Genomic DNA, 115,343 nt, shown 5'->3' on the forward strand with positions numbered 1-115,343 from the left:
CATAGTAATCACCACCAAATACTTTTTGCCAAACAATTGGTTTTACAGGTGAAACACACCCAGAAATAAACAAAAGAAGTAGAAAAAGGAGTAAAAATCTTTTATTCTTCATAAAAACTCCCTCCTTACCATTATAAATAAAAAGGAGTAAAAGAGAAGAAGTGTAAAAAAAGTGTTATAAAGTGATTTCACTAAATTGTATAAATTTACTTCTCTTTTAACTACAAAAAATAGTATAACAAGAAAGAAAAAATTTCAATACTTACTCTTTTTCTTCTTTTATCAGCATCGCACCTGCTTGTTCAAATCCTTCTATTATCTTTTCATAATCGTCAGCTAAAATAGTACCATTTTCCAATGTTATATCAATATTAATATTTACATTCTTAAAAATTTTACCCAAACAATTCAAATACCTTAAAATATCAGATAGATTTCCCTTTGTAGAGGTCTCAAAGTTTAAATGAACCTTACATGGACCTTTACCCATAAAGATGAGATCTTTATTTTTAGAAACAATAAAGAACCCTTCTCTGCTAAGGAGCCCATCTTAGAAAATTTAAGATTTACCTCTAAGAAAGAAGAATTTTTAAAAAAATTTGGAAATCCTGTTAATACAAAAAGAGAGTATTGGGAAACCTATGAAGATTACATAGAATACCTTTATTATCCATGGGGTACAGTATGGTTTGCTCCTTCCCCAAAGAATAATGATTTAGCAAGGTACATATTCTGTGTAGAGATTACTAAAAGAGGATTAAAAGGACCAAGAGGAATTCAAGTGGGAGATAGTTATAAAAAAGTACTAAATAGCTTTAGATATAACCCAGAAAAAATAAAAGATAAAGAGTATCTTTATTACTTTTCAAAAATTGAAAATGGCATATTATACGAAAAATTCGGAATTATAAATTATAAAGATAAAGAGATAGATAGTATCTTCTACCAAGATTCACTATATTGTAATGTTGAATTTAAAATATCAAAAGGGCACTTGGTAGGGACATAGGTACCACTTTTAAGGAAGTCAGAAAACATCTTGATAAAAAGCCCTGCAGCTCTTAATAAGTCTTCTAAAAGTATAACAGGAGTCTTACCATTCATACCTATACCAAATCTTGGTCTAAAGAAGTTCCAAGTATCCTACCATCTTTTTGATTATTCTTTTCAAATGCAATTCTCACAAGTTCTCTTGCTTTTTCAGGTGAATCTCTGTCCCTTCATCCTTGGATATAGTTGGGAGATCTGAAAAAGAGAACCTTAACTTTCATAATTATACCAAGGATGATGAAGACAGGGGTTTATCTTTACTCACTTCTTTATACTGGCACCTTGTCCATACCTATTTGGTAACATTCTCGATTTCTCTGGGGGTGTTCGAAAAATTACAAAATTCAATAAATTTTCATAAGAAAATTGCTTAAGTTTTTATCAATTATTTTAAAAAAAGGCAATATAACAAATTGAAAAAAAAATAAGGTTAAGGGCATAAAGAGCAAATACCGCTAAAGCTCTCTTTAAGGCTAAATCCTCCCTTATAAGCGCAAACTTTGACCCCAGTTTAAGTTTTATGTTACCAAAAACCCCCTCTATTAAATATCTCATTTCCTTTCCCTATCTCTCCCCCCAACCTTGGATTCTTTCCTCAATGGATGTTTTATCCCAACCCTCCAAGTCTCTTTCATCTTAACTGCCAACTAACACCCAAGCCCCCTCACCCTCTCCAATATGTCTACAGCATTAAATCCCTTGTTTCCAATAAAAGGTAACCCCAAAAGTTTATCAACCCTACTAAGAAGTCTACGCAACATCTCAACCTCAGAAGCATATGCGAAATCTACCTCACAACTTAAAGGAATTATCCTTTTCTTCTCATCTATCCCAACTAACAAAACAGCTCTGACATGTGAGGCAACTTCTTTTGCAGCTGTCCCACGAAGCCATCCTAAAACATACTTCTCTCTATAACCAAATCCAGTCCCATCTACCACTAAACCTTTCCATCTTTTTCCATCTCTTCGAAAAAATATCTCCCCAACCTTCTCAATTAACTCTTGTAAAACTTCCTTCGGAAGTTTTTGAACCCTATAATGATAGGTGCTTAAAGCTGGAACAGAATACCCTTCAAGAGAGACATATTCTAAAATCTCTCTATAGGAAAATTTATGCAAAGTTTGAAATAGCCAGAGGGAAATAATAAATACATCATCATAGGACTTAGGTCTGCCTATCTTTTTGGAGGTTAAAATTGGGTTTTCCTTCAAAATGTCTTTTACTAATTGAAGCATTTTACAAAAAGAATACTTTGATCTTCTCATTTCCTTTCACCCATTCTTAAATTCATTATTTAATTTTAAATTTTATCATAATTTGATTTGGAACTATTGTGTTTTAGAACACCCCCTCGATTTCTCTTGACAATTTTTATGAAAACTTGTATTTTAACAAAAGGATTACCTTTATGGAAGAAAAAGAGATAATAACTGTTAAGCAAGCCGCAGAATATTTACAAATGGATGAACACACCATCTATAAACTTGTTCGCACAGGACTTGTCCCTTCTCTAAAGTCGCTGGCCAGTGGCGGTTTAAAAAAGATGTGATTGATAATTGGATGAGTGAAAAATCTTTAGAAAGGGTTTTACAAAATATTAGATCTTCTACTGGTAAATAAGTGAGGTGAATTATGGACAGTCTTCAAAAATTCCAGAATTTACTCAAAAAGCTTTTCCAGTTTGAAGCCTCCGACCTAGATTTCGGTATCTACCGGATCCTAAATTACAGACGAGATAAAATCGAAAAATTCATTGAAGAAGATCTAAAAGAGAAGGTTGAAAATGCCTTCAAGAAACATAAAGGTGAAAGATTAACCGAAATAGATCAGAGATACGAAAAGAAAAAACAGGAAGTTATTCAGTTTTTTGGACCACATGCCTTCACTTCTACCGGTGAGCTTAAAGAAGAGTTTAAAAATACCCCTCTGGGCAGAGATTTTCTTTCCCTGAAAGTGCAAAAGGAAGAGGCAAAAACTATTGACGAAATCAAATTACAGGTCTTCAATGATCTATATAATTTCTTCTCTCGATATTACGAAGAAGGCGATTTCGTTCCCAATTACCGCTACTCCATAAAAGGACATAAATATGCTATTCCTTATAACGGAGAAGAAGTAAAACTTTATTGGGCAAATTCAGACCAGTACTACACAAAAACAGGTCTTCTTTTCCGTGATTACACATTCAAAACTAATGATTACAAAATCATTTTCCGTATTATCTCAGCCAAAGAAGAACTTGCTTCAAACAAAGCCACAAAAGAAAGATTTTTTATCCTTGATGATGAAAACCCAATAACAGTTGAGAATAAAACATTAATCATCCGTTTCCAGTATAGAGAACTTACAGAAAAAGAGGTAAAACACTACGATGTAGAAGGTGGAAGTAATCTTGCTAAACAAGAGAAAATTAACCAGAAATGCTATGAAGAGATTCTGAAAGAAATAAAAGATATCGCACTAAAAGATCTTTTAACGCAAGTTAAAAATGAAAAGCCACTCCTTCTTTATCAATTAAACAGATTTACAGCCAAAAACACAAAAGATTACTTCATCCACAAAAACCTCAAAAAGTTTCTTTCAGAGCAACTTGATTATTTCATCAAGGCAGAAGTTTTTGATATTGAGACACTTGAGAAGGAAAAATTCTTAGACAAACATATCACAAGAGCAAAGGTAGTAAGAGAAATCGGAGAAGATATTATTGATTTTTTATCTCAAATTGAGGATTTTCAGAAAAGATTATGGGAAAAGAAAAAGTTTGTTTTAAAAACTGAATATGTAATTACTACTGATAGAGTTCCAGAAGAGTTTTATGATGAGATTTGGGAAAATGAAAAGCAAAAAGAGGAGTGGAAGAATCTTGGCTTTGAACTTCCAAACTCAAAACAAGAGCTAAAATATAAGAAACTTCCTGTTGATACAAAATATTTTAGTCTTGAATTCAAAGAAAGATTTCTTGAAAAACTCACTGAGAATGCAAATTTAGAAGACCTTTTAGATGGCTTGCTAATCAAAAGTGAAAACTGGCAAGCATTGAATTTGCTTCTGGAGAAATATAAAGAAAAAATTCAGACAATATATATTGATCCACCTTATAACACAGGAAGTGATGAATTTCTTTATAGAGATAGATACCAGCATTCATCTTGGCTTACAATGATGGAAAATAGATTGAGTTTGGCAAGAGAGTTAATGAGAGAAGATGGTGTTATTTTCATAAGTATTGGAGATACATTAAAATCTCAAATTAGAATAAATTCAACATCTCATTTGCAATTTCTTTGTAACTATCTTTTTGATGAGAACAATTTTATAGCAGTTTTTGTTAGAAAAAGTGGGATCGCGCCAAGACAAGATATAAAACATATAGCTAACTCTCATGATTATGTTTTATGCTACGCAAAGAATATAGAAAGGGCAAATATAAACCGCAAGCCAGCCGATGTATCCAGATTGAAATACCAAGATGAATATATAAACGAAAGAGGGAAATTTGATTTAAATCAATTAGATAGAGGAAGTATTCAATATTCTGAAAGTTTAGATTATCCAATAATCATTGAACCCGGCCAAATTATTGAAATTTTTGATGGTAATTCATTTCAAAGAATACCCTCACCTGAGAGAATAGAAGTATGGCCCGGTGGTGATCCAAAAGATAAAAGATGGATTTTTAGATGGTCACAAGAAAAAGTAAAGTATGGGATTGAGAACGGTTTTATCGTGTTTAGAAAAAACAAAAATGGAAAGTGGAAGGTCTATTATAAGGAATATGAATTAGTTGACAATGAAAATAAACCAAGAGAGAGAACCAATCCATATGATACATTAATCTTGGACTTTCCAAATGAAACTGGAACATCCGAAATTGAAAATCTATTTGGCAAAAGAGTTTTTGAATATCCTAAACCATCTAACTTGATAAAACATTTGTTAGAGATAGGCTCTGATCGTAATTCGACGATTTGTGACTTCTTTGCCGGCTCAGGAACTACTGCTCATGCAGTAATGAAACTTAATAAAGAAGATGGTGGTAAAAGAAAATTTATCCTTGTAGAAATGGCAAATTATTTTGATACGGTTATTATTCCAAGAATTAAAAAAGTCGCTTACAGTTTCAATTGGAAGGATGGAATGCCACAAGATACAGATGGAATAGGTGGCTTCTTCAAATACCAGATCTTAGAACAATACGAAGACACACTTGATAATATTGAACTAAAAGAAAATCAAAAAGCAATGGAGCTTTTCAAAGATGATTATCTTCTAAAATACTTTCTTGACTTTGAAACAAGAGAAAATCCCAGCCTTCTCAATATTGACAGCCTTAAAAGCCCTTTCTCCTACAAACTAAAAGTCAATCTCGAGGAAGTTGGCGAACCACAGGAAGTGGTAGTGGATATACCAGAAACATTTAATTATCTTTTAGGATTAAATGTCAAAAAGATAAAAGCAAGAAATAATGGCAGGAAGTATCTTTTCATTCTTGGAGAAAAACAAGGAAAAGATTTTGCTATCGTATGGAGAGAATATGATGATAGATGGAGTGATAAAGATTATAAGAAAGATAAAGAGTTTATTATTAATGAACTTAAACCTTGGGCACCGCATGTTGTCTATGTTAATGAACAAAACATCTTAACCCCAAAACTTGGTGAGCAAATAGTGGAAATCAGATATATTGAGCCAGAATTTAAAAAATTAATGGGGTAAAGGCTATGAATGTAGAAAAATATCTTGTTTTGAATAAATACTTGCTTTCCCTTTTTGGAGTAAGTGAGTTTAGGGATTTACAGCAGAGGTTAAAGGATGTACCTGTTGGAATTGATAATGATGGAAGAAGCCATTTTGTAAATGTTTTGCGATCATCTTTCAATATTTCCGACAAACTTAACGAAGATGCTCTTATTAGATACGATAGCAACATCCAATCCTATGTAAGAAAAATAAACTACAAGCGTGAACCTGTCTCTTTAAAATACTTTCAGTATCTGGCTGTGCTTTTCACAGAGATTATTTTGGATGCTCTCAAGAATAAAAAACAGGAGTTTTTTTACGATCTCAACCAGTTTCTTAAAGGATATGAAGACGAGAAAGTGAAAGAACTTATAGATGAGATTACCGAAAACGATCTTAAGAAGCTTGCCTTCTGGATGGCAACAGGTTCAGGTAAGACCCTTATTGCACATATAAACTACTATCAGTTTTTTCATTACAAATTATTCTCTCCTGATAACATTATTTTTATTACACCAAACGAAGGGCTTTCAAAACAGCACTTTGATGAATTAGAAAAAAGCGGAATACCAGCAAGACTATATTCTGATAGTTTAAATGGCGGACTTAAATATGAAAATGAGGTTTTAGTGATAGAGATTACAAAAATTGTTGAAGAGAAAAGGGGTGGTGGTGTTACACTACCAGTTGATGTATTTGAAGGTAGAAATCTTGTTTTTGTAGATGAAGGGCATAAAGGCAGAAAATCAGAAGAACAAAAATGGGCAAAGTTAAGAGATAAACTTACAGAAAATGGCTTTGTTTTTGAATACAGTGCAACCTTCGGACAGATTCTAAGCGAAAAACAGTCAGAGACACTTAGAGATTATGCAAAATCTATTGTTTTTGATTATTCCTATAAATACTTCTATCTTGATGGATATGGAAAAGACTTCTCAATTCTAAATGTAAAACCGACAAAAATTTCCGATCAAGAATTCCAGGAAGCAATGTTTATAGCTAACCTCTTATCCTTTTACGAACAACTTCTGGTATATGACGAGAACAAACCTTTAGCCAAAGAGTATAACATTGAAAAGCCTCTTTGGATTTTTGTTGGTACTACAGTTACTGGAAAGGAAGAGGAATCAGATGTTATTCAGATTGTTGAGTTTATAAACAGGGTTATCAAAGAGGAGGAATGGGTTAAAAAGTGGGTAAAAGATATTCTAAATGGCAATACAAATCTAAGAGATGAAGACAATAAAGATATATTTAGTATCAAATTTGGTTATCTTAGAGAAAGAGGAGTGGATTTTGATGACCTATACCGAAAGGTTTTTGGTGGTAGGGGGAGATTGCATATATACGAGTTGAAAAACGCTGAAGGAGAGCTGGGGCTAAAGGTTTCTGAGAATGAATATTTTGGAGTTATAAATATTGGTGAGGTCTCTGGGTTTAAGAAGCAATTAGAGAAAAAGGGAATTCCGGTAGAACAGGATGCTGTGTCAAGCTCTCTTTTTGATGATATTAAAAAGGAAAACTCAAAGATAAATCTACTCATCGGTGCCAAGAAATTCATTGAAGGGTGGGATACCTGGCGTGTTTCATCAATGGGGCTTTTAAATATTGGCACAGGACAGGGTCCACAGATTATTCAACTATTTGGAAGAGGCGTGAGGCTCAAAGGTAAAGGAATGTCGCTTAAGAGAAGTGAAGAGAATACCTCAATTCGCTATTTAGAGACGCTCAATATCTACGCTATTAAAGCTGACTATCTAAACAGATTTTTAGAGGCGATAAGAAAGGAAGAAGTAGAATTTGAGACAATTGAAATACCAGTAAAGCTTCAGCATGAGGACAAGTGGGAAAGCCTTTATACCCTTTCCAAACCAAAAGATAAAAAATTTGAAGAAGAAGAAATTCTAAGACTTGAAATTGATAATAAAATTTTCTTCACGGTTGACCTTTTGCCAAGGATCTCTGTATACCTATCAGAAGGGAGAAGAGATGAAGGAATTAAAATAGAACAGGTAAAGAAAAAGATCGATGAATTAAGATTCCCGGAGGATATCACAGAGCTTCTTGATTGGGAAAGAATATGGCAGGAGGTTTGCGAGTTTAAGATTGCAAAAGGCTACTGGAACTTGGTTCTGGATAGAAATGTACTAAAAAGCTTGCTTTTATCGGAAAGATATAAAATTATGGCGCTTCCCGAACTTCTGGAGGTCAAAAACGGAGATGATTTGCAACGACTGGAGGACATTGCACTTCTCGTCATTAAGAAATATCTGGACTTATTCTATAGGAAATATGCTAAACGCTTTGAGACGGAAAACCTAAGTTTCAATAAAGTTAGTAAACAATTATTACTATTTCCCATCGAAGAAACTAACATACAGTATGGATATACAGTTCAGGTAGATAAGAGGAGAATGGACCTAATCACTAATATAAAGAATCTAGCAAAAGATTTAGAAAAACTACTGAGGGATGATGATGAAACCCTGCCACGAATCTGTTTTGATAATCATCTCTATGTACCGATATTACTCCAAAGTGAGAAAATAGACAAGATTTCTCCAATGGGTTTGGTGGAAAGTGAGTATAAATTTGTTCTGAGTTTAAGGAAATATTTGAGAGACAATAAAGATAAATTTAAAAATGTTGAGGTATATCTTTTGAGGAATTACCCATTTTCTGGTGTAGGTTTTCAACTTCAATGGTCAAGATTCTATCCTGATTTCATCATGTGGGTGAAAAAAGATGAAAGACAAACCATTGTGTTTATAGACCCAAAGGGATTAGAACATACAAAGGGGCTCGATGATGAAAAGATACAATTTAAAAATGAGATTGAGAGATTAGCACTAAAACAAAAACCTGATAATGTGGCTTTAAAATCCTTTATTATCTCCGCAACTCCATACAAGAAATTGATAGAAGGAATGGTATCTCCACCTTCAAAAAATGATTACATAAATCAGCATGTTCTGTTTCTAGAAGATACAGATTGGCCCGAAAAACTATTTTTGCTCATCTTAAATCAAACAAACACTGATTAGATAAGGTAAGGGATAAGTTCTGATGATAGGGATAAATTCCAATCTTTTGAAGACTTGGGAAAAACTTGTGAGAAAAAGATTAATCGATACTTTAATCTAGGGGGATAAACTATGAGAGACTACTCAAAATTGGAAACAGAAAAAATATATAGAAAGATGGAAGAAATTACTCACGAGGACTATCTAGAATTTATCAAAGATAAGAGATGGAAATCCGGGAGCATCAAACTTATAGAGAGTTAAAGGATGGAAGTTTGGGGCTTTAGCCCTACTCCTTGATTACTTGAAAGGAGCCTTACCCCTTGCCATTTTTATAACACTGGGTATGGTAGAAAATAAATATATAATAGTTATCTCGGCCCTTGCGGGAGTGTTTGGACATGCTTTTTCACCTATGTTAAGATTTAAAAGGGGAAAAGCTGTAGCAGTATCCTTTGGAGCATGGTACGTACTTACTAAATGGGAAGCATCTACTATTCTTGGGATTACCTTTACTATATTCACAATGATAAAACTAAGAGGAACCACCGTAGGAGAGGATGCATTAAGAGTAATAATAGTATATATAGTGCTTATTCCATACATTATTTATAAATTGATTTTAGGAGAAATGCATTTACTACTTTTTTATATAGGAAATTTTTCCGTCATATGGTATAAACATTGGAAAGATCTTAAAGAATATCTATCAAAATTTTTTAATTATTCTTAAGCTCCAATTCTAATTTTACTTTAAAAATATGAGAAAAATTTTCTATAAGTTCTTTAATTTCTTGAGGGGTGGAATTAGGCTCCGGTTTAACAACACAGTAAAAGAGGTTATTTTTTTTATTTAACGCTATATGTCCAAACCTTTCCGGAGGAATGGTTTTCTCTATAAGTTTTTTAATTTTCCATACATCTTCTTTATCCTTAAAATACGCAATAAAATTAGAATTTCCAATCTTTAAATTTTCTTTAGATAGCTCCTTTTTCTCTTTTATATTTATTCCAAACCCATAAAAGAATTTCCTTACAATATGAACATCCCTCGATATTTTAAAATTCAGAAAAAGAATTATATAAAGCCTATCCCCTCCTCTAAAAAGAAATAGGCATCCATAATAAACTTTGTCTTGGCAAAAGAGTAAGGGTTATTTCTACCTTATTAATATATTTATTTTGTAATACATATTGCGCCTTAAAACCAACAGTTCCACCAAGGTATATATAATCTTTATCCTTCGGTTGAAAAGCTTCCTCAAATCTTCTTATATAATTGATAATAAGAAGTCCATTTAATCTTCGACCTTTATAAAACTAGAGTGCAACCACACCTGAAAAAGCAAAGAATATCATTAACAGACTCTGATTCATAGAAACAGATCCTCCCTCTATTCTATATAGTCTTTATAAAGGGAATATAATGCATCAATACCCTTAAGTGAACATTTCATTAGAGGAATCTCCTTTATTTCTATAGATTTAAATTCACTTTTAATTTCCTCTCTAAGAAGCTTTTCCCTCACAAGGTCAACCTCACAACCAAGAATTTTTTCAAGTTCATCCCACAACTCAAAAAATTTAAGCCCAATTGGTCTCTCAATTTCAATAAGAATATCTACATCGTTCGTTTCTTTTTGCTCACCCCTTGTATAAGAACCAAATACTCCAAGTATAACCACACCGTATTTTTCCCTTATCTCCTCTTTGTGTTCCCTGAGAATCTTTTTAATCTCCTCTAAGCTCTTCATTCCTCCTCTTTCTCTACAGGTGGGATCTGAGAAAGGTGGGAGAGAACGCTAAGAATCCAGTTTATACCAGACAGCCAATTACCTGAAGATAATCCAATTGTATTTGCCTCAATATAATCCCAAATCATAGGTAAAGCTTGCCTTGAATAAGTATGGGCTATAGTATCTCTATTATTTTCCCATACTGTTAATACTGAAGAATAATCTACTAATCTTCCTAAAGACAGCCCTAAATAACTCACCACTGCCTTCGCATACTCTTCATCATATCCTTCCTCAATCATCTTTTTATATGCCTTTCTTACCCTCTCCGTAAAAGTAATCAATGCCAGCTTTTGGCGAGAGTTAAAAAGGTCGCCCCACTTCTTAAAACCATACCCCCTGCCAGCAACTGTATTCGGATCTTTTGTATTCATCTCCTCATCTGGTACAGGATCTATACCCCATTCTTCCATTAATTTACTTCTTTTTTCTTCCAAATATTTTTCTGCCTCTTTAAAAATTTCCATATCCTTTTCTGTTGCCAATCTATATGTCTTTCCTTCACCTTTCCCACTATATAAGACTACTGCTATCATTCTCTGGCCAGATTTTCCATTTTGAAATAGCTTTCTTGTGGTATCATCATCTATGGTAGATCCACATATAGGGCATACTACTATAGCCCTTGAGACAGTGCCTTTTTCAGGATCAAAATTAGGAGGCATCTTTTCATATCCATCGCCAACAATCTTAAACTTAACCTCTTTTCCCTCTACATAGGGATATAGAGAGATCTTTTTATTATCCTTTTTGGCAAGCCAAAATTGCCTTACAAGGGGGATTTCTGCCCCACAACTTGGATTTTGACATAGTATAGTTCTTGCCCAAATATATCCAACAGGAATTTTTCCATCTTCATCCTTGGGGTAAAATCTTTCTATCTCCTTTTTTGCCTCATTAAGTACCCATTCTCCCCATTTTTTTACGTCTTCAACAAGAGGATTTATCTCTATCTCCTCTTCCAAAAGCCCATTATTTCTTTTTACTTTCTTTCTTCCATACTTTTGGGGATACTCCAAGGTGCATTTTAATATTAAAGTTGCCACAGGATTATATTCACTGGCATATACTTCGCATCCAATCCTATAAGCTTCTAAGGGGATAGATCCTCCTCCTGAGAAGGGATCAAGAACCTTTGGTGGAACCCCATTATTTGCAGAAAGTATTTCCTCTCTTGTCCTTTTTATATAATGTCTATTAAGAGAATTTTCCCATTTAGAAAAATTTATGATAAATTGCCTTATTTCCGCCTCTTTTACTGGATCATTAGGATATGGGATTAATGCAGAATAAGATGTAACACGTGAGCTTGCTAAGGGACGCCTTGCCCACCAAATATGTAAAGTTGATATATGCCCTTGTCTAATATTTTTTTCCTTGGAGGACTCTTCACTTACCTCTTTAACAGGGAATGTTACCTCAATAAATCTTTTATCTTCCTTCATTATCCATATTCCTCCCTCAATTATTTATTCTTATTCCCTTCTCTTTCCATTCCTCAGGACTTACTATATATCTAACCACTTCTATTTTCTCCTCAGGCTTTATAGTGGCCGAAGGATTTTTGATAATATAAAGCTCAGGTGATTTTCCACAATTCACTACCACATAAAGATAATATTTATCCCCAAATCTTTTTGCCATGTACCATTCATTTGGTGTAAGGGCTACCGATCCCTCATCAACTCTTGCCTTTACTTCAATATATCTTACTTCATTCTCTCCTCGTGATTTGATATCATATCCTAAATTTTCCTTTGAGACATCCTCGGGAATCCTTCCCTCTTTTCTCTCAAAATCCATGGCTACTTTCATCCCTATTCTCTCTATCTCTTCATCGCTTACCATCTCATCTTTACTTTTTCCAGAGATTACACGTATGACCGTAAGAATTCTGGGCTTAGTATAGGATAAAGATGTCTCTTGCTCAATTTCCTTTTCTAAATTTTTCCTTGCTTCTTGATATTTTTTCTTTTGTTCTTCCTTATTACTAATGACAATATCAACCTTTTCTCCCTTTGCTTTTCTATCTTCATATTCTATGATTTCATTATCAAGCTCTGTGATAAGATCATTTAAAGATTTAAGTCCATATTTTCTTTTTATTTCTGCTTGTCTTTCTCTCTCCTTTAAAAGCTCCTCTTTATATTTTTCTATGAGATTTAGGGAAAAATTTATTATTTTCTTTTCATCAAAATTTATATTTTCATCAACTTTTTCAAAAGGAGTAAGTTCCCATACTATCTTAGGATTCACCTCTCTTATTTCTCTCCCATCATCATATAAAGCAAAAATTCTTTTACCAGCAATACCTTTTGCATCCCTTACTTCTCCCTCTACAAAGTATATAATTCCATTATATCTTCCATCTGGATCTAAAAAAGTAGCTCCTTTCCTTAATTCCTTTTCTCCCTGTTTCATCACCCAAGAGAGGACAGCTTCAAAAAGAGGATGACCAAAGGAAACAAACTCAGCATTCTCTCTTGATGCTATCTTTTTATCAAAGGTTATCTTACTATAACTTGTCGAAATTGTTCCGTATGCATTCTTAAAATTATCATCATTATTAAACCTTCTCAACTCATAAGGCACAGAATCTACTGATAAAATGCCCTCTTTCTTTATTGATAGTTTTCCCCCCACTTTTTCAAAGGCATGTTTGAAAAATCCCTCCACATATTCTGGCACAAGTCTTTGTTCTTCAGCAAGCTCAGTCATCTCCTTTATTGCTGTAAAATCAATATTTCTTACAGCAAGAGATTCAGCAAGCACCTCTTCCTTTATCCTTTTAAGCTCTTCATCATTTCCTATAATCTCTATCTCTTTATATATATCATCTATGCTCTTAATCTTAACTACAGCATCAATAACCAACTGATAAAGATTCTTTCCAGCAAAGATATCACCAATCACATCATATACCCTATCACTCCCTAATTTACTCTTTATTTCCTCCAATTTATCTAATAGCTTACCTAATATCCTACCTTCTATGGTACCCTCAGCTACCATATTAAATATATATACATCCCTATTTTGACCAAATCGGTGAATTCTACCCATCCTTTGTTCCAGTCGAATGGGAGTCCAAGGGATATCATAGTTGATCATTATATTACAAAATTGTAGGTTAATACCTTCACCTGCTGCTTCTGTTGCTATCATTATTTGGGTTTCATTCCTAAATATTTTTTCCTGCTCTATTCTATCCTCAAGTTTCATCCCACCATGTATAAAATTTACCTTATAACCCCATTCTGATATTTTCTTCACCAAATATTCCAAAGTGTCTTTTGCTTCAGTGAATATTAATATTTTTTCTGGACCACCTGTCTCTTTTATCTTATTAAATCCTTCTTCAATAGCTTTTTTAAGCTCGCTAAGCTTTACCTCCTCGCCTCTTTCGTATATTTCCTTCGCCATATTCATTAATTTTTCAACAATTCTTATCTCTTCCCTTAACTCTTCCTTTGTCCTTGAAAAGGTTAATGTCTCCCATTTCTTTTCTTCTTCCCATCTATTTTCCTCTTCCATATCATCAATCTCTTCTATACTTTCTATATCTAAAGAGGGTTTTTCTTGAATATCTCCATCATTTAATAATTCCTCTAATCTCCTTTTTCTTCTTTCTAAGGATCTATACAAAGCATAAGCACTTGATGCCATCCTCCTTTGAAGTACTAAAAGGGCAAATCCCACATTTCTTTTATTATCATTAACCTTTTGTTTGTTATATTCCTCTCTTACATATCTTACAAGCTCATTATAAAGTTCCTTTTCCTTATCTGAAAGTGGAAACTTAACTGTTATGGAATACCTATTAGTAAATATGGGTTTATTATTAAAATCTCTTAAATGTTCTTTTAACCTTCTCACAAAAAGTGGATTATCATTGTTCCTCAAAGATTCTTCTAAAATTTCTTTACTGGAAAAATATCCTGGTCTAAGTAGATCTAAGAATAATCTAAAATTTTCAGGATCTCCCTTATGAGGTGTTGCACTCAAAAAGAGCAAATGAGGAGATATTTTTGATAATACCTCACCTAACCTATATCTTTTGGTTTTCTTAGTTTTATCATTATATCTATATGCAGCCATCTTATGGGCTTCGTCTACAATTATAAGGTCCCATGTGGAATATCTCAAAGCTGATAAGATTTCATCTTGTTTTGCAAAATCAATAGATGTAATAACCTGATTCTTCCTGTTAAAAGGATTATCTCCATATGTAGAATCAAAGATTGATCTATCTATCACCTCAAATGTTTCGTCAAATTTTTCTTTCATCTCTCTTCTCCACTGATCCATTAAATGTCCGGGTACTACTATCAATATTCTATTTATTATTCTTCTAAGCTTTAATTCCTTTATCACTAAACCAGCCATAATAGTTTTTCCAGCACCAGGGTCATCAGCAATAAGAAATCTTATCCTTGGTTGTTTTAAAATATTTCTATATACTGCATCAAGCTGGAAGGGAAGGGGCTCAATCTTTGAAACATTTACAGCTAAGAAAGGCTCAAAAAGATCTGCATATTTAAATCTTATAGCTTGAAGATTCAATTTAACAAACTCAGGATCTCCAAGAAAATCCCAAATATTAGAAATTTTATTTATCCTTTCTAAATCTGATTTGTTAATTATACTATCAACAGCAAAATTTGATTTTATTCCTCTACCTAAAATACGAATCCTCTCTTCAAAATCTTCCACATCTGTGACTTCCACAGGCTCATTCCAATATTTTCCTTCTATTATATCCCCCTTTTTTATCTCCTCCATAGATTAAAAATCCCTTATTTTTAATTTTTTTTTGTTTTATTATAATATATTTAGTAAAAACTTAAAGGATCTATCAATATTACCTTAAAAATGAAAAAAATATACTTTCTCCTATTACTTTTCATAGGGATTTTAATTATCTTTACATGGATCTTTACCCATAAAGATGAGATCTTTATTTTTAGAAACAATAAGGAACCCTTCTTTGCTAAGGAGCCAATCTTAGAAAATTTAATGTTTACCTCTAAGAAAGAAGAACTTTTAAAAAAATTTGGAAATCCTGTTAATACAAAAAGAGAGTATTGGGAAACCTATGAAGATTACATAGAATACCTTTATTATCCATGGGGTACAGTATGGTTTGCTCCTTCCCCAAAGAATAATGATTTAGCAAGGTACATATTCTGTGTAGAGATTACTAAAAGAGGATTAAAAGGACCAAGAGGAATTCAAGTGGGAGATAGTTATAAAAAAGTACTAAATAGCTTTAGATATAACCCAGAAAAAATAAAAGATAAAGAGTATCTTTATTATTTTTCAAAAATTGAAAATGGCATATTATATGAAAAATTCGGAATTATAAATTATAAAGATAAAGAGATAGATAGTATCTTCTATCAAGACTCACTATATTGTAATGTCGAATTTAAAATATCAAAAGGTAAAGTTATAAAAATTAAGGCCTATCTTCATGAATTTTGATAACCTATGTTTAAAATTACTCATGTGATCCCCATCACTTACTTTATTTTTGAAAATGATTTAAAATATTAATAGTTAAAAGATGAGGGGGGGTCAAAACCTCAGTCCGAAACATTACATTGATTCTTCCTCAACTTTTAACAAGCAACAATTAAGGAGGAAAAAATGAAAAAAGTATTTCTTATTATCACTCTACTATGGCTCATTCTCTCAATTAGTGTTGTAAGTGCTCAAAACTTTAATGTTCCACAAATTCCTCAAAATATTTCCAAAATATCAGTAAAACTAACCACTCCAGTAGTACTTGATGCCAAAAGCTCCAAAATTATCATCATTAAGAAACCACCTATTACTTTCAAACCCTTTGATTATACCTTCTTTAAGATTCAAAAAAGTCAGATAATCACTCTATCAAATGGAAAAAAAATTACCAGTGAGGATTTTTTAAAAGAGATCAATGAGATCGAAAAAACATTAAACTCCTATGGATACTCTTTGAGAGATCCAGAAGAAGAAATTTTAATACAACGCATAGTAATACCAAAACAAAATTTTGAAATCCAAAGAAAAATATTTAAAGAAATGATCCCATATACTCCAGAAACAAAAGAAGAACCACCAAAGGAATTTAAAAATTTAAATTGGGAAAGAATTTGGGAACTCCCATTAGGGAATGAAGACTTTAATGTAAAAGTAGGGACTGGGCTAAAACTTATAGGAGAAGAGAAGAAAGTAAATTCAAACGCCTTTGCATATGCCACAGTTGGACTTTTAGGTAAAAGTGCAGAATTAATTAAGGTGGAAACTGATATTGGTGCAGGAGAAAACAATACATCACAAAAGGGTTATACAAGAGTCTATATACTGGGAGAAAAAAAGATTGAAGAATCCTTTAAGACAAATGTAAAATATAGGGATAAATCTGAATATAATGTAGATTGGAGCTTTCCAATAACCTGTCCAGTAGGTCCTTTTAATGTATCTGGATCCTTTGGACTAAGAGGCAAAATAGGTGTAGAATTAGGAGCGGTATTAGATCCTCTATATTGTAATGGTTTTATTTCTCCCTATGTAGATACCAGTGCTTATGCAGAGATAGGACTAAATTATAAAGTAGCAAGTGCAGGTGTAGGCGGAGAATTAACCTTACTAAAAGATAAACTTAATATAAATGGTAATTTAAACTTAGTATTACAAAATCCAGTTTATAACTCCTATTTCCAAATCTCTGCAAAAGGTGAAAATGAACTAAATGCCTTATCTGGAAATTTATATTTCTTTGTTCAAATAGATTACCTTGTAGGCAAAAAGAAGTTTAAAGCAGAGATCTATGAATGGGACGGATTTAAATACTCTACAAAACTTTTTGAATATAATTCAAAAGAACCAGCATATAAAGACAAAGAATTATGGTTATCCATAAAAGAGATTAGAGGATTAACTCCCTATAGTGCAAGAAATGAAGATTTAAAAATAAAATCTAATTCTTTCCGTGTAATAATAGATGTAGGAGCCCAAACATATAGTAAAGAATTCATAGATTTAGATAAAAATGGGATTTTATCTTCCAGAGACTCTATATGGAACATAAAAATACCTTTAAGTAGTCAAAACCCTCAAATACCTATAAAGATTACTGTCCAACAAATTTATTCCTTAGGAGAATTAAAAAATTTAACTGCCACTTTAGATCTTTCCAAGGATCAAAGAAAAGAGATTGATCTCTTTGTAGATATAAATAGTAACACTTTTACAGGTACTATAAATGGTAAGATCGACGAGGAAAAAATAGCTATAGGTGATACTAATTATTGGGGAGAAAGATATCATCAGCTTAGATTCATTCTCTCATCAAGCTTAAAGTTTCAGCCTGCTCCAGCAAAATAAAAATTTAAAATTTCTAAGGGGGGAGTTATTCCCCCCTCGAAAACTTTTAATTCTTTTTTAATCATCCATTTTTAATCCTTAATTAAACCTTAATTTTAATTTAAACCTCATACCCTAAAGTATATAAAGGGTTAGGAATCATAAAAAATTAAGAAAGGAGGAAATTGAAAGGAATGAAAAAAATCTTAGTATGTCTCTTATTAATCCTAATAACCTTTAGTTTTGCCACCGCACAAACCCCCAAAGGAAAAATAGAAATAGAATTTTGGCACTCTTTTAGTGGAGCTCTTGGAGACAAATTAATAACCCTTGTAAATAAATTTAATTCAAGTCAAGATAAGTACTACATAAATGCTATTTACAAAGGATCATATCAAGAATCAATGTCAGCAGCGATAGCTGCTTTTAGAGCTGGAAAGGCTCCCCACATTGTTCAAATTTTCGAAGTCGGTACAGCAACAATGATAGCAGCAAAAAATGCAATCTATCCAGTACATCAACTATTTAAAGATGTGGGTCTTAGCTTAAATAGCCATATATATCTTCCTGCAGTAAGATCCTATTACAGCTTTTCTACAGGACAAATGGCTGCTATGCCCTTTAATAGCTCCACAGCAGTATTATGGTATAACAAAGATGTGTTCCGTAAAGCTGGATTAAATCCTGAAAATCCCCCAAAAACATGGGAAGAGGTAAAGAAAACTGCATTACTAATAAAAAATAAAGGAGCATCTAAAATAGCTCTCACCACTTCATGGTTTTCTTGGACTCAACTGGAACAATTTGGAGCAATTCATAATATTCCTTTCGCAACTCGTGCCAATGGCTTTCTCGGTTTAGACGCACAATTATCCCTTAATCATCCTCTTTTTGTGAAACATATGCAAAATTTAGTAGATTGGCAAAGAGAAGGTATCTTTACATATGGAGGAAGAGATTCTCAACCAGACAGCCTTTTCATCTCAGGAGATGCAGCCATGTTTATAGGCTCCTCAGCCACATATGCCTCTATCAAAAGAGATGCGAAATTTGATTGGGGAATGACTTATCTTCCTTACTATGATGATTTTATAAAGAAACCGTGGAATTCTATAATTGGCGGTGCTGCACTCTGGGTTATGCGAAGACCAGACACAACTAAAGAACAATATAAAGGAGTAGCTGAATTTTTTAAATTTCTTGCCAAACCAGAAAATGATGCATGGTGGCACATAAACACTGGATATGTACCAGTAACTCTCGAAGGATATAAATATGCTAAATCTCAAGGATTTTATAAGAAAAATCCTTATATGGAGATACCAATCCTTCAACTTACAAGAACTAATCCCTCAGCGAATACAAGAGGTTTAAGATTAGGAAATTTACCTGCTATTAGAATAGTAATATATGAAGAAATGGAAAAAGCCTTTCAAAATCAGCAAAGTGTAAAGGAAGCAATAAACAATATATTGATACGTGGAAATAAAATCCTTAGAGAATTTGAAGCAATATATGGAAAATGAAATAAGTAAAGGGGAGGGTAAATCCTCCCCTTTATACTTTGATTTTATGAGGAGGAATTAAATGAAGTCACATCCTGTTTTTCGAAACAAGATCTTGCCCCTGATACTAATAACCCCCCAATTATTAATAACTATAATCTTTTTTATATGGCCTTCTCTTCAAGCACTCTATCTTGCCTTTGTAAGAACAGATCCTTTTGGACTTTCAATCAAATTTGTAGGTTTAGCAAACTTTGTAAATCTTTTTTCAGATAAATACTATATACAATCTATTACTACTACCATTCTCTTTTCCTTAATAGTTACACTGATCTCTATTCCTATCTCCCTACTTTTAGCAGTAATGGTAGAAAAACCAATATACTTTAAAAAAATATTTAGAACCTTATTAATATGGCCTTATTCCTTAGCCTCATCTGTAGCAGCAGTATTATGGATACTCCTTTTTCAACCTTCTATCGGATTAATAACAAAAATTTTAATTTATTTTGGAATTCAATGGAATTATATTTTAAATGGAACACAAGCCATTATTTTGATAACATTAGTAGCCACATGGAAACAGATAAGCTATAATTTTATCTTCTTTCTTTCTGGACTTCAATCTATTCCAAAATCAATGATAGAAGCAGCTGAAATTGATGGGGCAAACTCTAAACAGATATTTTGGAAATTGATATTTCCTCTTTTATCTCCTACTACCTTCTTTTTATTAATAATGAATTTAACATACGCATTTTTTGATACTTTTGGAATAATAGATGCTTTAACTAAGGGTGGTCCCGGAAAAGCAACTGAAACATTAACTTACAAAGTATACGTAGATGGAATAGTTAATTTCAACCTAAGCAGTTCTGCCACCCAATCCGTTGTTCTTCTAATACTAGTAAGTATTTTAACAGCCTTACAATTTCGTTATCTTGACAAAAGGGTTATTTATCAAGGTTAAATCTTTATTAAAAGGGGAAAAATACATTATGAAAAAGAAATCATATTTAAATCATATAAAAAGTTACTGGTTTGCTTATTTTATAATTATATTAAGTATTGTACTTTTAGCTTTTCCCGTATATGTAGCTTTTATTGCCTCAACCCACGATGCATCCACTATATCTCGAGGCCAGTTACCTCTAACTCCAGGAAAATATCTATTAGAAAACTACAATACTGCATGGAATATAGGAAAAGGAGAAAGAATTATCAGCATACCTGTTCGTAAAATGTTAATAAACTCACTAATTATGGCTTCTATTATAGCAATAGGGAAAATTGCTCTATCATTACTTTCCGCCTATGCAATAGAGTATTTTTATTTTCCATTCCGTAGTTTCATATTCTGGTTAATCTTCATTACCCTTATGTTACCTTTAGAAGTGCGTATTATACCTACTTATAAAGTTGTCTCTGATCTAAAACTAATTAACACCTTTACAGGATTAACTGTTCCTCTTATGGTATCTGCCACTGGCACACTTCTTTTTCGCCAAGGCTTAAGGAATATTCCAAAGGAACTTTTAGAAGCTGCTAAAATCGATGGTGCTGGTCCTTTAACTTGCCTTGTTTTCTTAGTTATACCTTTGATGCTTCCTACCATATTTTCTTTATTTGTTATACTCTTTATATATGGATGGAACCAATATTTATGGCCATTACTTATAACTACAGATATTAATTTTCAAACTATAGTCATGGGTATCGTAAAAATGATAGGAGGAGCAGATACTTCTGTAGACTGGAATATAGTCATGGCAAGTACTATGATATCTCTACTCATACCAGCACTTATTGTGATATTTATGCAAAAGTTACTTATAAGAGGACTAACTGAAACTGAAAAATAAGAGAGTTAATTAAAAACAAAATTTAGTTAGAATATTACCCTAATATTTAGTATAATTAAATACATGGAGATAGATGTATCTTTTGTAATACCTGTAAAGGATGAAGAAAGCACATTAAAAGAGCTATACAGGGGTATAGTTGAGAATACCACCCCCTTAAATCTATCTTTTGAAATTATCTTTATTGATGATGGAAGTACAGATAATTCTTACCAAGTTTTAAAAGAGCTCCATAAAGAGGATAACAGAATAAAAATAATAAAATTCAGAAGAAATTTTGGAAAAGCTTCTGCATTATCAGCTGGATTCCAAAAAGCAAAAGGTAATATCATTATTACCATGGATGCAGATCTTCAAGATGATCCAAGAGAAATCCCCAGATTTATTGAAAAGATAAAAGAAGGTTACGATTTAGTTTCAGGTTGGAAAAAGGAAAGAAAAGATCCTATTACAAAAACCTTACCATCAAAGATTTTTAATAAATTAGCAAGTCTTTTTTCTGGTGTTAATATACATGATTTTAACTGTGGATATAAAGCCTACAGAAGAGAGGTTATTGAAAATTTAGAAATTTATGGAGAACTATATAGATATATTCCTGCATTAGCGTATAGCAAAGGATTCAGTGTTACAGAGATTCCTGTAACCCACCATGAAAGAAAATATGGAAAATCAAAATATGGATGGGAAAGAATAATTAAAGGATTCTTAGATTTGATAACCGTCATATTCCTAACAAGATTCCTTAAAAGACCTATGCACTTTTTTGGGGGTACTGGAATATTGTTTTTCTTATTTGGCTTCTTAATAAACCTATATTTAGTAATATACAAATTTATAACAGGAGAAAAGATAGGTACACGACCCCTACTAACTCTTGGAGTATTATTAATGATCGTAGGTATACAATTTCTATCTATAGGACTTATAGGCGAGATGCTAAGTCATCTTACCCATGGAAGAAAAAAAGAATATCTAATTTTAGAGGAAGTAGGGTTTGAGTAGTATATATCTAAAAAAGCTTCTTCCTGAAATCCCAAGACTCTTAGGTCTTTTGGACAAGAATTTCCAAAGTCCAACTTTTGGTTGTTTTGATAGAAATTTCTGGCATTACAATATTACTGATTTTGCTTGTGCAAGATTTCAAGAAGCAGTATTAACATTAGCTCTTCTTTATAATTTAAATGACCCTGAAAACATCTACTTCCAAGACAACAAGATCCTATCTTTTATTAAAGGTGGAATAGACTTTTGGTGCAAAATACAAAAGAATGATGGATCTTTCGAGGAATGGTATCCTAATGAACATAGCTTTGTAGCTACAGCATTTTCTACCTATGCTATATCAGAAACTTTAATTATCTTAAAGGAGAAGTTAGATACTGATAAAGTAATAAAGCATTTAAAAAAGGCAGGTGAATTTCTATTATCCCATGAAGACTTTTCAGCCTCCAATCAAGTAGCAGGTAGTATTATATCCTTGTACAATATTTATCTATTAACATCGGATGAAAGATTTAAAAAAGGAGCATTAATAAAATTAAAAAAATTAGAAGAGATACAAAAGGAAGAAGGATGGTTTCCAGAATATCAAGGTCCAGATATAGGATATCTATCCTTAGCTATTGACTATCTTTCAAAATATCATGAGAAGACAATGAATGAAAAAGTACAACACATGATAACAAAGGCCATTAATTTCTTAGTTTACTTCTCCCATCCTGACCTTTCTTTTGGAGGTGAATATGCCTCCAGAAACACAAAATATATAATCCCATCTGGAATAGAATACTCAGCAAAATGGAATGATTCCGCAAGAAGAATCTTATATTCTTTGAGAAAAGCTCTACAAGAAGAAAAAGGCATTGGCCCCTTTAACTTAGATGATCGTTATCTTGCTTATATAGGCTATACTTATCTTCAAGCACACCAAAATTTCTATAATGGAGAATTAAAAAGTCCTATTTATGAAGAAAAATTTTCCCAATATTTTCCAGAAAGCGGTATATTTATAGAGAGTAATGAAAATTTCTATATTGTAGGAAATCTTAAAAAGCAAGGTGTCTTCAGGATAGATTTTAAAAAAACAAACTTTTCTCTAAAAGATAGTGGACCTATAGTATATACCAAAGGCAAAATTTATTCACCCTTTTTAAACCCAGGCTCCAAAATATACTCTCAAGATTGTTACATTACAGAAGGATACCTTTTAAAGATTCCCTTTAACAAAATGACACCTTTAAAAAACATACTGTTAAGATTATTCCAGATAACTTTTGGAAGGAATAAAAAAATAAGTTTTTTGATCAAAAATATATTAAGAGGAATGCTTATTTCCTATAAAAAAGGAGGACCTATTTTTCTTAAGAGAAAAATAAAGGTAATGGAAGATAAATTTGTCATTGAAGAAGAAATAAATTCCCCTTACATAATAGACAAGATAGGAATTGGAGTAGAAAATCCATACATATTCATACCCTCCTCAAGATATTTCCAGATACAAGATTTGAAAGATTCTTTTAGCTATCATATATTAGAAGTGAATAACAAATTTATTAAAATAAGAAGAGAGTATGATGGAGAAGGTAAAGAAAAACTTACTTATTAACATTTTAAAGTCAATAATTACTGTTCTTGTTTTTTACTTTATATTTAAGAAAATACCTACAAAGGAAATAGTAAAATCCCTTGTTTACATAAACATAAAACCTTTATTTTTAGCTGTAGTTTTTGGTTTTCTATTTACCTTCTTTAAGATAATCAAATGGCATCTACTCTTAAAAGACTTATCCAAAGAAAATTGTCTCTCAAAATCTGTAGAAAGCTATTTTATAGGTATGAGTATAGGGCTTATAACTCCAGGAAGAGTAGGAGAGATAGCAAGAGTTGGAAATATTGACAAAGAAAAAAGGGTAGAGGGTTTAAGCTTAGTCATACTTGATAAAGCCTTTGACCTTTTAGCAGTTTTAATCCTTGCATTAGCAGGTTTTTATATATTCTTTGGAAAATTTATTTCCTTTCTTTTAGGAATCTTTATTCTTTTCTCTCTCTTTGTGATTTTTTATCAAAGAACAATAAAAAACATAAATAACATATTTCCCTTCAACAAATTTCCAGATTTTATACAAGGATTTTTAAAAATAAAAAGGAAAACCCTTCTTATAAACTTTCTCCTTTCTCTATTATCCTACACTATCGTATTAGTAGAGGTATACTTTTTAGCAAACTCCTTTGAAAAATTTTCTTTTTTATCCACCTTTATTGGCTACCCTATAGTCATGCTTGTAAATCTCATCCCTATTACAATTGGGGGATTAGGTATTAGGGAAGGAACAGCAGTCTTTATTTTAGGAAGATTAGGTCTTTCTCAAGCAGCCTCCTTTAACAGTGCCTTTTTATTGTTCTTAATAAATACCGCACTTCCTGCTATTATAGGATTGGTAGAATTAAACAAAGATATAAAAAAAAGCAGTCTAATTCCTATAATTACTATCATAGGATTCATTCTAAGAGTTTATAAAATAACAGAAAGGAGTATTTGGCTTGATGAAGCTATAACTGCCCAAATATCCCAAACCGGAATTTTAGGCATTATTCTCAATAGATCACAAACAGGAATTCATCCCCCCTTATATTTTATACTTGTTTATTTTTGGACATGCATATTTGGTGATTCAGAATTAGCCTTAAGATCTCTTTCTATGATCTTTGGAGTTTTAAGTATTCCCCTTTTATATAAATTAGTTAAGAAACTCTATGATGAAACTACAGCCCTAATTTCTTCACTTATTTTTGCTCTATCCCCCTTTTTAATCTATTTTTCCCAAGAGGCAAGAATGTATCCATTATTTACTTTCTTAGCCCTTCTATCTCTAAACTATATATATGATTTAAGCAATAAAGAATTTAACAAGAAAAATCTTATCAAACTCCTAATAATAAACTCTCTTTTGCTTTATACTCACTTTTTCTCAAGTCTTCTAATAATAGCTGAAAACATTTATATGTTCATATGCCAAAGAAAAAATTTTAAGAATCTTAAAAATTGGATTATAATACAGTTTATAACATTACTCTTCTTTTCTCCATGGCTTTACGTAATCTTCACAAGAAATACTCCAGAAGTATATCAAGGGGCTCAAAAACTTTCCCTCTACACTATTAGTGTCTCCTTTTATCAAGCCTTTTTCGGGTTTGCAAGAAGTCTCCTTGAAAGACTAAACTTACACTACTTCTTATTTATAATATTTTGTGGGCTGATTATTTTGGGATTATTATCACCTTATGAAAACAAAAAAGGTTTTTTATTAAATATCTCGTACTTTTTTATACCTTTCATAACTTTAATTATAATCTCCTCTTTTGGAAAAAGTTTTTATAGTAGTAGATATCTTTCTCCTTTTATACCTGCTCTTTTTATCCTTATGGCAAGAGGAATTAAGAAATTTAGATATTATCCCATAATTACCATAATAATATTGTTTATCACTGGAACATATCTCTTTTTAAACATATCATATTATCAACGCATGAGCTACCTAAATCGTCCATGGAGAGAGGTGGTAAGGTATATCCATGAGAATTCTCAAGAAGAGCATATAGTATTAATTAGTGAGCCTTTTTACTATAGACCATTTGAATATTACAATAGAGGAAGGCTCCCATATATTCCTGTGAATCCAGATTTTTTCTCTCCTGAAAATATAGAACAAAAAATTAAGAATTATAAAAAGATTATTCTAATCTTATCCGATATAAATCCAAGAACTTTAAAAATAAAAGAATGGCTTGATAATAAATTTAAATACAAAAACAGGACAGATTTTTATAAAGTTGTAATATATTCATACGAAAGTTAGGAGGAAAAAGATGAGAAACGTAGGAATTATAGGAACTGGATATATTGGCCTTGTCACAGCATTAGGACTTGCAGAAGTAGGAAATAGAGTAATATGTTTAGATATAGATGAGGAGAAAATTAATCTTTTGAAGAAAGGCATATCTCCCATTCACGAAGAAGGAATAGAAGAACTTTTAAATAGAAATATAAAAGAAAAAAGAATTTTCTTTACTACAGACTTTCAAGAAACAATAGAAAAATCAGAAATTATCTTTATATGCGTGAATACTCCTTCAAAGGAAGATGGAGAGGTAGACCTATCTCAAGTAATATCTTCGGCAAAATCCATAAGTAAATTTCTAAAGAATAGAAAAATAATAGCTATAAAAAGCACAATTCCAATAGGAACATTATCCAAAATAAGAGAGATTTTTAGTAAAGAAGGTAAAAAAGAAGGAGATGAGTATGAATTAGCAATAGTACCTGAATTTCTGAGAGAAGGAAAAGCGGTTTATGACTTTTTCAATCCTTCGAGAATAGTTATCGGGGCAGAAAAGGATTATGTAATAAACTCTTTAAAAGATTTATTTTCTCCCTTTCAAGCTCCAATGGTAATAACTACTCCCATAACCGCAATCTTAATTAAATATGCCTCCAATGCCTTCCTTGCCATGAGAGTATCTTTCATCAATGAGATAGCCAATATATGTGAGAGATTCTCTGTAGATGTCTTTGAAGTTATAGAAGGAATGAAATACGATAAAAGAATAGGAGGAGAACATTTAAGCCCAGGAATTGGATTTGGAGGCCCTTGTCTTAGTAAAGATCTTATGGGACTCATTAAGATGGCAGAAAAAAGTGGATATGAACCTGATTTCTTAAGAGCTATCTTAGAAAAGAATGAACATCAAGTAAGACATATTGTATATAAAGTAAAAGAGCAACTTTCTGATCTTTTATATGATTATACCATTTCCATATGGGGACTTACATTTAAACCTAACACTAACGATGTGAGAAATTCTCTTGCTATAAAAATAATAAATTTATTAAAAAATGACGGAGCAAATATAAAAGCTTATGATCCTTACGGTATGGAAGAGGCAAAAAAAATCATAAAAGATGTGGAATATTGTAACGATATATATGAAGCCTCAAAAGATTCAGATTTAGTGCTTATTCTTACCGCATGGAATGAATTTAAAAAAGTAGATTTCTTAAAGTTAAAAAGACTTATGAAAAAGCCTATCATTATTGATGGCGTTAATATATTAGATCCTAAGGAAGCTAAAAACCATGGATTTATCTATAAAGGCGTAGGAAGAGAGTAAAAATTTCAAACTCTAAAGTTGAGAGAGAAGATCCATAAAGAATATAAAGATCTCTATGGGGTATATAATGTACAGTTTCGAAGATGTTGTAAAAAAAGTTATTCTAACACAAAAAGAGTTTGCTATATATGAAACACTGAAAATTGATGAAGATAATTTTCTTTCCTATATTTTCTTCTTCCCAAAAGAAAAGTTAATACTTAAAGAAACACAAAATATAAGAGAATTTTTTGAAAAATTAGAGAAAAAACTTCAAGAAGGCTTTTATCTTGCAGGATTTTTATCCTATGAACTTGGATATTTTTTAGATTATAAGGACAATGTAGAATATAATCTTGAATTTCCATTAGCCTTTTTTTATGTCTATGAAAGACCAATAATCTATAATCATAAAACCGGAGTTTTTGAAGAAGGAGTTGATTTAATAAATAACTTTTCCCCTATAAAACTTGATAAGAAAAACCCAAGGTTTAAATTAACTAATCTACGTCTTAATATTTCCAAGAAAGAATACGTGGAAAACATAAAGAAAATAAAGGACTATATCTTTTCCGGTGATACTTATCAGATTAACTACACAATAAAGTTAAAGTTTGACCTTACAGGTTCAATTCTGTGATTATACAATAAACTAAAACAAACCCAAAGTGTCTCCTATTGTGCTTTTATTAAAACAAATAATTTTTCTATAATATCCTTCTCACCAGAACTATTTTTTAGAAAAACTAGGGATATTGTTATTGTTAAACCCATGAAAGGAACAATTTCTCGAGGTAAAGATATCTATGAAGATAAAATTCAAGCCTATAAATTACAAAAAAGTATCAAAAACCGTGCAGAAAACATAATGATAGTTGACCTTTTAAGAAATGACTTGGGAAAGATTTCTTTATTGGGTGAAGTAAAAGCAAAAAAACTTCTTGAAATAGAAAAATATAAAACCTTATTTCAGATGACTTCTACAATAGAAGCAAGAATAAAACCAAATATCGATCTATACACACTGTTTCATTCCTTATTTCCTTCTGGTTCTGTAACTGGTGCACCTAAAATTAGAAGTATGCAAATAATAAAAGAACTGGAAACAGAACCAAGGTATGTTTATACGGGTTCTGTGGGATTTATAAAACCAAATTACGATGCAGTATTCAATGTGGCAATAAGAACTTTGTTGATAGACAAAAATGGAAAAGGTGAGTTAGGGATAGGAAGTGGAATAGTTGCAGATTCTGACCCTCAAAAAGAATATGCTGAATGCAAGCTTAAGTATAAGTTTTTAGTAACAAAACTTCCAAAGTTTAGATTAATTGAAACAATTTTGTATTGTGCTAACTTTAATAATGAGATTAAAAATTTTTATGACTTAAATCTAAATATCACAAAAGAGAATTTTGAACAAGGATATTTTCTCTTAACATATCATTTAGAAAGACTTAAGAATTCAGCTTTATATTTTGATTTCCAATTTGATGAAGACCAAATTTTAGATAAGTTATACAGGTTAAGAAAAAATCTAACAGAACAAGCATACAGAATAAGACTGTTACTTTCAAAAAACGGTGATATAGAAATACAAAAAATTGTATATGATATAAAAAACTTTTGTTTAAAAAATATGGAAAAGATTGTCCTCTCCAAATACCTGGTAGATAAAAACAATATTTTCTTGTATCATAAAACCACTAACCGTAGGCTTTATAATAGAGAATATAAAAAACACTCAGAAAAATTTTTTGATGTATTATTTGTTAACAAGAATGGTGAAGTTACAGAAACATCACGTGCAAATATCTTCATTAAAATAGGAAATCATTACTATACACCTCCAAAATCCTCAGGATTACTAAATGGTATATTTAAAAGGTTTTTGATAGAACAGAATAAAGAAAAAATTAAAGAGAAAAAGATAAATGTAGAAGAAGTTTTTAAAGCAGAAAAATTATTTATTACAAATGCTGTTTTTGGAATAAAAGAGGTAAAAATTTACAAAACCTAATTTAGATATACCTAAGGAAAAAAATATGGAGGATAAAGATATAAAAATAAGAGGACATCATCTAATCTGTTTATTACATTTTGAAGGTAAAGGATATTCTGAGGAATTTATTGAAAATATGAAGAAAATAAAAGAAAAATTAGAGGAAAACTCTTTATTTATATTAGTTGCGGAAAGGGATAGTATTTGTGATAAATGCCCATATTTAAAAAATGATAAGTGTTTAAGAGAAAGCTATCCTAAGGAGATAGAAACAAAAGATAAGGAAATTATAAATTATCTAAACTTGACCATAAGGGAAAAATACAATTTTCTCGACATAAAAAGATTGATTTTTAAAACACTAACAAGATCAAATTTTGAAAATTTTTGTAAAAATTGCTCTTGGTTTCCTTTATGTTCTCAAAAAAACTTGTTCAGATAATTTAAATATAGAGTGTAACCTAATTTTTTTTCTATTTTCAAGTATATTTCTTGCAAAAATTTAGAAATTATTATAATCTAAAACGTTAAGTTCCCAAGACATAAACTATATATTAAAAGAGATAGTTTTATTCAATATCATAGATCCTATAGAAAATTCAGTTACTCAATAAATAGCATTGTCTTTGGTTTGATACTTATAGTTTTACCTTTTGAAATATTCCTCTTATCCTTCTATCCACAAGTAACCCTTTTTATGTGTAAATCTACCAAGAAATTCCTTCCCATATTCAGGACATAAATATAGTAAAAAGTGAAAATAATATCTCTAAAAATATATAGTGTCTTAGATATGGAAGGAAAAATATCCTCCCTTAATTTTCCCCTTTTTACATTATTTCTATCTATTTTTGGCATTATGATTTCAAAATTTATTAAAGCTAAACCTATTCAACTTTGGATCATATTTATATTCCTCTTAATTTCAATCTCTTCCATATTTTTTATTCTTTTTCCTTCAAGATTTCCATATGATATTAAAACTTTCTCTGAATCTTATATGAACACCCAAATTGGAACCCGGCTTACTTTACCGATAATCATGGGTACAACTTTAGGCCTAATTCCTTAGTATCAATAACCCCCAAAATACAACATCAACTTCTCAGAAAATAAAATAACCTTATCAAATAATGAGGGTTTAGAAGGCATAACCCTTGCTATTCCTAAAAATTACATAATAAAAGAACTACCTCCAGGTATAACCTCAAGCGAAGATAACGATTACTATTATCTCACAATAACCAACCAATATCGAGAAAAAAAATTAAGTTTTCAGTTTTATTTTAAAAATAATAGATCTTTACTTTACCACCAAGATTAGATTATTATTGAATAAAAGAGTTAATAAAATAATAGTGTGGGAGGTCGTCTTTTATGATAAATCCTAAGTTGCCCTACATATGGTATGGGGGAGATTATAATCCTGAACAATGGGACAAGGAAGTATGGAAAGAAGATGTAAGACTTTTTAAATTAGCCCACATCAATATTGCTACAGTGAACGTCTTTTCTTGGGCTCTTTTACAACCCTCAGAAGATACCTATGATTTCTCAATGCTGGATGAGATCATCGATAATCTCTGGAAAAACGGAATCTACATCTGTCTTGCCACATCCACTGCCTCTCAGCCTCACTGGATGTCTGTAAAGTATCCAGAGATTCTTCCTGTAGATATAAATGGAGATAAGAGGGTACATGGAGGAAGAGTAAATTTTTGTCCCAACAGCAAAATATATAGATATTTTTCAGGAAAATTGGTAGAAAAATTAGCAGAAAGGTATGCCAATCATCCTGCCGTTTTAGTATGGCATATAGCTAATGAATATGGGACTTATTGTTATTGTGATAATTGTGCAAAAAGATTTAGAGATTGGCTAAAAAGAAAATATGGTACATTAGAAGAGTTAAACAAGAGATGGTATACTACTTTTTGGAGTCAAACAATTTATGATTGGAATGAGATAACAGCTCCCACATTAAGGAGCGTAATGTTTCAACACTGGTGGACAGGAAAGCTTTCAACTGTAGCTCAAGGCATGGTACTTGATTATTATAGATTTATGTCTGAAATTATCTTGGAATGCTATCTAAATGAATACAATATAATAAAAAAGTACAATCCTAATATACCTATAACCACAAATCTTATGGGTACTTTTAAACCCCTCAACTATTTTGAATGGGCAAAGCATATGGATGTAGTTTCATGGGACAGTTATCCTTACCTAACCGATGATTATATTAGTATTGCTTTTAGACACTCTCTAATGAGAGGTCTAAAACAAGGAGAACCTTTTATGCTAATGGAACAAACTCCCAGTCAAACTAATTGGCAACCTTACTGTTATATAAAAAGGCCAAAGGTAATGAGACTTCAAAGCTACCAAGCAGTCGCCCAAGGTGCAGATACAGTTATGTTTTTCCAATTAAGACAATCAAGAGGAGGACCTGAAAAATTCCATGGAGCTGTTATCTCCCATGCAGGACATGAAAACACAAGGGTCTTCCAAGAAGTTAAACAGTTGGGAGAAGAATTAAAGAATTTAGGAGATATCCTTTTAGGTGGCAAAGTAAAATCTCAGACAGCAGTTATTTTTGATTGGGAAAATTGGTGGGCTCTTGAAAACTCTCAAGGTCCAAGTACAGCAATAAACTATGTAGGAGGTGTAGAAAGTTACTTCAGAGCTCTCTTTGAAAATCTTATGGGTGTAGATGTAATAGGAATAGAAGACAATCTGGAAAAGTATAAGGTAGTAGTAGCACCTCTCCTTTACATGATTAGGAAAGAGACGGCAGAGAAAATAAAAGAATATGTTAAGAAAGGTGGAATTTTCATAACAACCACATTAAGTGGATTAGTAGATGAAAATGATCTGGTATATCTGGGAGGATATCCCGCCCCATTAAGAGATCTTCTTGGAATATGGGTAGAAGAATTTGATGCCTTACCACCTGAAATGAAAAATGAGATTCAAATAACAGATGAATTTAAAAAGGAATTTTCAAAAGAAGCCTATGAATGCAACTTAGTATTTGATGTAATCCATTTTGAAAAGGACACAGCAAAGGCTATAGGTGTATATACAAAGGACTATTATAAAGGCCAACCAGTGATTACTGTAAATAAGTATGGAGATGGATATGCTTACTATGTGGGATCCTTTGCCTCCCATGAATTTTTAAAGGACCTAATAAAATATATATCTAAAGCCCACCATATAGAACCACTATTCAAAGATGTACCTTATGGAGTTGAAATTACTCAAAGGGTAAAAAATAACAAAGTATTTACCTTTGTATTAAATCATACAGAAGAAGCAAAAAGAATAAATATTGGAAATAGAAAAAAGGACCTTATATCTGGAAAAATATACGAAGGAGAGATAGAGATACCTCCAAGAGAAGTACTAATCCTTGAGGAATAAAAATATATAGGGAGGGGGAAGAAATAATCTTCTCCCTCCATGAAAGGCCAAATTATGATATTTTTTGTTATAGCCTTTCATCCTGAAGCAAAACCATTAATAGAACATTTTAAACTAAAAAAAATTCCATCATCAAAATTTGAAACATTTTCCAATAATCAGGTCTTTCTTATTTTAACGAGGGAAGGAATGATAAAATCTTCTATAGGCACTACCTATTTATTGACAAAATTTTCTGCCCAAGAAAAGGACATAGCCATAAATTTAGGAATATGTGGAGCCCAAAATAGAAAATTTCAAAAAGGTGATATTATTTTATGCCATAAAATCATAAATCATTACTCAAAAAGAGCCTTTTATCCAGATATTATTGTAAATCACGACATGAAGGAAGGCATTCTTGAAAGCTTTATGACACCTGTAAAAAAAGATATGGAAGAGAAAATAGAAGGGGACATTGTAGATATGGAAGGTGCCGGATTTTTTGAGTCAGCATCCTTTTTTTTGCCTCCCCATAATACCCATTGTATAAAGATTGTCTACGACTTCTTAGATTACGAAAAAATTGAAAAGGGAGAAATTTCTAATCTTATTTATAATCATATCCCTAAGATAGAAAGGTTTATTTACTCTTTATCGGAATTAAACGAATGTGAGAAATTACCATTTGAAGAGGAGAATATAAAGAATATTGTAGAAAAGCTAAAAGACAGCCTAAATCTTACCTTCTCAATGACCCATGAATTGGAGAAATATTTAAAGGGCTATATAATAAGAAAAGGTAGTATTCCCAAAGAAATCTTTGATTTCCTTAATATAAAAGTTGCTTCAAAAAAGGAGAGGAAAGAATACTTTGAAAGAATTAAAAAACTTCTCTACCCTTAGACCCTTTTCCCATATATATGTAGAAAAAGAGGTTCTATTTCATTCTATTACAGAAAAAATCCTAAATAGATTTCCTAAATCAATAATTATAGAGATTGATAACTATAAAGAGGTATTTTCAAGATCAAACCAAAATTACAAAATTCAAGAGCTAAGCAGAAAACTAATATTGGCAAAGAAAAGAAAGGAATTTATATATCCAGGCCCCCCTTTATGTCCCAATTTCGGACAATATTATTTTTACTATACTACATTAATCCTTAACTGTATCTTTAGCTGTGATTATTGTTTTTTAAAAGGGATGTATCCTTCAGCCCATATAGTGGTATTTGTAAACATAGAGGATTACTTTAAAGAAATAGACAAAATTTTAAAAGATCATCCTATTTATCTTTCCATATCCTATAATACAGACCTTTTAGCCCTCGAAAATATCATTCCTTTCTTTAGCATGTTTTTAAATTACGCTGAGAATAAGAAGGATTTAATCATTGAAGTAAGAACCAAATCAGCAGAATATAAACTATGGGAAATACTAAAACCAAAAGATAATATAATCCTATCCTGGACTCTGCTGCCCGATGAACTTATCAAAAGATTCGAAAAAACCCCATCTTTAGATCTTAGAATAAAAGCCATAAAAAAAGCTATAAATTACAATTGGAAAGTAAGACTAAATTTTGATCCCCTTATTTATGCGGAAGATTATAAAGAGATATATCAAAGATTTGTGCAAAGAATATTTCAAGAAATTGATCCATCTAAGATCTATGATCTATCCATAGGGGTCTTTAGAATCCCAAAAGATTATTTCAAAAGAATGAAAAAAATCTTTATAAATGAGGTCACCCTCTTCCCTTACGAAGAGGGTGACAACGCCTATACTTATCCTTACGGGCTTAAAAAAGAAATGATAAACTTCTTAATCGATAATGTTTCTTTATACATACCCAAGGAAAAAATCTTTATCATCTAAATTATCTCCTAGAAGATATATATTCTAAAAGCTCTCCTTTCATATCATGAGCATATTCCCAAGCAAAAATTCCACCAAGCCTATTTCTTTTTACATAGTCAATAACATACTCTAATGCTTCCTTATCCATATATGTAATAAAGGTATCTCCATCAAAGAGATATGGAGCCTTAGCAACATCATCCCAATATCTCTTAAATTTTCCACTACTTATAAGCTTTTTTATCCCATCCCAAGAAATAGCATCTATACTCTCCTTATATGGTTGGAATAATCCATTATTCTCATTCTTAACTCCTTTCCAGCCTCTTCCATAAAAAGGTACTCCTAATAGTATCTTCTCTGGAGGAACCACATTTAGATAAAGTCTTATTGCCTGATCAGTACTCCATCCTCCCCAAGCAGGATCCTTTGGATTGTTATAAAGATTTGCATGGTGCCCTGTAGTAGAGCTCCAAGATCCATAGTAGTCATAACTCATGACCTTCAAATGATCTACTATCTTAGAAACTGCCACTACATCATTTTTTTGGAGAAACCATGGAGAGGCAGGAACTGCAACAGATAAGGAATAATTTTTACCAGTAGTTTCTGAAAGATTTAAAAGCATATCCCTTAATTCCTTAAGTAAAATCACATAATTTTCCCTATCTTCTGGCCTTGTCCTTATAGGAAGACCCCAGTCAGGACCCACAGGATATTCCCAATCAATATCAATACCATCAAAACCATAATCCAAGATCATTTTCTTAGCATTAACACAAAACTCAGCTCTTAATTTAGGATCATTAGCCATATCTGAAAATCCTTCTGCTCCCCACCCACCTACCGAAATTATTATCTTTAAATCTTTATATCTTTCCCTTAATTTCTTTACCTCTGATTTTAAATCAAAACCCATTTCCACATCAGGTATAAATATTTCAGAGCCATTTCTTATCAATCCAAAGGCAATAATTAACTCATCAACTCCCTTAAGGTTTAAATCATCTCCCTTCCAATATATTCCCTTACTTATTTCCTCCTCTGTATCTCCCAAGGGCCATGTCCTAATATAGGTTCCTACTAAAAAATAGCCATCTTTTGGAAAAGAAGAATTAAAAAGGAACAAAATAAGAAATATCGTGGATAGCAAACAAATTAATCTTCTCATTTAAAATCCCCCCTAATTTTTTTGATTAATATTATATAATTTTTAGGTAGATATAGTCAACTATATTAACTAAATATTAACTAGCATTGAATAATATATAAAAAAGGAGGATCTCCTATTGAAATTTTCAAGTTTTCAATTAAAATAAAAAACAAAACAATATACTCGTATTGATAATATATGGAAGAAGAGAAGGAAGTATTAATAGTAGAAGATTCGCCAGCCCAAGCAGAGCATCTAAGAAGAATTCTCAGCAAATATGGATACTCTTCTTTTGTTGCTTTAAATGGAAAAGAGGCTTTAGAAATCCTTAAAGATCACTCTCCCAAAGCCATAATCTCCGATGTAATAATGCCAGAGCTTAATGGCTTCCAACTCTGCCAAATTGTTAAGCAAAACGAAAAGACAAAAGATATAACTTTTATTCTCCTTACCTCCCTATCTGATCCCAAAGATATTGTGGAAGGGATAAAAGTGGGAGCAGATGGTTTCATAATGAAGCCCTATAATGCTAATTACCTAATCTCTACCCTCCAATATCTATTGTCTTTGAAAGAGCTAAGAAAAACTGGAATTATTGAACCATCTATAGAGTTTACTCTTTTCGGTAAAAGATATCGATTAAATACATCCCAAATCCAAATATTAAATTTACTTTTATCAGTGTATGAGAAAAAATTTGAAGAAAGTTTAGAAATAAAAGAACTTAAAAACACCATAGATAAATTAAGCAAAGAGATCACTAAGATAAAAGAACAAGAAAGTGAATATGATGTTCTTATTGAAGGAATTCCTGCTCCCATTATAGTAATTAGAAAAGATAATGAAGAGATTATCTCTACTAATTCATATGCATTATCCTTTTTCAATATAAAAAAAGAAGAAATTATAGGGAAAAAAATTACTGATCTTTTATCCTTTACTCCCCTTTATTTTGCCAAATTTAAGGTACTTCTTCTTCAAAATCATGAAAATAAAAGCTTCAATCTAAAAGGAAAATTAATATCTAAGGAAGAGGAATTAGAAATTATCGCCATCTATATAACTTATAAAGAGATACCTTCTTTACAACTTGTTATTAAGAAAGGTTAAAACCCTTTTCCCTAAATAGCCTTATACAAATATCTACCACTTCTTCATAATACTTTATACCTTTCCACTTTTCTATTTCAGAAAGGGCTGTATCAATACCAAGAGGAGGACGATAAGGCCTATGAGATGACATAGCCTCTACCACATCCGACACTGATATTATGCCCACTTCCAGACTTATATCTCCATTCTTTAATCCATCAGGATAACCTGTACCATCAAGCCTTTCATGATGGTGATACACAATATCTAAAACCTCTGGAGGAAAATCTATATTTTTTAGGATATCATATCCTTTAAAAGGATGCGTCTTCACAATCTCAAACTCAATAGGAGTAAGTTTTCCTGGTTTATTTAATATCTCCGTAGGAATTGCAATCTTACCAATATCATGAAGTAGAGCCCCTATGTAAATTGCATTTATCTTTTCCTTTGAAAACCCCATCTCTTGAGCTATTCTTTTAGAAAGCTCTGCAACCCTTCTTTGATGGTTGGCTGTATAAGGATCTTTGTGCTCTATAATTGAAGATAGGGTTTTTATTATCTGTTGGGAATAACGTTCCAATTTAGAAACTGAATTTTTTAACTCTTTTTGAAGATGCTTTTGTTCCGTAACATCTACAATATATGCCACAGCCTTCTTTTCCTCAAAGATAGATATAATGCATCTCAAATCTCTAATCCCATAACTTGGATCATAGGCTTCAAGTTCAAAATCCAACTTTTTATCTCCTTTGTAAAACTTAATAATCTCCCTTATCAAGATTTTGAGCAGTAAAATAATTAAAGAAATTTTCTTTAAAATTTTCAAAGGAAAAACCCACATACTCCTTTTCAAAAACATTATTCATCCTAACGAGTTTTATCTTATGTATGAATTCAAATATGGCCTCGGGATATGTATTAAAATAGGCCTCAAGATTCTCTCCTACAATTCTCCTTAAAGTGTCGAAATAAACCATAAGATTCTCAATATCAAGCTCAATAATAGGAACAGGTGCCTCCTGAAAGATCATCAGGTTTTCTTCATAAATCTCTTTTAACTTTTTAACATCATAGAGTACATAAACAGAAAGATCCTCTTTTACAATGGGAAACACATGGTAATGTATAGTTACCTTATTTCCATTCTTAGTTAAAAGATTATCTTTCTTTAATACTTCTTCAATATCTACCCCCTTCAATTCTTCCTTGGAGTAACCAGACAACTCTTCAAAACTCTTATTACAATTAAGAATTTTTCCATGTAAATCTGTTATTAAAACAGAAAATTCAAATTCCAAATCATCTTTCATTAAAAAACGATCTCCTTATTTCTACATATACCCTTTTATATTATATAGTATTTTTATATTATATAGTATAATAATATTAAATTTATGAAGAGAACAATAATTTTTGTCACTTTTATTATCATATTACTTAACATATCTCATCCTCAAAGCTTAGATCTTAGAGGAAACTTAAACTTAAATCTTTATTACTCTTACTTTTTAGGAGAAACTTCTCTTAATTACCTTTCTTCAGATATAAAAGAGGGATTATACCTCTCACAAAACTCTCAATTTTCATTAAACTATCTCTTACCAAATCTATCTCTATCCTTTAATTATCTCTCTCAACCTGTAGAAAAAATAAACCTTTCCATAGACACCTATAAGGTTCTTCTATATTTTAGTAATAATTTATCTTTATCCCTATCTCCTCTAACCCTTCACAATAAAATCCTTAATGGAATATATGTGAACTATAAAAACGATAAGTCAAATATACTTTTTGTAGTATCCCAGATTGAGAGCAAAAAGAAGATAGCTAAAATATATGGCAATAATTCAGAGGGTCCCTATTTCATAGGGGACTTCTTTCTTGTACCAAATAAAGAAAGGGTCTTTTTAAATGGAAAATCCTTAGAAAGAGATACAGATTATATTATAGACTATACCTATGGGATTTTATATTTTAGCTTCCCTATATCCCAAGATGATGAATTACTTATAGAATATGAGGTCTCAGGATTTCAAGAGATATATAATCTATATGGATTTAGTCTATCTTATAGTCTTATTGGCATGAATTTTATAAATCTACAAGATACAAATACTAAAACTAATAGAAGATTTTTAGAAGGGAATATTATATTTAAAAAGAATTTCCAATCCTTAGAAATAAGAAGAGCTTTTTCCTTCTTAGACGAGATTTATTCTGGATATGCAGATTATATAAAATATTCGTTAACACTACCAATATTGAATATAAACTTTGAATACCTATTTGGAGATAAAAATTATCCATATATACCTCAAGTATTAGGAAACCTAAATCTTACTTCAGGAGAAAAAATCTATTCTTTAAACTTAAAATTAAATCCCTCTTTCATAGATCTTCTTTTTAACTTCTCTAAAGGAAAAGATGGAGAAAAAATTATAAGTAATGCAAAATGGAATATATATTCTTCTAATATCCTTTTATCTTATAAAAAGGAAAAGGACAATATTACCAATGGAATATTTTTTACATATACAAAAGCCTTTTTAAATCTTGGATATCAAAAAGAAGTCTCCCAAAACTATATAGCAAGTACCTATTCTTACAGTTTTCAACCAAAAACGGACAACACCCAGCTTTATATATCCGTATCTAAGAAAAATATAAATTCATCTGGCTCTATTTTAGAAGAAAACCAGCAAAATGCAGGAATCACCATATCAAACAGATCATGGGAAATAGGTTTTGGAGAAATCTACAAAGAAAATATAAATTTAAATCCCTCCTCTCCAATAAATATTACCCAAAATTTTATCACCGATGGATACAATTCAATTTTTGAGCTCAATTATGTACCTGTTCAAGATCTATCTATTTATATAAATAATGTATATGTAGAAAATAATGGGACCTTTACATATTATCTACCAGACGGTACTTATGAAACCTATACCGTAAGCTATACCATAGAGGAAAATCTATTAAATATATTATTTGAGGATGAAAATGGGAAAAATCCTCCACCCTCTGGACTCACCATAACTGTAAATTATAAAGCCTATATTCCTTTCAAGAGTATTACAAAAACTGATACTTTTAGCCTAAAGCTAAAATTCCAAAACCTTTCTCTCTCTTTGTCTTATCAAAAAATCATAAAAGATCTAAAGGAAGATAAAGTACTTTCATTCTCTACTTACGGCATGATTTCTCCTTCCCTTTGGATAAATATTACAGGAAATACTTACCTTGGGAAAATAAAAAATAATATTTCTCTAAATGCTACTTATTATTTTAATCCTTCCTCTGTATATTTTGGCCTATATTACAATGAAATAGAAGGTAGAAGAATTTTATCCTCAAATATTACTTTGAAACTATACCTTGCACCTTACGAAGCCAACTTTGGCATAGATTACTACAGAAATGACTATTTCAATGACTATTTTCAAAATACAGGTTACAATCTAAATCTAAAGAGAAAATTTAACACATGGGAATTAAAAGGAAATATATCCCAAAACTGGAAATCAGCATCCTATAACCTTGGCCTTTATAGAACAAATCTCCAAAGTCTATCTATATCCTTTAATTATTTCGAAGGAAAGAATGAATTTTCACTTTCCCATGAAGGTTATAGTAATTCTGCCAATAAATATACTCTATCCTTTTCCTATTCTCCTTCTAAGCTAAAAGATAATATTTTTTACATAAAATATGTATATAATATATTAAATGACCAATTTCTTTCTATTTATCAGATAGGTGTAAAAGGTACTATAAATTTTTAAAAATTTGACATACATTTTTGTAAGTAGTATTATTATCAAGGAATTTATAGGAATGAAAGGAGCGAAAGACCTTGAAAAAGAATAAATTCTATATAACAACTCCCATATATTATTCAAATTCTGAACCCCATATTGGGACTGTATATACTACGATCGTTGCGGATACCTTTGCCCGATTTTATAGGCTAAAAGATTATGATGTCTTTTTCTTAACCGGCCTTGATGAGCATGGCCAAAAATTAGCAAGAACCGCCCAAGAAAAAGGCTATTCTCCTCAAGAATATGTAGATATGATGGCCCAGAAGTTTTTAGATACATGGAAAAAAATTGGAATAACAAATGATGATTTTATAAGAACAACCCAGAAAAGACATGAAGAAGTAGTACAAAAGGTATTTCAAAAGCTATATGACAATGGGTATCTATACAAAGGTACCTATGCAGGATGGTATTGCACCCCCTGTGAAACATTCTATCAAAAAGAGGAACTCCATGATGGTAACTGTCCCAATTGTGGAAGACCTGTGGAATTTTTAGAAGAAGAAACCTACTATTTCAAATTATCCGAGTTTGGTCCCGCTCTCTTAAAATACATTGAGGAACATCCAGAATTTGTGTACCCCGAGTCAAGGAAAAATGAAGTAATAAGCTTTATAAAAAGTGGATTGAAAGATATAAGTGCTACAAGAACTACGGTAAAATGGGGAATACCTGTACCCTTTGATCCAAAGCATACAGTATATGTATGGTTTGATGCGCTGGTAAATTATATAAGTGCCCTTGGATATTTAAGTGATGATGATACAAAATTTAGAAGATATTGGCCTGCAGATGTACATCTTATAGGCAAAGATATTTTAAGATTCCATGCTATCATATGGCCTGCCATCCTCATGGCTCTAAATATTCCATTGCCAAAAACTGTCCTTGCTCATGGATTCTGGACCATAAAGGGTGGAAAAATATCAAAATCAAAAGGAAACAAAGTAGATCCTCATGAATTAATTAATATTTATGGGGTAGATGCCTTAAGATACTTCTTACTTAGAGAAGTCCCCTTAGGATTAGATGGGGAATATAGTGATGAAGCTTTCCACAGAAGATATACTTCAGATCTTGCCAACGATCTTGGAAATCTTTTAAATAGGGTGCTTACAGTGGCAGAAAAATATAGTGAAGGGAAAGTGCCAAACCCATCAGAAATGAAAGAAGAAGATAAAGCCTTATTGGAAAAAACAGAAGAAATGGCAAAAAGAGTAGAAGATGAAATGGAAAAATTCAACCCCTCATCTGCCCTTAGTTGTATTTGGGAAGTTATTCAAGATGCCAATAGATACATAGATCAACAAGCTCCTTGGAACTTAACATCCGATAAAGAAAGATTAAATACCGTAATCTATACCCTTTTAGAAACTTTGAGAAGAATATCTATTCTTCTTTATGCCTTTATACCTGACTCAGCTGTTAAAATACAAGAGCAGTTAGGATATCAAGATCCACAATTCTCTTGGGACCTTATTAAGGATGTTAAGATCCCGGTAGGGCAGAAACTAAATAAAGGTAAAATCTTATTCCCAAGAGTAGAAAGAAAGGAAAAGGAAGAGAAAGAAGAAGTTAAAGAAGAGCCAAAGATCCCTATTGAGGAATTCAAAAAGATAGATCTCAGAGTAGCCAAAGTATTATCAGCAAGAAAGGTTGAAAATAGCGATAAATTGCTTCTTTTGGAGATTGATTTAGGGGACGAAAAAAGACAAATAGTAGCAGGAATTGCAGAACATTACAAACCTGAAGATATGGTAGGAAGGGAAATCATTGTGGTGTATAATCTACAGCCGGCCAAAATAAGAGGATACGAATCTCAAGGCATGCTTCTTGCAGCCAAGGATTCGAAGGGTCGCCTTGCCATATTGACTCCTGAAAAGGAGGTAGACCCAGGATCGAAGGTGAGTTAAGATGCCATTAGCATTATATAGAAAATATAGGCCTCAAACCTTTGAAGAAGTTGTAGGCCAAGAACATATAGTAATAACATTACAAAACAGTCTTAAGTACAACCATATAGGTCATGCCTACCTCTTTGCAGGGCCAAGAGGTACAGGAAAGACCACTGTTGCAAGAATCTTAGCAAAATCCCTTAATTGTGCAGAAGGTCCGACACCAACCCCATGTTTAAAGTGTGCCTCTTGTATGGAAATTTCAGAAGGAAGAAGCATAGATGTAATTGAGATAGATGCTGCCTCTAATCGTGGAATAGATGAGATAAGGGATATCAGAGAGAAAGCAAGACTCTTACCTGTAAGGGATAGATATAAGGTATATATCATAGACGAAGTCCACATGTTAACAAATGAAGCCTTTAATGCCCTATTAAAGATATTGGAAGAGCCTCCAGATCACGTAGTATTTATCATGGCAACCACTGAGCCTCAAAAGATACCTTTAACTATTCTTTCCCGATGTCAAAGATTTGACTTTAGAAGATTAACAAGGGATGAGATAGTTAAACAATTGGCAAAAATTGCAGAGAAAGAAGGGGCTAAAATAACAGAAGGAGCATTAAAACTCATTGCCTTACAAGCTCAAGGCTCCTTAAGAGATTCCATTAGTCTTCTTGAACAGCTCTTGGTATATGGAGATCAAGAGATCAATGAAGAACTTGCAAGAAACCTTCTTGGTCTTCCCACCTATGAATTTACTTATACCTTTGCAAAGGCCCTTGGAGAATATAACTTAGCAGAAGGTTACAGTCTTCTTCAACAGATATTTCAGATGGGTAAAAACCCACAACAATTTGCAAGGGATCTTTTACGGCATTTTAGAAATTTACTTCTTCTTAAGGCAGATCCAAGGGTTGGAAATATTCTCTCCCTTACTCAGGAAGAATATGACGAACTTATAGAGGAAACGAAACTATATACCATAAAAAGATTACAAGAAATAATTGATCAGCTTCTTATCTTAGAAAATAGACTTAGAGACCTTACCAACGCCCCCTTAGTTATGGAAATGCTTCTAATTCCTCTCTTCATAAAACCAGAAGGTGGAGAAGTAATTTTAGAAGCACCATTAGAGAAAGAAGAAAAGAAGGTAGAAGTTAAAAAGCAAGAACCAGTAAAAGAAGAAAAGAAATCAGAAGAAAAAGGTATAGATATAGAGGTTGTCAAGGATAAATGGACAACTGTATTAGAAAGAGTAAAGAAGAAAAAAGTATCCTTAGAAGCCATGCTTAGAGAGGCAAGAATTGTAGGAATTGATGAGGAAGGAAGATTAGTTCTTGGCCTTCCCAAGACATTATCATTCCTTAAAGAGAGATTAGAAGAAAGACCAAATAGAAGTGTAGTAGAAGAAAAAATAAGAGAGGTTTATGGGGTACAGATTCCTGTAAAATTTATTACCATGGAAGATGATCTAATTTTAGACAATCCCAAAATTTCCAGTAAGAAAGAGGAGAACCTTTCTACTGAGGAGATAAGAAACTTCTTTAAGGGAAAAACCTTAGAATAGGAGGGATAAAGTGAAAGGAAATCCATTTGAAGCCATGAAACAACTTAAGAAGATACAAGAAAAAATGGCCAAAATTGATCAAGAACTTGAACAGACCTTAGTTGAAGGTACAGCAGGTGGTGGAGTAGTAAAAATAGTAATGACTGCGAAAGAGGAAGTAAAAGAAGTAAAAATAGATCCCGAAGTAGTTAATAAAGAGGAGGTAGATGTATTGGAGGATCTCATCTCAGCTGCCTTAAGAGATGCCCTTACAAAGGCAAAAGAAAAGGCAGCTGAAAAAATGGGAAGTCTCACTGATGGACTTCCTTTTCCTCCTGGACTTTTCTAAAATATGCATGAAAAAAGCTTATTTGAACAGCTCATTGATGAGCTAAAAAAGATACCTGGTATTGGGCCTAAGTCAGCTCAAAGGATAGCCTTTTACCTTATAAAACAACCCCAAGAGAATGTAGAGCATTTAGCAAACACCATCTTAAGGGTTAAAAAACAAACAAAATATTGTTCTATATGTTATAATCTCACCGAAAAGGATCCATGTGAAATATGCTCTAATCCAGATAGAGAGCAATCTATTATCTGTGTAGTGGCAGATCCAAAAGACGTATGGGCTATAGAAAAGACATCACATTTTGAGGGAGTTTACCATGTCCTTGGAGGACTTATATCTCCCCTTGATGGTGTATTTCCAGAAGATTTAAGAATAAATGAACTAATAGAAAAGGTTAAAAAGGGAAATATAGAGGAAGTAATACTAGCTACTGACTCTACCCCAGAAGGAGAAGCAACTGCCCTTTATATAGCTCGTCTTTTAATCCCTTATAAAATAAAAGTTACTCGTCTTGCCCATGGACTTCCTGCAGGAACAGAGCTTGATTTTGCTGATGAAATTACCTTAATCCATGCTATAGATGGAAGACAGGAACTGAAAATAAATTTTTAAAAAAAGGAGGTTGAAGTATGAAGGATATGTTAGAAGTTCGCTGGCATGCTAGAGCAGGGCAAGGAGCAAAGACCGCTTCCTATCTCCTTGCTGAAACAGCCATGGAGGCTGGAAAATTTATACAAGCCTTCCCTGAATATGGTCCAGAAAGAACCGGAGCACCTATGAAGGCCTATACAAGGATAAGTGATAAACCTATAAGAATACACAGCCAAGTATACAATCCAGACGTAGTGGTAGTTCTTGATAAAAGTCTAATAGGAAAAGTAAATGTATTAGAAGGGCTACCTTCTGATGGGATCATCATTGTAAATACCACTCAAGATCCTAAGGAGGTTAGAAAAGATCTTGGAATCTCAGATAGGAAAATCTATACCGTAGATGCTACTGGTATAGCTCTTCAAACTATTGGAAGGCCAATACCAAATACCCCAATGCTTGGAGCCCTTATAAGAGTAGTTCCAATAATTTCCTTAGAAGATGTACTCGATCAATTGAAAAAGAAATTTGAAGGGAAATTTAAACCCGAGGTTATCGAGGGTAACCTTCAAGCTATAAAAAGAGCTTACGAGGAGGTAAAAGGAGAATGAAACTTCCAGGATGGAAAGAATTAGTTAATTCGGGTCCAATCCTTCCAGCATCTACATCTAAAGAGTATAAAACTGGAGATTGGAGAACCTTTAAACCAGAAATAGATTACAATAAATGTACTACATGTATGTTTTGCTGGCTCTTCTGCCCAGATTCTGCAGTAAAATTTGATGGGCAAAAAGTATACATTGATTATGATTATTGTAAAGGCTGTGGAGTCTGTGCAGCAGAATGCCCTGTAAAAGCCATAACCATGAAAGAAGAAGAAAAGTAAAGGAGGGAAGAAGATGAAAACCCAAGTTAGAAAAATTGCTATAGAGGGAAATGAGGCAGCAGCATTAGCTTTCAAACAAATAAATCCTGACGTAGTAGCTGCTTATCCTATAACTCCATCTACTGAGGTGGTACAAAAATTTTCTGAATATGTGGCAAACGGAGAAGTAGATACCGAATTTGTACCTGTGGAAAGCGAACACAGTGCTATGAGTGCCTGTGTCGGAGCATCTGCTGCTGGAGCAAGAGTTATGACATCTACAGCATCTCAGGGTTTAGCCCTCATGTGGGAGATGCTTTATATAGCGGCATCCTTAAGGCTACCTATCATAATGACAGTTGCAAACAGAGCTTTATCTGCTCCTATTAACATTCATGGAGATCACAGCGATGCTATGGGAGCAAGAGATTCCGGATGGATACAAATCTTCTCTGAAAATGTACAAGAAATATATGACAATATATTCCAAGCAGTAAAGATTGCAGAAAATGAAAATGTAAGATTACCTGTAATGGTAGGATATGATGGTTTTATCACAAGTCATTCTGTAGAAACCATTGAGCTTCTTGATGATGAGGTGGTTAGAAATTTTGTTGGAAAATATAAACCAAAATATACTCTACTTGACGTGGATAATCCTATCTCTATTGGACCCCTTGCCCTTACCGACTCCTACTTTGAGTTTAAAGTAGCCCAAGCACATGCTATTGAAAATTCTCTCCCCATTATCAAAAAGGTAGGAAAGGAATATGGAGATCTTACAGGAAGATACTATGATGTGATTGAAAAATATAAGATGGATGGAGCTGAATATGTTATAGTAGCTATGAGTTCTACAGTAGGTACAGCAAGAGAAGTGGTAGATAGCCTTAGAGAAAAAGGGCTTCCTGTAGGACTCCTTAAAATAAGAGTTTTTAGGCCATTCCCCACCGAGGACATTGTCAATGCATTAAAGGATGTAAAAGTAGTAGGAATCCTTGATAGAAGCATGGTACCAGGATCCTTTGGAGGACCTCTCTATCATGAGATCACATCTGCCATGTATCATTTCGATAAGAGACCAATAGCCCAAGCCTATGTATATGGTCTTGGTGGAAGAGACATCACCACAAACCATATAGAAAAGGTATTTGAAGAACTTATGGAGATAGGTAAGAAGGGTAAGCCAAATCCTCTTACCTACATCGGAGTAAGAGAATAGGAGGTGCTAAAAATGGCAATAAATCTCAGAGAATTAGCATTAAAAGAAGAGAGATTAGTAAGTGGACATAGATTATGTGCAGGTTGTGGTGCCAGCATTATTGTAAGAATGATATTAAATGCCATAGACGAACCAGTGGTAGTAGCAAACGCTACAGGATGTCTTGAAGTAGCAACCACCATATTCCCTTTCACAGCATGGAATGTACCATGGATTCATAGCGCCTTTGAAAATGCAGCTGCTACCATATCAGGAGTTGAGGCAGCTTATAGAGCTTTAAAGAAAAAGGGAGAAATAAATAGAGAGATAAGATTTTTAAGCTTCTCAGGTGATGGTGGTACCTATGATATTGGTCTCCAAGCCCTTTCTGGCGCCATTGAAAGAGGCCACAGGGCTGTATATATATGCTACAACAATGAAGCTTACATGAATACAGGTATACAAAGATCTGGTGCAACCCCAAGAGGAGCCTTTACCACAACCTCTCCAGCTGGAAGAGTTATTCCTGGTAAACCTCAAAAGAGAAAAAATCTTACTGAAATGATGGTAGCTAATGGTGCAAGATATGTGGCACAAGCATCCCCAAGCCACTGGAGAGATCTGATGGAAAAAGTAAGAAAGGCTGTAAATACAGATGGTCCTGCCTTCTTAAACATATACTCCACATGTCCCAGAGGATGGAGAACACCAGATAATTCTGCTATAAGCATATCAAGACTTGCAGTAGAAACTGGAGCTTGGTTCCTTTATGAAGTAGAAGATGGAAAATACAAAATAAATTACAAACCCGCAAAAGGATTTAAACCCATTGAAGAATATATCAAGGTACAAGGAAGATTTGCCCATCTCTTAAAGCCAGAAAACGCCCACATATTAGAAGATCTTAAAAAGGATTTAGAAGAAGAATGGAATAGACTCCTCAGACTTGAGGAAGTTACAAATAAATAGTCATGGACAAGAATAGGCACCTCTCCTATAGGAGAGGTGCCATCCCCATAAAAAAGAATATAGATTATAAACTGGGAGTACATCTATTCCGAGGCGATAGAGCTATTTTGGAAGATATAAAACTATTAAAGATAAATACCGCTCAAATATTTTCTGGAAATCCAAGGAGCTACAGACCTAATAACGAAAAACTTCCCACCTTTCCTTTTTCAAGCATATTCATCCATGCACCCTACGTGGTTAACATTGCATCCTCCGATGAAAAAGTATGGAATCTATCTATAAAAAAGGTAAAAGAAGAATTAAAAATTGCCGAAGAAATGGAATGGGAAGGAGTAGTTATACATGCAGGAAGCAGTAAAAAAATGGGAAAAGACGTAGCTAAAAAAAATTTCTTAAAAGCCTTAGAAAAAATCTTTGAAACTGACGGAGTTAAAAGGGCAAAACTTATTATGGAAAATAGTGCAGGAGAAGGAGACGGATGGGGGTCTACAATAGAAGATTTAATCTCTGTATATGAAGAATTTCCTGATATCTATTTCTGTCTTGATACATGTCATCTTTTTGCAGCTGGATATAATCTCAAAAATGAGAGAGTATGTAGAGAAACCTTTTATAATTTCTTTGAAAAGATACCTCAAGAAAAATTAGTTTTAATCCATATAAATGATTCCCATTTTCCCCTTGGATCAAAAAGGGACCAGCATGCCCATGTAGGAAAAGGTGCCATGGGAGTTACAGCCTTCCAAAATCTATTAAAAATTGAAACCATAAGAAGAATTCCTTTAATACTTGAAACTCCTAAGGACTCTCCCATGGCAGACCTCTATAATTTACATATAATAAGAAAAATACTTGAAAATTCCGACTAACCTATCAAATATTTCTTCACAAATTTCATCTTCTCATAAGTATGGAAGGTACCTCCACCTTCATGTCCATTAAAAGGATAAATCTTAATATCCTTTTCTCCTTTGTAATGATTATAGGCTGCAAAAACAGTAGATGGTGGACATATCATATCCATAAGACCTACAGAAAAGAGGGCTTTAGCCTTTGCCCTTGCTGAAAAATTCACCCCATCAAAATAGGAAAGAGTTTTAAATACTTGATCTTCATGATCTCTATGAGTCTTCAAATATTGCACTATCTCTTGATATGGATATCCATCGGTAATCTCTACAGCCCTTCTATAATGGCATAAGAAAGGAACATCAGGCATAGCAATCTTTAGATCTATACCAATATAGGTAGAAAGTCCAGCAACAGCAAGAGTTATACCTCCTCCTTGACTTCCCCCTGTAATACCAACCCTATTTTTATCTACCTGAGGAAAGGATAGTAAAGTTTCTACTGCCCTTACCGCATCTGTAAAAACCCTTCTATAATAATATTTCTTCGGGTCCAAAATACCTCTTGTCATAAATCCAGGATATTCTGGATAAAAAGGTGCATCATCATAATCAGGAGTATCTCCAGGACTCCATGAACTCCCCTGTCCTCTTGTATCCATTACTAAGTGGACAACTCCCATATTAGCCCACAAAAGAAAATCATAAGCAAAACTCCTTCCACCGCCATATCCAATATATTCCACAATCCCAGGAAATTTATCCTTTCTGTCCTTTGGAACAATAAGCCATGCCTTTATCCTCTGCCCCTTATAACCAGAAAAAGTAACATCATAGGTCTCCACCAATTCAAGTCCAAAATCTACCTTCTCAAAAACAGGATCCAAAGGATATTTTCTTGATTCTTCAAGGGTCTCTTTCCAAAAATCATCAAAATCTTCCGGCTCTTCCCTTTCAGGTAAATATTTCCAAAGCTCTGAAAGTGGCAGGTCAAAAAGTGCCATAAAACACCTCCTCTTTAAATTTTTGAAAATAATTATACTACAATTGTATAAGAAAGATGATGATAGAGCTTTTAATACATATAATCTAAATCCTATCTACAAAGAATCTCTCCTTTACTTTTTCTTATGTGTTATAATTATTACAATAAGTTTTAAAATAATTAAGTAGATTAAGGAGGAAAGTAAAATGGCAGATATTAGATCATATGAGATAGTAGAAGGATTATACCTTATTAAAAATCCACAACTTTTCTTCAATTTTAATAGCTATCTTTTATCATGTCCTTTGGATCAAAACACTAAGCTAAACATCCTTTTTGACCCCCTTCCTTTAAGATGTTTTAAAGATTTTGTAAAAGCTATTGATGATCTTATAGGAATAGAAAATATTGATATTATTTATACAAACCATCAAGATCCAGATCTTACCTCTTCTGTTCCTGCTCTTCTTGACCTCTCCAAAAAAGCCTTCTATCTTACTTCTCAGGATACATGGAGACTTACAAGTGGATATAATATTGATCCAGATAGGTTCCAACCCATTGAAATACTTCCCAATAGAAAATTAAAGTTTAGCAAAGATAGTGATGATTGTCTTCAATTTATTCCTACTCCTTTTTGTCACTTTAGAGGTGCTTATGCAGTATATTATCCTAAACTTAAGGTCCTTTTTACAGGAGACCTCCTTGGAGGGGCATCTACAAAAAAATCTGAAGGAATATATGCGGATGAAGATTCTTGGATTGGCATTAAGCTTTTCCATGAAGTTTACATGCCCACAAAGGAAGCCTTAAGACTTGCTATAGATCAAATTGGAAGATTGGCTCCTATTCCCGAACTTATTCTCCCTCAACATGGAGATATCATAAAGGGAGATTTAGTTATAGAGTTTTTAAAGAGATTAAACGAGATTGATGTTGGATTGGATTATATAAAGAAAGAGGAAAGAGAAAAAGAACTTTATATAAGAGTCTTTAATGATATGCTGGACTACGCAAAGAGTAAATATGGAGAAAAGGCAGTGATAGAGAAATTGAATAATATAAGCATTCAAATGTCCAACTATCCTGAGATTATTAAAATAGAAAATGGAGTAATCTCTGAGGTTTATATACCTCCAGCCACTGCTTTTGTACTTATATATGATTTATTCTGCCAGCATCTCTCTGAAAAAGACAAAGAAGATATAAGACTTCAATCTATTGCAACATTCAAAAAATATAACTTATCGGTACCAGAAGAATTGCTTTACAAAAGAAGCAGTTCTTTGGTAGACAAATTAAGAATAATCTTTAATCCTATAAGAATATAATAATCAAAAGCCCTCCAATTTTGTTTGGAAGCTTTTTTATACTTTTTGTAAAAAGGCACTCATATCTTCAAAAGTACCAATAATATATAGAATATCTCCTCTATAAATTTTTTCCGATGGACTAATATTACTTATAACATTACCTCCCCTTTGAATAGCCAAAATTGACAAATTATATTTTCGCCTCAATTCCAATTCCTCTATTGTTTTTCCTATAATTGATTCTGGTGGCTCTATCTCAAAAATTTTAACGTTTGCTGAAAACTCCATATAATCAATAACATTTGGAGCTACTAATCTTTGAGCAAGTCTCACTCCCATATCCCTCTCTGGATATACAATAAAATTCACACCAATTTTCTCAAGAATCTTTTCATGTGGCTCACTTATAGCCCTTGCAATTACAAATTGCACACCAAGTTCTTTAACCAAAAGAGCTGTAAGTACACTTGATTCCACATCATGAGCTATAGCAACTATGGCCACATCTACATTTTGTACTCCAGCCTCTCTTAAAGCATTTATGTTCGTTGAGTCTAAAACTCTTACAAAAGACACATAATCTTTGACTTCCTCAACCTTACTTTCATCTTTATCAATAGCTATTACAGAATATCCCATTCTTTCAAGGGTTAAAGCCACCGATACTCCAAACCTTCCTAAACCTATCACTGCAAAACTCGTGAGCTTTGTCTTATCAAGACCTGCCTTTTTTAGACTATAAGCTAAAGATTTCATAAATTAACCTATACTCACCTCCTCAGTTGGGTACTCAACATGAGATCTCTTTGATACAGGCACCAAAATTGCCATACCTGCAGTAACAGTACCAACTCTTCCTAAAAACATGATAAAAATAATAACCAATTTAGCAAAAGGAGAAAGATAAGGAGTTATTCCTGTAGAAAGCCCCACAGTACCAAAAGCAGATACTACTTCAAATAGAATGGAAAGAGGAGGAAATGGCTCTGTTATAAGAAGAATAAACCATCCTAAAATTACAAGAGTGATGGACAATAAAAATACAGTATAAGCCCTTTTCACATTATCCCAAGTAATAGTTCTATCTTTAAAGTGAAGATTTTTCCTTTCTAAAATTACTGCTACTACACTCAACCAAAGAACTAAAAAAGTTACTGTCTTTATACCACCACCTGTTCCACCTGGAGATGCACCAATAAACATAAGAACCATCAAAAAAAGAAGAGTAGAAGGGTTTAATTTTCCAATATCCAAAGTACTAAAACCAGCTGTTCTTGGAGTAACAGACTGAAAAAAGGACGCTAAAAACTTTGACCATAGATTTAAAGGTTTCAATGTCTTTGGATTATTATATTCAAGCATGAAGATAAAAATAGTACCTATAATAATTAAAAATACTGTTGTAACAATTGCCATCTTACTATGCAGAGAAAGATGTAGCTTCCTTTTAGTAAATTTTTGGATAAAATCATAAATGACAATAAAGCCTATACCTCCAATTACAATAAGAGATGTTATTGTAAAAACTAAATGAGAATTAGAAACATACCCTGTAAAACTTTTAAAACCCCCTAAAAGGTCAAAGCCTGCATTACAAAAAGCAGAAACTGAATGAAATATGGCAAATTTTAAGCTCTTTAAGAAAGAATAATCTTTAATAAAGACAAAAAACAAAGAAATAGCCCCCAATAACTCAAATATAAATACTATAATAAGTACACTTTTTAAAAAAGAAACAATTCCTCTAAGAGACGTAGTATTTAACGAATACTGCAAAAACAATCTTTCTTTAAGTTGTATCTTTCTATTTAAAAGAAGCATCATGCCTGTTGCAATTACAGCATAACTTAACCCACCTATTTGAATTAAGAGAAGAATCACTAAGTGGCCAAAATGGGACCAATAAGTACCTGTATCAACAACTACAAGTCCTGTTACACAAGTAGCAGATGTTGCTGTGAATAAGGCAGTAAGAAAATCAGTAAACTTACCTTCTGCAGAAGAGAAAGGTAACATTAAAAGTAACGTACCTGCAAGAATTACTGCTCCAAAACTTAAAATCAAAAATAAAGCAGGATTTAACCCTCTTTTTTTAGAAACAATTTCACCATCAATCATAAAAGCTAAGAAAAAAATACACCTCTTTTCAAATAAATCTTTTTCTTAACATCTAAGTATTCTATATCTAAAGCATTTATGAGTCAAATTTATAAAATTAATTAGAAGCCATAATATAGATATCATATAAGGTTATTAATTTAACACATTTTTAATTGAAACTTAAGAACATAATATTTATAATTAAACAAAATAAAACTCTTAAAAGAGGTTTTGAGATTTATGGGCAGTGTAAAGGATTTAATAATTTTGGAGAATCCATCCGAAAATTCCCTTGGTAGAGGTAGATTCATCTTTTCTGACAGATATTCTGTATTTGATTATGGAGAAATGCCAGACCTCATAGAAGATAAGGGTAAAGCTATATGTATAGTCACATCTTTCTTCTTTGAAAAATTAGAAAATCTGGGAATTAAAACCCATTATATAGGAGTAGTAGAAGAGGATAAAGTAAAATCCCTTTCTGAGCTAAAAAATACATCTAACATTCTTGAATTTAAAATGGTAAGAGTAGTGAAACCTGAATTAAAAGATAATATTTATGACTATTCTATTTTCCAAAGCCTTAAAAATAATTTTCTCATTCCTTTAGAGGTCATATATAGAAACTCCCTTCCAGAAGGTTCTTCTGTATTTAGAAGATTAAAGGATGGAAGTTTAAAAATGGAAGATCTTGGACTTAACAAGATACCAAGACCAGGAGAAAAACTTGAAAAACCAATAGTAGACTTTTCCACAAAATTAGAGGTAAATGATAGATATCTATCAAAAGAAGAAGCTCAAAAAATAAGTGGCCTCACTATGGAAGAATTTGAAAAACTTATAAATATTACCCTTTTTATAGATGACCTTATAACTCATGAGGCAGAAAAAATAAGTTTAATAAACGAGGATGGAAAATTTGAATATGCTTTTGATGCAGAGAGAAATTTCATGGTAGTAGATGCCTTAGGAACTCTCGACGAATGCAGATTTACCTATAATGGAATACCTATAAGTAAGGAAATAGCAAGAATATATTACAGAAAAACTGAATGGTATAAGGAAATAGAAGAAGCAAAAAAGAAAGACAGATTTAATTGGAAAAATATGGTAGGATCCCCACCAAATCTTCCAAAAGAACTTAAAGACCTTATATCCTCTATATACAAAGCTTATGCTAACGAAATAACCCAAAGAGAATGGTTTGATGCTCCTCCTATGAAAGATCTTTTAAATCGACTCCAAGAGCTTCTTCAATAGATCTTTAATAAACAATTTTAAATGTTTGTAAACTTTATAACATACCCATTTTTTAAAGAGATCCATCTTTTATTGTCCTAACTTTATCCACAACTGTGGATAACTTTGTGGATAGGTTGTGGATAACTCTGTGGATAACTTTATAAATCTGTGGATAACTTTGTGGATAGAATATTAATTGTTGATTATGTGGAAAACTTTGGAAAACTTATCCACAGCCAAAAAACATACATTTCTTAACTCCTTATAACTTATCCACAATATCCACACCCCTAACTACTACAACAAGGTTTTTTATTTTATAAAACACCCTTTGTATTTGTTACAGTAGGCTGTGGATAAAATCACGATGATGTAAAAAAGCCCCCCTATTTAGGGGGCTTTCTTTGAGAAAGGAAATTCTGACTGGGCTTTGTTTCTTTCGAAAAAATTATAACTTATTTTTTGAATTTATGCAATAATATAAAAAAATTTTAATACTACTATAAGTAACACGAGTTATTTTAATAGATCATATAAAAGATTAAAATTTTCATATCTATAAAAAAGTTTCAGAGAAAAACGATTTATTTTAAAAGTATGATATAATTTTTAATATGATCCAGGAATTTGAGATTATAAAAAGACTTATTTTTTCTTTAATACTATCTGGCATAATAGGATGGGAAAGGGAAAAGGAAGAGAAACCAGCTGGATTTAGAACACATATACTGGTTTCTCTGGGAGCTACTCTTTTTATGATTGTTTCAGCTTATGCTTTTCCAAATACTGATCCAACTCGTATAGCTGCTCAGGTGGTTACTGGTATAGGTTTTATAGGTGCAGGTACTATTTTAAGAAATGAACATTCTGTAAAAGGTTTAACAACAGCAGCAAGTATATGGGCTGTCTCAGGTATAGGTATGGCTGTTGGTGCAGGACTTTATTTTCCTGCTTTTTTTACTACTTTGTTTATATTAGCTGTTCTCATATTAGCAACAAAACTTGAGAAAGTATTTATAGGTTCCCATAGAGATTTAATATTAAAATGTAAAATAGAAGATAAGCCAGGGGTTATAGGAGAAATTGGAACTATTCTTGGGGAACTTAAGGTTAATATAAAACAAATAGGTTTAAACTCTATAAATGAAAATATAGCAGAATTAAATTTAATTTTGAGATTGCCATCTAAGATTAAAATGGAAGAGATTGTAGAAAAGCTTTCAAAATTATCCTCAGTAAAAGAAATAGATATCATTTAGAAAGGGGAGAGACAAAAAGTCCCTCCCCTTCATTATTTTATTTCTTCCAAAATTCGACCATTTCTCTTATTTGTTTTGTTTTATATTCTTCATATTTCTTTGCTCCTAAATCATCAAAGCCTTTTAAGAATTCAGCCCATACTTTATCAAAATCTTTTTTAGGTGCCATTACTACCTTTGGAATATTTTTAATTACATAATCGAAGAGCTTATTTCCAATGGCTCTCATATCTTCATCTGGTGTTGGATACATCCATAGATATCCCCATGTTTTTACAGGATATTCGTCAGCTTTTGGGAATAGATCTTTCCATATTTCTACCTTATATGCTGCAAGAACTTTCTTTTCTACTTCTGTATAATTCTTTCTTATATCTTCTTTTGTGGTATCAGGAACTACTGGATTTCCTGTAGAATCAATATAGTAATTAGGAAGTCTTGGCCATGGATATACATATACTCCTATTCCAGTCTTTCTTCCGAAGTAGGGATCTGTTCTTCTTGCTTGATCCACATCGGGTAGGAATTGTCTCTTTCCATTTACATATGTATGATGTACTCCTTCTATTCCCCATTGCCTCAAAATATTAGCATCTTCTGTACATAGCCAATCAAGAAATTTTATAGCTCTTACAGGATCTTTACAGCTTTTAGTGATAGCTATACCCCATCCACCGGTGTATCCAACTCTTACATCAGGTGGAGCCTGTTTTATTCTCTCGCTTACAGTAACAGGATAATATCCATACATATATTCATATTTTCCTGATCTTCTTAAAGCTGTAAATGGTTCTCCTACTGCCCATCCTGCATCAATTAGTGCTAAAACTCTTCCACTTGCTATTTTTGCCTTATAAGTATCTTCTTTTTGTATGAATGTTTCTTTGTCTAATAGACCTTCATTCCACATATGATTTAGCCATCTAAAATATTCCTTCTCTATAGCTCTCTTATAATGGAAAGTACATTTTAAAGTTTTAGGATCTACATATAATTCTCCATCATCAGGAGCTCCCGTAGCTTGAAATGCTGGATTTGTTACACTTATTACTGTTCTCCAATCATCAGCACATAAGGTAAGTGGTATAGTTGGAAGTCCGTCTGTAGTTGGATGTTTTTTGTAATATGTTTTTATTGCATTTTCAAAATCTTTTAGAGTTCTAATTCTTGGATATCCAAGTTCCATAACTACTCTGTGTTGAAGCATGAACCCACCATTTACATCAAGAGTTCTGTCATTATCTGTGGTTAAACCAAGACAGTAAATATGAGGATCTTCCTTACTCCATTTTAATCTCTTTAAGTTTTCCCCATAAGCTTTTTTAATATTTGGAGCGTACTTTTCTATTAAATCATCAAGGGGTATTAATGCTCCTGCATCCTTCAAAAGAGAAAGATCTCCTTTAGCATATATTAAATCTGGATAATCTCCGCTTGCTGCCATAATTTGTATTTTTTCTCTTACAGCAGCCTGGTTAGGTGCGTATTCTATATCTAAGGTTACACCAGTGAGTTCCTTTATCTTTTGGGCTACTGGACTTTTGAATTGGTCATCATTGGGATTAACTTCTCCTATATATACTTTAAATGTTATAGGCTTATTTGCTTCGGGTGTAGGATTCATGGGCTTAAATAATTTTGCTTGAGCATTTACTTCTCTTATGCTTACACTGAAAATGAGGCTAATTACTAATACTATAGCAAAAAACCATCCTAATAATTTTTCTGTCCTCCTCATAAAATTCTTTCCCCCCTTTAGAGTTAATTTTCATAGAATATTTTTTAATTGTAAATTACTCTTTTTAAACACCTCCTTTCTTAATTTTTTATTGCCCCAAGAGTCATTCCTTTTACAAAATACTTTTGTAAGAATGGATACACAACTACAATAGGCAATGTGGTTACTATAGTCATTGCCATTCTTAATGATTGGGGAGTTACTCTCATAGTTCTTGTAGGATCTAAGTTACTGTAGTAATCAATAGTGGTGGAACTTGCTGCAGCGTTAGCAAGGATTTTCTGAAGTTCATATTGCAAGGTAGTAAGATTTTTATTTCCTCCACAATACAAATAGGTATCAAACCATGCATTCCAATGCCCTACTGCTACAAATAGTGCAACTGTGGCAAGAACAGGTATACACAAAGGCAATATTACCTTTAAGAATATAATAAAATCATTGGCACCATCAATCATAGCTGATTCTTGTAGTTCTGATGGTAAGGTATCGATATAAGCTCTAATAACAATAAAATTAAATGGATTTATAAGTCCTGGAAGGATATAAACAAGAAAATTATTCATTAGTCCTAAACTTCTTATCAAAAGATATTCTGGTACTAAACCACCTCCTACGTACATGGTGATAACAAACAGTGTAGTAATAAGTTTTCTTGCAAAAAAATCTTTTCTACTAAGAACGTAGGCCACTATAGCTGTAGAAATAACACTGGTTATAGTCCCTATTAAAGTTCTTAAGGTTGATATTAAAGTTGCTCTACCAATTGTAGGATAATTGAATATTTCTTTGTAATTATCTAAGGTAAATACTCTGGGGAATATGGTGATACCACCTTTTATTGTATCAAAAGGATCATTAAGGGATACAGCTAAAACATATAGGAAAGGATACAATGTTATTATAACTAATAATATCATTATTCCGTGGTTTATAATATCGAATATTTTATCTCCTAAACTTCTATTCATATTCACGTCCTCCTAAATGATTTTGTACCCTGTAAATTTTTTACTTAATTTATTTGCTGAGAAAAGAAGAATTAAGCTAATTACAGATTTAAAAATACCTGCTGCAGTACCGAAGGAAAATCTTCCTGCTCTAATGCCATAATCAAGGGCATATAGGTCTATAACGTCGGATACATTCCTTACAGCTGAGGTTCTTAAAAGGAATTGTCTTTCAAATCCAATATTTATAATATTTCCTATACTCAATATAAGTATCAAAATAATAGTTGGCATTATGCCTGGTAATGTGATGTGCCAGATTTTTCTAAATCTTCCAGCTCCATCTACTTCTGCTGCTTCGTATAACTCTGGATTTATGGCTGTCATAGCAGCTAAAAATATAATGGTATTCCATCCCAGCTCTTTCCATATGTCTGAGAAGACTACAATCCACCAGAAATACTTAGGTTCTCCAAAAAATAGTATGGGTTGTTCAATTATTCCAATTCTCATAAGAAGGTAATTAACAACCCCATCAGGTGCAAGCATGGCATGTACTATGCTTGCTACTATTACCCACGAAACAAAGTGAGGTAAGTAAGAAATAGTTTGTACTGTTCTTTTGAAAGTAGAATTTCTGATTTCATTTATTAAAATAGCAAGTATTATTGGAAGAGGAAAACCAAAAATAAGTCCAAGAATACTCATAGCAAGAGTATTTCTCATGACAAGGTAAAATTCTGGGTCAGAGAACATCTCTTTAAAATATTTCAATCCAACCCATTGCTGTTGAAATATAGGTATTCCTGGTTTGTAGTTCTGAAAGGCTGTAATCCATCCCCATAAAGGGATATAACGAAAGATGATAAGCCATATAAGAAATGGGAAAATCATAATGATAAGGTATTTTTGTTTTTTTAATGTCTTTATAAAGTAGTTCACTTCAATCCCTCTTTCTTTTTTTTCAAAAATTATCAGAATATTCCTTTTAATAAAACCTTAAAAAATAGAAATTTTTAGAGGGAAAAATTAGACTTTTTTCAATTTACAAAAATTGTATTGAAGATTTATACTTTAAAAAATTTTAAAGTTTGGGGTTGTTTTATGTTTATCAAATTTTCCAACATAAAAATGTATAAAAAACTCATAATCAGTTTCATAGCCATATCGATAATCCCCATACTTATCCTTGGTACTGTAACTGTGGTTCATTTTAGGGATTTTGCCTTGGAATCTTCTTCAAAAGAAGTTTATAACAATCTAAACTCAGCAAAATTTCAGATAATGAAGATTACAGAGGAAGTAGTAAAGATTGCAGATAAATTAATGATAGATCAAAGGTTAAAGGAACTTTTACTTTATAAATACAAATCCCCGATGGAGACTTTTATAAAGTATTCTCAGTATAGAGAGATAGAAAATTATAAAACTCTTTTCGCTAATGCCATAGCTTATATAAGAATATATTCTGAAAATCCAACTATTTTAGAGAATGGAATTTTTTATAAAGTAAAGGGTTATATTAGAAAGGAGAATTGGTATAGGACTGCCATAAATCTAAATGGATTTATAAGATGGGAATTAATTTATCAGAAAGAAGATATTTATCCTGAAAAGTATTTTAGTCTTGTAAGACTTCTTAGAGATCCTTATAACGAAAGTTTTGGAGTTTTGGTTATTAATCTAAATAAACTGGAAATCAAAAAGATATTAAATCATCAAATTTTTGATACTTTTCTTATTAATAATGATGGATATATTGTAGCGAGCAATAATGAAAACTTAATAGGTACCATCTTCCCTATTGATAAATCAAAAATTATACAACCTGAAGGATATTCTTTAAAGTATAACAATAAAGATTATAGAATTTTCGGTATTTATTTACCTCTTGCTGGTTATAACAAGGATTTTTATCTTGTAAGTATGGTACCCTTGGACTATATAATGAGAGAGCCTTACGGTATGTTTAGATTTGCCATAGCTATGATAGTTATTTCTGTAGGGCTTTCTCTCTTGTTTGCTTTAATATTATCTAAGAATATGAGCAAGAGAATAGCAGTATTAAATAATGTAGTAAATGAGATATCTCATGGTAATTGGGATATGGAGTTTTCAATATCTGGTAAGGACGAAATAGGAGAACTTGCTGAGAATGTAAAAAATATGGCAAGAAATATAAAGATGCTCAATGAGTTGAAGATCAAACAGAAAGAAATGAAATTAAAAATATTGACCAATAATTTGAACCCTCATTTTCTATTTAACACTTTAGAGACTATTCATATGATGGCTATATGTAAAGAGCAGTGGGATATTGCAGATATTACTCTTAAGCTTGGTAACCTTTTAAGGAGAATTATAGAATTTGAAGGGAAACCTATAAAATTAAGGACAGAGTTAGAACTTGTAGAAGATTACTTGAAAATACAAAAATATAGGTTTGGAAAGATAGATTATAAAATAAATGTGTATGAGGATATAGAAGATCTATATATACTCCCTTTTCTAATCCAACCAATTGTTGAGAACTCTATCATACATGGTCTTGAGGAGAAAGAAGAGAAGGGAATTATAAATATAAACGTTGTTAAAAAAGAGGATAAGTTAATAATATCCATAGAAGATAACGGCGTAGGAATGTCTCAAGATGAAATAGAAGCTATCTTTAACAATGAAGATTTAGGTGGAAAAAGAATAGGCGTAAAAAATACTATGGAAAGAATAAAGCTTTTCTACGGAGAAGATTTTGGGCTTAGAATTCAAAGTGAGGTAGGAAAGGGTACAAAAGTAGATATAGTAATACCGTATCATGTTTTAAAAGGAAGTGATAAATATGTACAAGGTATTAATAGTTGATGATGAACCCATTATAAGAAGTGGCTTGAAAAAAGTTATAAATTGGGAAAATCATGGATTGAGGATTGTGGGAGATGCTGATAATGGGGAAGAAGCTTTGGATAAAATTATAAGGCTTAATCCTGATCTTTGCATTGTGGATATAAAGATGCCAAAAATGGATGGATTGGAATTAATAAAAAAAGTTAAAGAGATTGGTATGAGAATAAAATTTATAATTCTTACAGGTTATCCTGAATTTGAATATGCAAAAAAGGCTATAGATTTAGGTGTAGAGAGTTATCTTTTAAAACCTATAGATCCAGAAATTCTTAAAGAAAAGGTTATGCAAATTGTAGAACAGATAAAGAGTGATAAATTATTATATGAGTTATCCCGAGATAAACTTTTAGAAAAACTAATAAAGGGAGAATTGAAAAACGTTAAAGAAGAAGATCTTAATAGAATTTATAATTTCAATTTTCCATGGGATTCTTATGAAATAGTATTAACTGATGATTTGAATATTGAGGGTAAAAAAAATCATAATATTGATAGCATAATTCAAACTTACACTTTTATGGGAAATTCTTTGTGTTTTCTTATTGCTGATATAAAGAATCCTTACTTTAGAAGGAAGTTAATGGATGTAAAAAGGCAATTCAAAAAATTATTTGGATTTAATATATCATTCTTTGTAGGGGAAAAAGTTTTCAAACTTAGTGACTTACCCATATCTTATAACACTGCTTTAAAATTGAAGAACAAGAAGTTTCTCTTTAATCAAAAGGAAATAATAACCTATCCTAAGGAGGCTAAATTTGGTGATTTTCAAAATACCGATGATTCAAAAATAATTTGTGAGATTATAAAAGCTATAGAGTTTGGAAATCTTAATAACATTCATCTTTTTCTTGAGATAAAGATGAATAATCATACTGTAAGAGAGGATGATGAGGAAGAAATAAAATCAAGTTATCTTAATCTATTTATAAATATAATAAATTATTTCTCTTCTAATTATCCTTTCTTTAAGGAGATATCTAATAAATATTTAGATAAAAGAATAATATGCGAATTTTATAAAAAGCGATCCCTTATAGACCTTCACAATTTTGTAAAGGAGATGGTATTAAACGTGTTAAGAGATTTTTCAGAAAAAACAGGCAATAATGTACTTTCTCAGATAATAGAATATATAAATGCTAATTATTATAAAGATATTAAGTTAAAGGATTTGGCAAAACAATTTGGATATAACAGTAGTTATTTTGGAAAGATATTTAGGAAATATACAGGTGAAAAATTTAATACCTATATTGATAGAATAAGGATAAATAAAGCTAAGGAATTACTTTTGAAAGGTGAGAAGGTAGTAGATGTAGCAGAAAAGGTAGGTTATAAGGATCTGGATTACTTCGTTTTTAAATTTAAAAAATATACAGGAAAAACACCTCAAGCATTTAAGGAAAATATCTCTTAAAAAACACATTTCCGTATAGCTTTCCAATTAGTTAAGTTTTGGCATACTTTTAATATAAAATTAATAATTTTAGTTTCATTGAAAAAAGTATTAAATTAGTTTTTTAATTATATCAGGAAAGGAGATGTTGAAATGAAAGTAAAAGAGTTAATATTGAAGAATAAATCAGGTTTGCATGCTCGTCCCGCAGCTGTTTTTGTTCAGACAGCAAGCAAATTTAAGAGTAAAATAATAATAAAAGCTAATAACAAAGAAGCAGATGCAAAAAGTATATTAAAAGTACTTTCTTTAGGGGCTAATCAGGGGACAAAACTTATATTAGAAGTTGAGGGGGAGGACGAGGAAGAAGCTCTTAAAACCCTTTCAGAGCTTATAGAGTTGGGTTTAGGGGAGGATTAATGGGTAAACGGGATAGAAAAGAGAAAATTTTAAATGTTATTTTAGAGGCTTCTCATCCTATAAAGATAGAAGATATAGCGGAGAAGACAGGCTATAGTTTATCTACTGTTAGAAGGGAATTAAGAAGTCTTGAAGAGTTTTTGTTTGCCCATGGAATTGAAGTTAAGCATATCCCATATAAAGGTGTTCATATTACAAATCTTGAAAAGGACTCACATCTTTATATTATGTCTTTATTATCCCAAAATGAACAGATAACTAACAAAGAAAGGCATAAATTGATGATTCTTGACCTGCTATTATCAACAGAAAAAATAACATTAGAAAATTGGGAAGAAAAATTCAATATGAGCCATCCTACAATTGTAAAAGATTTTCAATTAGTAAAGAAATGGATGATTAATCACAAACTAAATATAATAGCTAAGCCTCATTATGGAATTAGATTGATAGGTGAAGAGAAGTATATTAGACAGGCAATCTTGGATTTAATCTTGGAGAGTTTATCGGAAGAAGAAAAAGGTAAGTTGTTAAATGAGGTACTTTTAAATTATAGAGTAAATTTACCTTGGATTGATATTTTTAATGACTCCTTTTTTGGAATTATTAAGTTTTTAAATGAAATAGAGAATGTATGGGATGTAAAATTTACTGATGATAGTTTTCTTCATTTATTGTTAATCATTGGGATTTCTATAAGTAGATTGAAAAAAGGATATAGATTGGAGGACTTTTATACGAATTATTATGATTTAAATCCTCCTTTTGATATTTTAGAAAGTTTTTATGATTTAAATTTAGATGATAGGGAAAAAAGATTTATAAACCTATACTTACTTTCTTCTGAATTAGAATCTGGTAAGAGTTTTCTTAAAGAAGATAAGGATTTAAGAAGTATTTTAGAAAAGGAGATCTTTAATTCTTATTCTTTTAAGAGTAATATCTTTAAAGTTTTTTTGAGTCATATACAGACTGCTATCTTCAAGATAAAGAATAATATAAACATATATAACAATATGTTAGAAAAAATAAAGAAAAACTATCCAATTATATACTATATTTCATGCGAATTATCAAAAACTCTTGAAAAAAGATTTGATATAAAGATTCCAGAAGAAGAAAAAGGATATATAACATTATATTTGTTAAGACTGTTCGAAAAAATGGCTAAGAAGAAAAAGATTATTGTAATATGTCCTTCTGGAGTATTAACAGCGAATCTTTTAGCAGAGAAAATAAAAAAAATATTTGAAGATGTTGAAGTTGTAAAGATAACATCAATAAGAGACTTACCTCGAAATCCCTCTAAAGGATTTATATATGTTAGTACTATTCCACTTTCTAATTTTGGATCACCCTATTTTCAAATTTCACCATTATTCTCTAAGGATGAAGAGGAAAAGTTCAAAAATTACATTTATAACTTTTATAAAGAAAATGTTTATGTAGAGATTATGGAAGTAAAAGATGAAAATGAGATTTTACAATACATACCTAAGGACTCTACTATTATTGCCATAAAGGAGAAACTATATTGGATCTACTCTAAGGAAGAACCAAAAGAAGAAAAGTTTATTTTGTTCTGTAACCCCAACAATAAATCCTATTATATGTATATCCATCTTTTTGATTATTTTAAGACTATATGGTTATCTCAAAAGATAGCTACAAGTATATCTCTGAGAAATTTAAATAGGATCAGTGAGGATTATTTACTCAAATTGCTATATTCCTTGGAAAGGGGAATTTAATATGAAGATAATAAAGGGTATTTCTGGATCTCCTGGAGTTACTATAGGTAAGGTTTTTCTTTGGATTAAGAAAGAAAAAGATCTAAATTATAAAGGAGATGAGGCAAAAAAGATTTGGAGAGAAGCAAAGGAAGCTCTTAAAGAGGAATTAAATAATAGATTATTGGATTTGTCTGAGACAGAAAGAGATCTTGTAAACTTTTATTTATTACTTTTAGATGATCCTACTTTTGAAGAATTTCTCTTTGAAAAAATAGATGAAGGTTTAGATTTTAAAACTGCAGTTGAAATAACCACTGAAAGGTTTAAAAAAGAATTTTTAAATTTAGATGTTTATTTTAAAATGAGGGCCCAAGATATAGAAGCTCTTAAGGAAGAAATATTTAGGGTAGTTGTTGGAGAGAGCTATCCAAGCTTAGAAGAACCTTCCATATTGGTATCAAAAGAAGTAACACCTTGGCAATTAATTAATATTCCAAAAGATAAATTATTGGGTATTGTTAGTGAGAAAGGAGGAGTGCTTTCACACCTTTCCATAATAGCAAGGAATTTAAATTTGCCCCTTTTAATAGGTGCTAATGTTTTAGAGATTAAGGGGGGAGAACTGGCTATTTTAGATGGTGAAAAGGGAATTTTGATATTAGATCCTTCTTCTCAGGAAGTTGAAAAGTATCAGAGATTATACGAACGTTATAAGATACTTCAAAAGAAAGCAATAGAGTTCAAAAACTACGTACCTAAGAAAGAGAATGGAGAAAAATTCTTTATCTCAGGAAATATTGGTAATTTGGAAGATGCCTTTTTAGCTTTAGAGCAAGGAGCAATGGGAATAGGCCTTTTTAGAACTGAATTTTTATTCTTGGAGAGGAATGATCCCCCATCTGAAGAAGAACAGTACGAAATTTATAAAAAAGTTGGAGATCTATTTTTAAATTATCCTGTTATTATAAGGACCTTAGACATTGGTGGAGATAAAAATGTACCCTATATACAGTTTGAGAAAGAAGAAAATCCATTTTTGGGGCTTAGAGGAATTAGGTGGTCATTATATGAAAAAGTACTTTTTAAAACTCAATTAAAGGCGATTTTGAGGGCAAGCATTGGAAATAATATTCATATGATGTTTCCTATGGTAGATTTGGTAGAGGAGGTAATAGAGGCAAAAAAAATTGTGAAAGAAGCAGTAGAGGAGCTGGAAAAGGAAGGTAAAGAATATAAAATTCCCCCTATTGGTATAATGTTGGAGACACCTATATCTATTTTAAACATAAATAGATTTGCAGATTTTGTAGACTTTTTTAGTTTAGGTACAAATGATCTTTTTCAATATACTTTTGCTGTAGATAGAACTAACGAAAAAGTCTCCTATTTGTATAGGCCATATCATCCTGCTTTTTGGGATTTAATTAAGGAAGCAATAGATTCTGCTCATAAAATTGGTAAGTGGATTGGTATTTGTGGAGAATTAGGTGGGGATTTAAGGGCCTTCTTACTTTTATATTCTCTTGGTATTGATGAGGTGAGTGTAGCCCCATTGAGGATTCCAATTTTAAAGTTATTGAGTTCTAAAATAGCCAAGGTTGATGTTTCTTTTGATTCATTACAAGAAGATGAACTTTTAGAAGTATTAGATAAGCATTATCAAAAAATCATGGAAGAAATAGGAAGTTAATAGTTAATTTTTGAAAGAATTTTAATTCTTTAATATTATTTTAACTTTCTTGAATAAAGTTGATGTATCTTTGATAATATTCAAAAACGAGGTGGTGAAAATGTTAAATTTCTTAGAGGCTATAGGAAATAGAATAGAGATTTTAGATAGGGTTGATACATGGGAAGAGGCGGTAAGAATAGGTGGGAAACTTTTAGAGAAGGATGGTATTGTGGAACCTAATTATATAGATAAAATGATTGAGGTATGTAAAGAATTGGGGCCTTATGTGGTTATTGCTCCAAGAGTAGCAATCCCCCATGCTCGTCCCGAAGATGGGGCAAAGTCCTTTGGGGTTTCTTTATTAGTAATAAGGAATGGAATAAATTTTGGATCTTATAATGATCCTGTTTATCTTGTAATTTCTTTTGCAACTCCTGATAAAGAATCTCATCTTGAATTTTTACAAGAGTTGGCAGAAATTCTTCAAGATTCGGAAAAATTAGCAGAACAGTTTATAAGTTTTAAAGATAAAGAGGAAATTAAAGATTATATTAAAAAGTTCTTTTCTAAAGTTAATACATAAAAGGGGTGTTACAAATGGTGAACAAGAGACTTAAGATTGTTGCTGTTTGTGGAATGGGTTTAGGTAGCTCCTTAATATTAAAAATGAATATAGAAAAGGTAGTAAAGGATCTTAATTTGGAAGCAGATGTTTCAACAACAGATATATCTACTGCAAAGGCAGTATTAGGAGATGCAGATATTGTTATTACTTCTCCAGAATTAGCTCCACAACTTGGGGAGTTAAAAGCCAAAGTTGTTACAATTAAAAATTTTGTTAATTTTCAAGAGATGAAAGAAACCTTGGAGAAAACCTTAAAAGATTAAAAATATATGGGGAGGTGCCAATATGTGGATTCTTAAGTTTATCCAAGATATCCTAAGTGTACCTGCAATTTTGGTGGGTGTTGTGTCTTTTGTAGGTTTGGTAGTTCAGAAAAAGACATTTTCAGAAGTGATAAGTGGAAGCATAAAAACTGTATTAGGATTTTTGATCTTAGTAGCTGGTGCCGTAACTTTGATTGGTTCTTTGAATGCATTGGGTCCAATGTTGGAAACAGGATTTGGAATAAAAGGGGTTGTTCCTAATAATGAGGCTATAGTTGCTATTGCCCAAAAAACCTTAGGTAGAGAAACTGCTTTAATAATGGTATTTGGTTTCCTTGTAAATATACTGCTTGCCCGTTTTACACCATTTAAGTTCATATGGTTAACAGGACATCATAGCTTTTATATGGCTGCTTTAATTTCTGCAACCCTTGGAACAGCAGGTCTTACTGGAGCGGGACTTGTGATATTAGGGGCAATAATTTTAGGATTAATGCAAGTTTTGATGCCAGCATGGATACATCCTTATATGAGGAAGGTAACAGGTTCTGATGATATTGCTTTAGGTCACTTTGGTACTTTAGGATATTTTGTTTCAGGTGCTATTGGAAGTCTGGTTGGAAAGCCTGAAGATAGTACTGAAAATATATCCTTCCCAAAGACTTTAGGCTTTTTGAGAGAATCTTTAGTAGCAACAGGTATAACTATGATTATAGTATTTTTAATTGCAAGTATTGCAGCAGGTCCTTCCTTTATAGAATCTAAATTGAGTGGAGGTCAGAACTTTTTAGTATATGCAGTTGTACAAGCTTTAACTTTTGCTGCAGGAGTGGGTGTTGTAATTTATGGTGTTAGAATGATAATATCAGAAATTATACCAGCATTTAAAGGAATTTCTGATAAGATTGTACCTGAAGCAAAACCTGCATTAGACTGTCCTGTAACATTCCCTTATGCTCCTAATGCTGTAATAATTGGTTTCATATTTAGTTTCTTAGGTGGAATTGTTTCTATGCTTCTTATGCCTTTGTTGGGTTTACCAGTTATCATTCCAGGTTTGGTGCCTCATTTCTTCGTAGGAGGTACTGCTGGAGTAATTGGCAATGCGACAGGAGGTAAAAAAGGAGCTATTTTGGGATCCTTTGTAAATGGTATTATTATTAGCTTTGGTGCAGCATTGTTACTACCAGCTCTCGGAACACTTGGATTTGAAAATACTACTTTTGGTGATTCTGATTTCCAATGGTTAGGAATATTGATAAGTTTAATAGCTAAGTTATTTAAATAATATAAATCAATCAATTTAGGTATATAATAGAATAGATTGAATTTAAAACCCCCTGTTCTTGCAATAAGACAGGGGGTTTTTATTAGGAGGTTAAATAAGATGAAGACAAAGAGGGCTTTTTTAATTGAGCCAAGAAAATTCGAGATTGATTACGTAGATGTGGAGCCAAAGAGAAATGAGGTATTGGTAAAAGTTGTCTCTTGTGGCCTTTGTAATTGGGAACTTAATCATTGGCATGGAAGACTCGGAACTTTTCCACAATCATTGGGGCACGAATGGGCAGGAATTGTGGTGGATGTTGGCCCTGATGTAAAAAATTTAAAGCCAGGAGATAAAGTAACCGCATTACCGGATGATCTTAGTGGTTTTTCACAATACACAGTAGTAAGTGAAAAAAATTGTATTAAGCTTCCTGATAATATAGATATTAAATATGCTCTTGGGGAACCACTAAAATGTATTATTACCGTATTAAGGGCAGCTCGACCTGAGGTTGGAGATTATGGGATTGTTGTAGGATGTGGTTTTATGGGATTGTTGTGTATTCAAGCATTAAAAGGAAATACATTATCAGAACTTATTGCTATTGATATTGACAAAAAGAAATTAGATATGGCCTTAGAGTTTGGTGCTACAAAGATAATTAATGCAAGAAAAGAAAATGTTGTAGAGAAAATACAAGATATAACGAAGGGACATATGGCCGATTTTGTAATAGAAGGTACTGGAAACCCAAATGTATTAAATATTTGTCAAAGATATTTGAAGACAGGGAGAGGAAGATTGATTCTAATGAGTTCTCATGAAACTGAGTGCGATAAATTTGATTTTAGAGAGGCAATAAAAAGGTCCATAGAGATAATAGTAGCTCATCCTTCTTATTCTTTAGATCCATATGATGATTTAAGAAGGGCTGTAAATCTTTTAGAGAAGGGAACCTTTAATATAGAAAGATTGGTGACACATGAATTTTCTCTTGATAGTATTCAAGAGGCTTTTGAAGCCTTAGAGAATAAACCTAAAGGGTATATTAAAGGCTTAGTAGTAATAAATGAGGTTTAATAAGGGAAGATACCCTCTATCCCAGAATATGGAACAGAGGGCATATTAAAATTATTCCCAGTCAAGGAGTCTTTTTTCTCCTTCAATCTTTTTAATATCTGTAATATCTTGTGTAACTTCTAACGTTCCAAGATAGTTTCCATTTTTATCTCTTACAGCAAAATATCTAATAAGTATTAATCTTCCATTCAAATTTATCCAGAAATCAGCATGATCTTTTGTACCTTTCTTAAATTCATTCACAATTTTTTCTACAATATGGACACTTTTTTGAGGATGACATTGTTGCACCTTCCTACCAATCACAGCCTTTGTCCTTACAAATATTCTATCCTTTGTTTCACTGAAATATCTTACTTCATCATTTTTATCAACAAATGTTATATCTACAGGAAGAGTATTTAAAACTGCTTCTAATTCTTCTAAAGTGAAACTTCCTGTAGGTAGGTTTATCATACCTTCTTTCTTTTCTAATTCTTTTTCCTCAGTTTTTTCTACTGGTGTTAATACAGATGGAGGAGTGAAACAGCAATATCCAATTTCATCAAATTGTAATCTTATGTCTTTTAATTCATCCTCAGAAAGTACATGAAGGGCCATGGGAAAGAGAATATTGTTTTCTTTATAAAAGTGGCTTGATAGCATCTCTGAAAGATCTGTAGAAAGAAGTGCTATTTTTCTTATAAATTCTTCAGGTGATATATTTTTAAAAGTGTCCATAAGTTTATATATATCTTTCTTTATGGCTCTTATCTTATCATGATCCATCCACATTATGGCAGGTGGTTCTGTTATTCCATGTTTTTCTAAATATGGGAAAAGTACGTTTTCTTCCCTTAAATAATGTTTCTCTGACTCCTTAAAGTGATTTACTATATCTTGTAATTCGCTTAATTTCTCTTTTCCTTCCTCATAATCTTTTATGTTTCTCATTTGTTCAATAATGTTCTTTAATTTATCTGCAAATTCTAATAGAGCTTTATGCTCTTCCATAAGAATAGTTATAGGATTTCCTGGACCACCTTCGGGTCCTTTTTCTAAGGATTCTTGAAAAACTGCAAGATGTACTTCACAAAGTTTCATTACTTCTTCTCTTGGTAGTCCTTCTTTAATTAATTCTTCTTCAATTTGGGCTATTTCTGTAGGAGTAACACTACCAAACATCTGTTTAAATTGCCTTTTTAAAACTTCCGGGTCTTCTCCTTTGTGAATTTTTTTAATAAGCTCCTTTAATGCTTCTTTTCTACTAATTCTCATTCCAAAAATCTCACTCATTGGAAAAACCTCCCCTTATAAATCTAAGTTCTTCTTAAGTTTCTCAAATTCTTCTAAAGTTTCCCCATTTACTAGTCTTCTTTTAAGAGTGTTTAAAAGGTCTTCTTTGTTGCTATACCTTTTTTCTTTGAAAAAATATCTTACTGCATAGATTATTGCAATGATAACAATAATCCAGAAAATTCCGTTCAAAAGCATCATTAATGGCATACCCCAAAAACCTCCATTATAAAAATAGGGAAATCTCCATCCCCAATAACACATAATTCTTTCCTCCTTTCTAAATTGATGATTTAAAATTTCTTAGTCTTAAAGAATTTGAAACCACAAATACAGAGCTAAAAGCCATAGCAAGTCCTGCAATCATAGGATTCAAAAGAATACCAGTAAATGGATATAATACTCCTCCCGCTATAGGTATTCCAAGAGTATTATAAATAAAGGCCCAGAAAAGATTCCATTTAATAGTAGATAAAGTCTTTTTACTAAGCTCTAAAGCTCTTACAACCCCCTTTAAATTGTTTCCTGTAATGATTATATCAGATGATTCTATGGCAATATCTGTGCCAGATCCCATTGCTATTCCAAGATCTGATTGAGTTAGAGCGGGAGCATCATTTATACCATCTCCTACCATGGCAACAAATTTACCTTCCTTTTGAAGTTTCTTTATTTTGTTTAATTTATCTTGGGGAAGAACTTCTGCGAAAAAGAAAGATAGATCCAAGATTTTTGCAACTCTTTCTGCAGAGACATTATTATCTCCTGTCATCATTCCTACCTCAAGACCCATATCTTTTAATTTTTTAACTACCAACTTTGCTTCCTCTTTTAACTCATCTGTAAAGGTTAAAATTCCTACGGGAATATCATCTTTTTTCAAAAGAGTGACAATTTTTGACTCTTTTATATATTGTTCATAGATATCTTTTATTTCCTTACTTAAAACTACGGGTTTTCCTAAAAAGTATTTTGAATTATTTATTACTCCTTCTATTCCTTCTCCTGGAATTTCTTTTATCTCTAAGATTTCTATAGGTTTTATCTTTTCAATTTCTCCCTTTTCTAATACTGCTTTTGCTAAAGGGTGGTTTGAAAATTGTTCTAAGGATACAGCAATTTTTAAAATTTCCTCTTTTGAGGCATTATTCAGAGGAATAATATCATCAAGTTTTGGCTTTCCATATGTTAATGTTCCTGTTTTATCAAAAATTATGGAATTAATTTTATCAGTCTTCTCAAGTACTTCAGCGTTTCTTATAAGAATTCCCATTTGAGCACCTTTGCCAATTCCTACAATAAGAGCTGTAGGAGTTGCAAGGCCTAATGCACAGGGACATGCAATGATTAATACCGCTATGAAATTGGAAAGAGCATAATTAAAAGATGGTTTGGGACCAAATATGTACCAAAGAAAGAAAGTAATAACAGATATGGTTAAAACTGTAGGAACAAATATGCTTGCTATTTTGTCTACTAATCTTTGTACAGGAGCTTTTGTATTTTGGGCAGATTCTACCATCTTTATTATTTGAGCTAAGACAGTTTCTCCCCCAATTTTTGTTGCCATAATTTTTAAGGCACCATTTAAATTTATAGTACCTGCAAAAACATTATCTTTTTCTTTCTTATCTTTAGGAGTACTTTCACCTGTAAGCATGGATTCATCAACAGAAGAATATCCTTCTACAACTATTCCATCTACAGGTATTTTTTCTCCTGGCTTTACAAGTACAATATCCCCTTTAACTACATCATTAATAGGTACTTCTATAAATTCATTATCTCTTTGGACCAATGCTTTTTTAGGTTTTAAACTTATTAGTTTTTTAATAGCGTTAGATGTTTTTCTTTTTGCCTTTAATTCTAAATATCTTCCAAGAAGTATAAAGGTGATTATTACTGACGATGTATCATAATAAACTTCAGGGGAAAGATTTTTTAAAGCAAAAAAAGATGGATAAAAGGTTGCCAATGTACTGTAAAGGTAGGCTGATGTGGTACTTAGAGCAACTAATGTATTCATATCAGAGGTTTTATGTTTGAGAGCTGTCCAAGCATTTTTATAAAATCTGTAACCTCCATAAAGTTGTACAGGTGTTGCCAAAAGAAAAAGTAAATATGGAGAAAGTTTAAAGAAAAAACTTCCTAAAAAAATGGGAATAGTAAATATTAAGCTTATAATAAATCTTCTTTTTAGATCTTTTAGCTCCTTTTCCCTATATAACTCTTGTAAATCTTCTATTTCACTTTCTTTTGGCTCAAAAGCTTGATATCCTAATTCGTTTATTATCTTTTGTATATCCTTTAATGTTATTAATGAAGGAATATATTCTACATATAACTCCTCTTTTGCAAAATTTACATCAGCCTTTATAATACCATCTAAATTTCTTAGAGTATTTTCTATCCTTTGAGCACAACCTATACAGCTCATTCCAGAAATTGGTATAGTCAGTTCACTGGTTACTATCTGGTATCCTAAGTCCTGTATTTTATTTTTAATCTCTATAAAATTTAAATTCTCTCCTATAATTTCTGCTTTCTCTAAGGAGAAATTAACTTTAACTTCCTCTATCCCTTTTATGTCTTTCAAGCTTTTCTCAATCCTTAATGCACATCCAACACAACTCATCCCAGATATAGGGATCTCAATTCTCCTTCTCATATGTCACCTTTATTATCAAAAATATTTTCTTTTTAATTATATACCAAAAAAGTAGGCATTTAAAGATGAGATATTAAAAATATATTAAAGTTTTTTTAAGGACTGAATATGACACTTTACTCATATATAACTAAAGTGTAAAAGTTATTGGGAGGTGATATGTTGAAATTTAAAAAGTTAAGTTTCCTCTTTATTCTATTTGTATTACTTTTCAGTTTTGCTTTTGCTCAAAGCTCTGCTCCAAAACTATATGTGGAAAAAGTAAATAGCCCAGAAGGATATCTTATTGATCCAGTAAAAACATATTTTATAGAAAAGATTAGAGAAAAAGGTATAGAAGTGGTATATGATAAAGCACAAGCAGACTATATAGCAGAATTGACAATAGTATCTGCAAATAGTAGAAGAAGTTTTAATTGGGTATTTCTATTCCTTTTCTATTTCTGGCCTATTGTTCCTGCTACAACTGTTCAAAAGGATGCCATTGTAGCTGTAAGAATATTTGATATAAATGGACAAGAAGTAGTTTTTGATCAGGCAGGATCAGTGAAAAGTGGAATGTGGTTCTTTGGTGATTTTGTCTCAGGAAATTCTGTGAAAAGGGATGCAGCTTTAGATTGTATAAATAAAATAGTGTCAAGACTCAACATAAGATAAAATTTCTTTTTAGGGGGGAAATTTATATCCCCCCCTATTTTATTGATGATCAAAATTTTTAAGAGAATTTTTTCATTGAGGGGTTTAAAAATGAAAAAAATTTTTTAATTTTTTTTTTCAATCTTTCTTTTTTTATTATGATTTCTGGCTGTACACCGAAAGATACATTATCACCTCAAATATCTATTTCTCTGTCATCCTCTGATCTAAATAATCTTTAAGGAAAAGTGACAATAAGTGTAAACATAGTTGATAGATCCCTGACTAAAGATAATCAAAGGGGTCCAAGTGGGATTAATAAAATAGAATTATATATTGATATGACAAAAGTTATGGAAAGTACAACAAGTTCTCTCACCTATGTGTGGGCTACAGAACAATATAAAGATGGTTATCATACTATAATGACAAAATCTTATGATAATGTTGGAAACGTGGGAATTGTAAGTGTAGGCGTTAGGGTTGTTAATGCTGAGTGGCTCTTTTTAGTTTACTTAGATGGTGATAATGATCTGGAAAAATTTGCTATTCAAGATATGAATGAGATGGAGATGGTAGGCTCTACAAATAAAATAAAAATTCTTGTCCTTTTTGATCGTATACCAGGATATGATACATCAAATGGAGATTGGAATAATGCAAGGCTATATTATGTTACTAAAGATTACGATGCAAATAATATAAACTCAGTTTTGATTAAAGACTACAATGAATTGGATATGTCAGATACAAATACATTAAAGGATTTTATTATCTATGGAATGACAAATTACCCGGCTAAGAAGGCTTGTTTGGTTTTTGGGAATCATGGTGATGGGGTTTATCCAAGATCACCCTCAAAGGATGATGTTCAAAGAGGTATTGCTTGGGATAATACTACACCTGGTTACCCATGGAATTGTTTAACTATTGATAAGGTGATAATTGCTCTTGAATCTGCAAGGCAAGTTACAGGAAAGAAAATAGATGCGATTAATATGGATGCTTGTTTGACACAGATGTTTGAAGTGGCATGGGAGTGGCAGTATGGGACGGATTATTTAGTTGGATCAGAGGCTATAGTTCCAGGTTATGGTAATGATTATTACACATTACTTTATCATCTAACTCAGAATCCTACGATGACACCATCGCAATTTGCAAAAACCATAGTAGACGATTACTACGCTTTTTATAATGGAAAAGATGATACTACCTATTCTTATATAAAATTGGGATCTACTTTTGATACAGTAAAGAGCAAGTTTGCAGTCTTCGCAAAAGCTCTTTATGAAGCTGATGATAATCAAATGGCAATTATTAAAAATGTTTGGAATAATGTAACATACTTTGATAAGACGGAGTTATAATGATCTTTGTGATTTTGCATATAAGTTATATTTAAATAACACAAATTAAGATATAATGATAAAGGTCTATGATTTAGTATATACCCTTTTAAATAATGTTTATTATGAAGATACTGGTAAATATGCAAATACAAATAAAGCATATGGTGTATCAATCTTAATTCCTACATATAGTTCCTGGCAAAATTATAATGGATATGATCAATATAATCTTCTTAAAATAAATCAAGATACTTATTGGTACTATTTTGTTCAAAGATTCGCTTATTATACTCAATATTAATTTATTTGCATCAAAAATATGGCTAGATATGAAAAATATATTTTCCTGCCTTTTTTAATCTAAAAATTTATAAGGACAGTTTTTGTCACTTAAGGAATTTATAATAGTAACCAAAAATAAAATGTGAGGGGTGAGAGTATGGAAGAGCCAAGAAAAATTACATTGGGTTTAATTTTTTCCTATATATTTGGGGGTATGTTTATCATTTCAGGATTAGGGCATTTAATGTCAGGAAATATATTTGGGGGAATAGCAATTTTAATTTCAGGCTTAATTATTTTTCCATCTACTTATAAGATAATAATTGCAAAAACAAATATATCTTTATCAACAGGTGTTAAATTACTAATTGTTTTAATAGCTTTGATTATTTTTGCAAATACTACAGATAATAGTAATTTATCAGAAAAAAGTAATGTGAATTTAGTATCTGAAACTAAAAAGGTAGAAGTAGTAAAAAAGCCCGAATTGGAAATAATTAGCTTAAGAATGGAGAGAGATGAGCTTGGGGGTTATGTAATAGGTATAGTGAAAAATAATACTAATAAACAATATAATTATGCACAAATTGAGATAAACCTATATGATAGTCAGGGGGTACAGGTTGGAAGTACTTTTGCAAATATAACCAATTTAGAGCCTGGAGGTATATGGAAATTTAAAGCTCCATTTTTTGAAAAAGAAGCGGTAAAATGCAAGGTAAAATCTCTTTGGGGATATTAGAAGTTTAGATTTGGTGAGATGGGGAGGAATTTTTTTAAAGGTCAGTTTTTGACCCTTTAAACATTTATAATATCTCTTAGGAAAAAATTAATAAGGGGGATATCTATGAAGATAATAGATTATGTATCTCAGGTAAAATTTGGAGACCCTCAAAAATATGAAAGTATAACGATTATTCCAATTTTTGCAGAAATAAATAAAGTTCCTTTCTTTATAACTTTGGATGAAGCTTTGAAGACAAATGGGTTCTATATAAAAGAGGTTGATCAAACAGGTACAGTACCAAATTTAAAAGTAATAAATAAGCTTGATCAAAAAGTGTTTATTTTAGATGGAGAAGAATTAAAAGGAGGAAAACAAAATAGGGTGGTAAATACATCTTTGTTAATAAAAAACAAATCTGAATTTGTTATACCTGTGAGCTGTACTGAGCGAGGAAGATGGCACTATGAATCTCATCATTTTGGGGATCCTGATGTAGTAATACCTGCTGATATTAGAAGGATTAAGAATGAGAGTGTATTAAGCTCTTTGCTTTATAGCAATAGATACAATTCAGATCAAAGTATGATATGGGCTGAGATTGAAAAGTTGCAAAAGGAGTTTGGAATAAAATCTGAGACTTCAGCTATGAGAGATGTTTTTGAGAAAAGAAAGAATTTATATGAGAATATGAAAGAAAAGTTTCCTTATATAGAAGGGCAGAATGGAATAATAGTATTTCAAGATAGAAAATTTGATGGTTTGGACATTATCTCTCTAAAATCTGCCTACAAAAATCTTCATGATAAATTGGTAAAAAGCTATATATTCAGAAGCAAACTTCTTAAAAAAGAAAATAATACAGATTATGGAGATGAATACGAAAAATTTTTAAAAGAAATAGAAGCTATAGAGCCATTAAAATTTAAATCTCCTGCCCTTGGCTGGGATATAAGAATTGCAAGCAAAAACTATGTAGGATCCATTTTAACCTATGCAAATAAGCCTATACATATTAACTTTTTCAAAAAAAGAATATAATAATAAGAAATAATTTAATAGAGGGGGGATATAGAATTTGAGATTTAAAGTAATCTTAGAAGGCGATATTCTTCCTGTTGATTATCGCAACCATTTTATGGGCTTTATAAAAGAAGCCTTGAAAGTTTCAGATTTGGGAAAAGAATATTTTGAGAATCTTTATAAATATGAAGAAGGGGGTGAGATTAAGAATAATAAATCAGGAAAGCCTTTTTGCTTTGCAGTAAGATTTATACATGATAAAGAAGAATTCAAGAAAGATAAAGATATTTTATATATTAAAACGCCTATAGAATTTTATATCTCAAGCCCAGATCCAGGCTTTTTAGTTGCTCTTTACAATGGACTATTAAGTAAAAAATTATATCCATTTAAAATGGGAGAAGGAGAAATACACAAAAGAAAAAGTATCGTACTTCTTAGAGAAAAAAGTATAAAGGAAAACAAAGTAGTTTTTAGAACTCTTTCTCCTATCCTTATAGAGGATAAAAATGATAAGCCACTTCTTCCTATTAGTCCAGAAGATGGGAAACCTCTTTATAAGGAAAGTGAAGATTTTGTTTACTTTCTCAGAGAGTTTAATTACATCTCTGATACTATTTTAAAAAGTGTAAGGGGATATGGATTAAAAGAGGGATTAGATTTTAAACCTATTAAGCTAAGAAAAGAAGTAGTTAAACATAGGGTAAGGGAAAGGGATATAGAGCCAAAACTTTATACCTTTACATGCTTTTCTGGGGTATTTGAACTATGTGGTGATATTGAGGACTTAAATTATTTATATCAGCTTGGTTTTGGACTAAGAAGGGCTCAAGGTTTTGGTATGGTGGAGGTGGTGTAAATGGCTGATAGTGTGATAAGACTATATCCTGGAAATTGGTTATACAATGCAGGAGTAATTGGATTTTTGTATTCATTAAAGGAAGTTGAAGGAATTCCTTATGAGGATGTGGCAAATTTTAAAGATGATGGATCTTTAGAAATAAGAAAAGATATTTTTGAAAATTTAAAAGTTGATGAGAGGTATTTTAGTGAAAGAAAAATATCTTCTATTGTTGGAAAATCAGATTTGTATAGGAATTACTTACAAGAACCATGGAAAGATAAATTTCCTTATTATGTTGAAAAGCTCTCAAAGATTGAAGAGAAAGAAGATGCTATACCTTGTGGCCTGTGTTATAGAAAATTTTATTTATTAAATGATGATATTAAAGAATTGGAAAATTTAGGATTAAAAAAGTTTTTAGAAGGTGTATCTAAATTTGATATGAGACATATGTCTATGTTAGGTCCATCTATAGGAGGATTTCCAAATGGTTTTTGGAATAATTCTCAAACCTTTCGTGTATGCCCTCTATGTGCATATTTAATTATCCATCATCATCTATCATTGGTGGATCTTTCTGATAAATCTAAGATCTTTGTGAATGCTCCTTCATTTAAGGTTATGTGGCATTTAAATAGATATGTAAAAGAAATTTATGGAAGAGAGAAAATAGAAGTAATAAAAGAACTTTTGGGAATGTCTATTATTGAATTGGCTTTAAAATTTCATATTCAGCTTGGTAAATGGACAATGATGAATATTGAGGTGGTGAACCAATATAGAGAAGGAGATAATGATAGAATAGAATTCTTTTCTTTACCCTATGAAACCATATTACTCCTCATGGATCGTAATATAGCAAGTTTAATTAATGATATAGGTGAGATAAATGTTTTGAATTTGGTTTTGGATAGTAAATACAGAGAGATTTTAGATTTTGGAGAAAGAGTTTTTAAAATTGGAATTAAAAACAAGAATGATTGGGGTAAGCATGAGAATGATTTTATAAATAAAAAGATAAAAATGGATAAGAATAAAAATAATCTCGTAGCCTTCTCTCAAAAGCTTTTTAAACTCTATGCTCTAATTGAAGAGAAGATAGGAAAGGGGGTTTATGTATGAATGATAATTTTAATTTTGATGAAATAATGAGTAATATTAAGGAACAGATTAAAAATGGAGAGGTTAATTGTGGTTCATTAAAAGATTTAATTGAGAAATATAAAGAACTTGGTTTTCATATACAAAAATTATTGGAATATGCAATTAAAAATACGAAAGAAGATAAAGATAAATTGAATAACCTATATGAAGAGATTAAGGAAGAGAATATAGCAAATCTTTGTGAGCAATTGAGATCTTATGGGGAAAGATTAAGATTTAGAAATTCTGGAGTATATGAGAGATTTTATGACAAAGATAAGAAAGCTCCTGCTGGTATGACGTTTAGATTGCTTGAGCTTTCAAGACTTGGAAAAAGAGATGAAGTTTTTTACATAATACTTAGAGAATTTGCTACTGCACAAGAAGAGGTTGATGAGAAGCTTGTAATGGCATTTAATCCTAAATATTCCGTGGAAAGTTTTAGAGCCTTGCTTTATTCCTTTTTAAGTGGACTATTAGGTAAAAATTATTAAAGAGGAGGTATCTAAAGATGAGAGAGAATAATTTAAGCCATATAACTATTACTATTATTTTTGAAGGATCTGCTTTAAATAGAGATGAAAAAGTAGGAGGAAATATTTTATCTATTAAGAAACTAAAGAAAGGTAATAAAGTAGTAAGTTTTATAGGAAAACCTGCTATAAGACATTATCTTTTTGAAACTTTAGTGAAAGCTCACGGATGGAGCCCGAGCGCGGTTAGAGTGCAGGATGATGTAGTACAGTTTGATATTACTAAGGATGATATCTTGACAAGTCATGAGCTTGATGCTTTTGGATATATGTATACTATAGGAAAGCAAGTTTCTATTACAAGAAAAGCTCCAGTTGGGATAACAAAGGCGATAGGATTAGATCCTTATGAGGGTGATATGGCATTTTATGCAAATCATGATTTGGTAAATAGGGGGATAAAACAAGGACTTGATGCAACACCTAATCCTTATAATAAAGAAGAACATTATTCCTTTTACAAAGTGAGCTTTACGATAGATGTGGATATTTTGGGAAAAGATGAGTGGATTGTTAATAAAGAGCCTGAATTTGATGGTAATGTATTAAAAATTACATTATCAGAAAATAAGGAAAAAAACACAGTTATAGAAAAGGTAATAAGTTATGTTAAAAAGAGTGACGATAACAGATATGAATTGGAAAATGGGGTTATAAAAATTGAAAAATTAAAAGGAGAGAAATACAAAATAATCTTCCAACTTAACGAAAAAGAAAAGAAGGAGCGTATTATACAAATCCTTGAAGCTATAAAAGATGGTCTTTATGCCCAATCAAGTAATGAACAGAATACTATTATTCCTCTATTTTTAATAGCTGGAAAAGTAAAAGTCCCATCTCCTGTATTTCATCCTTATATAGAAATTGTTCCATTAGACAATATATCTTATAAGGTTATCGGTATTAATGATGCTTTAAATAATAGTTGGCTTGAAGAAGTATTTATTATGGACAGCCAAAAAATAAAAGCTGATAAAGATAAGTTAGCAAAAGAGGTAAAACATGATTGGAATGAATTCTTAGGTAGTCTTGGATTAACTTCTTCAACTTCAGAAAAAGGTGGAGATAATTAATGGGGGATAAGATAACAGCCTTAAAGATTAAGATATATCAGCCTCAGGCTCATTATAGAATACCTTTTACGTATCAGAGAAGGCATACATATCCTATTCCACCCTATTCTACGGTTCTTGGTTTAATTGCTAATGTTCTTGGTATAAGAAATATACCAGGGCAAGAGGAACCATGCATTGAAGAAAATTGTGATTGTCCATATCATAAATTTAAAAATATAAAAATTTCTATATGTGGAAAATTTCAGGCAAAGACTAGTGAATATGTTTGGTTTAGGAATTTAAGCAAAGATGCTCATTTGGGAAGATTTGTTGTCATAAATAATAGATATGTAGCAGGACATATAGAGCATATAGGGGGACAAAGTCCTTGCACAGTTGATATATTAAATGATGTAGAGATCTTAGTTTATCTTTATCATCAAGATAATAGTTTTTTGGAAGAAATTAAAGAAAGTTTCGAGAATCCAATAAATAGAGGATCTCCATTACATCTTGGAAGGGCAGAAGATTGGATTGTAATAAAAGAGATAAAATATGTAGATTTGGAAATAGGGGAAATAAATGGAAACTACGGATATTTCTTTTGGATTCCTGAACGGAATTTCAATAATTATTCTGTTATTGATAAAGTGGAAGGATTAATATATAATCTTCCCACTTTTTACAAGATAAAGGATGGAATTAGAGTTTTCGATTTTATTAGAACCAAGCTAAACGATGGAAATATAGGTGAAATATTTAGCTTTATAGATAAATCAGAAAGAAATTCTGATTTGAAAGAGGGTATACCTATATTTTTTGCTGATTTAAAGGGGGGTTAAGATGGTTAAAATCCTTGCTAAATCCTTTAAAAAAGATCAGGAGGAAATAACTTTGTCAAAGCACACAGAAGATGCCTTAATAGTTTTTGAAAAAATAAAGGATAAAATTAATGATAAACATTTATTGGAAGCTACAGAGTTGGCTATATTTTTGCATGATCTTGGCAAAGTATTACCAGCTTTTCAAATAAAAACCCTTAAAAATAAAGATTATGAACCTTTTGATGTATCTTATGAAGTTCCCCATTCTCTATTTTCTATCTTTTGGATATCAAAGGATAAATTAAAAGCTAAATTTGGGGAAGATTTTTTTAATTTCATAATATCAGCTATCTCTTATCATCATTGGAGAGATAATTTTGATGATTTCATATCTCGAGATAATGAAATATTGAGAAAATTATGTGAAAAAGTACAAGAGGAGTGGGGAGAAAAATTAAAGAACAATTTGATTACAGAATTTTCAAAATTTAATGAATGTAAAGAATATATAGATATAAATCGCCCATGGATTAAAGGTATTCTAAATAGAAGAAGTTTAATGAATTATGCAATACCTCCATATAAATTTGATTATGAGCCTTTGAGAAAGGAAGTAAAGAAGGAATGGGTACTTATAGCAGGATATTTGCAAAGATGTGATCATTATGCATCTTGGTGTGAAGAGGAAGGTGAGGATTTAAATAAAGTTGAAATAGAGTCTATGAATTATCAAGATATAGTTAATAATATTAAAGACAAAATAGGTGATAAGGCTTGGCAATTTAATAATCTAATAGATGGAAATTTGATCCTTATTGCGCCTACGGGATATGGTAAAACAGAATATGCCTTTTTGTGGTCTAAAGGTGATAAGTTTATATATACCCTTCCTTTGCGATCTGCTGTAAATCAGATATATGAAAGAGCTGAAAATATTTTTAATAAAGATAAAACAGGGTTATTGCATTCTGATGCTGATGTTTATTTGTTGGAGAAAGAGGAAGATGTGATTGATCCTATTAAAGCTTATGAAACTGCAAGACAAATCTCTTATCCTGTATTAATATCTACAGGAGATCAATTTTTTCCTTATGGTTTAAGGCCACCAGGATATGAGAAAATATTCTCTTTATTCTCCTATTCAAGACTTGTGATTGATGAAGTGCAAGCATATGATCCACAAGCTTGTGCTATTATTACGAAATTTATCGAATGGATTACAAAGTTAGGTGGAAAATTTTTATTAATAACTGCAACTTTACCTACTTTTGTAAAGAAGAGAATTGAGGAAGTAATAAATGGAAATCTTGAGATAATAAATATCTATGAGAAAGAGAGGGAGGATTTTAAGAAGATATTTAAACACAAAATAAAGATTAGGTATATAGAAAGTGATGATAGCAATGAAAAGAGTGAATATATGGATAGAATATCTGAGAAAGAGTTAAAAGAAATAATAAAAGAGGCTGAAAAAGGAAGAAGAATTCTTGTAATTTTGAATACTGTGAATTTAGCCCAGAGAGTTTTTGATGATTTAAAGGAGTTAACCAGAGAAAATAAAGAATTAAATAAGAATATATATCTGTTACATTCAAGATTTACTTTTGAGGATAGAAAAAATAAAGAATTAAAGTTTTTAGAGCAATTCAAGAACCCTAAGGATCCATTGGAAAATGAAGGAAAGATTCTTGTAGCTACTCAAGTGGTAGAGGCCTCTCTTGATTTGGATGCAGATGTTTTGTTTACAGAGATATGTCCTCTTGATGCTTTAGTTCAAAGAATGGGGAGAGTTTTAAGAAGATATTTTTATAGAGATGGAAAGGTTATAAATAAGAGTGACAATAATGAATATGTAATAAATTCTAAGGAATTTAAAGCATACAATGAACCTAATGTATATATATGGATATTTAAAAATGGTGGAAGTAAAGGTGGAAACAGGGTGTATATGAAAGAATTGATAAATCTTTCTATTGGATGGCTTTTGAAAAAGAAAGATATAAATGATTTGGAAGATGTTGTTTCAAAAGATTATTTAGAAATATTGAAAGATTTATTTGAAACTGAAAAGACTAAGAGTAGTAAGAAAAAAGAAGATAATGTGTATCAAAAATTAATTGATAATAAATGGGAAAAGGGTATAGATGGTATAGAGATTGAAATTTCTGAATACGATAAATATTTGTTAATCGATTTATTTTATAAAACTATGGAAAGTAATAAGCTTAATGTAAAGGACAACAGCTATCTTAATAGATTCTACAATACTATAGATCTTCTTGATTCTGGGTGGATGTCAGAGAAAAAGTCTGAGGCAGAAAGGCTTTTCAGAGAAATGTACACAGTACAAGTTATTCCTAAGAATCTTATAGAGGAATTTATAAAAGATTTGAAACAATTTGTGAATAATGAAGGAAGGTTTGAAGGAGAAAAATTTGACTATACCACTTTTAAAGGAAAAGTTATCTCAAAATTCTGTGTAAATGTGGATTTAAGAATGTATATGAGAGATGGAGTTTTAGATGCTAATAGATTAAGAAGAATAACAGAATATTTGCATGAGGTAGGTTTTAAAGAAAAAGGAGAAGTTTTTGAAAAATATGATAAGTTAATCCGATGGTTAAGTGATATTTATTACGATAATGAAGCCGAGTATGAGAGTGAGAAAGGATTTGTGAGAGGGAGTAGTATTTTATAAATGGAAGATTTATCCTTACCTCAAGATCTAAGAATAACAGGAATAAAAATAAATTATCTATTTGTTTGTGAAAGGAAATTGTGGCTCTTTGATAGAGGTATTGGTATGGAACATACCTCGGAAAAAGTATTATTAGGTAAGATTTTGGAGGAAAGTAGTTATCTTTCAGAGGAAAAAAGAAAGATTATGATAGATGAGCTTATATGTATTGATATTCTCTCTGAGGATGAGATAAGAGAAGTTAAATATAGCAATAGAATGGAAGAAGCAAATAGAATGCAAGTTTTATATTACCTATATTATTTAAAAAAATTAGGAGTAAAGAAAAGAGGCATTCTAAATTATCCAAAGCAAAGAAAAAGAGAGATAGTTGAACTTACTCAGGAATATGAAAAGAAGATAGAGGAGGCTCTTCTTAAAATCGAAGAAATAATAAAAATGGAGAAGCCTCCTCCTGTTGTCAAAAAAAGTTATTGTAAAAAATGTGCATATTATGAATTTTGTTTCATAGGGGAATGAAGATGGGGAGAGATTATTATATATTTTCTAATGGTTCTTTGCGGAGAAAAGAAAGTACTGTGTATTTTGAAACATCTAATGGAGAAAGAAAGTTTTTCCCAGTAGAAAATATAGACAGCATACATCTTTTTGGAGAGATAGATTTAAATACAAAAGTCCTAAATTTCCTTGCACAAAACAACATTGTATTACATGTATACAATTATTACGGCTATTACTCTGGATCTTATTTACCCAGAGAAAAAAATATATCTGGAGAAGTTATTGTAAGACAAGTAGAACACTATTTAGATAAGGAAAAAAGATTTTATCTTGCTTATTCTTTCGTGGAAGGCGCCCTTTACCATATGATAAGGAATTTGAGAAATTATAATGGAACTGAGGAAAATCAAAGGAAGATTGAAGAAGAGCTTAAAAAAGCAAGAGAATGTAATACTATAAATGAATTAATGGGATGTGAAGGGAGAGCAAGAGAAAGTTATTATCAAGCGTTTAATATATTTTTAAAAAATAATTTTTATTTTGAAAAAAGAGAAAAAAGACCTCCTACAAATCCAATTAATGCTTTAATTTCTTTTGGTAATTCTTTGATTTATGCGATAATTGTATCTGAAATCTATAGAACTCAATTAAATCCTGCGATAAGTTATCTTCATGAAGTAAGAGAAAGGAGATATTCTCTCAGCCTTGATATTTCTGAAATATTCAAGCCTTTGATTGTAGATCCTGTAATATTTAAGCTTATAAATAATAATATGCTAAAATTATCAGATTTTGAAAAAGATGTAAATTATTGCTACCTTACTGAAGATGGAAGGAAAAAGTTTATTCAAGAGTTTGAGTCCAAAATTCAAACTACGATTAAACATAGAAAGCTAAATAGAAATGTATCATATAGATTTCTTATAAGACTTGAATGTTATAAATTGGTAAAACACTTTTTGGAGGATGATTTATATAAGCCATTGAAGGCTTGGTGGTGATCATGTATGTAATTATTACTTATGATATAAGTGAGGAAAGAGTAAATAAGGTAAGGAAAGTATTAAAAAGATATTTCAATTGGGTCCAAAATTCGGTTTTTGAAGGTGAGATAACTTTAGCAAAACTTGAAAAATGTAAATTAGAATTGAGTTTCATAATAGATAAGGATGTGGATTCTGTATACTTTTATCTTGTAGACAATAGGAATAGTATTAGCAAAACTGTTTTAGGAATAGAAAAAGATGTAACAGACAATATATATTAATTTGTTTATTTTTGCAGTAAACCTATTTTTAAATGATTTTTCTTTAAAAATGTTGAAAAATCTAACATTAAATATGAAATTTTTTATTTTGGTAAAATTAAACTTAAGGTTCACTGCAATTATGGTTTTAATCTAAAAATTTTGTAATTATATTAGTAATTGTATAATACTATAGTTACAATTTAATCTGATTGTTGGGTTTGATCTGAACTATGTGGGATTTAAATACATTCTTAATCCCCTACAGGGATATATATCACATAGTTTGATCTGAACTATGTGGGATTTAAATGTTGGTATGTAGTAAACAGAGAAGTAAAACGCAAATGTTTGATCTGAACTATGTGGGATTTAAATTTGAAGTATGATAGAAGCTCCTTATCTTTCTTCTCCGTTTGATCTGAACTATGTGGGATTTAAATGAGTTTATTAAGGCACCATTTGGAGAAAGAGTACCTGGTTTGATCTGAACTATGTGGGATTTAAATGCTCTTACCGTAATCAGATATCCATTCGCATCTACCTGTTTGATCTGAACTATGTGGGATTTAAATTCTATTTGCTCCATCAGCTCCCGTGGAATATCCACATGTTTGATCTGAACTATGTGGGATTTAAATGCGAAGTATGATAGAAGCTCCTTATCTTTCTTCTCCGTTTGATCTGAACTATGTGGGATTTAAATCACTAAAAATCTGGATCTGGCGCAAAATCTATAAGATGTTTGATCTGAACTATGTGGGATTTAAATCACAACTGGATCATCAAAATTCTCTTTCTTGACTCTGTTTGATCTGAACTATGTGGGATTTAAATCTTTACTTACGATTTGCGTCATTTCTCCCACCTATGGTTTGATCTGAACTATGTGGGATTTAAATATCACAGGTATTGCAAGGAATTTCTACTACAATCTGGTTTGATCTGAACTATGTGGGATTTAAATAGTGAAGATATATCCTGCGCTTGGCTGGAGAATTGAGTTTGATCTGAACTATGTGGGATTTAAATTTTGTCTTCAAAATGATAAATCATATCTATTAATAAGTTTGATCTGAACTATGTGGGATTTAAATTTTCTTCTCTTCGTGCTTCCATTTCACATCTCTCTTGTTTGATCTGAACTATGTGGGATTTAAATCTTGTGGTATACTGTGTGAACAAGGAGAGGATCTAGTGTTTGATCTGAACTATGTGGGATTTAAATCCTCTACTTGCCCTCTGACTGAGGAAACTACGTAAAGTTTGATCTGAACTATGTGGGATTTAAATTTTGTATACCTTACCATCCATCCTCATCCAGATGTCTGTTTGATCTGAACTATGTGGGATTTAAATGTTATACATCTGCTTGTCAAGTCTTAAAATCCAAGTGCGTTTGATCTGAACTATGTGGGATTTAAATGAACATGTAAAATACTTAGTACAACTTGCTAAACTTGTTTGATCTGAACTATGTGGGATTTAAATGATAGATAGAGTTGTTTAATCTGAGCAACAGATAGAGTTTGATCTGAACTATGTGGGATTTAAATAAGCATGTATATGCAGTAGTACCAGGAACAGGATCAGGTTTGATCTGAACTATGTGGGATTTAAATGAGCTTCTCAGAAGATATTACAAATTAGTTTTTAAAGTTTGATCTGAACTATGTGGGATTTAAATAGCTTTATACTCACATTTCGCAATGTAGTATTTATCGTTTGATCTGAACTATGTGGGATTTAAATACAACCGCTTCTTTCACTTATTGCGCCCCAATCATCGTTTGATCTGAACTATGTGGGATTTAAATTGGGTGGTTTGGAATGCCTACTTTGATGGCCAAAAGGTTTGATCTGAACTATGTGGGATTTAAATGTGATAAATGTAATCCTGAATGGTCATGTCAAGCCCGTTTGATCTGAACTATGTGGGATTTAAATTTTCCTTGATTTGTCCCCTCAAATGTTCACACTCCTTCGTTTGATCTGAACTATGTGGGATTTAAATAAACTGGAGGTGAAAGTATGAGAAAAAAGATCAGGAGTTTGATCTGAACTATGTGGGATTTAAATAATTTCCAAGGGTGAAATATCTTCCTTCCTGATCTTTTGTTTGATCTGAACTATGTGGGATTTAAATAAGTGGAAGGAATTTCTGGATAAAATTTTCTGCCAAGTTTGATCTGAACTATGTGGGATTTAAATTGGTATATTTTTAGGGGTTAAACGTATACCAAACGTGTTTGATCTGAACTATGTGGGATTTAAATATATATTCACATATAAGAATATTTGAATATGAATAGTTTGATCTGAACTATGTGGGATTTAAATTGTTTTTACGTCTTCTATCTTATAGTTTTCAAAATCGTTTGATCTGAACTATGTGGGATTTAAATAAAAGTCTTTGGGAAACGTGAATTCTTCTAAGAATGGTTTGATCTGAACTATGTGGGATTTAAATAAATCTCTTTTTTCTTCATTTTTTTCAAACCTCCCTTGTTTGATCTGAACTATGTGGGATTTAAATGTACTGTGTGTATTCTGTTCTGGCATGAGTTTGGTAGTTTGATCTGAACTATGTGGGATTTAAATGATAATTTTGGCTTCATCTTCCGACAGGATATAAGCGTTTGATCTGAACTATGTGGGATTTAAATAGCACAACTTCAATTCGTTAGATATTATTAGTTTTTATCTTTTATTCTGTAGAAATGATCTTCTATTTCACTCTTTGGATAGTGAGCTATTAAGGATTTTTAATATTAAATCTTTGTAACTGTATCCTTTTGCTTCTGCCATTTTTACAATATCAGAGTAATTAGGAATTAAAAGAGGAAGTGAATTTACATCCAAAATAAAAATTTCTTCTCCTCTTACTCTCACATCAATCCTTGCATAATCTCTAAGTCCAAAATACATAAAAATACTTCTTGCAATATCTTTTATACTTTTTTCTATATTTTTATCTATTCTTGCAGGACAAAAATATTTAGTTTTCTCTCCAAACTCTTCTTTTACTCTTCCAGAGTAAAATCTTTCAACACTTTCAGGAAGTTCTGAAAAATCAATTTCCAAGAGGGGGAGAATCTCTAAATTCTTCTTGTTTCCGAGAATTCCCACACTTATCTCTTTACCCTCTATGAATTCCTCAACTAAAGCTTCTTCTTGAAATTCTTTATGAATATAATCTATCATATATTTTAGCTCTTCTTTGTTTCTTACTAAGGACTCTTTTCTTATTCCCTTTCCACTCCCCTCTCTGTTTGGTTTGACAAAAAGAGGAAAAGAAAGATTAATATTCTTGGGTATTCTTTCATCAGGATACACAAGAAAAAATGGAGGTGTTGGAATTTTGTAGTATTGTAATAAAATCTTGGTATGGGTTTTATTAAGACAGAGAGAGTGGGTATATGCTGAAGGACCTGTATAGGGGATCCCTAAAAAATCACATAGTGATGGTATAAGTATTTGTCTTGTTTCTTTTCCTTGAGTGAAAAGATTGAAAACAAAGTCAACACTTTTAATTCTTTCTAAAAAGTTTTCTGAGACAGGGATTAAAGTTACAGTATATCCCTCATCTTTTAGAATATTTTCTATTTCATTTACCATTAATTCATAATCTGAAGAACAAGGAAGATTATAAGCTATCCCAATTCTCATATTAATCTTTCTATTCTTTCCTTTTCTTTAAGAATTTTTCCCCTTTCATCTACACAATAATTAGCACCATTTATTACGAAAGTTTTAACTTCCCCTCTTGCCACAGAGAATCCTTTAAGCATGGGAGCATCTAATATACCGCATTTGATGGCATTATATATATTTTCAGGTGATAAAAAATCATCCTCTGATTTTGCCAAGTTTTTTATAGCGTCGAGAATAATTAAAGCTTCCTCTTTTAGTTCCTCCTTTCTTTTAAGGATTTCGGGATCCGATGAGAAATCAGGAAGCCCTGAAGAAGCTAAGATATAAGCTCTTTTCACCATCTTTACACTCTCTATAATCTCTTTACTCCTCGCAGGATACATAGCCTCAGAATAGGATACTACATGAATTATATGGGGTTTTAAATAGGCCCCATAAAACATTGAGGATACCAATTGTCCCATAGCAGAATAAGGGTCTGCTGGAAAGGATAAAAGTCCTGTTCTTATCATTCTGTAAGAGACAAAATCTTCATCATGTAAAGATTCTACAAGCTCAATCTTTGCAAGAGCCTTTGCTATATCCATCTTAGGTGATATATTGGGAGGAGTATTTAGCATATATTGAGCTACGTATTCCTTAACCCCAAGTTTCTTTGCTACTAAACTAGCTATATAGCATGTTGCAACTCCAATGGCATCATGGGCATTTCTTAGTTCCCATTGATGAGATTCATTGATTTCTACAGGAATTCCATTTTCTGCATTCCATTTTATACCTTCCATATTTTCTTTTATTGCTGATAAAAGTTCTCGATCTGATCTTTTGTCCAAATCAGAATACCAAGTTAGAGGTATAGCGGACCAAGCATTATTAATGGTTTCTTTAAGAAGCTTTGAAAATTCAATAAGATTTTTAGTGCCAGAATAACATCTTAATAATGGAAAGTTTCCTCTTCTTGTAGCATTATATAATCTTATAAAATCCTCTTTTTTCCTTAACGGAACCCCTCCTGCACCATCTTGTTTTGGATCCATTTTTTCAGGTTCAAAAAAATAGCTTTGAGTATTTTGGTCTGGAGCTATTGAGATAATATCTAATAATCCTGAATCTGCTAATTTTTCTATTTCTTTTATGGTTTCATCAAGACTTGGGAGGCCTATATGATGTCTGAATAGAGGAAAGGGACTTTTCCAATTTATTCTTTCTTTTAAAGTTTGAGGGAATGTCCTTTTATCTTTTTTATCTATAATCTCTCCCTGAATCTCTTTTAAAAAATCTATGACATCTTCTATCTCTTCTGAGCCATCAAAAACCTTATAAATATAGGAAAATTCCCTTGCTACTTCACCTGTTTCCTTTGTACCTCCAAATAGAAATATCCTGTTTTCCATTAAGTTTTTGCTTTTAAGTTCCTTTTCTAAATCTGAAAGTAAATTTCTTAACGGTTCTCTTCCTAATCTATAACTTATAGCAACAATTTCTGGATTTGTCTCAATAATTGCCTCTATGAGTTCCTTTATGGAAATTGCTCCTCCAAGATATATAGTTTTAAAGCCTAATTTCTCAGCAAGGTTTAAAAAATTAAGAACTCCTGCGGTATGAATACAACTTCCAATACTTGCCCCTAAAATCTTTTTCACTCTTCCCCCACCTCTATGTATCTTATTATATCTTCTGCAGTCATTCCCTCTAAGCCCAAAGATTTTACAGTCCTCCCCTTAGAATAGTAATCCTCTCCCATCATAACAGAAACAAGATGTATAGTAGCATCTATAGTAGGAGTAGAGATGCCAAAATGTTTTCCAAAGGAGGAGATGGGGACAAGACTCATGGGCACATCTTCTAAAATATATCTATTAGCAATTACGGTAGGTGCCATTATGTCTCTATATCCAGAGTTACTGTGAATAGCTTCATAAAGATCTCTACCATCTACATCATAAGCATATTTTAACCATTGTTTTGCTGTGAGAGGCTCTACTTTAAAAGCTTTCATAACATTGCATCTTTCTTCATCAATAGATTCTAAAACTTTTGCTACAGAAGGGGATATTCCTTCAAAATAGAATTCAAATTTTCCAAAAGTGAATTCAATTCTTGCTACATTTAAAATTGTAGTAGCTGGATGAAAAACTGCACCTATATTGTTGAAACTTGTAATAACTATATTTTTTGCAATTTCAAATTCAGGCATTACTCTTTTTAATGTTTTCTGTAATATTGGATTATCCTTTGCAGGAAGGCAGGATACTGGAACCGCATTCTTTTTTCTAAATATTCTTACTACTCCAGGGTTAGAACATCTTGAAGCAAATATGAAAGTTTGGGCTTCAGCAATAAACACCTTTTTTCTACATCCTTTATCCTTTAAAACTTTTCTAAACTCCAAAGCTCCTCCTGTTCTTCCTGGATTTAAAACAATTAATTGATCATCTTCTAAGTGAGGTGCCAATTTCTCAGCTATCTCTCTATGAGCAAAGGCTGGTACTACAACTAAGATTATTTCTCTATCCTTTATTGCAGATTTTATATCTGTAGTTGCTAAAGAGATTTCATATTCCCCAGAATATTCTCCTTCTAATATGATTTTTCCAGAATTTTTAATAGGTTCTATTCTCCACTCGCTTCTATTGTATAAGGAAACATCATAACCTTTCATAGAAAGGTAACCTGCTAAAGCTTGTCCTCCGTTTCCTGCACCTATTATACATATTCTAATCATAATTTTACCTCAATAATGATTATCTATTAACTTATCTGTATTAATGATAATAACATGAAATAACTGATTCAGCAATTCAGATCTAACTTTACTTAATGGTTAGGCTATATAAAGTGGAGAAATTTAATCTTATGCATCTTTAATGTAAAATCTACTAAGATGTGTTAAAAACCCGTAGCAATTTAGCCACTGGTAAATTGGTTCATGTTTTTAATTTACAATCTTATGATAGTTTATAAGTTCTGTATTTGATTTCATTTTTTTTCTAAAGCCTCAAGTAAGATTAGTATTTGTTTATTAACACTTATTTCACCGATGAAATCTGAGACTCTTGCAAGTTTAAAGGCGTTTTAAAAGGCTTATGTGGAAAGACTGGAGGTGTTTAATATCTCTTTTATGTTCTGGGGAAAAAAACCTTTCTTAATACCATCAAACTCATACTAAGAATTAGAAATAAGGGTTCATATATAAAAGTTATGGAAAGAGGATAAAGTTCTTTTGTTTCTTCTCTATTTTGAATATATATTTATTGATCTATCTGAACTATATAAGTAGATTCTTAAAAAGAAAACACTACCAGGATGCAAAATAATAGGTGATCTAAAATATGCTTGATAAAAAGGTTATAATCAATAAGAAACACACAATAATTAAACTTCCTATTTCAGAAGTTTGGGATAAATATAAAAGAAAAAATGGAAAATTAAAAAACTTATAGAAAAAACACTCCACTCCTCAAAAGGTTAAAGAACTTATAGAAAATTTTTCTTATATTTTAAAAAAACTAAAATAGGCCCTTACGAATAATTTAAAAATTTTGAGAGATAACCTTTAAGATCTTTCCAATGTTTATACAGTATAACGGCAAAATTACCAGCGTAAAATAATAGTAAATGTTTTTCACCCAAAAAGAATTTATAAGTTATGTATGGAGAAAGTACTATAAATCCCATGATTACTCTTAATGCATCCTCTTCTACAGTGGTATCTTTAGGTTTTATCATTGTAAAGATAGTAAAAGTGGCTCCTAAAATAGTAGGAGCCTCCCATTTGGTAAGTACAGACCATGCTCCAAAGGATACAGCTACAGCTTTTCCCCCTTTAAATCTTAACATAGGAGAAAAGGCATGTCCAAGTACTCCAGCAAGAGCAGAAAAAGCTATGATATATTTATTCTCTACCATACCTAAGGATATAAAAATGGTAAGGGGTAATGCTCCTTTCAAGTAATCAAGGAGTAGGGCTAATATGCCATATTTCCATCCCTTTGCTCTCCATAAATTTGATGCCCCTGGGTTTCCATCTCTTATTTTTGATAGGTCTATATTTAACATCTTAGCTATAATATATGAGTACATTATGGAACCTGAAAGAAATTGAAAAAGAATTACCAAAATGTTAATCCACACGAATTTTTCTCCCCTTCCATATTACTGTTTTTGTAAAGAAGGTTCTAAATATGGAGTAGGAAAAGACAAATAAAAAGAAGATAAAATGTAAGGGAAAAAATAGGGCATCATACCATTTATAATCTCCTAATTTTCTTTGTAGTATATAAAATTGAAAGACATAAAGGGGGTATAGTATATTGAAAAGATTGCTCTTGAAATAGAAGATGCTGGCATATACACCATAAATATAAAAGAAAATAAGAAGGAAGTTTAATAGGTTAATTGAAAAAGCTCCTTTGGCCATATTTTTACTAAAACCTCTGAAAAGATCTAAAATCCCATTAGGATACATTCTAAATTTTATATATCCATTTCCTAAGAAGTTATTTACAGGTATGTTTTTTTGAATGCAATTTTTGGCAAGGGACATGTCTTCTACTACTTTATCTTTGACCTCTTTATGGCCCCCTACCATTTCGTAATCTTTTTTAGATATCAACATGGCTGGTCCAAAGGCCCCATCTTTTTTACCCAATAATGCCATGGAGAATATGGATACTAAGTTAAAGGTAAAATTCAAATGCTCATAAAACCTTTCAAATCTTTGATATGGCCAACAAGATACCAATCCTTTATATTTTTCATAACTTGTTAAAAGAACCTCTATAAAATCTTCTCTTGGTTCCACATCAGCATCAAGAAATAAAAGCAATTCACCTTTTGATTCTAAATATCCATTCCATATTGCCCAGTTCTTTCCTACCCATCCTGCTGGTGGCTCTTCATGTAAAGACACTACCTTTACATTAAATCTTCTTGCTACCTCTTCTGTATTATCCTCAGAATTGTCATTTACGACTATGATTTCATAAGGTCTGTAAGTTTGCCTTTCAAGAAGAGAAAGAAGCTTGGGAAGATTTCTCTCTTCATTTCTTGCAGGGATTATAACAGAGATCTTATAGTCTCTTGATATCAGACCTTCCCTCTTAAGAAATTTAAGAGTCTTATAGTATAACCAACCTATTCCCCAAGAAATTATAATTATAATTTCTTTCATTTTTTCAGATTATAGCATTTTTTTGTGTTTTTAAAAAATTAAAATAAGTATTATAATAGATCATAAAAGGTTAAAAATTTATTAAAATACTTGGGGGGGTGTCTTATGAGTAAAAAGAGAGTATTTTCCATCTTTTAATCCTATTTTTAATGTTAATTTTTGTAACAAACATTGGTGCGCAAACGAAAAAAGTAAGACTTAGTATTATAGATGTGGCAGGAAATTTACAACTTACTAAAGATGCTATAGAGGCCTTTAAATTAGCTCATCCTGATTTAGTAGAGGATATTGAGTATTTGAAGGCCACCGCTCCAGAACTTCCAGCAAAAATAAAGGCGCAACAGATGGCAGGAAATGTAACTACTACTATGGTACTTACTGGCTATGATGCTATGGCCTCTGGTTTGGAGATGGGACTTTGGGAAAATATCTATCCAACCTATAAGCAATATTTTCCTGGCCTTGAAACCAAGTATCTTCCTGGAGCAAAAGCGGCCTTTGATCTCTTCCAAGGATATGGAATAGTAGTAGTATATTGCCCCGGAGGACCAATGTTTACCTATAATCCTGAGAAATTAAAGAAGGTACCTCAAACAGCTGAAGAACTTCTTGAGTGGGCAAAGGCAAATCCTGGTAAATTTATGTATGCAAGGCCTGCAAACTCTGGACCAGGAAGATGCTTATTGCAAGGATTGCCCTACATATTAGGTGATAAAGATCCTAAAAATCCAAAAACATGGGATAAGACATGGGCATATCTAAAAGAGCTTGATAAGTATATAGATTATTATCCTACAGGTACTGCGATTACTTTTAGAGCTTTAGCAGAGGGAAGTGTTTATATTATTGCAAGCCATCTTGGTTGGGATATGAATCAAAGGATATTGGGAGTAATTCCTCAAACCTTCAAGGGTTTCTTCTTGAAAAATACTACTTGGGTAACAGATGCGCATTTTATGTGTATGCCAAAAGGATTAGATGAAAATCGCAAAAAAGCTACACTTCAACTTATGGCATGGCTTTTAAGACCAGAAATGCAAGCTTTAACATATGATAATGGATATTTCTATCCTGGTCCAGCTATAAAAAATGTTCCTCTTAGTAAGGCTCCAGCCGAAATTCAAGAAAAGATTAAATCTGCCATGAGGAAAGAATATGAAGATGCTATAAGAAAATTCCCATCAACTACCCAACTTGGAGCAAAAGAATTAGTAGAGGCTTTTGATATGTGGGATAGACTAGTAGGATCAAAAGTAAAGTGAATAATAGGATGGAAGGGGAGGATTATTTCCTCCCCTTTTTGAAAATATGAAATCAGGGTAAGGGGGATAGAATGAAGGATTTTAAGGAAATTAAAATTCAAAATCTTGTAAAATATTATGGCAACAGAAAGGTTGTGGATAGTTTTAGTTTAACTATCGAAAATGGTGAATTTATTACTCTTTTAGGACCATCTGGGTGTGGAAAAACTACTATTTTAAATTCAATAGCAGGGTTAATACCTATTGATGGTGGAAGTATATACATAGATGATGAATGTATAGATGATGGAAAGAGATTTGTACCACCTGAAAAGAGAAACTTTGGGATGGTTTTTCAAAATTATGCCCTTTTTCCTCATCTTACAGTTTTTGAAAATGTAGCTTTTGGACTTAGAATTAGAAAAATTCCAGCTTCAGAGATAAAAGAGAGGGTCATTAAGGCTTTAAGATTGGTTCATTTAGAGGAGCATGTTGATAAGTATCCAAGACAGCTATCTGGTGGTGAACAACAGAGGACTGCCTTAGCTCGTTGTATAGTAACAGAACCTCGTCTTATGTTGCTTGATGAGCCTCTTTCCAACCTTGATGCCCTTCTCAGAATTGAGATGAGGTATGAATTAAAAGCCATTCATGAGAAATTAGGTATTACTACTATATATGTAACTCATGATCAGCAGGAAGCATTAGCACTTTCTGATAGAATAGTAGTGTTAAATAAGGGGAGGATTCAACAAATTGGTACTCCAGAAGAAATATATTCATATCCAAGGAATTTATTTGTAGCTCATTTTTTAGGATTTAGAAATATATGGAATGTGGATGTAATCCATGTAAAGAATGGAGGAATAGAGTTTAAATTAGGAGATTTTGTTTTAAATGCAGTATTAAATGAGAAATACAAAGAACACGTTCTTAATTCTATTAGGGATAAAAAGAAACTTTATATTTCTATAAGACCAGAAGATATAAAGATAGGAGAAGGACCTAGTAATTCCTTAGAGTTGAGGATTGAGGTTATAGAATATTTAGGGCAGGTAAGACAGCTTTGGGGATACTTAAATGGTAATTTACGTATTGAAATATCTACTATTGAAAAGGTAGTGCTTAATCCAGGGGATAAGATTAATATATATATTCCTCCTGAGAGAATTCTTGTTTTTCCTGAGGAGGATGTCCAATGAAAAAGAGAGAATTTTTAACAGTATTTTTATTGCTTTTACCTGTGCTTATATATTTTATTTTCCTTTTTATCTATCCCTTTATATATGGTCTTCTTTTAAGCTTAACTAATGATGAAGGAAAATTTACCTTTGCAAATTTTATTAAATTTTTATCTGATCCTTGGGATGCTAATACTATATGGATTACTTTAAAGATAGCCATACCTGCTACTTTATTGAATGTATTAATAGCTATGCCTCTTGCCTACTATATGCGTCATGGAATAAAGGGAGAAAAATTAATATCTTTTCTTTTGATTTTACCCATTACATTAGGGAGTGTTTTTGTGGCAGAAGGTATGCTTACTTATATGGGACCAAACGGTTGGCTTAATAAGATATTATTAGCATTAAAAATAATTGATAAGCCTTATAGATTTACTCATAGTTATTTAGGAGTACTTCTTGCATTGATAATTCAAGGTTTTCCCTTTGTATTTTTAATGCTTTTAGGATATATATCTGGAATTGATCCTACCTTAGAGAAGGCTGCAAGTATACTTGGTGCAAGCAGATGGTATATATTTAGAAGAATTATATTCCCTCTTTGGATGCCAGGAATAGCAATGGCTACCGCTTTGAATTTTGTCATGAACTTTACAGTTTTTCCTTCTGCTGTGTTATTAGGTCAACCATCTGGGCCTACAAGAGTAATTTCTATAGCAGCTTACCAATGGGCTTTTGAAAAATTTGATTTTCATATGGCATCTGCTATTGCCATTATTATGGGCTTAGTAGAACTTATCTTTATTCTTATTGTTATGCTTATAAGACAAAGATTTTTCAAAATTGTTGCTACTTCAGGAGGAAAGGGATAGGAGGGATTTTTTAAATAATGAGAAAGATAAAATTTTCAGGAATCTTATATTGGATAGCCATCTTTGTTTATGTATTTAATGTTTTAGGGATAATCTTTACTGTAGTTTTGAATTCTTTAAGTAAAAATTGGTATACAGATTGGTTTCCTAAAATATTTACATTAGAATGGTATTCATATATGGCTAAGGAACATGATCTTCCACAGCTTCTTTTTGCCACTTTTGCAGTGGTAATATCTGTAGCTTTGATCTCGCTTCTTATTGGTTATCCTGCTGCGTATATTTTTGCAAGATATAATTTTAAATTTAAAAATGTTCTTCTATCTCTTCTTCTTGTACCCATGTTGGTACCTCCTATGACTTATGGGATACCTTTAGCGGCCATGCTATATAAATTAAGACTTGCTACAAGGATTTCTGGAGTAATTCTTGCTAATTTAGTGCCTATAATTCCATATGTGGTACTCATCTTATATCCCTTTATTGAACAGATAGATGTTAGTTATGAATCTGCTGCAAGAATTTTAGGAGCAAGTAGATTAAGAACCTTTGTTAAGGTATTATTACCTTTAACAGTGCCTGGTATATTTACTGCAGCCCTTCTTTCTATTGTAAGAACTATTGCCATGTTTGAGTTGACCTTCTTGGTAGCAGGGCCAAAATCTCAAACAGTTATTGTAGCTCTTTATTATGATGCCTATGCAGCTGGGACACGTCCTCCTCAGGCCATAGATGCTCTTGCGGTAGTTTATTTTCTAATTACTGTGACTTTCCTTTTAATAGCTTTAAAATTTGCAAGTCCTACCCAATTTGTATATAGGGGTAAATGATTTACAAATGAGGGGAAGGGAGTAAATTGTGGGGATTTCTATTTACTGAGGGAAACTTGTAGGTTTTTTAAGAGATAAACATAGGAAATGTGGGTAAAGTAGTAATTCTTAAATTATTTGATAAAGTTAAAAACATCCATTCTTCTTTCGGGAGTTTTATCTGGGTAATTGTTTGTATATCCCAAGGTTACTGTCCAAAGAGGTTTATATTCTTCTAGTATTCCTATTACTGTATTTGCATGATGAAAGACATTAAAATCTTCTTTTTAGCTCTTTCTCTGATAAACGCATCCTCAGAAGAAAGCATAATTTGCCTTAAATCTTCATTTATTTTGTTTAAAAAGGCTTTATTTTGAATTACTGTAAAGAACCATGGTTGACCATTTCTTGCAGAAGGGGCGTAAATGGCGCATTCAAGTATAATTTTTAATTTTTCTTCTTCAATATAGTTTTTATTACTTCATTGTCTAAATTTACCATATTAATTCCTCCTAATTTCAATATTTTTCTATATTTTTAAGGTGAGAAGGAGGAGGTTAACTAAAAAACTATATTTTCATTTATAATTATATATCTTCTTCTCCTTAATTTAACAATGCATGAAGTATTAAAGGGTGTGGTAATTCCTTTTAAAGTCCTTTTTTTAAATTTTTCCATAGGAATTATTAAGGTAGTAAATTGATAATTTTTTAAAAATTGGAAGGGGTAGGAATAAAGAAACCTTAATAAATTATAACCCTCCCAGATTAAGGGAGGGTTATGATATATTTTTGTAAGGGAATTATCATTTATTATAGGCTAAAATTTTAAACCTGTCATAGCGATTCCTTTTATTACATATCTTTGAGCAATTAAGAAGACAATGAGTATAGGAAAGACAACAATAGTTGATCCTGCAAGAATTGTTCCAATGTTTTCTCCATACTGTCCTGCAATAACTGATACTGCAACAGGTAATGTGTACATGCTTTCATCAGTTGCTACAATAAGAGGCCAAAGAAAAGAGTTCCATGCTCCAATAAATGCAAAAACAAAAGAAGTTATAAAAAATGGTGTAGAAAGAGGTAAAATTATTTTAAAATAGATAAAAATTTCGTTTGCTCCATCTATTTTAGCAGACTCTATTAAATCATCAGGTATTCCTTTTATAAATTGTCTCCAGAAAAATATACTTCCTGCTCCCACAAGACCTGGAATTATAATCCCTTGATATGTATTTAGCATGTTAAGAATTCTTACTATTAAATATGCAGGAATCAATGTCATTTGACCCGGAATCATCATAGTAGCTAAAATAAGAAATATTAAAGTATCTCTTCCTCTAAATCTAAATTTAGAAAAGGCGTATCCCGCCATTGAATTAAGAAGAATAGAAAGAGGTGGTGCAATGGTAACAATAATTAGAGTATTTAAGAGAGGTCTCCAAAAATTTATTCCTTTAAAAAGATCTATATAATTTTTAAGGGTAATTTCTGATGGAATGAATTTGGGAGGAATTGTGTATATTTCTCCAGGAGTTTTAAAAGATGTAATAAGCATCCAAAAAAAGGGAGTTGCGGTAACAATAGAAGCTATAATTAAAAATCCATGAACTAAGATTTGCTGAAGTATACCTACTTTTCTTTTTCTCATATTTTCACCTCTAATCCTGAAAAACTCTCATTTTCATTTGAATATAAGTTAGGCCGAAGATCATAACAAATAAAATAAGCGCAACAGAGGAAGCGTATCCAAATTCAAAGGCTCTAAAACCTTTTTGATATAGATATAAAACTATGGAAAGGGTAGAATTTAAGGGTCCTCCTCCTGTTAACATATAAGGTTCTTCAAATAATTGTAAATAGCCAATTCCTAACATAACTGATACAAATAGAAGTACTGGTCTTAATCCTGGAAGAGTAATATACCAAAATTGTTGCCATCTATTTGCCCCATCAATTTCAGCTGATTCGTATAATTCTTCGGGAATTCCTTGAAGCCCTGCGATAAAAAGGAGCATATTAGGACCTATTGCCTTCCATACTACAAGGGAAACTACTACAAACATTGCCCATCTTGTATCAGAGAGCCATTCCTGAGGTGGTAATCCAAAAAGTCCTAAAAACCAATTCAAAAGGCCATATTTAGGATTTAATATCCATGACCATACTACCGCTATGGCAATAGTACTTGTAACAGATGGAAGATAAATAAGTAGGCGAAAGAAATTTTTAAAATAAGTTTCCTCTCTATTTAAGAGAAATGCAAAAAGCAAAGAAAAAAAGATAGTTAAAGGATAAGCAAGAATAAAGGCATAAAATGTATTTAGGACTGCTTTCCAAAATAAGTCATCATGCAAGACATCTATAAAATTTTGGAACCAGATAATTTTTGTTTTACTCCAATCCAAAAAAGAATAAGCATTAAAATCTGTTATGCTTAAAAATAAAGATGTTATTACAGGAAGAACAGTAAAGACTAACAAAAGGAGTAAAGATGGACCAATAAATAAAAATATCTCCCAGATTTTATTCTTCATTATATAAAGATACCCCCTTAAAATTAGATAGGGGCTGGATAATTCCAGCCCCATTCTTTACTTCCTCAATATCTTCTGTAAATCTTTGTAAAGAAGTTCTACTCCTTCTTTAACATCTCTATTTCCGAGACATACCTCTTCTACTCTTCTCCCTAAGGCGGTTTCAATCTTATCCCATTCTGGAACTATAGGTGTAGATTTTGCATCATCTAATTGCTCTCTGAATACCCTTGTTATTGGGTCGTTAGAAAGTTCAGGCCTTTCCCATACTTCTTTTAATGCAGGAAGCGATCTTAAAATCTTATACCACTCCAATTGGTTTTCAGATCTTGTCATAAACTCTATAAAGCTCCAAGCTTCTTTTTTGTTTTTTGAATCCTTGAATATTACCCAGTTTGATCCTCCTACAAAAGATGTTCTTGTCTTTTTCTTTGGCATTATTGAAACTGTCCATTTCCCCGTAATTTTGGGAACCTGCTCCTTTATCATGGAAACCATCCATGGACCTGAAAAGAACATTGGGAGAAGTCCTGATTCAAAATCTACAAAGACATTTGCCCCACCTTTTGCTACAAGATTTTCTTTGAAGAATCTGGAATAGAATTCTAAAGCTTCTATAAATTCTGGATTCTTAACAAGGATATTCTTATTCTTGTCAATAATATCTCCACCATTCTGCCAAACGAAGGGCATAAAGTTTGCAGCTTCTGTTGGAGAAAGACCTATTCCTGTTTTCCCTACGCCATATTTTTGGGAAAGTTTTTTAATTGCATCATAAAGTTCATCCCATGTATCTGGTGCCTTGTTATATCCTACTTCTTTAAGCATATCTGTTCTATAATAAAGTACCCTCACATCTACATACCATGGTACTCCATATACTTTATTGTTATAAACTACAGTTTCCCATGAGCCTGCAAAGAAATTTTCAGGCTTAACTACTTTAGATTTAGCAATATAGCTTCCAAGATCCTCAAAAGCTCCCATAGCGGAAAAGGGTGCCATCCAAGTAGTTCCCATCATAGCAAGATCTGGGACCTGTCTTCCAGCAACTCCTGTTAAGATCTTACTAAAAGCTGCAGTCCATGGAAGAGGTTGGACATCAACTTTTATGCCTGTCTCCTTTGTGAATTTTTCTGCCATAATGTTTAGATTTTTTGCCTCTTCTCCCATAGCCCAAATTTTTATTGTTTTAACTTGAGAGAGGGAAAAAGAGCTTAAAATTATTAAGAGGATCATAATTATTAATAAATTTCTTCTCATTTCTTACACCCCCAAGGCCTTTTTATAGGGGGGAGTTTCTCCCCCCTAAATTTTTTACTTAAGCTCTAAGGTTCCCCAGTTTTCAGGATGTGCCCATATCTCAGGGAGATCAACCCAAGATAGCATATTTTCTCTTACATATGCACCAATACCTGCATCTTGCTTATTAGAATTATGTATGGTATGACAGAATCCAATTTTTATTCCCTCTTTAGGGATTACACCTAAATATTTCCAGGGTATGGCAACTTCTATATCATATCCATAGTCAGTCCTCTTAGAAGCAACTTTTACTTCTGGTGCTACAACTTTTATATCTCCGGGATTTGCATCTTCATGTCTTACCGCTTGAACATTTCCTGTGGTATCAAAAGGTAAAATTGCAATCTTAAATATTCCTGCATTGGAGCCTGCAACTAATGGATTAAGGTAAAATTCTATGGAATCTGTTCTATAGAATGCTCCAATATCTGTAGGGGCTATATTTATTACTAAATATTCATCATAGACCTTAGCATAAAGATATAGATATTCATTATCCCACAAAGCATAGAAGTTACTATGAAGAATTTGTTTTTTCTTATCTACTTTTGTAAATCCTGGTACATTCATATCTTCAGTAACTTTATTCTCAATTGCTAATTTCCATAAATCTTCAAAAATTCCATCAATCTTTGGAGAAGATTCTATTTTAACTGCTTGTGTAGACTTCATCTTTGCCTCTAAGGCTTTCTTTTCATATTCTTCTTTATACCAAGGAGTAACTGCATAATCTGCCCTCTTATACTTGAATCCTATCTTTCTCATTGCATCTCTTACGTATTTATTTTGCATAAAGTATTTCCAAACCATACCTGTTCTATAGTTTTCTATCATGAGTAAAATAGTCCCTTGATCAATCCCTATGTGTTCTTTAGAATACCAATTTTCATCCACATTAAATCCACTGACAAATCCATATTTACCCCAGATTAGTGGTCCATGCTTAGATAACATTCCTTTTATAGCCTTCATACTAAGATCTGGAACAAAAGGTAGTGCTCCGATGGATGCATAAGGAACTATAGTTCCATCGTGATTTCCTTCTGATGCTCCATAGGCCCTGTATCCTCCGGGACCATCACCTGCGGAAAGTCCCCATATATCATCATCATATGTTTGATACTCACTCTTTCTTAGGAAGGTAAACATGTAATTGTATCTTGCTGCAGCTGCTGCATTATTAAAGTAATTTGCATATTTGTCTTCCTTATTCCTAAAGTCTATCCAAATATTGGGATATAGATAGACAAAGAGTACTTCATCTTTAAATGAGATGTATGTGTCATTTATAGGTCTTGAATATAGATCCCATGCAGAAACTGGAATAGGATATGTAGGTGAACCTATAGCTAAGAGAGTGGCAAGAATTCCTTCATCAAAGTTATCTCCCCATCTCCCTCCGAGAAAACCACCTTCAGGCTTCCATCCCATAGATAAGGTGCTTCCACCTGCAAGCATCCATTGCCAATTAACATTTCTGTATATTTTATCTGCAAGTGATTCTATCTCTGTTCCTTTGAAGTATTCTCCTACAAAGATTACACCAGCAAGAAATAGAGCAGTATCAATAGATGATAATTCGCAGTTCCATACTCTTTTTCCTGTCTTCATATCTACAAAGTGATAGAAGAAACCATTATATCCTTCTACTTTTCCTTCTGCAAAGCTCTTTAAAGTGGTAAGTACTCTGTTATACCCTTCTGTCTTTGTTATCCATCCTCTTTCAATTGCTATAGGAATTGCAGTTAACCCAAATCCTACAGCTGCTATACTTGATGGTGAATCTGCTGTGCTTCTATCTTTTATTAGCCCATTTTCTGGATTTGCCTCATTCCAGAAGTATTGGAAGGTCTTTTTCTGGATTTCGTCTAATAATGCATTATCACTTAAATCTAAAAGTCTTGTTACTTCTTCTTTTATCTTAGGATCTGCTTTTGCAAGAAGATCTTCTCTTGTTAATTTCTTCTTCTCTATCTTCATGAAAAGTCCATCTATATAGAATGGTTCTGTCAAAGGTATTTTATTTCTGTTTTCATCATATCCTGCAAAGGCAAGGTAAACCATATATTTTCCACCGACTTCTGGTCTTGTCATTTCTCCTGCAAGTTCAAAGGTTATAGCATTCCATCCATCAGTGGGTTTTGTGCTTGAAAATACTCCTCCGACCCATCTCCATTCTTTTGTAAGATCTGCCATTCCAAGGAAGAACATTTCTGGTTAATTTTCATCTCTGGTGGAATATATAAATTAAGTATAATCTTGTTTCCTCCTTTATTCCATATCTCAATCTTATCTTTTGGTATAGGCATTGCTAACTTTGTCTCTAAATTCTTACCATCTGGAATTACCTTCATTGAAGCATTTCCCTGAATTACATATTCAGTATTTAGTTCAAAAACCGCTCCAGTATTGTCGTTATTGAAGGTTTCAATCTCCTCTTTTGTATCCATAGTCCATATATATGCAAATTCTCCAACATAACTTACATATAATCCATCAATATAGAATGCATCCACTAATGGAACTTTATTTCTTTTTTCATCATATCCTGCAAAGGCAAGATAAACTTTATATTTCCCATTCTCTGCCAAGCTTTTCATCTTTGGAGTAAGTACAAATTCTATGTCATTCCATCCTTCTGTAACTTTTGTATTTGAGAATGTACCATCTACCCATTCCCAGCCTTTTGTAAGATCTCCCATTCCCATAAAGAACATTTCAGGCTTAATCTTCATTTCTTCTGGAATGTATACTTTCATAATTACTTTATCACTTTCATTCCATATGCTTATCATATTCTTTGGAAGCCATAATGCTACCTTTGTTTCAAGGCTCTTTCCATTAGGTATTACCTTCATAGAATTTGTACCATTTGCAACATAAATATCGCTTAGTTCAAAAACTGCTCCTGTATTATCATTATCAAATGTTTTTATCTCAGATAATGTATCCATGCTCCATATGTATAATTCTTTGGTTTCCTCGAAGGATTCAATAACTACTTTATCTACATAGAAAGGGTCCTTTATGGGAATTTTCTTTCCATCCTTTTCCTCAATAAATGCAAAATATAGCATGTATTTTCCATCAGATTTAACATCCTTCATTTTGGGAGAAAGCTTAAATTCTACTACGTTCCATCCATCTACTGCTTTACTTTCTGAGAAAACACCATCAACCCAAGCCCAATCAGTAGTTACATCTGCTATTCCAAGGAAGAATTTGTTGGGTTTTGTTTCTGCAGATTTTTTAATGAAAACTGATATCTTTAATAAATCTTTTTCTGCCCATTTTGATAATATCTCTCCAGATATTTGGAATGCTATTTTTGTTTCATCAGATTTTCCTGAAGGAATAATTTTTATAGAATGTTTTCCATCTGCTACGTATTCTATGCTTTTTTCAAATTTTGCTCCTGTATTATCATCGCTTAATCCTGTTATTTCATCCATAGGATTTACATAATCAAAAGAAAAAGAGAGATTTCCAAGAAAAATTAATATTAAAATAATCATTAAAAATCTTTTCATAAAAAACCCCCCTTATTTTTGTTTATAAAAGGAACAAAAATCTTTTAATTTTTCTCACCCCCTTTTAAATATTTACTTCTACAAAAACAGGATTCTTAGGCCCTTGATAATTAATAGTGTCCCCATTAATTTTTTTACCATCTAAAAAGATTTCAAATTTTCCCTTTCTTCTTATATAAATCTCATAAATTTTTCCTCTAAATAATCTTTTAACTTTTACTTCATCCCAGTTTTCAGGAATGTTTGGAGAGATTTTTAAACCTTCCCAGGTTGGAATTATTCCTAAGATTCCTTCTATTCCCGCTATGAAATACCAAGTTGCAGATCCTGTATACCAGCTCCATCCTCCTCTTCCAAAATATTTTGAATCTGGACCATCTACATTTCCACATGTTACATAAGGTTCTACTTGGTATAGATCAGGGTTCATTCCTCTATAAATGGGCATAAAACTTTTATAAATCTCGTAAGCAATCTTATCTTTTACTTTGCATACTGCTAAGACTGCCCAACATCCTGCATGGGTATACAGTCCCCCATTCTCTCTAACTCCAGGTGCATATCTTGTAAGATATCCAATTTGTGGATTAGGTTTTGTATAAGCAGGATATAGCAGTAAAGGACCATATTCTCTAAAAAGATATTTTTTCATAGATTCATAAGCTTTTTCTTTTTTGTTCTCTTCTGCAGAATCATTTAAAATTGCCCAACTTTGTGCATTTAAAAATATTTTTCCTTCCTCACATGATTTACTTCCAATTGGCTCGCCATTATCCTTAAAGGCTCTTATATACCATTCTCCGTCCCATCCATATTTATTAATTGCTTCTTTAAGTTCTTTTGCTCTTTCTCTATAATATTCTGCTCTATCAAAATCTTTTTCTTTTTCTGCCACATAAGAAAAATCAAGAAGTATTCCATATAGAAAGTGCCCTAACCATATACTTTCACCCTTTCCTTCTGTTCCTACTGCATTCATTCCATCATTCCAATCCCCATTTCCTATTAATGGAAGTCCTCGAGGACTAAATTTCTTTAAACTTAGATCAATGGCTTTATAGCAGTGTTCATATATTGTTCCTTCACCGCTATCTATATATGGGATGATTTCTTTAAGGATAGACCAATCATCTGTATTTTTTAAATATCTAATAACTAAAAAGGGAAGCCAAAGTCTATTGTCAGATATCTCATTTCTATGTCCTATCTTACTAATAGGATGCCACCAATGATAAACATATCCATCGGAAAATTGATGTTTTGCATGAAGTTTTATCTGATCAAAAGTTTTTTTAGGATCAAGATACAAAAATATCTGACTATCCTGTAATTGGTCTCTAAAACCATAAGCTCCGCCTAATTGGTAATATGCTGTTCTTGCCCAAAGTCTTCCAGAAATGGCTTGATATTTTAGCCAGTAATTATTCATAATATTGAAAGCTGGATCTTTTGTCTCTACATAAAAACCAGATAATAAGTCTTCCCACATCTTTTTAACATCTCCTAAGGCTTTCTCTACTTTTTCTTTTGTATTGTATTTTTCTAAAATTTTTTCAATATTTTCCTCAGAGTTATTCTTTACTGCTCCAAGGGAAAAGATTAAGATTTTTTCTTCACAAGGATCAAGTTTTATATCAATTTTCAAAGATGCGATATCATCTTCCCACTTTCCAAAAGTATTTGTTAATCTTCCCTCAATAAGTGCCTTAGGAGAGACCAAGTCCCTATACATTCCTATAAACTCTTCTTTTGAGCCTTCTGCTTCACTTACAGGATAGTTTACCCAATGGAAAGCCGTATAATCCCAATCTTTGTTCCAATGTTCTCCTTTCTCATTAGGGATTTCCCATAATCTTTTCCTTGAATAGATATAGTTTTTTTCTTTGTTAAAATAGGTTTCAATAAAGGTTCTATGAAATTCTCTATGCCAATCAGGAGCGGATCCAAGATTCCATTCAAGATAAGTAAAAAGAGAAAGGTCTTTTTTCTTTTTATCTTCGTTTATTATTTTAAGAATCCATATTTCTAATGGATCCTTTAAAGGGACAAAAAGAGTTAATTCAAAAGTTATATTGTAATATTTTGTTTTAAATATAGAGTAGCCAAAGCCATATATGGCTTCAAAATTTTCATAATCTGAACATACAGGTTTCCAAGGTATGGACCAAAAAATTTTTTTCTTGTTATCTCTTACATATATATATTTTCCAAAATCATCTTTTATAAGATCTTGATTCCAGCGAGTTATTCTATTTAGAGATGCATGAGTCCTAAAGCTATATCCAGAACCTGTGTTAGATATAACAATACCATAATCTCCATTACTGATAACATTTATCCAAGGTTTAGGAGTTTGTGGAGTTTTTATGACATACTCCTTCCCATTTTCAGTAAAATAACCATATTTATTTTCGAAAAGTTTCTCTTTCATTTTATCCTCTCATATATAATTTATTTTGAAAAAAATATGAAACGTTTCTACTTTAATTTTATTTTAAATTTTTCTTCTGTCAAGAGTAAATTTTGTAAATAATTTAACTTTAAAATTTTAGTATTTCTATTTATTCTTTATAAAAATCCTTGAAGATTTGAAAAAAACTGTATAAAATTATAAAAAACGTTTCTTTAAAAGGAGGGATTTTATTTGGTCACTATAAAAGATGTGGCAAAGCTTGCGGGTGTTTCTATTTCTACTGCTTCTTATGCATTGAATAATAGTAATAAGGTAAGTGAAAAAACAAGAGAGAAGGTTTTAAAAGCTGCAAAGGAGTTAAATTATATCCCTAATAAATTTGCTCAAAATTTAAAAAAGCTAAGAACTGATTTGATAGCCCTTATAGTTCATGAAATTAATGGCCCCTTTTATGATAAATTGGTTCAGGGAATCCTAGATGTGGCTCATATTTTGGGATATAATTTAGTCATATTTTGCGAATCTGGTCATGGAAGACCATCTTCCTTGGTTTTTTTAAAAGAAAAAATATTTAATGGTGCCATAATAATGACTCCTGTGGTCTCAAATGATGATATTAAAGAGCTTGTAGAAGAAAACATACCCTTGGTCCTTTTAGATAGGAAATTAGAAGAAGTTAATGTATGTAGTGTTCTTATAGATAACGAGAAGGGTGCTTTTGAAGCAGTAAGACATCTTATTGAATTAAATCATAGGAAGATTGGTTTTATTAGTGGTCCTCCAGATTCTTATGATAATAAAGAAAGATATAAAGGATTTGTAAAAGCAATGGAAAAATTTGGATTAAAAGTATATGAAGATTTAATTATTCAAGGTAATTTTACTGAGGAATCAGGTTATAAAGCAATGAAAGAGTTTATCTCAAGGAAAAAAGGAGAAATGCCTACTGCATTTTTCTCCTCTAACGATGAAATGGCAATTGGAGCGATGAAAGCTTTGCAAGAAGAAGGTTTTAAAATTCCTGACCATATATCCATTGTGGGATTTGATGATATAAACTTAGCCCAATATGTACAACCTAAGCTTACAACTGTAAGAAGACCAATGTATGAACTTGGTTCATTTTCTGCTCATATGTTAATAAATACAATAAAGGGAAGGTTAAAATATAGCAATATTACCTTAGATGTTGAGCTTATCTTAAGGGAATCTACCAGGAAAGTCTGATTACTTCTTCTTTTATTCCTTTATCTGTAACCTCTAACAAGATAAAATGGGGTTTCCCTTCATCAATTTCTGTTGATACGTAAGGGCGAGCCCCTCCAATTCCTGAAATTATATAGGTTACTCCATTTATTACCTTTCTATAGTACATATGAATATGTCCTGAAAAGACATAATTTACTTTATATTCTTCAAAAATTCTCATAAGTTCCTTAGACTCAAAAGGATCTGCCTTATGAAATAAGAAGAAAAAACTGGGAGATATAATGGGCTGATGCATGAAAACAAATTTATATTTTTTATCTGTGTTTTTTAATATGTTAATAAGCCAATTCATTTGTTCTTTTCCTATTTTTCCTGAAGAATTATTAAGAATTATAAATCTTGAGTTTTCGTAATCAAAATAATAATAAAGAGGTCTTCCTGTAAAGGCTTGATACTTTTCACCTTTGGGATCACCCTTTAGATCGTGATTTCCAGGGACAAAATAAATGGGAATTTTGACATCTTTTATAAGATTTCTTAAAAAATTATATTCCTCTTCACTACTATTATCTAAGATATCTCCCAATTGAATAATAAAATCTGGTTTTCTTTTTAAAATTTCAGAAAAATTTCTCTCAAATACTCCCTTTACAGGTCTTCCTGCTCTATCACCAATTACTGCAAAAGTAAAGGAATAAGAGATAGAAAATATTTCCCAAAAGACAAAAAATATCAAGAATATTATCTTAAGTATTTTTTTAATCAGCTATCTCACCTCTTAGATAAATGGACTAAAAGTCCAAATTGAGACAATCTTGTTACTATTATACAAAAAGGGTGGTTAAAATTTAAGAGTTATAAAAAGGAATTGAAATTTATACCTTTTGAAACTCTTGAGGTTGTGTTAAAATTTTAAAAAATTATTTAAAAAATTAGAGGAAAAGAAATGAAGATATTAGTTTGTTTTTCTTAGAGACATATTTAATAAGAAGATATTTAAGACTTTTGAGGAAAGATTAAAGAGGTAAGATATGAGAAATAAACTTTTTATAGCTGTACTTCTTGGCTCTTTTATTACTTCCTTTTCTGCCTCTGCTATTAATGTGGCTTTACCTGCTATTGGCAAGGAATTTTATCTTTATACTGTTTCCTTAAGCTGGTTGTCTACTTTATATCTTCTTTCAAATGCTTTTTTACTTCTTCCTTTTGGTAAGATTGCTGATATTTACGGAAGAAAGAAATTATTTTCTATAGGATTATTTGTATTTTCTATTGGAGCCTTAATAAGTATATTATCTTTTAATTATGATATTCTCGCATTTTCAAGGATTATTCAGGGGTTTGGAGGATCTATTCTTTTTGCCACAACCCCAGCCTTAGTATCGTCTATTTCATTATCATCTGAGAGAGGTAAAAATTTAGGATATTATGTTACATCTGTGTATTTAGGTTTGTCTTTGGGACCATCCTTAGGAGGTTTTCTTACTAAGTATTTTTCCTGGAGAAGTATTTTTATATTTACTTTAATATTAGGGATGATTTCTTTTATAATGAGTCTTTTTGTAGAGGAAGAATTGGAAGGACAAAGTAGTGTGAAATTTGATCTTTTAGGATCTTTTCTTTATGCCTTTTCTGTTACTTTTATTTTATTAGGACTTTCAAATCTGAAGAATGAATTGGGAATCATGGGTATTTTATTTGGAGCTTATTTATTGTTTTTATTTTATTACGTAGAAAAGAAGATATCTAATCCTATATTTCCTATAAATCTTTTTAGGAATAGAAGATTTATATTTTCAAATTTATCAGCTTTTATAAACTATGGTGCTACATCTGCCCTTTCTTTCCTTTTGAGTATATATCTCCAAAGTGTAAAATATATTGCTCCTCATATTGCAGGTTTTTTACTATCCTTTCAGCCGATTTCGCAGGTTATATTTTCTCCATGGGCAGGAAGATTATCAGATAGGAAAGATCCAGGTATAATAGCTTCTTTGGGTATGTTGATAATCTCTATAGTTATATTTTTCTTATCTTTTCTTTCTCCTAATACTCCAATTTTTCTTATCTCTCTATCTGGATTTTTCTTAGGTTTTGGTTTTGCACTTTTTTCCTCGCCTAATACCAATGCTATTATGGGGAGTGTGGATAGAAGTCTATATGGTGTAGCTTCTTCTACTTTAGCAACCATGAGAGTTTTAGGGCAGACCTTTAGCATGGCACTTGTTAATTCTGTTTTTTCTATTTTATTGAAGGATATGTCAGGTTTGGAATTTTCTCTTGATTTTATGTATGCCTTTAGAATACTTTTATACATCTTTACTTTACTTTGTGCTTTAGGTATATGGGCATCTTTTCAGAGAAACAAAGAGTAGATTTTAATTTTTTTATTTTAACGAGATATTTTTCTGCTTTTTTATTTTAGAAAATTTAGAAAAAGTGATCTAAATCACTTTTTTGATTTTATTAATGTGATAAAATAATATCAAAATTTTAAAAAATAATGGAGAGGGGGATGATTCTCATGATTATTAGAAAACTCTTTATATTAATTCTTTTAGTATTGCTGATAGGAGGTTGTACTCCAAAACCTACTAATAATCCTCCCAATACTCCATATAATCCAAATCCTCCAGATGGTGCAACTTCTGTAGTTCTTGATCCAGTATTGAGTTGGCAGTGTTCAGATCCAGATGGTGATCCTTTAGTATTTGATATTTACTTTGGAACAAATGCTAATTCTCTATATTGTATTAAAGAGAATCATAACTCTACGAGTTATCATATAATGGATTTAGCATTCAATACTACGTATTATTGGAAAGTAGTAGCAAAGGATGGAAAGGGTGGTGTCAAGGAAGGACCAGTATGGAGCTTTACTACTCAAGCTGAAGGACAAACGAATAATCCACCAAGTGTTCCTGCTAATCCAAATCCACAAGATAATGAAAATAATGTTCCTACGGAGGTTATTCTAAGCTGGGAGTGCTCAGATCCAGACAACGATCCTTTAGTATTTGATGTTTACTTTGGAGTAAATCAAAATAATTTAGGAATGTTAGTGAAAAATCACCCTACAAGTAGCTATCAGGTAAAAAATTTAAATTATAATACCACCTATTATTGGAAAGTAATTGCAAAGGACAGTAAAGGAGCTCAAACAGATGGACCAACTTGGAAATTTACTACAACTCAGAGTGGAGATGTAACAAAGGCAAAGTTGTTAGTAGCTGATTTAAGAAATACCATACTTACAATTCATGACTATAAAGGCATAGGGGTTCCTGGAATAGTTGATACACCATTTAATAGATTATCTGAAGAAATACATGAGAAGATTGTTCCAGATCTTAGTGAAACAATAGACAGAATAGGATTTATTTTATCTTGTGTATCTCAAGCATCTCCACCAGGAACATATACCTTTGAGTATACAGAGATAGGTTATGTTCTCCATATAACTGCTGATGTTAATCAATGGGAAAATTCATCCTCGATTCAGATAGCTTTTCAAGGATATAAAGGTAATTCTCTAATTGATGATGGTAACCTTACAGTTAATTTTGATGCTAATAATTTCCCAACAAATGGAGAGTTAAATGTTACTATGGGAACTAATGATGGTAATATGAGTATAAATGGAAACTATACAGCAACAAAACTTGCCAATTCTAATTTCCCTGCCACAATAACAATTACTGGTATGATTACTTCACCCTATTTAAATATCGATTTAAGAAATAATAACAGGAAACTTTATGCAGAGTTTGGAGAATGGTATGATCAAAATCAAGAGAGATGGTTATCTTATTTGAAGAGAATATATGTTTCTGGACAAATTACCACTACAACAGCACAGGCAGAAGGAAGTCTTGATATAACATTTGTACATGTAACCTATCAGAATGGTAATACTCAAAATCCTCCCAAGAATATCTCCTTTACAGGAACCTTTAGAGAGATGATGAATGGTCAGCCAACTGGTGCTTACTTTACAGGTACTATTACAGGTGAATATTTAAATCCAGAAAGTTATAATCCTTATGAGGAGTATGGTCCTAATAATTTCCCTAAGTGGAATGCCAATTTTACAGGTCATATAGAAGCTCCTCAAAGACCAAAAATCGATGCAAATCTTGGGATAAGACATGATACATATCAAGTTTATGTTATAAATGCAGGATATGAAAGGACAAATCCTGATGGTTCAAAGGTATGGCTTAAGACGCCTCAGAGTCCTGTATCATCTTATAACGAATCAACAAGAATATTAAATGTTACTTTGAATAATCAAGATGGATTAATTGTTAGCTTTACAGTAGATGGGAATCAAAGTGGAGATGATGTATTTACAGGTACTATAAAAAATAATGCTGGTATTAAACTTGCTGATCTTTATCTTTTAAATGGTGTTCCCATGGTTAAGTATATTGATGGATATATAGAATCTATATTTTAAAAAAGATTTTTAGGGGAGAGGATGTCCTCTCCCCTTTTAGTTCTATGAAGTTAAAATTGATCCCTCTGATATTCTTTTTTGTTATTAAGATTTGTTATGGTTT

The 115,343-nt window shown here is 31.7% G+C and carries 97 protein-coding genes, 1 pseudogene and 1 CRISPR repeat array (2 of these 99 only partly in view); of the genes and pseudogenes, 67 read left to right on the top strand and 31 right to left on the bottom strand.

The genetic code is table 11. From position 1 onward, the window contains the following. A protein-coding gene (locus tag ACY3JM_RS01340) for a hypothetical protein (RefSeq protein WP_463111504.1) crosses the window boundary here: on the bottom strand, positions 1-112 show its 5' end (the start). The gene continues 1,058 nt to the left of window position 1, outside the view; the window shows 112 of its 1,170 coding nt (coding positions 1-112); it begins with the start codon at positions 110-112; its stop codon lies off the left edge, out of view. Positions 113-262: 150 nt separating this feature from the next. Beyond that, on the bottom strand, positions 263-403 hold the full coding sequence (locus ACY3JM_RS01345; RefSeq protein ID WP_463111505.1) for a hypothetical protein: 141 nt from the start codon (positions 401-403) through the stop codon (positions 263-265). Between the two features lie 60 nt (positions 404-463). Between ACY3JM_RS01345 and ACY3JM_RS01350 the strand changes: the two genes are divergently transcribed. Further along, positions 464-1,009, top strand: a complete 546-nt coding sequence (locus ACY3JM_RS01350) for a hypothetical protein (protein WP_463111506.1) — start codon at positions 464-466, stop codon at positions 1,007-1,009. 688 nt (positions 1,010-1,697) lie between these two features. Here the strand turns inward: ACY3JM_RS01350 and ACY3JM_RS01355 are convergent. Continuing rightward, the gene (locus ACY3JM_RS01355; protein ID WP_463111507.1) at positions 1,698-2,318 is read right to left on the bottom strand and encodes a transposase; all 621 of its coding nucleotides are present in this window, start codon (positions 2,316-2,318) and stop codon (positions 1,698-1,700) included. 143 nt (positions 2,319-2,461) lie between these two features. Here ACY3JM_RS01355 and ACY3JM_RS01360 point away from each other — a divergent pair, with 143 nt between their 5' ends. From ACY3JM_RS01360 to ACY3JM_RS01380, 5 genes are all read left to right on the top strand, one after another. Then, a complete protein-coding gene (locus ACY3JM_RS01360) occupies positions 2,462-2,602 on the top strand; it encodes a helix-turn-helix domain-containing protein (protein ID WP_463111508.1) in 141 nt (46 codons plus the stop codon). Between the two features lie 83 nt (positions 2,603-2,685). Continuing rightward, on the top strand, positions 2,686-5,769 hold the full coding sequence (locus ACY3JM_RS01365; RefSeq protein ID WP_463111509.1) for a site-specific DNA-methyltransferase: 3,084 nt from the start codon (positions 2,686-2,688) through the stop codon (positions 5,767-5,769). Between the two features lie 5 nt (positions 5,770-5,774). After that, complete coding sequence (locus ACY3JM_RS01370; protein ID WP_463111510.1) at positions 5,775-8,837, top strand: DEAD/DEAH box helicase family protein; 3,063 nt, start codon at positions 5,775-5,777, stop codon at positions 8,835-8,837. Positions 8,838-8,948: 111 nt separating this feature from the next. Continuing rightward, positions 8,949-9,080: a hypothetical protein gene (locus ACY3JM_RS01375; RefSeq protein WP_463111511.1), complete on the top strand. Its 132-nt coding sequence runs from the start codon at positions 8,949-8,951 to the stop codon at positions 9,078-9,080. A 40-nt stretch (positions 9,081-9,120) separates the two neighbouring features. Continuing rightward, entirely contained in the window at positions 9,121-9,549 is a 429-nt protein-coding gene (locus ACY3JM_RS01380; protein ID WP_463111512.1) for a glycerol-3-phosphate acyltransferase, read from the top strand. A 661-nt stretch (positions 9,550-10,210) separates the two neighbouring features. Here the strand turns inward: ACY3JM_RS01380 and ACY3JM_RS01385 are convergent. The 3 genes from ACY3JM_RS01385 to ACY3JM_RS01395 are packed head-to-tail and all read right to left on the bottom strand — an operon-like array spanning position 10,211 to position 15,394. Further along, positions 10,211-10,570 carry a nucleotidyltransferase family protein gene (locus ACY3JM_RS01385; protein ID WP_463111513.1) on the bottom strand — a complete coding sequence of 120 codons (360 nt, stop codon included), beginning with the start codon at positions 10,568-10,570 and terminating at the stop codon, positions 10,211-10,213. Next, positions 10,567-12,057 (bottom strand): DUF1156 domain-containing protein, encoded by a 1,491-nt coding sequence (locus ACY3JM_RS01390; protein WP_463111514.1) that lies wholly within the window; start codon positions 12,055-12,057, stop codon positions 10,567-10,569. Before ACY3JM_RS01390 ends, ACY3JM_RS01385 begins: the two co-directional genes overlap by 4 nt. Positions 12,058-12,073: 16 nt before the next feature. Further along, complete coding sequence (locus ACY3JM_RS01395) at positions 12,074-15,394, bottom strand: helicase-related protein (RefSeq protein WP_463111515.1); 3,321 nt, start codon at positions 15,392-15,394, stop codon at positions 12,074-12,076. Between the two features lie 90 nt (positions 15,395-15,484). Between ACY3JM_RS01395 and ACY3JM_RS01400 the strand changes: the two genes are divergently transcribed. The 16 genes and pseudogenes from ACY3JM_RS01400 (at position 15,485) to ACY3JM_RS01475 (ending at position 34,768) form a co-directional block, all read left to right on the top strand. Continuing rightward, complete coding sequence (locus ACY3JM_RS01400; RefSeq protein ID WP_463111516.1) at positions 15,485-16,096, top strand: hypothetical protein; 612 nt, start codon at positions 15,485-15,487, stop codon at positions 16,094-16,096. A gap of 165 nt (positions 16,097-16,261) precedes the next feature. After that, entirely contained in the window at positions 16,262-17,983 is a 1,722-nt protein-coding gene (locus ACY3JM_RS01405; RefSeq protein ID WP_463111517.1) for a hypothetical protein, read from the top strand. Between the two features lie 173 nt (positions 17,984-18,156). Beyond that, positions 18,157-19,488, top strand: coding sequence for a sn-glycerol-3-phosphate ABC transporter substrate-binding protein UgpB (gene ugpB / locus ACY3JM_RS01410; protein WP_463111518.1), 1,332 nt, complete (start codon positions 18,157-18,159; stop codon positions 19,486-19,488). Between the two features lie 61 nt (positions 19,489-19,549). Continuing rightward, positions 19,550-20,437 carry a sn-glycerol-3-phosphate ABC transporter permease UgpA gene (ugpA, locus tag ACY3JM_RS01415; RefSeq protein WP_463092026.1) on the top strand — a complete coding sequence of 296 codons (888 nt, stop codon included), beginning with the start codon at positions 19,550-19,552 and terminating at the stop codon, positions 20,435-20,437. Between the two features lie 28 nt (positions 20,438-20,465). Next, entirely contained in the window at positions 20,466-21,329 is an 864-nt protein-coding gene (gene ugpE / locus ACY3JM_RS01420; protein ID WP_463111519.1) for a sn-glycerol-3-phosphate ABC transporter permease UgpE, read from the top strand. Positions 21,330-21,392: 63 nt separating this feature from the next. Next, positions 21,393-22,334 carry a glycosyltransferase family 2 protein gene (locus ACY3JM_RS01425; protein WP_463083016.1) on the top strand — a complete coding sequence of 314 codons (942 nt, stop codon included), beginning with the start codon at positions 21,393-21,395 and terminating at the stop codon, positions 22,332-22,334. After that, positions 22,327-23,937, top strand: coding sequence for a prenyltransferase/squalene oxidase repeat-containing protein (locus ACY3JM_RS01430; protein WP_463111520.1), 1,611 nt, complete (start codon positions 22,327-22,329; stop codon positions 23,935-23,937). Before ACY3JM_RS01425 ends, ACY3JM_RS01430 begins: the two co-directional genes overlap by 8 nt. After that, positions 23,903-26,188, top strand: coding sequence for a flippase-like domain-containing protein (locus ACY3JM_RS01435; protein WP_463111521.1), 2,286 nt, complete (start codon positions 23,903-23,905; stop codon positions 26,186-26,188). Before ACY3JM_RS01430 ends, ACY3JM_RS01435 begins: the two co-directional genes overlap by 35 nt. Positions 26,189-26,198: 10 nt before the next feature. Next, positions 26,199-27,500, top strand: a complete 1,302-nt coding sequence (locus ACY3JM_RS01440) for a UDP-glucose dehydrogenase family protein (protein ID WP_463111522.1) — start codon at positions 26,199-26,201, stop codon at positions 27,498-27,500. Positions 27,501-27,555: 55 nt separating this feature from the next. Beyond that, the gene (locus ACY3JM_RS01445; protein WP_463111523.1) at positions 27,556-28,119 is read left to right on the top strand and encodes a hypothetical protein; all 564 of its coding nucleotides are present in this window, start codon (positions 27,556-27,558) and stop codon (positions 28,117-28,119) included. Between the two features lie 12 nt (positions 28,120-28,131). Beyond that, a pseudogene (locus ACY3JM_RS01450) lies at positions 28,132-28,755 on the top strand (chorismate-binding protein); the annotation flags it as partial. Between the two features lie 63 nt (positions 28,756-28,818). Next, positions 28,819-29,496, top strand: a complete 678-nt coding sequence (locus ACY3JM_RS01455) for an aminotransferase class IV (protein ID WP_463111814.1) — start codon at positions 28,819-28,821, stop codon at positions 29,494-29,496. A gap of 25 nt (positions 29,497-29,521) precedes the next feature. Next, positions 29,522-29,920, top strand: a complete 399-nt coding sequence (locus ACY3JM_RS01460) for a DUF1284 domain-containing protein (protein WP_463083021.1) — start codon at positions 29,522-29,524, stop codon at positions 29,918-29,920. Between the two features lie 935 nt (positions 29,921-30,855). Continuing rightward, positions 30,856-32,907 (top strand): beta-galactosidase, encoded by a 2,052-nt coding sequence (locus tag ACY3JM_RS01465; protein WP_463111524.1) that lies wholly within the window; start codon positions 30,856-30,858, stop codon positions 32,905-32,907. Between the two features lie 54 nt (positions 32,908-32,961). After that, positions 32,962-33,792, top strand: a complete 831-nt coding sequence (locus tag ACY3JM_RS01470) for a 5'-methylthioadenosine/S-adenosylhomocysteine nucleosidase family protein (RefSeq protein WP_463111525.1) — start codon at positions 32,962-32,964, stop codon at positions 33,790-33,792. After that, positions 33,761-34,768 carry a spore photoproduct lyase family protein gene (locus ACY3JM_RS01475; protein ID WP_463111526.1) on the top strand — a complete coding sequence of 336 codons (1,008 nt, stop codon included), beginning with the start codon at positions 33,761-33,763 and terminating at the stop codon, positions 34,766-34,768. The genes ACY3JM_RS01470 and ACY3JM_RS01475 overlap by 32 nt, the downstream gene beginning before the upstream one ends. A 1-nt stretch (position 34,769) precedes the next feature. On the opposite strand, the gene ACY3JM_RS01480 is transcribed toward ACY3JM_RS01475, so the two are convergent. Further along, complete coding sequence (locus tag ACY3JM_RS01480; protein ID WP_463111527.1) at positions 34,770-35,921, bottom strand: glycoside hydrolase family 18 protein; 1,152 nt, start codon at positions 35,919-35,921, stop codon at positions 34,770-34,772. Positions 35,922-36,101: 180 nt separating this feature from the next. Here ACY3JM_RS01480 and ACY3JM_RS01485 point away from each other — a divergent pair, with 180 nt between their 5' ends. Next, positions 36,102-37,013: a response regulator gene (locus ACY3JM_RS01485; protein WP_463111528.1), complete on the top strand. Its 912-nt coding sequence runs from the start codon at positions 36,102-36,104 to the stop codon at positions 37,011-37,013. On the opposite strand, the gene ACY3JM_RS01490 is transcribed toward ACY3JM_RS01485, so the two are convergent. Both ACY3JM_RS01490 and ACY3JM_RS01495 read right to left on the bottom strand, forming a co-directional pair. Next, a complete protein-coding gene (locus ACY3JM_RS01490) occupies positions 37,000-37,734 on the bottom strand; it encodes an HD-GYP domain-containing protein (RefSeq protein WP_463111529.1) in 735 nt (244 codons plus the stop codon). The genes ACY3JM_RS01485 and ACY3JM_RS01490 overlap by 14 nt on opposite strands. A gap of 22 nt (positions 37,735-37,756) precedes the next feature. Beyond that, positions 37,757-38,308, bottom strand: a complete 552-nt coding sequence (locus tag ACY3JM_RS01495; protein WP_463111530.1) for a PAS domain S-box protein — start codon at positions 38,306-38,308, stop codon at positions 37,757-37,759. Between the two features lie 84 nt (positions 38,309-38,392). On the opposite strand from ACY3JM_RS01495, the gene ACY3JM_RS01500 reads away from it, so the two are divergent. The 10 genes from ACY3JM_RS01500 (at position 38,393) to ACY3JM_RS01545 (ending at position 49,116) form a co-directional block, all read left to right on the top strand. Continuing rightward, entirely contained in the window at positions 38,393-40,786 is a 2,394-nt protein-coding gene (locus ACY3JM_RS01500) for a hypothetical protein (protein ID WP_463111531.1), read from the top strand. A gap of 71 nt (positions 40,787-40,857) precedes the next feature. After that, on the top strand, positions 40,858-42,738 hold the full coding sequence (gene metG, locus ACY3JM_RS01505; RefSeq protein WP_463083030.1) for a methionine--tRNA ligase: 1,881 nt from the start codon (positions 40,858-40,860) through the stop codon (positions 42,736-42,738). Between the two features lies 1 nt (position 42,739). Next, a complete protein-coding gene (dnaX, locus tag ACY3JM_RS01510) occupies positions 42,740-44,290 on the top strand; it encodes a DNA polymerase III subunit gamma/tau (RefSeq protein ID WP_463111532.1) in 1,551 nt (516 codons plus the stop codon). Positions 44,291-44,300: 10 nt separating this feature from the next. Beyond that, entirely contained in the window at positions 44,301-44,618 is a 318-nt protein-coding gene (locus tag ACY3JM_RS01515) for a YbaB/EbfC family nucleoid-associated protein (RefSeq protein WP_463083032.1), read from the top strand. 3 nt (positions 44,619-44,621) lie between these two features. Beyond that, a complete protein-coding gene (gene recR / locus ACY3JM_RS01520) occupies positions 44,622-45,230 on the top strand; it encodes a recombination mediator RecR (RefSeq protein WP_463083033.1) in 609 nt (202 codons plus the stop codon). A 17-nt stretch (positions 45,231-45,247) separates the two neighbouring features. Then, complete coding sequence (locus ACY3JM_RS01525; RefSeq protein WP_463083034.1) at positions 45,248-45,820, top strand: 2-oxoacid:acceptor oxidoreductase family protein; 573 nt, start codon at positions 45,248-45,250, stop codon at positions 45,818-45,820. Beyond that, positions 45,817-46,095 (top strand): 4Fe-4S binding protein, encoded by a 279-nt coding sequence (locus tag ACY3JM_RS01530; RefSeq protein WP_463083035.1) that lies wholly within the window; start codon positions 45,817-45,819, stop codon positions 46,093-46,095. The genes ACY3JM_RS01525 and ACY3JM_RS01530 overlap by 4 nt, the downstream gene beginning before the upstream one ends. A 13-nt stretch (positions 46,096-46,108) precedes the next feature. After that, positions 46,109-47,296 (top strand): transketolase C-terminal domain-containing protein, encoded by a 1,188-nt coding sequence (locus ACY3JM_RS01535; RefSeq protein WP_463111533.1) that lies wholly within the window; start codon positions 46,109-46,111, stop codon positions 47,294-47,296. Between the two features lie 12 nt (positions 47,297-47,308). After that, positions 47,309-48,244, top strand: coding sequence for a thiamine pyrophosphate-dependent enzyme (locus tag ACY3JM_RS01540; protein ID WP_463083037.1), 936 nt, complete (start codon positions 47,309-47,311; stop codon positions 48,242-48,244). Between the two features lie 2 nt (positions 48,245-48,246). Beyond that, positions 48,247-49,116: a deoxyribonuclease IV gene (locus tag ACY3JM_RS01545; RefSeq protein ID WP_463083038.1), complete on the top strand. Its 870-nt coding sequence runs from the start codon at positions 48,247-48,249 to the stop codon at positions 49,114-49,116. On the opposite strand, the gene ACY3JM_RS01550 is transcribed toward ACY3JM_RS01545, so the two are convergent. Beyond that, complete coding sequence (locus ACY3JM_RS01550; RefSeq protein ID WP_463083039.1) at positions 49,113-50,099, bottom strand: acetylxylan esterase; 987 nt, start codon at positions 50,097-50,099, stop codon at positions 49,113-49,115. The genes ACY3JM_RS01545 and ACY3JM_RS01550 overlap by 4 nt on opposite strands. Positions 50,100-50,286: 187 nt before the next feature. On the opposite strand from ACY3JM_RS01550, the gene ACY3JM_RS01555 reads away from it, so the two are divergent. Then, the gene (locus tag ACY3JM_RS01555; protein ID WP_463111534.1) at positions 50,287-51,411 is read left to right on the top strand and encodes an oxygen-binding di-iron domain-containing protein; all 1,125 of its coding nucleotides are present in this window, start codon (positions 50,287-50,289) and stop codon (positions 51,409-51,411) included. Between the two features lie 36 nt (positions 51,412-51,447). Here the strand turns inward: ACY3JM_RS01555 and ACY3JM_RS01560 are convergent, their stop codons facing one another. Together ACY3JM_RS01560 and ACY3JM_RS01565 are read right to left on the bottom strand one after the other, a co-directional pair. Then, a complete protein-coding gene (locus tag ACY3JM_RS01560; protein WP_463083041.1) occupies positions 51,448-52,149 on the bottom strand; it encodes a potassium channel family protein in 702 nt (233 codons plus the stop codon). A 3-nt stretch (positions 52,150-52,152) separates the two neighbouring features. Further along, on the bottom strand, positions 52,153-53,511 hold the full coding sequence (locus tag ACY3JM_RS01565; protein WP_463083042.1) for a TrkH family potassium uptake protein: 1,359 nt from the start codon (positions 53,509-53,511) through the stop codon (positions 52,153-52,155). Positions 53,512-53,733: 222 nt separating this feature from the next. Between ACY3JM_RS01565 and purC the strand changes: the two genes are divergently transcribed. Both purC and ACY3JM_RS01575 read left to right on the top strand, forming a co-directional pair. After that, positions 53,734-54,753, top strand: a complete 1,020-nt coding sequence (gene purC, locus ACY3JM_RS01570) for a phosphoribosylaminoimidazolesuccinocarboxamide synthase (RefSeq protein WP_463111535.1) — start codon at positions 53,734-53,736, stop codon at positions 54,751-54,753. Positions 54,754-55,349: 596 nt separating this feature from the next. Beyond that, entirely contained in the window at positions 55,350-55,994 is a 645-nt protein-coding gene (locus ACY3JM_RS01575) for an MgtC/SapB family protein (protein WP_463083044.1), read from the top strand. Between the two features lie 37 nt (positions 55,995-56,031). Here the strand turns inward: ACY3JM_RS01575 and ACY3JM_RS01580 are convergent, their stop codons facing one another. The 3 genes from ACY3JM_RS01580 to ACY3JM_RS01590 all read right to left on the bottom strand — a co-directional run bounded on the left by ACY3JM_RS01580 (position 56,032) and on the right by ACY3JM_RS01590 (position 59,576). Next, entirely contained in the window at positions 56,032-57,732 is a 1,701-nt protein-coding gene (locus tag ACY3JM_RS01580) for an ABC transporter substrate-binding protein (protein ID WP_463083045.1), read from the bottom strand. A gap of 80 nt (positions 57,733-57,812) precedes the next feature. Beyond that, on the bottom strand, positions 57,813-58,703 hold the full coding sequence (locus ACY3JM_RS01585) for a carbohydrate ABC transporter permease (protein ID WP_463083046.1): 891 nt from the start codon (positions 58,701-58,703) through the stop codon (positions 57,813-57,815). Between the two features lie 12 nt (positions 58,704-58,715). Next, positions 58,716-59,576 carry an ABC transporter permease gene (locus tag ACY3JM_RS01590; protein ID WP_463111815.1) on the bottom strand — a complete coding sequence of 287 codons (861 nt, stop codon included), beginning with the start codon at positions 59,574-59,576 and terminating at the stop codon, positions 58,716-58,718. Between the two features lie 210 nt (positions 59,577-59,786). On the opposite strand from ACY3JM_RS01590, the gene ACY3JM_RS01595 reads away from it, so the two are divergent. The 9 genes from ACY3JM_RS01595 to ACY3JM_RS01635 all read left to right on the top strand — a co-directional run bounded on the left by ACY3JM_RS01595 (position 59,787) and on the right by ACY3JM_RS01635 (position 70,045). Further along, positions 59,787-61,541 carry a sensor histidine kinase gene (locus ACY3JM_RS01595; protein WP_463111536.1) on the top strand — a complete coding sequence of 585 codons (1,755 nt, stop codon included), beginning with the start codon at positions 59,787-59,789 and terminating at the stop codon, positions 61,539-61,541. Next, entirely contained in the window at positions 61,519-63,003 is a 1,485-nt protein-coding gene (locus ACY3JM_RS01600) for a response regulator transcription factor (RefSeq protein WP_463083048.1), read from the top strand. The genes ACY3JM_RS01595 and ACY3JM_RS01600 overlap by 23 nt, the downstream gene beginning before the upstream one ends. A 132-nt stretch (positions 63,004-63,135) precedes the next feature. Further along, the gene (locus ACY3JM_RS01605; protein ID WP_463083049.1) at positions 63,136-63,402 is read left to right on the top strand and encodes an HPr family phosphocarrier protein; all 267 of its coding nucleotides are present in this window, start codon (positions 63,136-63,138) and stop codon (positions 63,400-63,402) included. Continuing rightward, on the top strand, positions 63,402-65,153 hold the full coding sequence (locus ACY3JM_RS01610; RefSeq protein WP_463083050.1) for a BglG family transcription antiterminator: 1,752 nt from the start codon (positions 63,402-63,404) through the stop codon (positions 65,151-65,153). Before ACY3JM_RS01605 ends, ACY3JM_RS01610 begins: the two co-directional genes overlap by 1 nt. A 1-nt stretch (position 65,154) precedes the next feature. Next, complete coding sequence (gene ptsP / locus ACY3JM_RS01615; RefSeq protein ID WP_463111537.1) at positions 65,155-66,825, top strand: phosphoenolpyruvate--protein phosphotransferase; 1,671 nt, start codon at positions 65,155-65,157, stop codon at positions 66,823-66,825. Positions 66,826-66,925: 100 nt separating this feature from the next. Continuing rightward, on the top strand, positions 66,926-67,390 hold the full coding sequence (locus ACY3JM_RS01620) for a PTS sugar transporter subunit IIA (RefSeq protein ID WP_463111538.1): 465 nt from the start codon (positions 66,926-66,928) through the stop codon (positions 67,388-67,390). A gap of 14 nt (positions 67,391-67,404) precedes the next feature. Beyond that, positions 67,405-67,695, top strand: coding sequence for a PTS sugar transporter subunit IIB (locus ACY3JM_RS01625; protein WP_463083053.1), 291 nt, complete (start codon positions 67,405-67,407; stop codon positions 67,693-67,695). A 22-nt stretch (positions 67,696-67,717) separates the two neighbouring features. Next, positions 67,718-68,983, top strand: a complete 1,266-nt coding sequence (locus tag ACY3JM_RS01630; protein ID WP_463083054.1) for a PTS ascorbate transporter subunit IIC — start codon at positions 67,718-67,720, stop codon at positions 68,981-68,983. A gap of 99 nt (positions 68,984-69,082) precedes the next feature. Continuing rightward, the gene (locus ACY3JM_RS01635; RefSeq protein WP_463083055.1) at positions 69,083-70,045 is read left to right on the top strand and encodes a zinc-dependent alcohol dehydrogenase; all 963 of its coding nucleotides are present in this window, start codon (positions 69,083-69,085) and stop codon (positions 70,043-70,045) included. A 51-nt stretch (positions 70,046-70,096) separates the two neighbouring features. Here the strand turns inward: ACY3JM_RS01635 and ACY3JM_RS01640 are convergent, their stop codons facing one another. The 3 genes from ACY3JM_RS01640 to ACY3JM_RS01650 are packed head-to-tail and all read right to left on the bottom strand — an operon-like array spanning position 70,097 to position 73,988. Beyond that, on the bottom strand, positions 70,097-71,320 hold the full coding sequence (locus ACY3JM_RS01640; RefSeq protein WP_463111539.1) for a DUF438 domain-containing protein: 1,224 nt from the start codon (positions 71,318-71,320) through the stop codon (positions 70,097-70,099). Positions 71,321-71,335: 15 nt separating this feature from the next. Then, complete coding sequence (locus ACY3JM_RS01645; protein WP_463111540.1) at positions 71,336-71,584, bottom strand: hypothetical protein; 249 nt, start codon at positions 71,582-71,584, stop codon at positions 71,336-71,338. A gap of 16 nt (positions 71,585-71,600) precedes the next feature. Then, the gene (locus ACY3JM_RS01650; protein WP_463111541.1) at positions 71,601-73,988 is read right to left on the bottom strand and encodes a heavy metal translocating P-type ATPase; all 2,388 of its coding nucleotides are present in this window, start codon (positions 73,986-73,988) and stop codon (positions 71,601-71,603) included. Between the two features lie 159 nt (positions 73,989-74,147). Between ACY3JM_RS01650 and ACY3JM_RS01655 the strand changes: the two genes are divergently transcribed. From ACY3JM_RS01655 to cas2, 14 genes are all read left to right on the top strand, one after another. Further along, positions 74,148-74,645: a hypothetical protein gene (locus tag ACY3JM_RS01655; RefSeq protein ID WP_463111542.1), complete on the top strand. Its 498-nt coding sequence runs from the start codon at positions 74,148-74,150 to the stop codon at positions 74,643-74,645. 227 nt (positions 74,646-74,872) lie between these two features. Next, positions 74,873-75,994: a clostripain-related cysteine peptidase gene (locus tag ACY3JM_RS01660; RefSeq protein WP_463111543.1), complete on the top strand. Its 1,122-nt coding sequence runs from the start codon at positions 74,873-74,875 to the stop codon at positions 75,992-75,994. A gap of 55 nt (positions 75,995-76,049) precedes the next feature. Beyond that, entirely contained in the window at positions 76,050-76,277 is a 228-nt protein-coding gene (locus tag ACY3JM_RS01665) for a hypothetical protein (protein WP_463083060.1), read from the top strand. Between the two features lie 138 nt (positions 76,278-76,415). Then, positions 76,416-77,000, top strand: coding sequence for an FxLYD domain-containing protein (locus ACY3JM_RS01670; protein WP_463111544.1), 585 nt, complete (start codon positions 76,416-76,418; stop codon positions 76,998-77,000). Positions 77,001-77,105: 105 nt separating this feature from the next. Then, positions 77,106-78,023 carry an ARPP-1 family domain-containing protein gene (locus ACY3JM_RS01675; RefSeq protein ID WP_463083062.1) on the top strand — a complete coding sequence of 306 codons (918 nt, stop codon included), beginning with the start codon at positions 77,106-77,108 and terminating at the stop codon, positions 78,021-78,023. 37 nt (positions 78,024-78,060) lie between these two features. Beyond that, positions 78,061-78,864 carry a CRISPR-associated endoribonuclease Cas6 gene (gene cas6 / locus ACY3JM_RS01680; RefSeq protein WP_463111545.1) on the top strand — a complete coding sequence of 268 codons (804 nt, stop codon included), beginning with the start codon at positions 78,061-78,063 and terminating at the stop codon, positions 78,862-78,864. Further along, complete coding sequence (gene cas8a1 / locus ACY3JM_RS01685; RefSeq protein ID WP_463111546.1) at positions 78,865-79,971, top strand: type I-B CRISPR-associated protein Cas8b1/Cst1; 1,107 nt, start codon at positions 78,865-78,867, stop codon at positions 79,969-79,971. Beyond that, complete coding sequence (locus tag ACY3JM_RS01690; protein ID WP_463111547.1) at positions 79,968-80,486, top strand: hypothetical protein; 519 nt, start codon at positions 79,968-79,970, stop codon at positions 80,484-80,486. Before cas8a1 ends, ACY3JM_RS01690 begins: the two co-directional genes overlap by 4 nt. Positions 80,487-80,503: 17 nt before the next feature. Further along, positions 80,504-81,598: a type I-B CRISPR-associated protein Cas7/Cst2/DevR gene (gene cas7i, locus ACY3JM_RS01695; protein ID WP_463083066.1), complete on the top strand. Its 1,095-nt coding sequence runs from the start codon at positions 80,504-80,506 to the stop codon at positions 81,596-81,598. Then, complete coding sequence (gene cas5b, locus ACY3JM_RS01700) at positions 81,598-82,422, top strand: type I-B CRISPR-associated protein Cas5b (RefSeq protein ID WP_463083067.1); 825 nt, start codon at positions 81,598-81,600, stop codon at positions 82,420-82,422. The genes cas7i and cas5b overlap by 1 nt, the downstream gene beginning before the upstream one ends. A 1-nt stretch (position 82,423) precedes the next feature. Continuing rightward, on the top strand, positions 82,424-85,102 hold the full coding sequence (cas3, locus tag ACY3JM_RS01705; protein WP_463111548.1) for a CRISPR-associated helicase Cas3': 2,679 nt from the start codon (positions 82,424-82,426) through the stop codon (positions 85,100-85,102). Further along, positions 85,103-85,621, top strand: coding sequence for a CRISPR-associated protein Cas4 (gene cas4 / locus ACY3JM_RS01710; protein WP_463111549.1), 519 nt, complete (start codon positions 85,103-85,105; stop codon positions 85,619-85,621). 2 nt (positions 85,622-85,623) lie between these two features. Continuing rightward, positions 85,624-86,604: a type I-B CRISPR-associated endonuclease Cas1b gene (cas1b, locus tag ACY3JM_RS01715; RefSeq protein WP_463111816.1), complete on the top strand. Its 981-nt coding sequence runs from the start codon at positions 85,624-85,626 to the stop codon at positions 86,602-86,604. Positions 86,605-86,606: 2 nt separating this feature from the next. Continuing rightward, positions 86,607-86,870 (top strand): CRISPR-associated endonuclease Cas2, encoded by a 264-nt coding sequence (gene cas2, locus ACY3JM_RS01720; protein ID WP_463111550.1) that lies wholly within the window; start codon positions 86,607-86,609, stop codon positions 86,868-86,870. A gap of 198 nt (positions 86,871-87,068) precedes the next feature. Then, a CRISPR array of direct repeats spans positions 87,069-89,515; the repeat unit is 29 nt; unit sequence GTTTGATCTGAACTATGTGGGATTTAAAT. A 67-nt stretch (positions 89,516-89,582) separates the two neighbouring features. On the opposite strand, the gene ACY3JM_RS01725 is transcribed toward cas2, so the two are convergent. From ACY3JM_RS01725 to ACY3JM_RS01745, 5 genes are all read right to left on the bottom strand, one after another. Then, positions 89,583-90,518, bottom strand: a complete 936-nt coding sequence (locus ACY3JM_RS01725; protein WP_463083071.1) for a D-alanine--D-alanine ligase family protein — start codon at positions 90,516-90,518, stop codon at positions 89,583-89,585. Next, a complete protein-coding gene (locus ACY3JM_RS01730; RefSeq protein WP_463111551.1) occupies positions 90,515-92,146 on the bottom strand; it encodes a cobalamin-dependent protein in 1,632 nt (543 codons plus the stop codon). The genes ACY3JM_RS01725 and ACY3JM_RS01730 overlap by 4 nt, the downstream gene beginning before the upstream one ends. Next, the gene (locus ACY3JM_RS01735) at positions 92,143-93,225 is read right to left on the bottom strand and encodes an NAD/NADP octopine/nopaline dehydrogenase family protein (protein ID WP_463083606.1); all 1,083 of its coding nucleotides are present in this window, start codon (positions 93,223-93,225) and stop codon (positions 92,143-92,145) included. The genes ACY3JM_RS01730 and ACY3JM_RS01735 overlap by 4 nt, the downstream gene beginning before the upstream one ends. Positions 93,226-94,025: 800 nt before the next feature. Beyond that, positions 94,026-94,637 (bottom strand): glycerol-3-phosphate acyltransferase, encoded by a 612-nt coding sequence (locus ACY3JM_RS01740; protein ID WP_463111552.1) that lies wholly within the window; start codon positions 94,635-94,637, stop codon positions 94,026-94,028. Further along, positions 94,627-95,676 (bottom strand): glycosyltransferase family 2 protein, encoded by a 1,050-nt coding sequence (locus ACY3JM_RS01745; RefSeq protein WP_463111553.1) that lies wholly within the window; start codon positions 95,674-95,676, stop codon positions 94,627-94,629. Before ACY3JM_RS01745 ends, ACY3JM_RS01740 begins: the two co-directional genes overlap by 11 nt. Before the next feature lie 149 nt (positions 95,677-95,825). On the opposite strand from ACY3JM_RS01745, the gene ACY3JM_RS01750 reads away from it, so the two are divergent. The 4 genes from ACY3JM_RS01750 (at position 95,826) to ACY3JM_RS01765 (ending at position 99,806) form a co-directional block, all read left to right on the top strand. Continuing rightward, positions 95,826-96,938 (top strand): ABC transporter substrate-binding protein, encoded by a 1,113-nt coding sequence (locus tag ACY3JM_RS01750; protein WP_463111554.1) that lies wholly within the window; start codon positions 95,826-95,828, stop codon positions 96,936-96,938. 71 nt (positions 96,939-97,009) lie between these two features. After that, positions 97,010-98,119 carry an ABC transporter ATP-binding protein gene (locus ACY3JM_RS01755; RefSeq protein ID WP_463111555.1) on the top strand — a complete coding sequence of 370 codons (1,110 nt, stop codon included), beginning with the start codon at positions 97,010-97,012 and terminating at the stop codon, positions 98,117-98,119. Next, entirely contained in the window at positions 98,116-98,976 is an 861-nt protein-coding gene (locus tag ACY3JM_RS01760; RefSeq protein WP_463092080.1) for an ABC transporter permease, read from the top strand. Before ACY3JM_RS01755 ends, ACY3JM_RS01760 begins: the two co-directional genes overlap by 4 nt. Before the next feature lie 17 nt (positions 98,977-98,993). Beyond that, a complete protein-coding gene (locus ACY3JM_RS01765) occupies positions 98,994-99,806 on the top strand; it encodes an ABC transporter permease (RefSeq protein WP_463111556.1) in 813 nt (270 codons plus the stop codon). Between the two features lie 226 nt (positions 99,807-100,032). Here ACY3JM_RS01765 and ACY3JM_RS01770 read toward each other — a convergent pair whose 3' ends face one another. The 7 genes from ACY3JM_RS01770 to ACY3JM_RS01800 form a co-directional block, all read right to left on the bottom strand. Beyond that, complete coding sequence (locus ACY3JM_RS01770) at positions 100,033-100,251, bottom strand: nitroreductase family protein (protein ID WP_463111791.1); 219 nt, start codon at positions 100,249-100,251, stop codon at positions 100,033-100,035. 353 nt (positions 100,252-100,604) lie between these two features. Then, positions 100,605-101,438: a carbohydrate ABC transporter permease gene (locus tag ACY3JM_RS01775; RefSeq protein ID WP_463111557.1), complete on the bottom strand. Its 834-nt coding sequence runs from the start codon at positions 101,436-101,438 to the stop codon at positions 100,605-100,607. Between the two features lie 10 nt (positions 101,439-101,448). Beyond that, complete coding sequence (locus tag ACY3JM_RS01780; RefSeq protein WP_463083080.1) at positions 101,449-102,324, bottom strand: carbohydrate ABC transporter permease; 876 nt, start codon at positions 102,322-102,324, stop codon at positions 101,449-101,451. 57 nt (positions 102,325-102,381) lie between these two features. After that, a complete protein-coding gene (locus ACY3JM_RS01785; RefSeq protein WP_463111558.1) occupies positions 102,382-103,587 on the bottom strand; it encodes a sugar ABC transporter substrate-binding protein in 1,206 nt (401 codons plus the stop codon). 54 nt (positions 103,588-103,641) lie between these two features. Further along, entirely contained in the window at positions 103,642-105,840 is a 2,199-nt protein-coding gene (locus ACY3JM_RS01790; RefSeq protein WP_463111559.1) for a glucoamylase family protein, read from the bottom strand. After that, positions 105,744-107,159, bottom strand: coding sequence for a hypothetical protein (locus ACY3JM_RS01795; RefSeq protein WP_463111560.1), 1,416 nt, complete (start codon positions 107,157-107,159; stop codon positions 105,744-105,746). Before ACY3JM_RS01795 ends, ACY3JM_RS01790 begins: the two co-directional genes overlap by 97 nt. A gap of 64 nt (positions 107,160-107,223) precedes the next feature. After that, positions 107,224-109,590, bottom strand: coding sequence for a GH36-type glycosyl hydrolase domain-containing protein (locus tag ACY3JM_RS01800; protein WP_463083083.1), 2,367 nt, complete (start codon positions 109,588-109,590; stop codon positions 107,224-107,226). 213 nt (positions 109,591-109,803) lie between these two features. On the opposite strand from ACY3JM_RS01800, the gene ACY3JM_RS01805 reads away from it, so the two are divergent. Beyond that, positions 109,804-110,799: a LacI family DNA-binding transcriptional regulator gene (locus ACY3JM_RS01805; RefSeq protein ID WP_463083084.1), complete on the top strand. Its 996-nt coding sequence runs from the start codon at positions 109,804-109,806 to the stop codon at positions 110,797-110,799. Here ACY3JM_RS01805 and ACY3JM_RS01810 read toward each other — a convergent pair. Further along, on the bottom strand, positions 110,783-111,517 hold the full coding sequence (locus ACY3JM_RS01810) for a metallophosphoesterase family protein (protein ID WP_463083085.1): 735 nt from the start codon (positions 111,515-111,517) through the stop codon (positions 110,783-110,785). The two genes, ACY3JM_RS01805 and ACY3JM_RS01810, sit on opposite strands and share 17 nt — an antisense overlap. Before the next feature lie 295 nt (positions 111,518-111,812). On the opposite strand from ACY3JM_RS01810, the gene ACY3JM_RS01815 reads away from it, so the two are divergent. From ACY3JM_RS01815 to ACY3JM_RS01825, 3 genes are all read left to right on the top strand, one after another. Further along, positions 111,813-113,156 carry an MFS transporter gene (locus ACY3JM_RS01815; protein ID WP_463083086.1) on the top strand — a complete coding sequence of 448 codons (1,344 nt, stop codon included), beginning with the start codon at positions 111,813-111,815 and terminating at the stop codon, positions 113,154-113,156. Between the two features lie 149 nt (positions 113,157-113,305). Beyond that, positions 113,306-115,240, top strand: a complete 1,935-nt coding sequence (locus ACY3JM_RS01820) for a fibronectin type III domain-containing protein (RefSeq protein ID WP_463111561.1) — start codon at positions 113,306-113,308, stop codon at positions 115,238-115,240. A 44-nt stretch (positions 115,241-115,284) separates the two neighbouring features. After that, a protein-coding gene (locus tag ACY3JM_RS01825) for a hypothetical protein (RefSeq protein WP_463111562.1) crosses the window boundary here: on the top strand, positions 115,285-115,343 show its start. Its footprint extends 1,003 nt past the window's final position; only the first 59 of its 1,062 coding nucleotides appear in the window; the start codon lies at positions 115,285-115,287; the stop codon falls past the right edge of the window.

The organism is Dictyoglomus sp. SSW (assembly GCF_055181335.1).

Excerpts from the sequence above, each read along its gene's own strand:
- ACY3JM_RS01350 (WP_463111506.1), top strand. The coding sequence starts at position 464 with ATGAACCTTACATGGACCTTTACCCATAAAGATGAGATCTTTATTTTT.
- ACY3JM_RS01355 (WP_463111507.1), bottom strand. The coding sequence starts at position 2,318 with ATGAGAAGATCAAAGTATTCTTTTTGTAAAATGCTTCAATTAGTAAAA.
- ACY3JM_RS01360 (WP_463111508.1), top strand. The coding sequence starts at position 2,462 with ATGGAAGAAAAAGAGATAATAACTGTTAAGCAAGCCGCAGAATATTTA.
- ACY3JM_RS01365 (WP_463111509.1), top strand. The coding sequence starts at position 2,686 with ATGGACAGTCTTCAAAAATTCCAGAATTTACTCAAAAAGCTTTTCCAG.
- ACY3JM_RS01370 (WP_463111510.1), top strand. The coding sequence starts at position 5,775 with ATGAATGTAGAAAAATATCTTGTTTTGAATAAATACTTGCTTTCCCTT.
- ACY3JM_RS01375 (WP_463111511.1), top strand. The coding sequence starts at position 8,949 with ATGAGAGACTACTCAAAATTGGAAACAGAAAAAATATATAGAAAGATG.
- ACY3JM_RS01385 (WP_463111513.1), bottom strand. The coding sequence starts at position 10,570 with ATGAAGAGCTTAGAGGAGATTAAAAAGATTCTCAGGGAACACAAAGAG.
- ACY3JM_RS01390 (WP_463111514.1), bottom strand. The coding sequence starts at position 12,057 with ATGAAGGAAGATAAAAGATTTATTGAGGTAACATTCCCTGTTAAAGAG.
- ACY3JM_RS01395 (WP_463111515.1), bottom strand. The coding sequence starts at position 15,394 with ATGGAGGAGATAAAAAAGGGGGATATAATAGAAGGAAAATATTGGAAT.
- ACY3JM_RS01400 (WP_463111516.1), top strand. The coding sequence starts at position 15,485 with ATGAAAAAAATATACTTTCTCCTATTACTTTTCATAGGGATTTTAATT.
- ACY3JM_RS01405 (WP_463111517.1), top strand. The coding sequence starts at position 16,262 with ATGAAAAAAGTATTTCTTATTATCACTCTACTATGGCTCATTCTCTCA.
- ugpB (WP_463111518.1), top strand. The coding sequence starts at position 18,157 with ATGAAAAAAATCTTAGTATGTCTCTTATTAATCCTAATAACCTTTAGT.
- ugpA (WP_463092026.1), top strand. The coding sequence starts at position 19,550 with ATGAAGTCACATCCTGTTTTTCGAAACAAGATCTTGCCCCTGATACTA.
- ugpE (WP_463111519.1), top strand. The coding sequence starts at position 20,466 with ATGAAAAAGAAATCATATTTAAATCATATAAAAAGTTACTGGTTTGCT.
- ACY3JM_RS01425 (WP_463083016.1), top strand. The coding sequence starts at position 21,393 with ATGGAGATAGATGTATCTTTTGTAATACCTGTAAAGGATGAAGAAAGC.
- ACY3JM_RS01435 (WP_463111521.1), top strand. The coding sequence starts at position 23,903 with ATGATGGAGAAGGTAAAGAAAAACTTACTTATTAACATTTTAAAGTCA.
- ACY3JM_RS01440 (WP_463111522.1), top strand. The coding sequence starts at position 26,199 with ATGAGAAACGTAGGAATTATAGGAACTGGATATATTGGCCTTGTCACA.
- ACY3JM_RS01445 (WP_463111523.1), top strand. The coding sequence starts at position 27,556 with ATGGGGTATATAATGTACAGTTTCGAAGATGTTGTAAAAAAAGTTATT.
- ACY3JM_RS01460 (WP_463083021.1), top strand. The coding sequence starts at position 29,522 with ATGGAGGATAAAGATATAAAAATAAGAGGACATCATCTAATCTGTTTA.
- ACY3JM_RS01465 (WP_463111524.1), top strand. The coding sequence starts at position 30,856 with ATGATAAATCCTAAGTTGCCCTACATATGGTATGGGGGAGATTATAAT.
- ACY3JM_RS01470 (WP_463111525.1), top strand. The coding sequence starts at position 32,962 with ATGATATTTTTTGTTATAGCCTTTCATCCTGAAGCAAAACCATTAATA.
- ACY3JM_RS01480 (WP_463111527.1), bottom strand. The coding sequence starts at position 35,921 with ATGAGAAGATTAATTTGTTTGCTATCCACGATATTTCTTATTTTGTTC.
- ACY3JM_RS01485 (WP_463111528.1), top strand. The coding sequence starts at position 36,102 with ATGGAAGAAGAGAAGGAAGTATTAATAGTAGAAGATTCGCCAGCCCAA.
- ACY3JM_RS01495 (WP_463111530.1), bottom strand. The coding sequence starts at position 38,308 with ATGAAAGATGATTTGGAATTTGAATTTTCTGTTTTAATAACAGATTTA.
- ACY3JM_RS01500 (WP_463111531.1), top strand. The coding sequence starts at position 38,393 with ATGAAGAGAACAATAATTTTTGTCACTTTTATTATCATATTACTTAAC.
- dnaX (WP_463111532.1), top strand. The coding sequence starts at position 42,740 with ATGCCATTAGCATTATATAGAAAATATAGGCCTCAAACCTTTGAAGAA.
- recR (WP_463083033.1), top strand. The coding sequence starts at position 44,622 with ATGCATGAAAAAAGCTTATTTGAACAGCTCATTGATGAGCTAAAAAAG.
- ACY3JM_RS01525 (WP_463083034.1), top strand. The coding sequence starts at position 45,248 with ATGAAGGATATGTTAGAAGTTCGCTGGCATGCTAGAGCAGGGCAAGGA.
- ACY3JM_RS01530 (WP_463083035.1), top strand. The coding sequence starts at position 45,817 with ATGAAACTTCCAGGATGGAAAGAATTAGTTAATTCGGGTCCAATCCTT.
- ACY3JM_RS01535 (WP_463111533.1), top strand. The coding sequence starts at position 46,109 with ATGAAAACCCAAGTTAGAAAAATTGCTATAGAGGGAAATGAGGCAGCA.
- ACY3JM_RS01540 (WP_463083037.1), top strand. The coding sequence starts at position 47,309 with ATGGCAATAAATCTCAGAGAATTAGCATTAAAAGAAGAGAGATTAGTA.
- ACY3JM_RS01545 (WP_463083038.1), top strand. The coding sequence starts at position 48,247 with ATGGACAAGAATAGGCACCTCTCCTATAGGAGAGGTGCCATCCCCATA.
- ACY3JM_RS01550 (WP_463083039.1), bottom strand. The coding sequence starts at position 50,099 with ATGGCACTTTTTGACCTGCCACTTTCAGAGCTTTGGAAATATTTACCT.
- ACY3JM_RS01555 (WP_463111534.1), top strand. The coding sequence starts at position 50,287 with ATGGCAGATATTAGATCATATGAGATAGTAGAAGGATTATACCTTATT.
- ACY3JM_RS01560 (WP_463083041.1), bottom strand. The coding sequence starts at position 52,149 with ATGAAATCTTTAGCTTATAGTCTAAAAAAGGCAGGTCTTGATAAGACA.
- ACY3JM_RS01565 (WP_463083042.1), bottom strand. The coding sequence starts at position 53,511 with ATGATTGATGGTGAAATTGTTTCTAAAAAAAGAGGGTTAAATCCTGCT.
- purC (WP_463111535.1), top strand. The coding sequence starts at position 53,734 with ATGGGCAGTGTAAAGGATTTAATAATTTTGGAGAATCCATCCGAAAAT.
- ACY3JM_RS01575 (WP_463083044.1), top strand. The coding sequence starts at position 55,350 with ATGATCCAGGAATTTGAGATTATAAAAAGACTTATTTTTTCTTTAATA.
- ACY3JM_RS01580 (WP_463083045.1), bottom strand. The coding sequence starts at position 57,732 with ATGAGGAGGACAGAAAAATTATTAGGATGGTTTTTTGCTATAGTATTA.
- ACY3JM_RS01585 (WP_463083046.1), bottom strand. The coding sequence starts at position 58,703 with ATGAATAGAAGTTTAGGAGATAAAATATTCGATATTATAAACCACGGA.
- ACY3JM_RS01590 (WP_463111815.1), bottom strand. The coding sequence starts at position 59,576 with ATGATTTTCCCATTTCTTATATGGCTTATCATCTTTCGTTATATCCCT.
- ACY3JM_RS01595 (WP_463111536.1), top strand. The coding sequence starts at position 59,787 with ATGTTTATCAAATTTTCCAACATAAAAATGTATAAAAAACTCATAATC.
- ACY3JM_RS01600 (WP_463083048.1), top strand. The coding sequence starts at position 61,519 with ATGTACAAGGTATTAATAGTTGATGATGAACCCATTATAAGAAGTGGC.
- ACY3JM_RS01605 (WP_463083049.1), top strand. The coding sequence starts at position 63,136 with ATGAAAGTAAAAGAGTTAATATTGAAGAATAAATCAGGTTTGCATGCT.
- ACY3JM_RS01610 (WP_463083050.1), top strand. The coding sequence starts at position 63,402 with ATGGGTAAACGGGATAGAAAAGAGAAAATTTTAAATGTTATTTTAGAG.
- ptsP (WP_463111537.1), top strand. The coding sequence starts at position 65,155 with ATGAAGATAATAAAGGGTATTTCTGGATCTCCTGGAGTTACTATAGGT.
- ACY3JM_RS01620 (WP_463111538.1), top strand. The coding sequence starts at position 66,926 with ATGTTAAATTTCTTAGAGGCTATAGGAAATAGAATAGAGATTTTAGAT.
- ACY3JM_RS01625 (WP_463083053.1), top strand. The coding sequence starts at position 67,405 with ATGGTGAACAAGAGACTTAAGATTGTTGCTGTTTGTGGAATGGGTTTA.
- ACY3JM_RS01630 (WP_463083054.1), top strand. The coding sequence starts at position 67,718 with ATGTGGATTCTTAAGTTTATCCAAGATATCCTAAGTGTACCTGCAATT.
- ACY3JM_RS01635 (WP_463083055.1), top strand. The coding sequence starts at position 69,083 with ATGAAGACAAAGAGGGCTTTTTTAATTGAGCCAAGAAAATTCGAGATT.
- ACY3JM_RS01640 (WP_463111539.1), bottom strand. The coding sequence starts at position 71,320 with ATGAGTGAGATTTTTGGAATGAGAATTAGTAGAAAAGAAGCATTAAAG.
- ACY3JM_RS01645 (WP_463111540.1), bottom strand. The coding sequence starts at position 71,584 with ATGTGTTATTGGGGATGGAGATTTCCCTATTTTTATAATGGAGGTTTT.
- ACY3JM_RS01650 (WP_463111541.1), bottom strand. The coding sequence starts at position 73,988 with ATGAGAAGGAGAATTGAGATCCCTATATCTGGGATGAGTTGTGTTGGA.
- ACY3JM_RS01655 (WP_463111542.1), top strand. The coding sequence starts at position 74,148 with ATGTTGAAATTTAAAAAGTTAAGTTTCCTCTTTATTCTATTTGTATTA.
- ACY3JM_RS01665 (WP_463083060.1), top strand. The coding sequence starts at position 76,050 with ATGATAAAGGTCTATGATTTAGTATATACCCTTTTAAATAATGTTTAT.
- ACY3JM_RS01670 (WP_463111544.1), top strand. The coding sequence starts at position 76,416 with ATGGAAGAGCCAAGAAAAATTACATTGGGTTTAATTTTTTCCTATATA.
- ACY3JM_RS01675 (WP_463083062.1), top strand. The coding sequence starts at position 77,106 with ATGAAGATAATAGATTATGTATCTCAGGTAAAATTTGGAGACCCTCAA.
- cas8a1 (WP_463111546.1), top strand. The coding sequence starts at position 78,865 with ATGGCTGATAGTGTGATAAGACTATATCCTGGAAATTGGTTATACAAT.
- ACY3JM_RS01690 (WP_463111547.1), top strand. The coding sequence starts at position 79,968 with ATGAATGATAATTTTAATTTTGATGAAATAATGAGTAATATTAAGGAA.
- cas7i (WP_463083066.1), top strand. The coding sequence starts at position 80,504 with ATGAGAGAGAATAATTTAAGCCATATAACTATTACTATTATTTTTGAA.
- cas5b (WP_463083067.1), top strand. The coding sequence starts at position 81,598 with ATGGGGGATAAGATAACAGCCTTAAAGATTAAGATATATCAGCCTCAG.
- cas3 (WP_463111548.1), top strand. The coding sequence starts at position 82,424 with ATGGTTAAAATCCTTGCTAAATCCTTTAAAAAAGATCAGGAGGAAATA.
- cas4 (WP_463111549.1), top strand. The coding sequence starts at position 85,103 with ATGGAAGATTTATCCTTACCTCAAGATCTAAGAATAACAGGAATAAAA.
- cas1b (WP_463111816.1), top strand. The coding sequence starts at position 85,624 with ATGGGGAGAGATTATTATATATTTTCTAATGGTTCTTTGCGGAGAAAA.
- cas2 (WP_463111550.1), top strand. The coding sequence starts at position 86,607 with ATGTATGTAATTATTACTTATGATATAAGTGAGGAAAGAGTAAATAAG.
- ACY3JM_RS01725 (WP_463083071.1), bottom strand. The coding sequence starts at position 90,518 with ATGAGAATTGGGATAGCTTATAATCTTCCTTGTTCTTCAGATTATGAA.
- ACY3JM_RS01745 (WP_463111553.1), bottom strand. The coding sequence starts at position 95,676 with ATGAAAGAAATTATAATTATAATTTCTTGGGGAATAGGTTGGTTATAC.
- ACY3JM_RS01750 (WP_463111554.1), top strand. The coding sequence starts at position 95,826 with ATGTTAATTTTTGTAACAAACATTGGTGCGCAAACGAAAAAAGTAAGA.
- ACY3JM_RS01755 (WP_463111555.1), top strand. The coding sequence starts at position 97,010 with ATGAAGGATTTTAAGGAAATTAAAATTCAAAATCTTGTAAAATATTAT.
- ACY3JM_RS01760 (WP_463092080.1), top strand. The coding sequence starts at position 98,116 with ATGAAAAAGAGAGAATTTTTAACAGTATTTTTATTGCTTTTACCTGTG.
- ACY3JM_RS01765 (WP_463111556.1), top strand. The coding sequence starts at position 98,994 with ATGAGAAAGATAAAATTTTCAGGAATCTTATATTGGATAGCCATCTTT.
- ACY3JM_RS01775 (WP_463111557.1), bottom strand. The coding sequence starts at position 101,438 with ATGAGAAAAAGAAAAGTAGGTATACTTCAGCAAATCTTAGTTCATGGA.
- ACY3JM_RS01780 (WP_463083080.1), bottom strand. The coding sequence starts at position 102,324 with ATGAAGAATAAAATCTGGGAGATATTTTTATTTATTGGTCCATCTTTA.
- ACY3JM_RS01785 (WP_463111558.1), bottom strand. The coding sequence starts at position 103,587 with ATGAGAAGAAATTTATTAATAATTATGATCCTCTTAATAATTTTAAGC.
- ACY3JM_RS01790 (WP_463111559.1), bottom strand. The coding sequence starts at position 105,840 with ATGTTCTTCCTTGGAATGGCAGATCTTACAAAAGAATGGAGATGGGTC.
- ACY3JM_RS01795 (WP_463111560.1), bottom strand. The coding sequence starts at position 107,159 with ATGAAAAGATTTTTAATGATTATTTTAATATTAATTTTTCTTGGAAAT.
- ACY3JM_RS01800 (WP_463083083.1), bottom strand. The coding sequence starts at position 109,590 with ATGAAAGAGAAACTTTTCGAAAATAAATATGGTTATTTTACTGAAAAT.
- ACY3JM_RS01815 (WP_463083086.1), top strand. The coding sequence starts at position 111,813 with ATGAGAAATAAACTTTTTATAGCTGTACTTCTTGGCTCTTTTATTACT.
- ACY3JM_RS01820 (WP_463111561.1), top strand. The coding sequence starts at position 113,306 with ATGATTATTAGAAAACTCTTTATATTAATTCTTTTAGTATTGCTGATA.